The 110,784-nt window shown below is 66.3% G+C and carries 100 protein-coding genes, 2 tRNA genes and 1 pseudogene (1 of these 103 cut by a window edge); 25 read left to right on the top strand and 78 right to left on the bottom strand.

What is annotated here, in order from left to right; all coding sequences use genetic code 11:
• The 4 genes from E3T34_RS14580 to E3T34_RS14565 form a co-directional block, all read left to right on the top strand.
• Window positions 1-431 (top strand): GNAT family N-acetyltransferase (locus tag E3T34_RS14580; protein WP_206750601.1); only part of this gene is annotated, 431 nt, incomplete at its 5' end.
• Window positions 432-582: 151 nt separating this feature from the next.
• Window positions 583-1,299 (top strand): hypothetical protein, encoded by a 717-nt coding sequence (locus E3T34_RS14575; protein WP_134343395.1) that lies wholly within the window; start codon window positions 583-585, stop codon window positions 1,297-1,299.
• A 317-nt stretch (window positions 1,300-1,616) separates the two neighbouring features.
• Window positions 1,617-1,979 (top strand): GntR family transcriptional regulator, encoded by a 363-nt coding sequence (locus E3T34_RS14570; protein ID WP_134343394.1) that lies wholly within the window; start codon window positions 1,617-1,619, stop codon window positions 1,977-1,979.
• Between the two features lie 107 nt (window positions 1,980-2,086).
• Window positions 2,087-2,509, top strand: coding sequence for a YkvA family protein (locus E3T34_RS14565; RefSeq protein WP_134343393.1), 423 nt, complete (start codon window positions 2,087-2,089; stop codon window positions 2,507-2,509).
• Between the two features lie 129 nt (window positions 2,510-2,638).
• Here E3T34_RS14565 and E3T34_RS14560 read toward each other — a convergent pair whose 3' ends face one another.
• Window positions 2,639-3,295, bottom strand: a complete 657-nt coding sequence (locus E3T34_RS14560; RefSeq protein ID WP_134343392.1) for a CatA-like O-acetyltransferase — start codon at window positions 3,293-3,295, stop codon at window positions 2,639-2,641.
• Window positions 3,296-3,391: 96 nt separating this feature from the next.
• Between E3T34_RS14560 and E3T34_RS14555 the strand changes: the two genes are divergently transcribed.
• On the top strand, window positions 3,392-3,928 hold the full coding sequence (locus E3T34_RS14555; protein WP_134343391.1) for a GNAT family N-acetyltransferase: 537 nt from the start codon (window positions 3,392-3,394) through the stop codon (window positions 3,926-3,928).
• A gap of 34 nt (window positions 3,929-3,962) precedes the next feature.
• Here E3T34_RS14555 and E3T34_RS14550 read toward each other — a convergent pair whose 3' ends face one another.
• From E3T34_RS14550 to E3T34_RS14540, 3 genes are all read right to left on the bottom strand, one after another.
• Window positions 3,963-4,400 (bottom strand): ASCH domain-containing protein, encoded by a 438-nt coding sequence (locus tag E3T34_RS14550; protein ID WP_134343390.1) that lies wholly within the window; start codon window positions 4,398-4,400, stop codon window positions 3,963-3,965.
• A gap of 76 nt (window positions 4,401-4,476) precedes the next feature.
• Window positions 4,477-5,091: a recombinase family protein gene (locus E3T34_RS14545; protein ID WP_134343389.1), complete on the bottom strand. Its 615-nt coding sequence runs from the start codon at window positions 5,089-5,091 to the stop codon at window positions 4,477-4,479.
• A gap of 438 nt (window positions 5,092-5,529) precedes the next feature.
• Window positions 5,530-6,357: an SDR family oxidoreductase gene (locus tag E3T34_RS14540; protein WP_198412294.1), complete on the bottom strand. Its 828-nt coding sequence runs from the start codon at window positions 6,355-6,357 to the stop codon at window positions 5,530-5,532.
• A 421-nt stretch (window positions 6,358-6,778) separates the two neighbouring features.
• Here E3T34_RS14540 and E3T34_RS14535 point away from each other — a divergent pair, with 421 nt between their 5' ends.
• Window positions 6,779-7,900: an IS30 family transposase gene (locus E3T34_RS14535; RefSeq protein ID WP_304992554.1), complete on the top strand. Its 1,122-nt coding sequence runs from the start codon at window positions 6,779-6,781 to the stop codon at window positions 7,898-7,900.
• Between the two features lie 193 nt (window positions 7,901-8,093).
• Entirely contained in the window at window positions 8,094-8,603 is a 510-nt protein-coding gene (locus E3T34_RS14530; RefSeq protein WP_134343406.1) for an ASCH domain-containing protein, read from the top strand.
• Between the two features lie 241 nt (window positions 8,604-8,844).
• Here E3T34_RS14530 and E3T34_RS17005 read toward each other — a convergent pair whose 3' ends face one another.
• From E3T34_RS17005 to E3T34_RS14495, 5 genes are all read right to left on the bottom strand, one after another.
• Window positions 8,845-9,003 carry a carboxymuconolactone decarboxylase family protein gene (locus E3T34_RS17005; RefSeq protein ID WP_134343388.1) on the bottom strand — a complete coding sequence of 53 codons (159 nt, stop codon included), beginning with the start codon at window positions 9,001-9,003 and terminating at the stop codon, window positions 8,845-8,847.
• Window positions 9,004-9,110: 107 nt separating this feature from the next.
• A complete protein-coding gene (locus tag E3T34_RS14520; RefSeq protein WP_134343387.1) occupies window positions 9,111-10,013 on the bottom strand; it encodes an alpha/beta fold hydrolase in 903 nt (300 codons plus the stop codon).
• 620 nt (window positions 10,014-10,633) lie between these two features.
• Window positions 10,634-10,843 carry a DUF2945 domain-containing protein gene (locus tag E3T34_RS14515; protein WP_104099967.1) on the bottom strand — a complete coding sequence of 70 codons (210 nt, stop codon included), beginning with the start codon at window positions 10,841-10,843 and terminating at the stop codon, window positions 10,634-10,636.
• Window positions 10,844-10,929: 86 nt separating this feature from the next.
• The gene (locus E3T34_RS14510) at window positions 10,930-11,463 is read right to left on the bottom strand and encodes a DUF488 family protein (RefSeq protein ID WP_134343386.1); all 534 of its coding nucleotides are present in this window, start codon (window positions 11,461-11,463) and stop codon (window positions 10,930-10,932) included.
• A gap of 1,155 nt (window positions 11,464-12,618) precedes the next feature.
• Window positions 12,619-13,638, bottom strand: coding sequence for a type I glyceraldehyde-3-phosphate dehydrogenase (locus E3T34_RS14495; RefSeq protein WP_104099970.1), 1,020 nt, complete (start codon window positions 13,636-13,638; stop codon window positions 12,619-12,621).
• 368 nt (window positions 13,639-14,006) lie between these two features.
• On the opposite strand from E3T34_RS14495, the gene E3T34_RS14490 reads away from it, so the two are divergent.
• Window positions 14,007-15,206, top strand: coding sequence for an IS30 family transposase (locus E3T34_RS14490; protein WP_370247178.1), 1,200 nt, complete (start codon window positions 14,007-14,009; stop codon window positions 15,204-15,206).
• A gap of 179 nt (window positions 15,207-15,385) precedes the next feature.
• Window positions 15,386-17,164 carry a glycoside hydrolase family 15 protein gene (locus E3T34_RS14485; RefSeq protein WP_134343384.1) on the top strand — a complete coding sequence of 593 codons (1,779 nt, stop codon included), beginning with the start codon at window positions 15,386-15,388 and terminating at the stop codon, window positions 17,162-17,164.
• On the opposite strand, the gene E3T34_RS14480 is transcribed toward E3T34_RS14485, so the two are convergent.
• The gene (locus tag E3T34_RS14480; RefSeq protein WP_241977424.1) at window positions 17,151-18,194 is read right to left on the bottom strand and encodes an SMP-30/gluconolactonase/LRE family protein; all 1,044 of its coding nucleotides are present in this window, start codon (window positions 18,192-18,194) and stop codon (window positions 17,151-17,153) included. The genes E3T34_RS14485 and E3T34_RS14480 overlap by 14 nt on opposite strands.
• On the opposite strand from E3T34_RS14480, the gene E3T34_RS14475 reads away from it, so the two are divergent.
• The 3 genes and pseudogenes from E3T34_RS14475 to E3T34_RS14465 all read left to right on the top strand — a co-directional run.
• A complete protein-coding gene (locus E3T34_RS14475) occupies window positions 18,129-18,929 on the top strand; it encodes an SDR family NAD(P)-dependent oxidoreductase (RefSeq protein WP_104099972.1) in 801 nt (266 codons plus the stop codon). The two genes, E3T34_RS14480 and E3T34_RS14475, sit on opposite strands and share 66 nt — an antisense overlap.
• 25 nt (window positions 18,930-18,954) lie before the next feature.
• A complete protein-coding gene (locus tag E3T34_RS14470) occupies window positions 18,955-19,851 on the top strand; it encodes an SDR family oxidoreductase (RefSeq protein WP_104099973.1) in 897 nt (298 codons plus the stop codon).
• 365 nt (window positions 19,852-20,216) lie between these two features.
• A pseudogene (locus E3T34_RS14465) lies at window positions 20,217-20,462 on the top strand (integrase core domain-containing protein); the annotation flags it as partial.
• On the opposite strand, the gene E3T34_RS14460 reads toward E3T34_RS14465, so the two are convergent.
• The 4 genes from E3T34_RS14460 to E3T34_RS14445 all read right to left on the bottom strand — a co-directional run bounded on the left by E3T34_RS14460 (window position 20,386) and on the right by E3T34_RS14445 (window position 24,016).
• Window positions 20,386-20,928: a hypothetical protein gene (locus tag E3T34_RS14460; RefSeq protein ID WP_134343383.1), complete on the bottom strand. Its 543-nt coding sequence runs from the start codon at window positions 20,926-20,928 to the stop codon at window positions 20,386-20,388. The pseudogene E3T34_RS14465 and the gene E3T34_RS14460 overlap by 77 nt on opposite strands.
• A gap of 572 nt (window positions 20,929-21,500) precedes the next feature.
• Window positions 21,501-21,574 (bottom strand) — tRNA-Ile (locus E3T34_RS14455).
• 99 nt (window positions 21,575-21,673) lie between these two features.
• On the bottom strand, window positions 21,674-22,918 hold the full coding sequence (locus E3T34_RS14450; RefSeq protein ID WP_369827935.1) for a glycosyltransferase: 1,245 nt from the start codon (window positions 22,916-22,918) through the stop codon (window positions 21,674-21,676).
• A gap of 183 nt (window positions 22,919-23,101) precedes the next feature.
• Window positions 23,102-24,016 (bottom strand): DMT family transporter, encoded by a 915-nt coding sequence (locus E3T34_RS14445; RefSeq protein WP_104099975.1) that lies wholly within the window; start codon window positions 24,014-24,016, stop codon window positions 23,102-23,104.
• A gap of 41 nt (window positions 24,017-24,057) precedes the next feature.
• Here E3T34_RS14445 and def point away from each other — a divergent pair, with 41 nt between their 5' ends.
• Window positions 24,058-24,624 carry a peptide deformylase gene (gene def, locus E3T34_RS14440; RefSeq protein WP_104099976.1) on the top strand — a complete coding sequence of 189 codons (567 nt, stop codon included), beginning with the start codon at window positions 24,058-24,060 and terminating at the stop codon, window positions 24,622-24,624.
• Window positions 24,625-24,664: 40 nt separating this feature from the next.
• On the opposite strand, the gene E3T34_RS14435 is transcribed toward def, so the two are convergent.
• The 15 genes from E3T34_RS14435 to recO form a co-directional block, all read right to left on the bottom strand.
• A complete protein-coding gene (locus tag E3T34_RS14435; RefSeq protein WP_134343382.1) occupies window positions 24,665-25,543 on the bottom strand; it encodes a sensor histidine kinase in 879 nt (292 codons plus the stop codon).
• Between the two features lie 88 nt (window positions 25,544-25,631).
• A tRNA-Asn gene (locus tag E3T34_RS14430) sits at window positions 25,632-25,704 on the bottom strand.
• A 64-nt stretch (window positions 25,705-25,768) separates the two neighbouring features.
• Window positions 25,769-26,776, bottom strand: a complete 1,008-nt coding sequence (locus tag E3T34_RS14425) for a D-isomer specific 2-hydroxyacid dehydrogenase family protein (RefSeq protein WP_104099978.1) — start codon at window positions 26,774-26,776, stop codon at window positions 25,769-25,771.
• Window positions 26,760-27,680, bottom strand: a complete 921-nt coding sequence (locus tag E3T34_RS14420) for an ATP-binding cassette domain-containing protein (protein WP_134343381.1) — start codon at window positions 27,678-27,680, stop codon at window positions 26,760-26,762. The genes E3T34_RS14425 and E3T34_RS14420 overlap by 17 nt, the downstream gene beginning before the upstream one ends.
• Before the next feature lie 4 nt (window positions 27,681-27,684).
• Window positions 27,685-29,373: an ABC transporter ATP-binding protein gene (locus E3T34_RS14415; protein ID WP_104099980.1), complete on the bottom strand. Its 1,689-nt coding sequence runs from the start codon at window positions 29,371-29,373 to the stop codon at window positions 27,685-27,687.
• A complete protein-coding gene (locus E3T34_RS14410) occupies window positions 29,370-30,446 on the bottom strand; it encodes an ABC transporter permease (protein ID WP_134343380.1) in 1,077 nt (358 codons plus the stop codon). The genes E3T34_RS14415 and E3T34_RS14410 overlap by 4 nt, the downstream gene beginning before the upstream one ends.
• Window position 30,447: 1 nt before the next feature.
• Entirely contained in the window at window positions 30,448-31,536 is a 1,089-nt protein-coding gene (locus E3T34_RS14405; RefSeq protein WP_104099982.1) for an ABC transporter permease, read from the bottom strand.
• A 109-nt stretch (window positions 31,537-31,645) separates the two neighbouring features.
• Complete coding sequence (locus tag E3T34_RS14400) at window positions 31,646-33,283, bottom strand: ABC transporter substrate-binding protein (RefSeq protein WP_134343379.1); 1,638 nt, start codon at window positions 33,281-33,283, stop codon at window positions 31,646-31,648.
• 166 nt (window positions 33,284-33,449) lie between these two features.
• Window positions 33,450-35,312 (bottom strand): DNA primase, encoded by a 1,863-nt coding sequence (gene dnaG, locus E3T34_RS14395; protein WP_134343378.1) that lies wholly within the window; start codon window positions 35,310-35,312, stop codon window positions 33,450-33,452.
• Window positions 35,313-35,406: 94 nt separating this feature from the next.
• Window positions 35,407-36,657, bottom strand: a complete 1,251-nt coding sequence (locus tag E3T34_RS14390) for a deoxyguanosinetriphosphate triphosphohydrolase (protein WP_174721875.1) — start codon at window positions 36,655-36,657, stop codon at window positions 35,407-35,409.
• The gene (gene dusB / locus E3T34_RS14385) at window positions 36,650-37,822 is read right to left on the bottom strand and encodes a tRNA dihydrouridine synthase DusB (protein WP_134343377.1); all 1,173 of its coding nucleotides are present in this window, start codon (window positions 37,820-37,822) and stop codon (window positions 36,650-36,652) included. The genes E3T34_RS14390 and dusB overlap by 8 nt, the downstream gene beginning before the upstream one ends.
• Before the next feature lie 45 nt (window positions 37,823-37,867).
• Window positions 37,868-37,993 carry a hypothetical protein gene (locus E3T34_RS16780; RefSeq protein ID WP_255570943.1) on the bottom strand — a complete coding sequence of 42 codons (126 nt, stop codon included), beginning with the start codon at window positions 37,991-37,993 and terminating at the stop codon, window positions 37,868-37,870.
• Window positions 37,990-38,649 (bottom strand): DsbA family protein, encoded by a 660-nt coding sequence (locus E3T34_RS14380; RefSeq protein ID WP_134343376.1) that lies wholly within the window; start codon window positions 38,647-38,649, stop codon window positions 37,990-37,992. The genes E3T34_RS16780 and E3T34_RS14380 overlap by 4 nt, the downstream gene beginning before the upstream one ends.
• Before the next feature lie 40 nt (window positions 38,650-38,689).
• Entirely contained in the window at window positions 38,690-39,520 is an 831-nt protein-coding gene (locus tag E3T34_RS14375; protein WP_134343375.1) for an isoprenyl transferase, read from the bottom strand.
• Entirely contained in the window at window positions 39,517-40,239 is a 723-nt protein-coding gene (gene recO / locus E3T34_RS14370) for a DNA repair protein RecO (protein WP_104099989.1), read from the bottom strand. Before recO ends, E3T34_RS14375 begins: the two co-directional genes overlap by 4 nt.
• Window positions 40,240-40,317: 78 nt before the next feature.
• On the opposite strand from recO, the gene E3T34_RS14365 reads away from it, so the two are divergent.
• Window positions 40,318-41,016 carry a trimeric intracellular cation channel family protein gene (locus E3T34_RS14365; protein WP_233191248.1) on the top strand — a complete coding sequence of 233 codons (699 nt, stop codon included), beginning with the start codon at window positions 40,318-40,320 and terminating at the stop codon, window positions 41,014-41,016.
• Between the two features lie 110 nt (window positions 41,017-41,126).
• Window positions 41,127-41,867 carry a hypothetical protein gene (locus E3T34_RS14360; protein WP_174843143.1) on the top strand — a complete coding sequence of 247 codons (741 nt, stop codon included), beginning with the start codon at window positions 41,127-41,129 and terminating at the stop codon, window positions 41,865-41,867.
• 134 nt (window positions 41,868-42,001) lie between these two features.
• Here E3T34_RS14360 and leuA read toward each other — a convergent pair whose 3' ends face one another.
• From leuA to hrcA, 9 genes are all read right to left on the bottom strand, one after another.
• Window positions 42,002-43,774, bottom strand: coding sequence for a 2-isopropylmalate synthase (leuA, locus tag E3T34_RS14355; protein ID WP_134343374.1), 1,773 nt, complete (start codon window positions 43,772-43,774; stop codon window positions 42,002-42,004).
• A gap of 307 nt (window positions 43,775-44,081) precedes the next feature.
• The gene (gene era / locus E3T34_RS14350) at window positions 44,082-44,984 is read right to left on the bottom strand and encodes a GTPase Era (protein WP_104099992.1); all 903 of its coding nucleotides are present in this window, start codon (window positions 44,982-44,984) and stop codon (window positions 44,082-44,084) included.
• Window positions 44,977-46,293 (bottom strand): hemolysin family protein, encoded by a 1,317-nt coding sequence (locus E3T34_RS14345; protein WP_134343373.1) that lies wholly within the window; start codon window positions 46,291-46,293, stop codon window positions 44,977-44,979. The genes era and E3T34_RS14345 overlap by 8 nt, the downstream gene beginning before the upstream one ends.
• Window positions 46,290-46,757, bottom strand: a complete 468-nt coding sequence (ybeY, locus tag E3T34_RS14340) for an rRNA maturation RNase YbeY (protein ID WP_104099994.1) — start codon at window positions 46,755-46,757, stop codon at window positions 46,290-46,292. Before ybeY ends, E3T34_RS14345 begins: the two co-directional genes overlap by 4 nt.
• Entirely contained in the window at window positions 46,754-47,770 is a 1,017-nt protein-coding gene (locus tag E3T34_RS14335) for a PhoH family protein (protein ID WP_134343403.1), read from the bottom strand. The genes ybeY and E3T34_RS14335 overlap by 4 nt, the downstream gene beginning before the upstream one ends.
• A gap of 49 nt (window positions 47,771-47,819) precedes the next feature.
• Window positions 47,820-48,197 (bottom strand): HIT domain-containing protein, encoded by a 378-nt coding sequence (locus E3T34_RS14330; protein WP_104099995.1) that lies wholly within the window; start codon window positions 48,195-48,197, stop codon window positions 47,820-47,822.
• Between the two features lie 22 nt (window positions 48,198-48,219).
• Window positions 48,220-48,960, bottom strand: coding sequence for a 16S rRNA (uracil(1498)-N(3))-methyltransferase (locus E3T34_RS14325; RefSeq protein WP_134343372.1), 741 nt, complete (start codon window positions 48,958-48,960; stop codon window positions 48,220-48,222).
• Window positions 48,961-48,966: 6 nt separating this feature from the next.
• Window positions 48,967-50,085, bottom strand: a complete 1,119-nt coding sequence (gene dnaJ, locus E3T34_RS14320; protein ID WP_134343371.1) for a molecular chaperone DnaJ — start codon at window positions 50,083-50,085, stop codon at window positions 48,967-48,969.
• 66 nt (window positions 50,086-50,151) lie between these two features.
• Window positions 50,152-51,189, bottom strand: coding sequence for a heat-inducible transcriptional repressor HrcA (hrcA, locus tag E3T34_RS14315; RefSeq protein WP_104099998.1), 1,038 nt, complete (start codon window positions 51,187-51,189; stop codon window positions 50,152-50,154).
• Window positions 51,190-51,356: 167 nt separating this feature from the next.
• On the opposite strand from hrcA, the gene E3T34_RS14310 reads away from it, so the two are divergent.
• Window positions 51,357-51,803 (top strand): DUF4870 domain-containing protein, encoded by a 447-nt coding sequence (locus E3T34_RS14310; RefSeq protein WP_104169704.1) that lies wholly within the window; start codon window positions 51,357-51,359, stop codon window positions 51,801-51,803.
• Between the two features lie 36 nt (window positions 51,804-51,839).
• The gene (locus tag E3T34_RS14305; RefSeq protein ID WP_241977423.1) at window positions 51,840-52,217 is read left to right on the top strand and encodes a DUF4870 domain-containing protein; all 378 of its coding nucleotides are present in this window, start codon (window positions 51,840-51,842) and stop codon (window positions 52,215-52,217) included.
• 2 nt (window positions 52,218-52,219) lie between these two features.
• Here E3T34_RS14305 and hemW read toward each other — a convergent pair whose 3' ends face one another.
• The 3 genes from hemW to lepA are packed head-to-tail and all read right to left on the bottom strand — an operon-like array spanning window position 52,220 to window position 55,950.
• On the bottom strand, window positions 52,220-53,446 hold the full coding sequence (gene hemW / locus E3T34_RS14300) for a radical SAM family heme chaperone HemW (protein ID WP_134343370.1): 1,227 nt from the start codon (window positions 53,444-53,446) through the stop codon (window positions 52,220-52,222).
• A gap of 4 nt (window positions 53,447-53,450) precedes the next feature.
• Entirely contained in the window at window positions 53,451-54,098 is a 648-nt protein-coding gene (locus E3T34_RS14295; protein WP_104100000.1) for a DUF1990 family protein, read from the bottom strand.
• Window positions 54,099-54,102: 4 nt separating this feature from the next.
• Window positions 54,103-55,950, bottom strand: coding sequence for a translation elongation factor 4 (lepA, locus tag E3T34_RS14290; protein WP_104100001.1), 1,848 nt, complete (start codon window positions 55,948-55,950; stop codon window positions 54,103-54,105).
• A 423-nt stretch (window positions 55,951-56,373) separates the two neighbouring features.
• On the opposite strand from lepA, the gene E3T34_RS14285 reads away from it, so the two are divergent.
• Both E3T34_RS14285 and rpsT read left to right on the top strand, forming a co-directional pair.
• Window positions 56,374-57,120 (top strand): alpha/beta fold hydrolase, encoded by a 747-nt coding sequence (locus E3T34_RS14285; protein ID WP_134343369.1) that lies wholly within the window; start codon window positions 56,374-56,376, stop codon window positions 57,118-57,120.
• A 118-nt stretch (window positions 57,121-57,238) separates the two neighbouring features.
• Window positions 57,239-57,502, top strand: a complete 264-nt coding sequence (gene rpsT / locus E3T34_RS14280) for a 30S ribosomal protein S20 (protein ID WP_104100003.1) — start codon at window positions 57,239-57,241, stop codon at window positions 57,500-57,502.
• 356 nt (window positions 57,503-57,858) lie between these two features.
• Here rpsT and holA read toward each other — a convergent pair whose 3' ends face one another.
• From holA to E3T34_RS14250, 6 genes are all read right to left on the bottom strand, one after another.
• Window positions 57,859-58,902, bottom strand: a complete 1,044-nt coding sequence (holA, locus tag E3T34_RS14275; protein WP_233191251.1) for a DNA polymerase III subunit delta — start codon at window positions 58,900-58,902, stop codon at window positions 57,859-57,861.
• Between the two features lie 41 nt (window positions 58,903-58,943).
• Window positions 58,944-61,415 (bottom strand): ComEC/Rec2 family competence protein, encoded by a 2,472-nt coding sequence (locus E3T34_RS14270; protein ID WP_134343368.1) that lies wholly within the window; start codon window positions 61,413-61,415, stop codon window positions 58,944-58,946.
• Window positions 61,416-61,682: 267 nt separating this feature from the next.
• Window positions 61,683-62,402: a helix-hairpin-helix domain-containing protein gene (locus E3T34_RS14265; RefSeq protein WP_134343367.1), complete on the bottom strand. Its 720-nt coding sequence runs from the start codon at window positions 62,400-62,402 to the stop codon at window positions 61,683-61,685.
• Between the two features lie 100 nt (window positions 62,403-62,502).
• A complete protein-coding gene (gene leuS, locus E3T34_RS14260) occupies window positions 62,503-65,085 on the bottom strand; it encodes a leucine--tRNA ligase (RefSeq protein ID WP_134343366.1) in 2,583 nt (860 codons plus the stop codon).
• Window positions 65,086-65,163: 78 nt separating this feature from the next.
• The gene (locus tag E3T34_RS14255; RefSeq protein ID WP_134343365.1) at window positions 65,164-66,660 is read right to left on the bottom strand and encodes an anthranilate synthase component I family protein; all 1,497 of its coding nucleotides are present in this window, start codon (window positions 66,658-66,660) and stop codon (window positions 65,164-65,166) included.
• A gap of 285 nt (window positions 66,661-66,945) precedes the next feature.
• A complete protein-coding gene (locus E3T34_RS14250) occupies window positions 66,946-68,457 on the bottom strand; it encodes a M20/M25/M40 family metallo-hydrolase (protein WP_134343364.1) in 1,512 nt (503 codons plus the stop codon).
• A 136-nt stretch (window positions 68,458-68,593) separates the two neighbouring features.
• Between E3T34_RS14250 and E3T34_RS14245 the strand changes: the two genes are divergently transcribed.
• Window positions 68,594-69,250, top strand: coding sequence for a DedA family protein (locus E3T34_RS14245; RefSeq protein ID WP_104100010.1), 657 nt, complete (start codon window positions 68,594-68,596; stop codon window positions 69,248-69,250).
• A gap of 41 nt (window positions 69,251-69,291) precedes the next feature.
• Here E3T34_RS14245 and cydC read toward each other — a convergent pair whose 3' ends face one another.
• From cydC to E3T34_RS14225, 4 genes are read right to left on the bottom strand one after another with little or no spacing between them, the layout of a single operon-like run.
• On the bottom strand, window positions 69,292-71,037 hold the full coding sequence (gene cydC, locus E3T34_RS14240; protein ID WP_134343363.1) for a thiol reductant ABC exporter subunit CydC: 1,746 nt from the start codon (window positions 71,035-71,037) through the stop codon (window positions 69,292-69,294).
• Window positions 71,030-72,694, bottom strand: coding sequence for a thiol reductant ABC exporter subunit CydD (gene cydD, locus E3T34_RS14235; RefSeq protein ID WP_134343362.1), 1,665 nt, complete (start codon window positions 72,692-72,694; stop codon window positions 71,030-71,032). Before cydD ends, cydC begins: the two co-directional genes overlap by 8 nt.
• Window positions 72,695-72,699: 5 nt before the next feature.
• Window positions 72,700-73,716, bottom strand: a complete 1,017-nt coding sequence (gene cydB / locus E3T34_RS14230; RefSeq protein ID WP_134343361.1) for a cytochrome d ubiquinol oxidase subunit II — start codon at window positions 73,714-73,716, stop codon at window positions 72,700-72,702.
• Window positions 73,717-73,725: 9 nt separating this feature from the next.
• A complete protein-coding gene (locus E3T34_RS14225) occupies window positions 73,726-75,138 on the bottom strand; it encodes a cytochrome ubiquinol oxidase subunit I (protein ID WP_134343360.1) in 1,413 nt (470 codons plus the stop codon).
• Between the two features lie 97 nt (window positions 75,139-75,235).
• Between E3T34_RS14225 and E3T34_RS14220 the strand changes: the two genes are divergently transcribed.
• Window positions 75,236-75,622, top strand: coding sequence for a BlaI/MecI/CopY family transcriptional regulator (locus E3T34_RS14220; RefSeq protein ID WP_134343359.1), 387 nt, complete (start codon window positions 75,236-75,238; stop codon window positions 75,620-75,622).
• A gap of 61 nt (window positions 75,623-75,683) precedes the next feature.
• Window positions 75,684-76,622: a M56 family metallopeptidase gene (locus E3T34_RS14215; protein WP_134343358.1), complete on the top strand. Its 939-nt coding sequence runs from the start codon at window positions 75,684-75,686 to the stop codon at window positions 76,620-76,622.
• A 244-nt stretch (window positions 76,623-76,866) separates the two neighbouring features.
• On the opposite strand, the gene E3T34_RS14210 is transcribed toward E3T34_RS14215, so the two are convergent.
• The 5 genes from E3T34_RS14210 to E3T34_RS14190 all read right to left on the bottom strand — a co-directional run bounded on the left by E3T34_RS14210 (window position 76,867) and on the right by E3T34_RS14190 (window position 80,820).
• Complete coding sequence (locus E3T34_RS14210) at window positions 76,867-77,793, bottom strand: ABC transporter substrate-binding protein (RefSeq protein ID WP_134343357.1); 927 nt, start codon at window positions 77,791-77,793, stop codon at window positions 76,867-76,869.
• Window positions 77,793-78,533, bottom strand: coding sequence for an ABC transporter permease (locus tag E3T34_RS14205; protein WP_104100018.1), 741 nt, complete (start codon window positions 78,531-78,533; stop codon window positions 77,793-77,795). The genes E3T34_RS14210 and E3T34_RS14205 overlap by 1 nt, the downstream gene beginning before the upstream one ends.
• Complete coding sequence (locus E3T34_RS14200; protein WP_104100019.1) at window positions 78,530-79,216, bottom strand: ABC transporter permease; 687 nt, start codon at window positions 79,214-79,216, stop codon at window positions 78,530-78,532. The genes E3T34_RS14205 and E3T34_RS14200 overlap by 4 nt, the downstream gene beginning before the upstream one ends.
• Window positions 79,213-80,067, bottom strand: coding sequence for an ABC transporter ATP-binding protein (locus E3T34_RS14195; RefSeq protein WP_104100020.1), 855 nt, complete (start codon window positions 80,065-80,067; stop codon window positions 79,213-79,215). Before E3T34_RS14195 ends, E3T34_RS14200 begins: the two co-directional genes overlap by 4 nt.
• Before the next feature lie 99 nt (window positions 80,068-80,166).
• On the bottom strand, window positions 80,167-80,820 hold the full coding sequence (locus E3T34_RS14190; protein ID WP_104100021.1) for a TetR/AcrR family transcriptional regulator: 654 nt from the start codon (window positions 80,818-80,820) through the stop codon (window positions 80,167-80,169).
• Between the two features lie 204 nt (window positions 80,821-81,024).
• Between E3T34_RS14190 and E3T34_RS14185 the strand changes: the two genes are divergently transcribed.
• Window positions 81,025-82,053 carry an App1 family protein gene (locus E3T34_RS14185; RefSeq protein ID WP_233191253.1) on the top strand — a complete coding sequence of 343 codons (1,029 nt, stop codon included), beginning with the start codon at window positions 81,025-81,027 and terminating at the stop codon, window positions 82,051-82,053.
• Between the two features lie 42 nt (window positions 82,054-82,095).
• Here the strand turns inward: E3T34_RS14185 and E3T34_RS14180 are convergent, their stop codons facing one another.
• The 3 genes from E3T34_RS14180 to hisD are packed head-to-tail and all read right to left on the bottom strand — an operon-like array spanning window position 82,096 to window position 84,986.
• The gene (locus E3T34_RS14180; protein WP_134343356.1) at window positions 82,096-83,133 is read right to left on the bottom strand and encodes a quinone-dependent dihydroorotate dehydrogenase; all 1,038 of its coding nucleotides are present in this window, start codon (window positions 83,131-83,133) and stop codon (window positions 82,096-82,098) included.
• 8 nt (window positions 83,134-83,141) lie between these two features.
• Window positions 83,142-83,660 (bottom strand): transcriptional regulator NrdR, encoded by a 519-nt coding sequence (gene nrdR, locus E3T34_RS14175; protein WP_104100023.1) that lies wholly within the window; start codon window positions 83,658-83,660, stop codon window positions 83,142-83,144.
• A gap of 12 nt (window positions 83,661-83,672) precedes the next feature.
• Window positions 83,673-84,986: a histidinol dehydrogenase gene (gene hisD, locus E3T34_RS14170; RefSeq protein WP_134343355.1), complete on the bottom strand. Its 1,314-nt coding sequence runs from the start codon at window positions 84,984-84,986 to the stop codon at window positions 83,673-83,675.
• A 72-nt stretch (window positions 84,987-85,058) separates the two neighbouring features.
• On the opposite strand from hisD, the gene E3T34_RS14165 reads away from it, so the two are divergent.
• On the top strand, window positions 85,059-85,601 hold the full coding sequence (locus tag E3T34_RS14165) for a flavin reductase family protein (RefSeq protein WP_104100025.1): 543 nt from the start codon (window positions 85,059-85,061) through the stop codon (window positions 85,599-85,601).
• Here the strand turns inward: E3T34_RS14165 and E3T34_RS14160 are convergent.
• Window positions 85,598-86,380, bottom strand: coding sequence for a 1-acyl-sn-glycerol-3-phosphate acyltransferase (locus E3T34_RS14160; RefSeq protein ID WP_104100026.1), 783 nt, complete (start codon window positions 86,378-86,380; stop codon window positions 85,598-85,600). The genes E3T34_RS14165 and E3T34_RS14160 overlap by 4 nt on opposite strands.
• A gap of 308 nt (window positions 86,381-86,688) precedes the next feature.
• On the opposite strand from E3T34_RS14160, the gene E3T34_RS14155 reads away from it, so the two are divergent.
• Window positions 86,689-89,088, top strand: a complete 2,400-nt coding sequence (locus E3T34_RS14155) for an excinuclease ABC subunit UvrA (protein ID WP_134343354.1) — start codon at window positions 86,689-86,691, stop codon at window positions 89,086-89,088.
• 231 nt (window positions 89,089-89,319) lie between these two features.
• Here E3T34_RS14155 and dnaE read toward each other — a convergent pair whose 3' ends face one another.
• From dnaE to E3T34_RS14065, 18 genes are all read right to left on the bottom strand, one after another.
• The gene (gene dnaE, locus E3T34_RS14150) at window positions 89,320-92,787 is read right to left on the bottom strand and encodes a DNA polymerase III subunit alpha (RefSeq protein ID WP_134343401.1); all 3,468 of its coding nucleotides are present in this window, start codon (window positions 92,785-92,787) and stop codon (window positions 89,320-89,322) included.
• Between the two features lie 107 nt (window positions 92,788-92,894).
• Window positions 92,895-93,815 carry an RluA family pseudouridine synthase gene (locus tag E3T34_RS14145; protein ID WP_104099511.1) on the bottom strand — a complete coding sequence of 307 codons (921 nt, stop codon included), beginning with the start codon at window positions 93,813-93,815 and terminating at the stop codon, window positions 92,895-92,897.
• Window positions 93,816-93,823: 8 nt separating this feature from the next.
• Window positions 93,824-94,381 (bottom strand): signal peptidase II, encoded by a 558-nt coding sequence (gene lspA, locus E3T34_RS14140; protein ID WP_241977422.1) that lies wholly within the window; start codon window positions 94,379-94,381, stop codon window positions 93,824-93,826.
• Complete coding sequence (locus E3T34_RS14135) at window positions 94,371-94,973, bottom strand: DivIVA domain-containing protein (protein ID WP_104099513.1); 603 nt, start codon at window positions 94,971-94,973, stop codon at window positions 94,371-94,373. Before E3T34_RS14135 ends, lspA begins: the two co-directional genes overlap by 11 nt.
• 144 nt (window positions 94,974-95,117) lie before the next feature.
• Window positions 95,118-95,414 (bottom strand): YggT family protein, encoded by a 297-nt coding sequence (locus E3T34_RS14130; RefSeq protein WP_104099514.1) that lies wholly within the window; start codon window positions 95,412-95,414, stop codon window positions 95,118-95,120.
• An 8-nt stretch (window positions 95,415-95,422) separates the two neighbouring features.
• Window positions 95,423-95,989: a cell division protein SepF gene (locus tag E3T34_RS14125; protein WP_104099515.1), complete on the bottom strand. Its 567-nt coding sequence runs from the start codon at window positions 95,987-95,989 to the stop codon at window positions 95,423-95,425.
• A 35-nt stretch (window positions 95,990-96,024) separates the two neighbouring features.
• The gene (locus E3T34_RS14120; protein ID WP_134343353.1) at window positions 96,025-96,720 is read right to left on the bottom strand and encodes a YggS family pyridoxal phosphate-dependent enzyme; all 696 of its coding nucleotides are present in this window, start codon (window positions 96,718-96,720) and stop codon (window positions 96,025-96,027) included.
• A 34-nt stretch (window positions 96,721-96,754) separates the two neighbouring features.
• Complete coding sequence (ftsZ, locus tag E3T34_RS14115) at window positions 96,755-97,939, bottom strand: cell division protein FtsZ (RefSeq protein WP_104099517.1); 1,185 nt, start codon at window positions 97,937-97,939, stop codon at window positions 96,755-96,757.
• A gap of 141 nt (window positions 97,940-98,080) precedes the next feature.
• Complete coding sequence (locus tag E3T34_RS14110) at window positions 98,081-99,130, bottom strand: FtsQ-type POTRA domain-containing protein (RefSeq protein WP_134343352.1); 1,050 nt, start codon at window positions 99,128-99,130, stop codon at window positions 98,081-98,083.
• Between the two features lie 13 nt (window positions 99,131-99,143).
• Window positions 99,144-100,541, bottom strand: a complete 1,398-nt coding sequence (gene murC, locus E3T34_RS14105) for a UDP-N-acetylmuramate--L-alanine ligase (RefSeq protein WP_134343351.1) — start codon at window positions 100,539-100,541, stop codon at window positions 99,144-99,146.
• Between the two features lie 87 nt (window positions 100,542-100,628).
• A complete protein-coding gene (locus tag E3T34_RS14100; RefSeq protein ID WP_134343350.1) occupies window positions 100,629-101,699 on the bottom strand; it encodes a glycosyltransferase in 1,071 nt (356 codons plus the stop codon).
• Window positions 101,696-102,937 (bottom strand): putative lipid II flippase FtsW, encoded by a 1,242-nt coding sequence (ftsW, locus tag E3T34_RS14095; RefSeq protein ID WP_104099521.1) that lies wholly within the window; start codon window positions 102,935-102,937, stop codon window positions 101,696-101,698. The genes E3T34_RS14100 and ftsW overlap by 4 nt, the downstream gene beginning before the upstream one ends.
• Window positions 102,906-104,462: a UDP-N-acetylmuramoyl-L-alanine--D-glutamate ligase gene (gene murD, locus E3T34_RS14090; RefSeq protein ID WP_241977421.1), complete on the bottom strand. Its 1,557-nt coding sequence runs from the start codon at window positions 104,460-104,462 to the stop codon at window positions 102,906-102,908. Before murD ends, ftsW begins: the two co-directional genes overlap by 32 nt.
• Window positions 104,462-105,553, bottom strand: a complete 1,092-nt coding sequence (gene mraY, locus E3T34_RS14085) for a phospho-N-acetylmuramoyl-pentapeptide-transferase (RefSeq protein ID WP_134343348.1) — start codon at window positions 105,551-105,553, stop codon at window positions 104,462-104,464. Before mraY ends, murD begins: the two co-directional genes overlap by 1 nt.
• Window positions 105,550-106,962, bottom strand: a complete 1,413-nt coding sequence (gene murF, locus E3T34_RS14080; RefSeq protein WP_134343347.1) for a UDP-N-acetylmuramoyl-tripeptide--D-alanyl-D-alanine ligase — start codon at window positions 106,960-106,962, stop codon at window positions 105,550-105,552. The genes mraY and murF overlap by 4 nt, the downstream gene beginning before the upstream one ends.
• Complete coding sequence (locus tag E3T34_RS14075) at window positions 106,963-108,507, bottom strand: Mur ligase family protein (protein WP_134343346.1); 1,545 nt, start codon at window positions 108,505-108,507, stop codon at window positions 106,963-106,965.
• A 13-nt stretch (window positions 108,508-108,520) separates the two neighbouring features.
• Window positions 108,521-110,299, bottom strand: a complete 1,779-nt coding sequence (locus E3T34_RS14070; RefSeq protein ID WP_241972993.1) for a penicillin-binding protein 2 — start codon at window positions 110,297-110,299, stop codon at window positions 108,521-108,523.
• 107 nt (window positions 110,300-110,406) lie between these two features.
• Window positions 110,407-110,784, bottom strand: partial view of a hypothetical protein gene (locus tag E3T34_RS14065; RefSeq protein WP_134343345.1) — the 3' portion only. The gene runs 225 nt beyond the window's last position; the window shows 378 of its 603 coding nt (coding positions 226-603); its start codon lies beyond the right edge, outside the window; its stop codon occupies window positions 110,407-110,409.

Raw genomic sequence — 110,784 nt, 5'->3', positions numbered from 1 at the left:
ACTTGATCGGTCTTTCCAAGAATCACGCGGTGGCCGCCTTACATCGGTGCAACACGCCCATCAGGGCCGGGGGTTACACCACGCTATTGGACGCAACCCTCCACAGCAGATATGCCGCACAGACCGTGGGGCAGTCTGATGACGGTTCCCAATGGTGGCTGAACTGGATAGTCACCTACCGAGACACCGGTGAGCCGGTCGGTTTCGTGCAGGCAACCGTCGAGTGCGACGGTTCAACGCTCGTGTCTGAGATCGCCTGGGTCATTTCGCCGAGGCGCCAAGGCCAAGGCATAGCCTCCGAAGCTACCCAGATGATGATCGGATGGTTGCGAGCACACGAGGTTAACCGTTTCACCGCACATATCCATCCGGAGCACCAGGCCTCGATGGGCGTCGCTCGAAATCAAGCACTACGCCCGACCTCCACCTAGAAAGACGGCGAGAACGCTCCGGAGAGGGTTCGCCGATCGGACACGAATGGTCCCGCGCTTACTTGCACTGTTTCGATAGCACAATCTTGTACTACTTTTACAGCACAATGCTCGCGATGCTCGCGAGGGATTCGATCTTCTGGGGGCCTAGATGAACTTCCTCTTTCTCTTCGTGCACGCCGTTCAAGATCTACTACCTCTGGAAGTGGCCATCACCTTCGGCCTGGTCCTCTTCGCTCTGTCGTGGGTTCGACCCCGGCGCATGGTTTCACTCCCCCAGACCGGGCGGCGCACGGCCACTCTCACCTGGGCGGGAGTGGCGGGTTCCTTGCTCGTGGTTGTCGTCGCGACGGCAGTCAGCGCGATCGCCGTGTCAACGCCTGACGTATCCGGGTATGACGGTTGGTGGCGCAAGCCGGCTCCGCTATTCGCGGCGACACTCGTGGTGGCTGCGGCGGCCGTAGCGCTTCGACGGATGCCACTTCCCGCGCCGGGAGAGCGTTCAATTGTTCCCCGCCGCCCGTGGCATGCGTTTGCGTCTCGTACCTTGCTCTGGATCTCCGGAATCACCGCGACGTTGCTCGCACTGACGGCAGCGTGGCAGATTGCGATCGCCAGGACGGCGCCTGCAGACGGACCGTTTTTCGGGAACGTTCCCGACTACACCAACCTCCCGATCTACATGAGCTTCAACAGCGGCTATGGGTACCTGTCCGGAGCAGGATGGCCGAACCATCTCGCCACTCTCGTCGTGCTGGCACTGGCCTGCACCGTCTTTTTCGCCGTGCTGCACACGGACGCCAACCGGCCCGTGTTCGCCCGATCGACCGCCTCCAGCGTGCGCTCGGAACGAGAACTAACCGCTTGACTGTTCACGTTCATCCTGCTCGGTGGACTCATCACAACGCTCGGAGCCGTGTGGATGCACACCGGTTCCTCCGGGCAAGCTCTGGTCGGATTAGACGAGCAGTGGGTATCCGACAATGCGTCCTACCCGCGCATTCTCGTAGCCGGCGGCTACGACGCAATCGCCCGCCCTATGAACCTCCTGGGCTATGCACTCCAGGCCGGCGGAGTCGCGTTCCTCCTCCGACTTGCAGTCGACACCGCCCGAGCCGCACTCGCGACACGACGCTCACGCCTCGCAACACCGGAGCATGAAGTCTCGACCAACGGACCACGGCGATGACCGGGACCACGCCAAGCTCTGCGGATGAAATCGATGCGCTCTTCCGCGGAGCGATCCGCTCCGGACAACTCGGTGACGGCGAACGCCTGCCAACCGTCCGACAAACCGCTCGAGATTTCAGCGTCGCACAGGCCACAGCCGCAAAGGCCTACAAATCTTTGGAACGCGACGGACTCATCGTCACCCGCACCGCCGCCGGCTCCCGCGTGGCCCCTGGCGCATCCCGGGCGCCACAGGCGGTCATCGAGCACGCCCGCGCACTCGCGGAAGCAAGCGAAGGCGCACTCGTCACCCTCGAAGACACCATCGCAATCCTCCGCGCAGTCTGGCGAACAGAGGCGACGCACCCGCCCGCATGACGTTCCCGCGCAGGGCTCAGCAGTCGTCCCCACTGCGAGAATCAGAACATGACCTCAACCGCCGCTCGTGAAGCCATCGCGATCATTCATCTGCGCGGCGGCACCTCATGACCACCTGGTGGGAAGTCGCGCTCGGCGTGTTTGGCGGGTTGCTGGTGCTGTGGCTCGCCCTCGTTCTGGTCCTTTGGATCGAACAGCGCAGGCATGCCGGCGGTGCTTCGCTTTGTGACCTCCTTCGTCTCGCGCCCGACGTCGCACGGCTACTCAAACGCCTCACGGCCGATCCAACCCTGTCGATTGGCGTTCGAATCTGGCTTACCGTTCTCTTGGTCTACCTGCTGTCGCCGATAGACGTCATTCCGGATTTCGTCCCTGTTCTCGGCTACGCGGACGACGCCATCGTTGTCGCGATCGCACTTCGATTCGCGACTCGTCGGGCAGGCAGCGATGCGGTCCAACGGCACTGGCCAGGAACACCCGAAGGGCTAACGGCCGTTCTCCGTCTGGCCGGTTTGAAATCCTCCGCATAACGCGCGTATTCGCTCGTGGGTCCGCACCCGTCGGGCAAGCACCGGTGCACTCCCATGATCGGTACTACTCAACGGCTCCGGTGCGTCTGTCACGGAATCGATCCTCTGTGGGCAACCGCTGAGGGTTCGTTATTTGGAGAGCCACGACGGGTCGGAAAAGAGCGCTTGCAATTCTTGAACAAGGCGAGCCGTATGGAAACCGTCAGCCGCCGCATGGTGCACCTGAATGGCGACAGGCATCACGGTTCGCCCCCCAGTCTCCCGGTACCGACCCAGGGTGAATATAGGCAAGAGATGCTTCCAGCCGTCGCGTATCTGCAAACTGAACCCAGTGAATGACGTCCACGGGATGCTCGATATGTCAAACACATTTGCGGGCATATCCGGCTGCGGCTGAAACGACGTGGCATTACGGTATCTAGCCAAGACGTCGACCGCCTGCTGGTGGAAGGTCGAGAAGTCAGCGTGGAAGGGAGACCAGACGTTGGCAAACGTCTCTCGCTCGGGGTTGAAAACGGTGAACGCAGGGTGCACAACATCCCAGGTCGCCGGGACCTTCTCGCCAGTGAGGGTCATCCGAAACTCGACGTGACGATTCACTACTGAGGCAATGGCCCAGATCTGCGCGATATAACTTTTCCACGGAACGACGCGGAGCGCCGCCACCATCTCCGTGACGTCGAGTTCCACCGTGATGGCGTAAGTGCACTCGACGCGCGTGAGGTAGTGCTCGAAGTGCTCCCGCCGAGGCCACTTGTCCAGATCGATCGCGCGCGCTTCTGTCATGCCCACGAGCCTAAGGCTGGCCCCCCTCCCCATCGGTCAGCCCAGTGAACGTTCGACCTACGGGTAGGTCCTGAGCTGGAGTGGGAGGATCGAACGGTGCGACGTCTTTCCAGTCTCGAGGACCACTTCCGGATCACCGAGATCGAGCGAGCTGCTGGCGAAATGTTCCGCAACATCAACATGGCGATAATCGCCGATGATCAACCGATCAGCAGGCAGGATTTCCAGCACTTCGTCACGAACCATGGAGCGTTTGTATGGCTGGTCGACGATGTGATCGTCGCCTACGTGCTCCTCGAGCAGGTTGACGGAGCTGCCCATATTGAGCAGGTCACGGTCCACCCGGAGCACGCGCGTCAGGGCATCGGAGCGCAACTGATTGCCGTGGCTGACTCGTGGGCACGGGAACGCGAACTCCCCGCCGTGACGCTGACCACATTCCGAGACGTTCCGTGGAACGCGCCATACTACGAGCGCCTCGGCTTCCGTGCTTTCTTGCCACGTGAATGGGGCCCGGCGATGAGCGCTCGAATGAATTCAGAAGCTGCGCGAGGGCTCGAAGCCTGGCCGCGCGTGGCGCTGATCCGAACCGTGAGCAAACTCAGCGCACCAGAAGCCAACGTTCACGAGTAATCGCCCGCACGGCGTCGGGCTGCCGGTTTGAGGGCTATCGCTTTGCTTGGCCGAGCGCCTCAATCAATTGGAACCGCTCCAGCACGACGAGCGTGTCGTCATCGACTGTGAAGGTTGGGCTGTTGAGGAAGGCCCGCATCTCCGTGCTGTGCCAGAAGGCTTCGTGACCGCGACGCCAGGCTGCTATGGAGACGAATCCTTCGCCCTCGTCGTGCGCATGCTCGAGGCCGACGTCAGCGAGTCGGACAATCTCGACCCCAATTGTCTGAATGGTCGCCACGGCGAAATTGTGTGAATCAATGACCGTCTGCTTGTTCCCGATGACCGGCAACGGTTCGTCCTCTATCGAGTACTCCACGCGGGTCGAGCTTGTCGATGTCTTTGTGCCGGCCAGGATTGAGGCGACCAGCCGATCCCGAATCGGGCCTGGAAAACCGAACTCAGCAATCGGGAATTCTCCGTGGTTAGTCATGAGGTGATCCTAGGTGCCGAGACTCGCGACCCTGTGCCGTAGGGCGTTCCTTTCTGACACTCACCAGGTGGGGCCACTACTTCTTCGATAGGAGCTTCGCACCGTCCGACCGCAGCTCCCCCGCAGGTGAGACATGGCGGTACAAGGTCTGCCGGGTGATCCCGAGCTCCTTGCAGAGGTCGCCAACCTTCGTTTCCTTCTGACCCATCGCGGCCATGGCCAGGCGGACCTTGGCCGGCGTCATCTTGAACGGCCGCCCGCCCGTCCTCCCCCGTGCTCGAGCTGCGGCAAGCCCGGCGACAGTGCGCTCAGAGATGAGCGCCCGCTCGAACTCGGAGAGAGCAGCAAAGATTCCGAAGACGAGCTTCCCCGGTGCCGTCGTGGTGTCGATCGCTGCGCCCTCTCCGGTGAGCACCTTGAGGCCGATGCCACGGTCGGTGAGGTCATGCACCGTATTGACCAGATGCCGCAGGTCTCGACCGAGCCGGTCCAGCTTCCAAACCAGGAGCGTGTCACCATGACGCAGCGCCTTCAGGCAAGCCGCCAGGTGTGGCCGGTCGTCCTTCTTACCGGATGCCATGTCCTCGTAGAGATCCCCTGCAGCGACGCCGGCGGCCAGGAGTGCGTCTCGTTGTAGATCAGTGCTCTGCGAACCATCAGCTTTTGACACGCGCATGTATCCGACGTGCATACTCGACCCCTGTCATTTAAACGTCCGATTGCGCGACAGAGGCGGCTCACCCTCGAGGAAGACAGAAACTGTCACACAACCCGTCATCCAGCCTCCGTATCGCAAACAACGCAGAAATAGTCCAAAGTGACGGCTACAGGAGGGCCACCCATGTCACATTCCGAACCCGGTTTTGTGCGATCGCTTGATGACCCATTGAGCTGAGCTCGCAGACTCCACAGCGGCCCGAGTGTCTCGTATCCTGTGGGGTTTCGCGACGGTCATTCGGCCAGCGCGGCAGTTCGTCGCCGAGCCGATCCGGAATGGCGGGCGGCTCTTGCCACCGATGATGGGTCCTGGCGGTGGAGCAGTTGGAGGCTCGAACTAAATGTTGGTCCCACCGACGTTGTGAGCGCGATCGGGGGGAACAACACCTAGCCCTCGGTAGGGGCTGGTCTACTAGATGCTGCGGTGGTCGCGTACCGCAAGTTCAAGGGCCTCGAGGCCGGGCGCGAGGGCGGCATCCACCGCCATCGGATCGGTGATATTAAGTTGCTGCATCTCGCGACGACTCTCCGGTGCGGTGTTGATTTCATGTTCGCCAGCCTCGAGCGCAGCGATGAGGTCGGTGATGACGTCCTCGAGCGGTCGACGTCCCCACCCGAGCTCGGCACCGGCGGTCTGTGAGGTCATCATCGCCGTGTCGGTCGCGCCCGGATAGACGGTTGCCACATGCACACCCGTTCCGATCAACTCTCGGCGAAGCGACTCGCCAAACTGCGAAATACCCGATTTCGTTGCAGCATAGATCGAGTAGAACGGCATGCCGACGAGCGCAATCCCGCTTGAGATGTTCACAAGGATGCTGCCGCGTTCTTTCCCGCTGTGCCGAAGCGCGGGAAGCAGGGTCTTGGTCAACAGAATCGGAGCAGTGAGATTCAGATCGATCATCGAGTGGACATCCGCATCGCTTGTCAATTCGAGCCTGCCCGCGCGCACATTTCCGGCGTTATTGACGAGAAGATCAACGATGCTCCACGACGAGACCAAGTCTGCGATCCGCTCAACAGCGCCAGGCTGAGTTAAGTCTTCAACCAGGACCTCAGTGGTTCCGCCTTTGGCGGCCACGAGCCGCGCAGTTTCTGCGAGAGTGTCCAACTGCCGACCGACGAGCAGCAGATGACCCCCACGGCGACCAAATTCGAGGGCGAGTGCCCGACCAATGCCCTGCCCCGCGCCCGTGATGATTCCGTGCCTTTTGGTGAGGTCCAAATTACTGAGATCCATGGACTGGCTACTTTCCGTTGATTGTGACTGGCTGACGGCAGCGGGTATCTCCGACTACTCTCAGACGTACTTCCACCACAACCGGACACCACCGTCTTTTATTCACGATCCAGCGACCGCTTATCCCAATGTCACCGGGGCAACCTGCAGAGTCTCGTTGCTGATCTGACCGAGGCAACCGATAGACAGCCATTGCTCCGGCGGCCGCGTCTTTGGTTGGGGGTCTGACCAGTAATGGAACGGTACCGAGGCTACGTCCGCGATGCTCGGCCGCAGCCCCACCGTCTCATATCCCATGGGTGGCGAGTTCAGGTGGTGAGAGCAACACCCTGAGTTCTGTGGGGTGTTGTCGATGGCTCGACCGTGGTCGCCTTTGAGCGTCCGTTTGTCGTTTTGGGATGGGCTGGACGCGGGGCTATCGGTGGCCGTCGCGGCGCAGGCTGCTGGGGTGTCGCGACCGACTGGGTATCGTTGGTTAAGCCAGCATCAGAAGGTGCTGCCATCACCGGTTCAGGATTTCAGTGTTGCCCGTGCCGGACTCTTATCGTTGCGAGAGCGCGAAGAGATCGGATTCCAGCTCGCCCGCGGTCAAGGGGTGCGCCGCATCGCCGCGGCTCTGGGCCGGGCGCCATCAACGATCAGCCGGGAGGTGGCCAGAAACAAGGTCACTGGCCGCTACGTGCCGTCGCTCGCGCAGGAGCAAACCTGGGCGCGGGCTCGCCGGCCCAGAGCCCAGAAGCTGGACGGGTTAGCGTTACGGGAACAGGTCACCACGATGCTCACCGATCGGTTCAGCCCGGAACAAGTCGCGGGCCGACTGAAAGTCGAGCATCCGGAGAATCCGGAGATGCAGGTGTCACACGAGACGATCTACCAGGCCCTCTACGTGCAGGGCCGCGGATCGTTGCGCCTGGAAGTTGCCACCGCGTTGCGCTCAGGGCGCGTAACACGGCGGCCGCAGAGGCCGGAGGGTCCGCGGCCGCAGAGATTCCGGGAGATGGTGATGATCTCCGACCGCCCGCTGGAGATCGAGGACCGCGCCGTTCCTGGGCACTGGGAGGGCGACCTGATCATCGGCTCGACCTCGTCGAAGTCCGCGATCGGAACACTCGTCGAACGGACCACGGGATACGTGATGCTGCTGCATCTGCCCGGGGATCACACCGCTCGCACGGTGGCCGACGCGATGATCGTCGCGATGAACACTCTCCCGGAACAGCTGCGCCGTTCGACCACCTGGGATCAGGGAGCGGAGATGTCCCGACACCAGGAAATCACGATGGCGACCGGGATGCCGATCTATTTCTGCGATCCGCACTCGCCCTGGCAGCGTGGCAGCAACGAGAACACCAACGGGCTCCTGCGCGAGTACTTTCCGAAGGGTACCGACCTGTCCTTCCACGGGCCCGGGATACTGGAAAACGTTGCCGCGGAGCTCAACCGCCGGCCCCGCAAACGCCATGGCTACCGAACGCCCGCAGAAGTCCTCGCCACGCTAATCTCGAACCCAACAAATCAAACCGGTGTTGCAGACACCACTTGAATCCGCCGGTTTTGAGGCGCGTAGGTTACGAGAAACTTCGCATATAGACCGGGTCGCTATGAGGGAGGGCTCCGCGTCCAATTCTCAGAGTCCCGCAAGAGGAACCCGCTACAGGAGGCATCACCGAGGCATGACGAATCGCTATGCCGTGCCGTCCTCAGTGGTGGAATTATCATGTGGCAGGCTCTATGGAATGACTGCTCATGAAATTCCCGCCGCTTCGCCCGACACCGAGGCAGGCGCGGCGTTGTGGGCTGCCTACGCCGCAGCTCGTCCTGATGCCGTGCGAACCTGCCCCGAGTACACCGTGGAGCACTTCGGCGACTCGGCGCGCTTGGCCGACGAACTGCTGCGGGATGTTACTCACGGAGCTAAGCGGGCCACTGCGGAGCTCGCCGCCGCGTTCGCCGCAGACGGCGACAAATTGCCCAGAATCGGCTCGCACTGGATCGCTTGTGACAGCACGGGAGCCCCGCGCATTATCGTGCGCAGCACCGAATATCGCTTGGGCACGTTCAGCAGCGCCGACGAATCATTCGCATGGGATGAGGGCGAGGACGACCGCTCTCTGGCCAGCTGGCGGGGCCAGCACGCGAAACACTGGACTCGTACTTGCGCCGCGCGAGGCGCCGTCTGGAGCGAGGACGACGAGATCGTAATCGAGCGATTCCGCGTTGTGTGGCCGCTCGCCTTGGCCGACTGAAGTGTAAGACATGCCTTCACCTCAACGTGAGTGTGTCCCGCAAACGGTTCGCTCGGACGAGGTGGGAAGAACAACTAGGCGGCGAGGCGTCAGCTGACTCGCTCTCTGGTACGTCTGAAGATTCACAAACGCCAGTCCTTCGCCCAACAATAGAACGATCGTGACCCCTTCAGGCGGCTTGGACGACGCCGCGTTAGCCGGACGTCGCTCGAACCACAAGCTCGGCGCCTCCTCCCTGCCTCTAACACATCGAGGCGGCGCTGAGCGCCGCCCGGGCTTCGCACCCGTGCATGTCCAGGCAGTACGCGCATCCATCGATCTGCGACGCGTGAATTTTCACCAGCGCCGGCAGAGCTTCACCCAGGCTTCCCGCGTGGATGTATTTCTCTAGGGCGAACATCGGTTTCTAGGCCTCGGGATCGACATCACCGACGGAGAGTCGTTGCTCAAATGACATTGTCGTTACCTTTCTGTCAGTGTTCATGGTGCTTGTACGTAGAACGACCGCTATTGCGCATGTCGTCCAATGAAGTCATCGATCAGATGCGCCACGGTGTCCAGCTGCTCATCCAAGGCGAAGTGCCCGGTGTCAAGCAGGTGCAGCTCAGCAGCGGGAAGATCATCGAGGTATGCTCGTGCGCCTGCTTCAGAGAAGAACTGATCGTTGCGCCCCCAAGGCACAAGCATGGGGGGCTGATGTTCGCGCATCCACGCTTGCCACGCTGGATACAACACGACGTTGGACTGGTAGTCATAGAGCAGGTCGAGCATGATCTGGTCTCGCCCGGATTGATCGAGCCAGTGCTGATCCAAAGTCCATGAGTCAGGATCGACGAGCTCTGGGTGCGCGGTCCCTTCGAGATGCTGGGAGCGCGTCGCCGCAGCTGTTAGCGCTCCGCGGATAGCGGTCTCCACCCCCTCTTGATCTGCCCAGTACCGAACCACAGACTGCATATTCGGCCCCAGCCCCGCCTCGTAGGCGTTGCCATTTTGCGCGATGACCCCCTGTATCCAATCCGGATGTCGCGCCGCGATGCGATACCCGATAGGAGCGCCAAAGTCGAAAACGTACATGAAGAACGCGTCAATGTTAAGGGTCACCAGAAACGCTTCGACGACCTCGGCAATGTGATCAAAAGAGTAAACAAAGTCGCCGCCGCCGGTGCTCGAGGCAGGAGCGCTACTGTAACCAAACCCCGGATAATCCGGTGCGATGAGATGCACCCGGTCGCTGAGCCGATCCATCAGGCGCGCGTACTGGTGCGACGCAGCAGGGAACCCATGCAAAAGCACGAGCGTCGGCCCATCCGCCGGACCCGCTTCCCGATAGAAGATCTCCAACCCATCGACTGTGACAGTGCGATGCCGCACCCCCGTGAGCTGATCAGTTTCCGTGGTGAATTCGGCCATACTGTCCTCGTTTCGCCTGCTTGTAACTACAATTCAGACTTTCACCCGCGGTACTTCATGTCAACACGCCCACAAAGTGGTGCCATTTTCGCTCTCCCAGACGAGATAGAAGATGACCACGTTTACCCCCCAACTCACCTCTACCCGGACTGCGGCGTACACCGTAATCGACCTCAAAACTGACAGGCGAGCCACCGACCTGATTTAACAGTTCGGCTTCACCTCAGCGCCCATCGTCATCATCTGCGCCGTGTCCGGGTCAGGATTACTGACCCGACTGGATCGTCGAGCTAGCAGCAACAGTTCACTCGGACTGAGTCGGAGAACGCACCTATCTGACAAGGTCGTGGGGCTGGTCTCGACCTCTTGAGTGCGCACGGTCTTTAATATCTTTGACGTGAACGGTGACACCGAACTCGCGTATCGTCTGCCCATCGACCAAGCCGATCCACTACCACCGATGGCGTCCACTTTAACCCGTGTCTGCCCGTGCCAGGACGGCGGTGTCAGCCACCGTTCCCGCGAATGTCGCCATCTGATCCGTGGTCGTTTTCCAAGACTGCCGACAATCACAGAGGTGCTCACGCTCGCCGTTTGTCTGCATTGGTGGTCACGAATGGCTAGATTTTCGTCAGGGCCTCGCCCTTATGCATCGCCACGTGGTCGGTCGTGTCGCTCGTGATCTCGTACTGCGGATCATCGGGACTGCAGCGGTGAGTGTGCCCTTTGTATTCCACGTCTATCGTATGAATTTTCGCGATGGTGCCGTGCACATGGCCGGCCTCGGAGTTCCAGCGCACGTGATCGCCGACTGAGAATTTTTTTGTCATTGGTATGCCTTCCACTGCCATAATCTTGCTGGATCTTTCGAGCGTATTCGCTGCACCATCTTGCTTCGAATTGGCACCCTCGGGTTTCACCCTTCCGGTGGATACCAGAGGCGGTTACCATCGACTTTCGCGAAGCTGGTGAGGGTGTGGGGCTTGGTCGAGGTCAGGCTCATGATGTCGGCAACCTGCAGACCGCGAGCCAGCAACGCGTCTCCGATCAGTGATCGGTGACAACGCCAGGGCACGGCCTCGGCACACATGATCGCCACCGTCTGCTTCTTCGTCAGCGCCACCAACTCGTCAACGCCGGCAACGAACTCGGGCGTTTGCATGTAGTCGGCATAGTTGCGAAAGCTTCTGTTACGCCACGCTCCGTTGATAGATGCTTCTGCCGCCGGAGTATGCCGTAACCCGCCTAGCTCGGGAAGTCGCTGATAGTCAATACCTGCCTCCGGCATGCTTGTGTCGAGTTCGTGTTCCCCAAATTGTGGGTTGTGACGAGACCCGGGAACGGTGCGAACGTCGATGAGTCGTTCGACACCATTTGCTTTCAACATTCCAACGAACTCATCAACGGGATGAGTGGAATGCCCGATCGTGTACACACAGATTCCGGCCATGTTCCCATTGAACCGCACGTGCTGAAGCCCGCATCAGAAATGTCAGATTTATGCGCCCGACACTCGGCTCCGCGATAAAGGGCGCAGCCTCGTATGGTGGCATCGCTCTGTTGCCGTCCTGAAGCCATCGGTAACCTGATCAGTGACGAAGCTTCTTCGTTCCAGCCCGCCGGTTCACGCGGAAAAGGTGTTGTTCCCTTTGACGTTGTGAGCACGGTCGATGGGTGATTTGCCGCCGATGCCGGTATGCGGTCTGTGGTCTGTGGTCTGTGGTCTGTGGTCTGTGGTCTGTGGTCTGTGGTCTGTGGTCTGTGGTCTGTGGTCTGTGGTCTGTGGTCTGTGGTCTGTGGTCTGTGGTCTGTGGTCTGTGGTCTGTGGTGATTGTAGCTATGGATCCAGTCTTGGTAGGTGGGACAGATCGATGCCCGTAGTACTCGTTGAATCAGGGCTCCACGCTCGGCATACAGTGTTTGTTAGCGCTCACTGATGACGAGCTTGGTGAAGCGGCATAGGCGGCGCCCTCGCTGGCGATGCCGACCTTCCCCCGCCGTCGACCAACCGGTCCTCCACTCCGAACAGGTATGCATCGACCATGTTTTCGTGCACTTTTGTTGAGGGCAGCAGCGTGATGTTCACGCTGCTGCCCTGACCGATCAACCGCCGGATCGCCGGGATGCCCTCCGTGATCATCAGATTGGGCCGGTCGGCCGCGGCCCATAACCGCTGCGGTAAGTGCGCCCGTTCCCGCGGTGTTGTGGGCCAAGTCGGGTGCCACCTCCATCAGGTATCGTCACCAGCATCCGTGCCTTCATACACGCCTCGTAGCAGGTCCGCCGCCTGCCGCAGATCGATGAGGACCAAAAATCTTGTACACGAATTGGGGAGCCAAGGCCGTAGCATCCGCTGACGACTCGGTGTGAGCCCGAGCCAGTGCGTGACTACAGTCGGTTGAGCCGACGATCACCTTCTCGAAGATCGACGGGTTCGAGATGACCGTTCAATCCACCCTCACGCATCATCCGCTCGCACTTGCCGGAAATAAGCCAGCTTCATCGACTGTAGTCGAGCCAAATTACTCTGCCCTGAAGCCCCAATATCGCTGATCGGGCTACGTACCCTGTGGAAGGTGATATCGAAACCTCAGTGTATTTCTCGTCACGGAGAGGTTTCCCCGCTGGAAGGTAACCCGAGGGTGGCCCTAGCCTCGCGGATCATTTGGTGGGTGAAGCCCCACTCGTTGTCGTACCAGGCCATGATCTTAATCAGGGTGCCGTCCACCACCTGCGTCAGATCAAGGTTCACCACGGCGGCGCGTGAATCGCCGATGATGTCGGAGGAGACCATCGGGTCCGCCGAAACGCCGAGGATGCCTTGATACCGGGGCGTCTTCGCCTCCTCGATGAACACAGCGTTGACCTCCTCTACGCTGGTTGGGCGGGAAGTGACAATGACAATGTCGGCAATGGAACCAACCTCGATCGGGGCGCGGATCGCAACCCCGGCGAAGAGCCCGGTCAACTCCGGCAATGCCCGGATTGTCGCCTGTGCAGCACCGGTAGGAGCGGGCACCAAGTTCGCTCCACCCGCCCGCCCACGTCGGAAATTGTCACTCGGAGAGTCGACCAGGCGCTGGGTCGCGGTGTATGCATGAATTGTGGTCATGATCGCACGCTCCACCCCCAGACGCCTTGTCGCGATCTCGATGACCGGTGTGATGCAGTTCGTCGTGCAACTGGCGCAAGAGATGATCTGCGGATGCCCATCCGGCCGGTTCACCCCGTGCACAACCGTCGGGACGGATTCGGACTTCGTCGGGGCAGACAAGATGACGAACGACGCGCCCGCCTGAATATGCTTGGTCAGGTCCTCCGCCCGAGTGAAAGCACCAGTGCACTCCAGCACTAGATCGACTCCGAGCTCCCGCCACGGCAGCGCCGCTGGGTCCCGTTCGGCAAGAACAACCACCCGGTGGCCGTCGATGACAAGTGCATCAGCCTCCACAACAATCTGACGGTGGTACCGGCCGTAGACCGTGTCATACCGCAGCAGGTAGGCAAGATTCTCAATTGACGCCACATCGTTGACCGCAACAAGTTCCAGATTCTCTGAATCGAGCAGAATTTTTAATGCAGCCCGCCCGATTCGACCCAACCCATTGATCGCCACTTTCGGCATCTGAGATCCTCCTGATTTCCAATCATTTTCACGTCGCAGGTTTTGCACGAAAAAATAGATTCCTATTTCATGCTGCGCCTCCCCAACAGCTTTCGTCAACAAGCGAGAGCACATCACCGGGATCACTTGTCGGTGCAGGTACCCGAGTGTTTGATGGAATCACGTCAGTCTCGCGGCTGTATGTGCTCACTCTTGGTGGCGGCTACGTTGGCCCGTACACCGCACGGGGTTGCCAAAGCACCTGTTCTCGGCACCAACGACAATCACCCGGTTACATCCCCGTGAGTGGTGTGGTTTCCGGCTTCTAAGTGTTGCTACGTCAACGTAAAGAGCCACCGGGGAGTTCCAAGGGGTCGTAGCAACACCGTTTGAAGGAGGTGCTGTTAGTGGCGTCGAGGTTGGTCATGAAGGTCCGCGAGAACTTGTTCTGGGATCGGGTTCGGGAAGGCATGTCGGCATCGGCCGCGCGTGAATCTATAGGAATGGGTCGCAAACAGGGATATCGATGGATCAAAGCCGCTGGCGGACGGATACCCATTCCGACGGTTGCGTCTTCGGGACGTTTTCTAGGCCAAGAGGAACGTCTGCGCATCGCGGATCTGAGGTTGGGTGGTGCAGATGTCCGGGCAATCGCGCAGGATCTGGGTCGTGCCGCGTCGTCGATCAGTCGGGAGCTGCGCCGGAACGCACACTCGGCAACGCGCAGCTATCGGTCCTGTGCCGCACAGAAACGATGTGAGATCAGAGCGTGCCGGCCCAAACCCGGCAGGCTCGATGTCCGGCAGCTTGCCGCTGTCGTTGAGGAACGCTTGCGGAAGAGCTGGAGTCCGCAGCAGATCAGCGACGACCTCGCAGCCGCGTTCGCCGGCCAGGACGAACTGCAGGTATCCCACGAGACGATCTATCAAAGCCTCTACGTGCAAAACCGCGGTTACGTCGGAGTCCGCCCGCACCGGCACCTACGACGAGGGCGATCAGCTCGAAAATCGCGAGCCGCACATCTCATTACCCCCGGTCGAATTCGCGACAAGGCGCTGTTGAGTGAACGGCCCGCTGAGGCCAACGACCGAGTGATTCCCGGGCATTGGGAGGGCGATCTCATCGTTGGCTCGGCGTCAGGATCCGCGATCGCGACCCTCGTTGAACGCACGACCCGATTCGTCGTCTTGGTCCACCTGCCCAACGGCCATAGCGCCGCGGCGCTCCATGACGCGCTCATCGGCGCCCTCAACCTCATGCCCGTGATGCTGCGGCGGTCATTGACCTGCGATCAGGAAAGCGAACTGGCACGGCACGTTGAGATCACGAAAGGGACGGGCGTTCCCGTCTTCTTCTGCGATCCGCACTCGCCCTGGCAACGCGGCACGAACGAGAACACCAATGGCCTCCCGCGTCACTACTTCCCCAAAGGCACCGATTTGAACGCGCACAGCGCCCGACGACTCCTCGAAGTCGCCACCGAACTCAACGAACGGCCCCGCAAAACCCTCAACCGAAGCACCCCAGCCGACCTGCTCAGCAGGCTAACCTCGAAGAAAGAAATAACTCCCGTTGCTTCCACTCCTTGAAACCGCCCATGAGTTGCGACACAAATAGGTTTCGAGATACGAAAGCGCAACGGGGTGCTCGGATGCCTCGACCTGTTGGCTCGGCATAAAACGCCGCATGCTCAACGAGCACCGTCGGTGCATCGAGGCTAAGCTCGAGGCGGTTCAGTTCACGGATGTCGTCGACGAGTGGGAGGCGAATGAGCTCTCAACGCCGGGATGGCTATACGGACTTACGCTCGTACGCTGCGATCGGTGACGGACGCACGGTGGCGTTGGTCGCACTGGATGGCGGCATCGATTGGCTTCCCATATCGGCACTCAACTCTACCCCTGTGTTCGCGCGGCTGCTGGACGCACGAGAGGGCGGCAGCATTGAGCTCGCGCCCGCGGGGACCTACACCGTCACGCGCCGGTATGTCCCCGGAACCAATGTGCTGGAGACCACCTTCACAACGGATGCGGGTGTCGCCCGAGTCACGGATGCTCTCGTTAACGGATTCGCCGGCCGGCTTCCGTGGGTGGAGCTGGCGAGGCGTGTCGATGGCATCCGTGGTGCCGTGCGTTTCCGATGGCGCGTTACTCCCGGTACGTGCCTTTCGACTGCATCGCCATGGGTCGACACGACGATTCACGGAAAGGTCATCCGCGTTGGTAGCGTGACGATTGCGGTGCGCGGACTGGCGCATGGACCGCGCGGGGGTGGCAGCCGCGCACTGGCCGGAAGCTTTACGACGGCGGCGAAGTCCCGCCACCTCATCACGGTTGCGGGTACCGCGAACGAACCGGTTCATGTGCCGGTGCCCGAGTTGACTGACGAGAGTGTGAACCGCACGATCGCGAGCTGGCAATTGTGGTCGCGTGACTTCAACTACGACGGGCCATGGGCGGACGCTGTCCAGCGCAGTGCTCTGGCTCTCAAACTACTGATCTACAGCCCGACGGGAGCAATTGCGGCGGCGCCGACGACATCGCTTCCCGAGAACCTCCGTGGCGGCAAGAACTGGGACTACCGCTTCGCGTGGGTGCGGGATACGGCGTATACGGTGCGTTCTCTCGTTCGTTTCGGCCTTCGCGAGGAGACCCACGCGGCGGTCGCATGGCTGCTTCGCACGATCAGGGAGTGCGGCCCGGAGTTGCACATTCTTTACACACTGGACGGCGCTGTTCCCGGTGATGTTGTAACCCTTGACGTGCCGGGGTGGCGCGGAATTGGACCGGTCACCATTGGTAATCGCGCAGCCAACCAGCTGCAGCTCGGGGTATACGGTGACCTGTTCAATGTCATGCGTGTGTACGTCGAGGCCGGAAATGTGCTCGATGTGGATACGGGCTTACTGCTGGCTTCACTCGCCAACCACGTGGCGGACATCTGGCGACAGTCGGACTCCGGGATATGGGAACTCACCGAGCAGCGCCACTACACCTCGTCGAAGATGGGATGCTGGCAGGCCCTCACCGACGCGACGCGCCTCTGCGAGATGGGCCAGATCCCGGGAGACCCCACACACTGGCGATCCGAATCCGAACTCATCGCAGCGTGGGTACGCGAGAACTGCTGGTCCGAAGCGCGAAAGAGCTTCACGGCCTGGGCGGGCGGCGACGATCTGGACGCATCCGTACTCCTCCACGCGGCCAGCGGGTTCGACCGAAGTTCGCGGATGTCGTCGACGATAGACGCAATTCGTACGGAACTTGGCGATGGTCCACTCACGTATCGCTACACCGGGGCCGCCCACGAGGAGGGAGCATTTGTTGCCTGCTCGTTCTGGTTGGCATCCGCACTCGCATGCGTCGGTCGCAATGACGAGTCCGTCGTGCTCATGGACGAGCTCATTGATTTGGCGAACGATGTGGGTCTCTATTCGGAGATAATCGATCCGAGCGACAACGCCTTTCTAGGTAACCTGCCACAAGGGCTGAGTCACCTCGCACTCCTCAATGCCGCAATCACAATCGAGGAACTCACCCGCGACTGAAGAACGGAGTGGGTTGGCGTCCTTGAGTGTCCGTTTGAATCGCAAATACGCTACCGGACAGCGGATACGCCTCTAACTGTGCTTGCGTCAGGTTTTCGCGCGCGCTTGCAACATACAGCATGGAGAGGTCGGCGCCACCAAATGCAACAGAGGTGAGGTTCAGTGCCGGTATATCGATGGCGAAGACCTCAGCGCCATTCGAGTTGTAGTGCACGACCTTGCCGCCCCCGTACAGCGCGCCCCAGAAATTTCCGTCCGTATCGATCGTGAGGCCGTCGTGCGGTGCGCCGCGGGTGAACACATTCACATCCGTGATGTCGCCGTTCGCGCTGTACGCGCCCGTGTAGATCGTGCCGACACTCGTGTCTGTAAAGAAGATGCGACGACCGTCCAGGGACCATTCCAGCCCGTTCGCGACACCGATACCGCCCCGGAGCAGACGCACGTCCCCATCACCGGAAACCGAGTAGAACGCGCCGACCGGATCGTCATTGAAAAGGTTCATCGACCCAGTGATCCACCGGCCCGCTGGATCAACCTTTCCTTCATTGAGCCGGAGGCCAAGGCGACTGTGATGGATCTCTGCGACTGTTCGGATCAAGTGACCCGAGGAATCCGTCACGACGATTCGATCTTCGAGCGACACGATGAAACCCGGACGTCCTCCTATTTCTGCAACGGAAAATGAGGCCACAGGCGGGGGCAGCGCGATCGTGTCGTCAGCCGAGCCGTCCGCGGGCATGCACAGCGGACTTCGGTGGATGAGCCCCGCAGTGATGTCGCACCAGAGCATTGCGGGATGGTCCCCGCGAGCATCCCAGATGAGGCTTTCCCCCAGGATCGCGCCGGTGCTCCTGAATACCTCCGGGTCTCCAACGGCATTGCACACTTGAATACCACAACATTGTTGAGCGGCGATGTCAAGGAATAGAAAATTGTTGAGTGCGCGGCGTACGGTGAAATCATGGATCTTGGTATCAAGGGAAAAATAGCGCTCGTCTCCGGCGGCGACTCGGGGATCGGCTGGCACACCGCTCACCGACTACTTGCCGAAGGCGTCACGGTAGTCATCACCGATCAGTACCAGGACAAACTGGATGCGGCGGCCGAGCAGCTGAACGCGAAACCGAATCAGCTGTACGCATTCACTGCCGATATCACCAGTGTCGACTCGATCGCGTCCCTTCGAGACAGGGTGCTTGACGCGGTCGGCGACATCGATATCTTGGTGCAGTCAGCAGGTATTACCGGCGCCCAAGGCCTCTTCCATGAGCTGACGGACGAGGGCTGGATGGAAACGCTCCTCGTCGACCTGATGGGCCCGGTGCGGCTCGTCAGCGCCTTCCTGCCGTCACTTCGCAAGGGCGGCTGGGGCCGGCTCGTGTTTCTGGCGTCCGAGGACGGGGTGCAACCATACGACGACGAACTGCCGTACTGCTCGGCGAAAGCCGGCGTCCTCGCGCTTGCCAAAGGCTTGTCTCGCAGCTACGCCATGGAAGGGTTGCTGGTCAACTGTGTGTCACCGGCGTTCATCCATACCCCGATGACGGACGCGATGATGAAGAAGCGGGCACACAAGCTTGGCATTTCGATTCCGGATGCGATCACCACCTTCCTCGATGAAAAGCGCCCATCCATAGAGCTAAAGCGCCGCGGCACACCGGACGAAGTGGCCAGCGTGGTCGCGTTCCTTTGCTCAGATCTCGCTAGCTTCGTCAACGGAGCGAACTACCGCGTCGACTCCGGCTCTGTAGCCACGATCTAAAGCCCCGCCCCACGAAAGGAACATCATGGCGACCGACCAATACTCCCTCATGGATCCGCGCACACGTTACCCCTCCATTTCTCCACCCATCCAGCAACAGCCAGAGCCGGGCATCCAAGCGAACATGGACCCGGTGCCAGACCTCGGAGAGACAAGTTACCGCGGCTCTGGGCGGCTTACCGGACGCAAGGCGCTCATCACTGGTGGAGACTCCGGAATCGGCGGTGCAGTCGCCATCGCATTCGCCCGGGAGGGCGCCGATGTTGCAATCTCCTATCTGCCGGAAGAGGAAGAGGATGCTCGCCACATCGTCGGCCTGATCAAAGAGGCCGGCCGTACTGCTGTCGCATTCCCTGGTGACCTAAAAGACAAAAATTACTGCCGGGAACTGGTCGAAGCTGCCGTCACCGGGCTGGGCGGCCTGGACATCGTCGTGAGCAACGCCGGAAAACAGGTCTTCGTCGAAAAACTGGAAGACATCAGTGACGAGCAATTCGAGGACACCATGCGCACGAATGTGTTCGCGATGTTCTGGATCATCAAGGCAGCCGTACCGCATCTGAAGCCCGGCTCGACCATCATCGCCACGGCATCCTTGGAGGCCTACCACCAGCTACCGTTCCTTCTCGACTATGCGACCACGAAAGGCGCCATCAACAACTTTTCAAAGGCGCTCGCGCAGCAACTCGCGCCCCGCGGCATCCGCGTCAACGCAGTGGCTCCCGGCCCCACCTGGACGGCGTTACAAGTGACGCAGGGGTATCCGCCCGAGAAACTGCCCGAGTACGGCAAGGACAACCCACTCGGCCGCTCCGGACAACCAGCCGAACTCGCGCCCGCCTATGTATTCCTCGCCTCCGGAGAGTCCAGTTTCGTCATCGGAGAAACACTCAACGTCAACGGAGGAATGCCGACACCCTAGAAAGTATCGGGCGCAGCGGTTCAATCGGGGATAGATCAACTAATCGGCCGCGTATCTACGTCAGCTTCGGCTCTCGAAAACGGGACCCACGACTGATGGGCGTTCAGATCCTGCGAGGAACACCCTGCTATTAGAGGTCAGACGCGGGTCTTCCACAGATCCGATGTTCTGGCAACGGCAGCTTTTCAGTGAGGTTCGACTAGGACCGTTGCATAACGTTCCCCAGCATCCGACGGCGGTTTCAAATGGTGGAAGCAACAGGGATCTTCCCCATCAGCACCGCCATAAAAATCCGACAGCCCCAACCGTCGGCTCTGGCTGCTTGACCATCATCATGGACGCCGCATCATTTTCTACTGCCGGATACGTCGGCCGAGTTTCGGGCCCTGGTGACCAGTCTTGGCATGCGCTCCTCGATGGGTCGCACGGGCGTGTGCTGGGACAACAGCATGGCCAAGAGTTTTTTCTCGACGCTCAAGAACGAGCGCGTCTACCGCACCGCATACGCGACGAAATCACAAGCTCGAAGCTACGTTATCCGGTATATTGCATGCTTTTACAACAGCCGACTCCGGCACTCCGCGCTGGGATATCGCCGGCCTTATAACGTCCTCGATAAATCTGCTCACATTGGGCGAGCAGAAGAGCCGCTCGGTCAAGGTCGACTTCGCCCGCGACGCTCTCGAGGATCTGCACGGCCACGTCGAACGCCTCAGTTAGAATCTGCGCCCGGTGAGAGCCGTTCTCGACGTCACCCTTGTGCAGCGACAGCTCAGCGATGCCAAGGGCTGCCGCCGAGTCGTGAGCATCGAATCCACCGAGCGCGATGCGTACACGGAAGTCAACGGCTGTTCCCGCCCGCGCGACATCCACTCCGGGAAGGGGCGGCAGGATCACGCTACTCGCCGCGAGCTCGATAAGGCCCAGCGCGTCGGACACTGCACGCGCCCCGTCAGCTCCGATCTTGAGAGCTAACAGGATAGGCGAGATCCCGTCGATGTACGCGCGGACGGGCGAGCCGGAATCCCCCAGGTGCTCCGTGAGGCTCATGCGTCGTGCCGCGGAGACAGTGGCCACTCGGGAACGCTCAGCCGACGCCACGATAGGCGCAGGTCCTGGGGCGGCGTCGAAACAGCCATGTACTAAAGCTACCGTCCGCACCCCGAAGGCGAGGGCGTGGAGGGGTTGAGGCCGGGAGTAACCAGAACGTGCGCAGGTATCGGTAGTAGAACAACGCCCCTGCTGGGTGCCCGGCCGTGTTGAAGGAACCGACCTCCAGGCCGCTCTCCAGGCAACTGCGAGTCACTTACGGTGCCGACATCAGGGACCTGCGGTGGGCAGCAGTCGCCGGATAGCTCGCCCGTGAAGACTGCTGGACCATCTCCACCAACTTGATCAGCCTCCACTGGCCGATGACCCTGTGGTCAATCGGTATCACTGATCCATAGCTTCGTCGGCAGTCTTATTGGCCGACCCTAAGCCTCGGAGACACTGGACGTCCATTGCTTATCCAAAACGACGGGACGCGCAACCGAGTTTTGCGCGGAGCTCAAACCTAGACCGGAGTCTAGAGCGGAGGTGGGTGCAATCCGACTAGGCGAAAGACCCATTGTAATAAAAATAAATCTCGATCAGCGGTTATTTTAAAGTAGGGCGGCTGGGACTTGAACCCAGGACCGACGGATTATGAGTCCGCTGCTCTAACCAGCTGAGCTACCGCCCCAATCGACGCAACTGCTCTGACGAGTGTGCGACCGATTCTGTGGTGATCGGGTGGTTCACCGGGTTCAACGATACAGGCTCGAAAGGCGGGCTCGCCCGCCTACTCCGCGCCGCGGGCGGCCGCGTCGGAAGTGACCGCGTCGATAACCGGTTCCCCGCGATACAGGCACTCAAACGTGTTCAGGGTGCGGTTGATGTCGTGCACACCGATGAGCCGGAGGGAACTGTTTTTGAGCGCGTTCAGGTCGTCGGGTGCGGCCGTCAGAACTGTCGTGAGCTTGTCGGCGAGGTCCTGAGCGTTTCCGGGCTCGAACAGGTAGCCGTTCTGGCCATCGTGCACGAGGTGTGGGAGCGCCATGGCGTTGGCGGCCACGATCGGCAATCCAGACGCCATCGCCTCCATAGTCGCGATGCTCTGCAACTCCGCGATCGACGGCATCGCGAACACCGTCGAGCGGGTGTAGGCGGTCGCCAGTTCGGCATCCGTCACATAACCCGTGAACGTGACCCGACCACTGAGTCCGAGCGCCTGCGACAGATGTTCGAGGTTGCGCTTCTGGTCGCCGCCACCGACGATCTCCACCTTCACATTGAGGTCGGGCGAGAGCAGGACCACGGCCTGCAGCAGCACGTCGATCTGTTTCTCGCCGGTCACGCGGCCAACGAAAAGGATGCGGTTCTCGGTGCGTGGCGCGAAAGTCGGCGAGTAGTTGTGGGCGTCGATGCCGCATGAGATCGCCAGCACGCCCTCGAGGCCGGTGTAGCGCTCCAGGAACTGGGCGGCTCGCAGGGTCGGTGTGGTGACCGCTTCCGCCCGGCCGTAGGTACGCCTCGCAGCCCGCCAGGCGGCCTTGATGAGGCGATCGTGCAGGCCCTTTGGGACAAGGGTGAATTCCAGCATGTTCTCTGGCATGAAGTGGTTCGTGCCGATGATGCGGATGCCGCGCTTCGCTGCCTCGATCGTGACGGCACGACCCACGTTGATGTGGGACTGGAAATGGACGACATCCGGCTTGACCGTATCAAGGATTTTCCGGGTCTCTCGCGGAATGAACCACGGCAGGGCGTACCGCAGCCAATCGTGCGGGTACCAGCGCCAGCTCTGCAGACGGTGCACGACCATCGGCTGGCCTTCATGCACCTCGGTCCACGTGCCGAACTTGCGTGACGCGGCTGGAGCCATGATGTGCACTTCGTGCCCGCGGCCCACCATCCCGGCGGCAAGACGCTCGGCGAACCGGGCCGCGCCGTTCACGTCGGGGGCAAAGGTGTCCGCCGCGATCAGGATGCGGAGAGGCTTCTTCGCCGGCTCGCGGGGGCACGACTCGCTCGGCAAATCGGTCAAATCTGACAAAAGACAATGTCCCAACGTAAGTGAGCCGGAGTTCGTCATCCGGCGATAAATCATGTTTTCGACGGCGCGTACGCTGACGAAGTCTTCTAGAACCCTATTCTAATCCGGTGCTGCAACAGCCATACCGGGGGCGGCGCGCCCACGCGGACGCCCAACGGAGTGCTTGGAGCGCCGTCAGTCGTCGGCGAGAGGGTGATACCGGGCCAACAGGAAGACCCCGACGATGGCGACGACACCCGCGACGAGGAAGGCGACAGCCGCCCACGGCGGAGCCTGTTCGATCTCGCCCAGAACGACGATGCCGATGCCGACGGCGATCAGCGGATCGATCACGGTGAGTCCGGCGATGACCAGGTCCGGCGGGCCGGACGCGTAAGCGTTTTGCACGAAGTAGGCGCCGAGCACCGCCGCCAGCAAAAGCCCGATGACGCAGGTCAGGGTCAGCCACTCGAAGTTGCCGTTCTGGGTTCGGTTGATGACGACCTTGGCCAGCGTCGCGACGAACCCGTAGAGCACCCCGGCGCCGACAATGTAGAACATCGCCTTGAACTGGGTACGCAGCTTGAGGAACGCGACGCCGAAGAGGGACAACACGACGCCGAGCACGATCAGGATCGTGATCAGGTTGCCGTCGGTGACTGGTTTGTCCACGGCGGTGAACGCGGCCACTGTGACGAAAAGGGCCACGCCGCCGACGCACATCGCGATCGCGATCTTCGACGCGCGGTTGACGGGGACCCGGGTGATGCGGGAGTTCAGGATGGACGTGATCACGAGGGCGACGGCGCCGAGCGGTTGAACCATGATGATGGGGGCGAAGGCCAGACTGGAGAGCTGGAAAACGATCGCCAGCCCGAGCATTATCGTGCCGAAGACCCAGGAAGGCCGACCGAGCAGCAGCATCAACTGGCGCGGGTTGAGTCCCCCGGTGACCTCAGCCGTTTTGGCCTCGACCTTCGTGACGCCGCGATGCTGGAATTGAGCTCCCAGCGACAGGAATACGGCACCCACCAGGGCGAGTGGAATCCCTATTGCCTGACGTGGATTGATTGCGATTTCCGCAGCCAGGTCGGTCAGGTCGGGGTTCACTCAAACGAGCCTATCGAGAACCGGCCCGTTATCCTTGAAGAATGGCCGTTCGTTCGATAGCAATTTCAGGAGATCCCGTTCTCCACTTCCCCGCCCTTCCCGTCACTGATTTCGACGATGATCTGCATGAACTCGTGCGGGACATGTTCGAGACAATGGATGCCGCGCCCGGCGTCGGTCTGGCGGCGCCGCAGGTGGGAGTGCCGCTCCGGCTCTTCACCTACAACTACCTCGATGACGACGGCCACCTGTGGCGTGGCGCGGCCATCAACCCGGAACTGTGGATCACCCCGGTTCCCTCGGGCGAGGCCGACGAGAACGAGGACGTCGAGGGCTGCCTGTCTTATCCGGGCGAACGCTTCCCGCTGCTACGCTCCCCCTCCGCCAGCCTGCGCGCGGTGGACCTTGAGCAGAAGCCCTTCGAGATTCACGCCGAAGACTGGCTGGCCCGCATCTTCCAGCACGAGTACGACCACCTCGACGGCACCCTGTACGTGGATCGCCTCGAGCACTTCTACGCCAAGATCGCCTTCAAGGTGACCCGCAAGCGTGGCTGGGGCACGCCCGGGCTCAGCTGGATGCCCGGCGTCGACAACCTTGAAGATTGACCAGGTAGGCCCGGCCTGATCCGCTGGCCCGGCGAAAGAATCAGCCGCGGTCGAGGTCCACTCCGTGGATGCCGTTGTGGAAGCGCAATGACGGGAAGATGGCCGTGACCGTGAACCCGACGCCGGGCACGGTCCCGGCGTTGAAGATGCCACCGAACATCGCGGTGCGCTCGCGCATCTGGGTGATGCCTGCCCCGGCTACGTTCGCACTCAGCGCCTTGAGGTCGTCGTCGATCGTGTACTTCGTGCGCGCGGCGAAGTCGGCGGCGTCGGCACTGTCCCGGCGAGCCACCGCACGGATGCCGTCATCCGCGACCAGCAGCTGCAGCCCGTCCTGAGTCCACGAGATCGTGACCCGAGCCTCCGTGCCTCGTCCTCCATGAGTGAGGGTGTTGGCCAGCGCGCTCTGCAGGATACGGATGACGGCCAGTTCGGCGCCCGGCTTGAGCGGGAACCGCTCGCCTGACTCGGTGAAGACCACGGTGACGCCCGCGTCACGCATGACTCGGAACAGGTCCTTCGCCGACTGCAGGCCCGGCTGGGCGGCGGAGACAGATTCACCCTCGCGCACGATCGTCAGCACGCGGCGCATGTCGGCCAGCGCCACCCGGCCATCGTCGACCAATGCCGTCGCCACCCGCACGGCGCTGGACGGGTCGCTCTCGGCCGTGTAGCGGGCACCTTCGGCACGGGTGATCAGCCGCGCGACGGACAGCACGGCCACGTCCTGAAGATCCCGGATGATGCCGAGCCGGCCCTGTTGTTCGGCAAGAGACAGTTGCAGGTCAATGCGTAGCCGTTCGGCCGCCGTGCGGTCGAAGACCACGCGCCGGGCCCGGACAAGGGTGACCAGCCAGAGGGCGAGCAGCCCGACGACGAGCACGGCCAGAACGGTGCTCACGGTGAGCCAGGACTCCACGGATGCCGCCTTTTCTGCGACCGCGTCGCACGGAAGTGAACGGGATACAAAAAAGGCCACCAGGGGTGGAGCCCTTGGTGGCCTTTCGCTCCCCGACTTGGACTCGAACCAAGAACCTGCGCATTAACAGTGCGCTGCTCTGCCAATTGAGCTATCGAGGAATGTCGCTTGAACAGCTCTGTTACTTTATCAAAAGTTGGTGATCTGCCAAATCGGCGTCAACCGTCAGTAGCCGATTTGAGGGTCAACGACCCCGACGTACCGCCCATCCGCAAGGAAGGCACCCACATTCAGGCGAATCCGCTCGGCCAGGAGCGGGGCGGTCATCTCGGGCGTGTCGGCCGAATGCGGCGTGATCAAGCACCGCGCCTCGGCCCAGAGCGGATGCCCCTGCGGCAACGGCTCCGGATCCGTCACGTCGAGGGCCGCGCCGGCGATGGTTCCTGCGGCCAGCGCTGCCACCAGAGCGTCCGTGTCGACGAGCGGGCCGCGGGCGATGTTGACGAGCACGGTCTCGGGCCGCATCAGCTCGAGTTCGGCCCGGCCGATCAGGTGGCGGGTGCCGCCCGTGAGCGCAGCCGCCACGACGACGACGTCGCTGGTCTGGAGAACGCCGGAGAGGGCGTCCGTCACCACCGTCTGAGCCGCACCGGGCACCGGCTCGGTGCTGCGGCGCACCACTGTGACGTGGGTGCCGAACGGCGCGAGCAGGCGGATCAGCTCACGGGCGATCCCACCAGCGCCGATGATGGTCACGTTGAGGCCGTAGAGCGAGCGCCCCTCGGAGAGCGTGCTCCAGCCCTCGGCCCGAGCGCGCTTCGGCAGCACCCGCAACAGCGCCAGGGTGAGAGCCAGGGCGTGTTCGGCGACGGGCTGCGCGTACGCGCCCTTCGCGCTGGTCCAGAGAAGGTCCGGGCGGTCCAGGCCGGCAAGCACCCCACTGAAGGCGTCGACGCCCGCCCAGGGGAGCTGCACCCACCCGATGCCGGGATACGCGTGCAGGGTGGCGCGCAGCTCGTCGGCCCGGCCGTAGTCCAGCCAGATCAGTCCGCGGGTCTCGCCGGAGAGCTCCGTCACGGTTCCCCCGGCAGCCTCGACCGCCCGGGAGAAGGCCGGTTCCGGCCGCGGCAGGATGGTGATCGGACCGGGGGCCGGTCGTCGGTGCGCCGGAAGGGGCGTGACCTCGTCGGTGAGAACGGCCTGGTGTTGCACGGATTCAGTTTTCGATGACATGTTCGTCGGATTCACTCTCGTAATCGTAGTTGTCGTCGTCGTTCTCCTCGTCCGGCGCCTCCCCCATCAGAGCCGCAGCCAGGCCGGCGACATACGGATGCCACGGGTCGTCGAACACCTCGTCGATCGTGCCCAGCCCCACCAGCACGCCCTGGTGCAGCACGGCGATTCGGTCTGCGACCCGGCGAAGCACGCTGAGATCGGAACTGATCACCAGCGCCGAGAAGGCCCGCTCGCGCTGCAGCTCGCCGATCAGGTCGACCACGGCGTCCCGGACGGTGGCATCGACGCCGGCCGTCGGCTCGTCCGCGATCAGGACCGACGGCCCGAATACCAGCGCCCGAGCCAGCGCCACCCGCTGACGCTGACCATTGCTCAGCTCGTAGGGGAATTTGGTGAGCACCGACAACGGAAGCCGCACCGCGTCGACCATGGTCGCCACTTGCTCGTCGAGGATGTGCCGGTCGTAGCGCCGGTCTCGGTCGAGCACGGGCTCGGCCACGATCTCCGCCACCGTCAGAGTCGAGGGCAGCGTGTCGGCGGCATCCTGGGCGAGGTGCCCCACCCCGAAGGTGAGCCGGGCCAGCTTGCGCCGACGGATGCCGCGGAGCCGGTACCCGAGCACCGTCGCCTCTCCCCCGGTGATCTCTGGTCGAACGTCGCCGGTGCCTCCGCCGCCGTGGCTGAACGCGGCGCCCGACAGAACCCGGGCCAGCGTGCTCTTGCCCGAACCGCTCTGCCCGAGAAGTCCGAGCACCTCGCCGACCCCGACCTGCAGGGTAAGGCCACGCACGGCCGTGAATGCGCCGCTGGCACCGTGCGGCGGGTACTCGACCGTCAGGTCACTGGTGGAGATCGGACTTGTCGGACTTGTCGGACTTGTCGGTGCGGCGCCGCGGATCATGTGTCTATCCTGCCTCACGCAGTCGGCGCAGTCCCTCCCGGCGCAGGGCCTGCTCGGCCGGGTCCGGCACGGGCAGGGAGGCCAGGAGCCGCTGGGTGTAGGGATCCTTGGGTGCACCGAGAACCTCGGCGCTGGTGCCCTCCTCGACAAGTTTTCCTCGGTACAGCACCGCGATCCGGTCCGCGACGAGGTCGACGACAGCCAGGTCATGACTGATGAACAGCGCGGCAAAGCCGAACTCCCGCTGGAGTTCGGCGAACAGCTCCAGCACCCGCGCCTGCACGGAGACGTCGAGAGCGCTGGTGGGCTCGTCGGCGATCAGCAGTGGCGGCTCCAGGGCGAGCGCCCGCGCCAGGCTCGCGCGCTGGCGCTGGCCGCCGCTCAGCTCGTGCGGGTAACGGTCGCCGTAGGCACGCGGCAGCTGCACGGCCTCGAGGAGCTCGTTGACCCGCGGGCGAGCATGGGCGGCGTTCTTCGCCCGACCGTGCACCACCAGCGGTTCAGCGACGCAGTCGGCGATGGTCAGCAGCGGGTTGAAACTCGACGCCGGGTCTTGGAAGACGAACCCGATGTCGCTGCGGAACTTCCGGAACGCACGCTCCTTGAACCCGTTCATCTCGTGGCCCATCACGGTCAGAGAGCCACCGGTCACCCGGGTCAGGCCGGCGATGGCCCGCCCGATCGTGGTCTTGCCAGAACCGCTCTCCCCCACCAGACCGAGAACCTCACCGGGCCGGATCAGGAAGCTCACGCCGTCGACGGCGGTGAAACCGGACCGGCCGAGCCGGCCGGGGTATTCGATTCGGAGCTGGTCGGCGACGACGACCGGCGCCTGCTGCTCCCAGCCGGCCGCGCGGGCCGTGGCACGGGCGGCGGCGTGCACGACCCCCTGGCCCACGTGAGGCACGGCGGCGAGCAGCTTCTTCGTGTAGTCGTTCTGCGGCGAGCGGAAGAGGGTTTGAGCATCCGCCTCTTCGACGACCTTGCCCTGGTACATCACCGCAACCCGGTCGGCGAGGTCTGCGACCACGCCCATGTTGTGGGTGATGAGCACGATCGCCGTGCCGAATTCATCGCGGCAGCGGCGCAGTAAGTCCAGGATCTCGGCCTGCACGGTCACGTCGAGCGCCGTGGTCGGCTCGTCGGCGACGATCAGGCCGGGGTCGAGCACCAGGGCCATGGCGATCACGACGCGCTGCTTCTGGCCGCCGGAGAACTGGTGCGGGTAGTAGTCGACGCGGGTTTCCGCGTCGGGGATACCGACCCGCCCGAGGATCTCGATGGCCTTCTTGCGGGCTTCCTTGCGACTGAACTGGCCGTGCGCGCGGATGCCCTCCATGATTTGCCAACCCACCGTGAAGACGGGGTTCAGCGCGGTCGAGGGTTCTTGGAACACCATGGAGACGTCGGTGCCGCGAACCTGCCGCAGCTGGGCTGTGCTGAGCGCGATGACGTTGCTCTCGCTCGAGCCGTCCTTGCTGCTGAGGATGACGGCCCCGGAGGCGGTCGCCGTCTCCGGCAGCAGCCCGAGGATGGTCTTGGCGGTGACGGTCTTGCCGCTCCCGCTCTCGCCGACGATGGCCAGGACCTCGCCGGGAGCGACCCGCAGGGTGACGCCGTCAACGGCCCGAACGGCTCCGGCGTCGGTCGCGAACGAAATGCCCAGATCGGTGATGGTGAGCACGTCGGTCATGGTCGCTCCTCGAGTCCTTCGGTGTGATGGGTTGCGGTGCCTTCCAGTCCGCCGAGCCCGCCGGGGCCGGCGACGAGGGTGCCACCGGGAACGACCGAGGTCTGCGCGACGATCCCGGCCGGCTGGCCGACTGCGCGGCGTCCGCGCAGGCGGGGATCGGCCAGGTCGTTGAGGCTTTCGCCGACCAGCGTAATGCCGAGCACGACGAGCACGATGGCCAGGCCGGGGAACAGTGACGTCCACCAGATGCCGCTGGTGACGTCCGAGAGGGCCTTGTTGAGGTCGTAGCCCCACTCGGAGGCGGCCGTCGGTTCAATGCCGAACCCGAGGAAGCCGAGGCCCGCGAGGGTCAGGATGGCCTCCGACGAGTTCAGGGTGAAGATCAGCGGAAGGGTGCGAGTGGCATTGCGGAACACGTGCCGGAACATGATCCGGCCGCTGCCGGCACCCAGCACGCGTGCGGATTCCACGTAGGCCTCCGCCTTGATCCGCACCGTTTCGGCGCGGATCACTCGGAAGTACTGCGGGATGAAGACCACGGTGATCGAGATCGCCGCCGCCAGCACACCGCCGATCAGGTTGGACTTGCCCCCGGAGATGACGATCGACATCACGATGGCGAGAAGCAGCGATGGGAACGCGTAGACGGCGTCGGAGACGACCACCAGGATCCGGTCGAGCCAGCCGCCGAAATAGCCCGACACCAGTCCGAGGAACACCCCGGCGAAGATCGACAGCAGGACGGCCACAATGATCACGAACAGGGCGGTCTGGGCACCCCACAGCACCCGGGAGAGCACGTCGTAGCCGCTGACGGTGGTGCCCAGCGGATGCGCGCCCCCGGGCGGCTGCTGGGCTCCGAAGGCGCCGTCGGCGTCGCGCAGTTGGCTGAAGCCGTAGGGCGCGAGCACGGGGGCGAAAATGGCGGTCAGCACAAAGAGAGTGGTGATCACCAGGCCGGCGACCAGCATCCCGCGCTGGAGTCCGATGCTCTGCCTGAGCTGGTGCACGACGGGGAGGCGGGACCAGACGCTGCGCTTCTGCCGGGCGGAGATCACGGTGGCGTCACTCATCTCAGTACCTCACTCTCGGGTCGATCAGTGCGGCGATGATATCGACGACGAAGTTGGAGAGGGCGACGATCACGGCGAGCAGGGCGACGATCCCCTGCACGGCCACGAAGTCCCGGGCCTTGAGGAACTCGGAGAGCATGAAGCCCAGGCCCTTCCATTCGAAGGTGGTCTCGGTCAGCACGGCGCCGCCGAGCAGCAGGGCGATCTGGAGGCCGATCACGGTGATGATCGGGATCAGGGCCGGCCGGTAGGCGTGCTTCCGCACCAGGCGGAACTCGCTCACCCCACGCGAGCGAGCGGCGTCGACGTAATCGGTGCCGAGGGTTCCGATCACGTTGGTGCGCACGAGGCGGAGGAAGACCCCCGCAGTGAGCAGCCCGAGCGTCAGCGCGGGGAGCACGGCATGCTCGAGAACGTCCCCGAGCACGGTCGGGTCCCCGGTCAGGATGGCGTCGATCGTGTACAGGCCGGTCTGGTTCGGCAACAGCTGCATCTGCAGCTCGGAACCGGTCGAGGCCCGCCCGGAGACGGGAAGCACGTCGAGGTAGACGGCGAAGACGAGTTTGAACAACAGCCCGGAGAAGAACACCGGCGTGGCGTAGCAGAGGATCGCGAAAACCCGGAGGAAGGCGTCCGCGGATTTGTCCCGCCAATAGGCGGCGACCATGCCCAGGGGAATCCCGACGATGAACGCGACGACGAGGGCGTAGAACACGAGCTCGAACGTGGCCAGCCCATAGGTGACCAGGATTTCGGAGACGGGACGGTTGGTGCTGATGGTCGTGCCGAAGTTGCCGGTGAACACCTGGCCCAGGTACTCGATGTACTGCACGAAGATGGGCCGGTCGTAGCCGGCGGCCTGGATGCGCTCGGCCAGCTGTTCGGGCCCGAGACGCCCGCCGAGAGCGGCCGTGATCGGGTCACCGGTCGTGCGCATCAGCCAGAAGACCATGGACACGAGGATGAAGATGGTGGGAAAGATCAGCAGAAAACGGATCAGGATGTACCGGCCGATCCCGCCGTCAGTTGCGGGACGTTTCTTGCGTCCCGTCGCGCGGGGCGACGGGGGGCGCGTGGTCACAGTGGTCATTCCTGCCTAACGATAGGACTGTGCGATTAGAACGTGACGGGGGCACCCAGCGCGCAAGCGGCTGGATGCCCCCGGGTTTCAAATTAGAAAATGCTAACCGGTTGACGAACTAACCTTTGACCAGTGCCGCGTAACGGAACTTGAACGACGCGTCGAGCGTGTCGCTGGTTCCGGTCACATCGGGGCCGGTGACGGCAACCTGGGCGCCCTGGAGCAGCGGCACGGTCGACAGCTGCGCGGCGACCTTGTCCTGGATCTCCTCGATCAGCTTCGTGCGCTCGGCAGGATCGGCGGTGACGGCCTGCTTCAGGATCAGGGCGTCGACCACCGTGTCGCTGTAGTGGTTCTTGAGGAAGCCGCCTTCGAGGAAGAACGGGGTCAGGTAGTTGTCGGCGTCAGAGTAGTCCGGGAACCAACCGAGCTGGTAGATGGGGTAGACATCCGTCGTGCGGTCCTTCGAGTACTGAACCCACTCGGTGGTCTGCAGGTCGACGGTGAAGAGGCCCGAGGCTTCCAGCTGGTCCTTGACCAGGGCGTACTCGTCGCCGGACGACGGGCCGTAGTGGTCGTTACTGTACTGGAGGTTGAGCTTTACCGGACCGGTCACGCCGGCGGCCTTGAGGGTTGCCGCGGCCTTGTCGACGTCGGGGGCACCCTCACCGTCGCCGTAGAGGCCCTTGAGGGACTCGGTGGCACCAGTCAGTCCGGCGGGAACGTAGGAGTACACCGGGGTGTACGTGCCCTTGTAGACCTGCTCGGCGATTTCGTCGCGGTCGACCAGGTCGGCCACGGCCTGGCGCACGGCAAGGGCCTTGGCCGGGTCGGCCTCGGCGGTCTTGGCGCCGAACGGCTGGGTGTCGAAGTTGAAGACGATGTAGCGGAGTTCGCCGCCGGGTCCGTCGACGACCTTGACCTTGTCGTTGCCGCGCAGGTCCTCGATGTCGGTGGCCGACAGGCTACGGAACGCCACGTCGATATCACCCTGCTGCACTTCGAGCTTCAGATTGGAGGCGTCGGCGTAGTACTTCACGTTGACGACGTCGGTCTTGGCCGCGCCCAGGAGACCCTCGTAGTCCGGGTTGGCCTTGTAGCCGACCAGGTTGTTGAAGTCGTAGCTGGTGATGACGTACTGGCCGGCGAACGCGTTGGCGTCGACGATGTCCTGGTCCGGCGTGAGCTTCGTGGCCGAGAAGGTGTCCTCGTCGACGATGGGGCCAGCCGGGCTGGACAGGATCTGCGGGAAGATCTGGTCGTCCGCCTGCTTGAGGGTGAAGACAACCGTGGTGTCATCGGGGGCCGCGACGCTGTCCAGGTTGTAGAGCAGCGAGGAGGGGCCGTTGTCGTCCGCGATCGCCAGCTGGCGGTCGAAGGTGAACTTGACGTCGGAGGAGGTGAGTTCGTTGCCGTTGGCCCACTTCAGACCGGGCTTGAGGGTGACCGTGTACTCGTTGGGGCTGGTGAACGCGGCGGCCGTGGCGATGTCGGGCTCGACGTCCGGACTGCCGTAGGGCGTGTTCATCAAGAATGGGAAGACCTGGTTCTGCACCGCGAACGAGCCGTTGTCGTAGGAACCGGCCGGGTCGAGCGACGTGATCTTGTCGGTCGTGCCGATCGTGATGGCTTCGCCACCCGAGCTGGTCTCGTCGTCGGTTCCGCCGGCGGAGCAGCCCGCCAGGGTCAACGCGGCGACCGCGACAACCGCGGCGGCACTGAGCCCTCTCGCGCGTGAAGTGGATGAGAATGCCATAGCCGTGAGCCTCTTCCTCTAGAAAACCGATGCCGGGCGCAGGAATCGTGCACGGCCAGCATTGCTGTAGGAAAAGAAGTAGCACAGAATGCGCGGTGTCCCGGCGCAATACGATGCATCTTTATCGAGCTGCAACCAAGGAGGAGCCGGGCGAGACGAGCCCGGTCTAATCCTCCCGGAGGTTGCGGCGCTCGGCCTCGACTCGCACCAGCTCCCGCTGGAGTGCCACATAGACGTCGCGATTGGTCGCATCCGCGCGCTGGAGCCGACCGAGCAGTTCGGCCTTCTGGCGAAGCAGGTCCCGGTCGATCAGGGCCACGGTGATGTCGCGCACGTAGCGGCCGATTTCGCGTTCGGACCGTTCGGGCAGGGAAGCCATCGCCAACTCCTTGACCAGGTTTTCCAGCGTGGCCGGGACCTCGGCGACGATGCGGTCGAGCCAGTCGACGGCGTCGTGGTGGGGCGCGGTGGCCGCGATGGCGTCGCGCACCACCGCCAGGGAGGTGTTCACGAAGTTCGTGGCCGCGGCGCGCTGGATCAGATCCACCCCGACGACGGTAGGGCGCTGCAGCATGGCCATCAGGCCGTCGCGTTCCAGCCGGGTGACGGGGTCGGTCGCCAGGTCGATCATGGAGAACGGCTGCTCCCGGGGCACCGGCTCGTTCTCCCCCGGCCGAGCTCCCGGAGTGGCCGTACCGGTGCTCCGGGAGCGCGACAGGGCGGCGGAGACGGCCTTGCCGACCTCGCCGAGCTCCATGCCGAGCATGCGCGCCAGCTCGTGCGTGTAACCGGGTCGCAGGGTCGGGTCACGGATGTCGCCGACGATCGGCGCCGCGGCGCGAAGCGCGGCGACGCGACCCTCCACCGTGTCGAGGTTGTATTGGCCGAGCAACTGCCGGATCATGAATTCGAACATGGGCTTTTTCGAGTCGATCAGCCGGCGCACGGCGTCATCGCCGCGGTGCAGTCGCAGGTCGCAGGGGTCCAGTCCCTCGGGCGCGACGGCCACGTACGTCTGGGCGGAGAAACGCTGCTCCTCGCTGAATGCGCGCACGGCGGCCTTCTGGCCGGCGGCATCCGGATCGAACGTGAACACGACCTCGCCGACCCCGCTGTCGTCGCCGAGCACGCGACGCAGCACCTTGATGTGATCGACCCCGAAGGATGTGCCGCAGGTGGCGACCGCGGTCGTCACCCCGGCAAGGTGGCAGGCCATGACGTCGGTGTATCCCTCCACGACGACGACCTGGTGGCCTCGGGAAATGTCGCGTTTGGCGAGGTCAAGCCCGTAGAGCACCTGGGACTTGTGGTAGATCGGCGTTTCGGGGGTATTCAGATATTTGGGTCCCTTGTCGTCGTCGAGGAGCCGACGCGCCCCGAAGCCGATGGTCTGCCCGGTGATGTCCCGGATCGGCCAGACCAGGCGGCCGCGGAACCGGTCGTACACGCCGCGGTCGCCGCTGGAAACGAGACCGGACAGCGTGAGTTCCTCGGTGGAGAACCCCCTGGCGCGCAGGTGGTTGGTGAGCTCGTCCCAGCTTTTCGGGGCGAAGCCGACCCCGAACCGGGCGGCCGCGAGGGAGTCGAAGCCGCGTTCGCCGAGGAAGGTACGCCCGACCAGGGCGCCGGGGCTGCCGAGGCGTTCCACGAAGAAGTCGGCCGCGGCCTGGTTGGCGGCGTACAGGCGGGCCCGATTGGTGTGGTCGGGAGCCTCGCCGGCGCCGCCCTCGTAGTGCAACTCGATACCAACCCGGCCGGCGAGCCGTTCGACGGCCTCACTGAAACTGACGTGGTCCATTTTCTGCAGAAAGGAGTAGACGTCGCCGCTCTCGCCGCAACCGAAGCAGTGGTAGAAACCGACCTGTGGGCGCACGTGGAAGCTTGGGCTGCGCTCGTCGTGAAAGGGGCACAGCCCCTTCATCGATCCCACGCCGGCGGACTTGAGACTCACGTAGTCGCCGACGATGTCGGCGATGTTGGTGCGGGACTTGACCTCTTCGATGTCGTTTTGTCGAATCAGGCCTGCCATAGCTGAATGTTAGTCCTGCCCGTGTCGGTGTTCGGTGTAGTGTCGTCGTTCTGTGCGGTGCTGCCCGTGCTGTCCGTGCTGTTGTTCGCGCGGGTCAGTGCTTTACCAGGCGTTCGTACCAGGCCAGCGCGGACTGGTCGGTAAGGCTGGCGACCTGGTCGACGACGACGCGTTTGCGGGCTGCGGCGTCGGCGGCTGCGTGCCAGTCCTCCCGGTATCCCGCGTCGAGGTGTTCGTCCCCCGTCGCGTGCAGCGTGCGCGCCAACAGGGTGAGCACCTGCCTCTGCTCCACATAGATGGGCTTGCGGGTCTGTCGCGTCATCACGAAGGTCGCCACGATGCCCTTGAGCACGGCGATCTCCGCCTCGACCTCCCGCGGCACGACCACGTGGGCGCCGAACCGAATCAGGTCGCCCCCCGGGTTGGCGTCGCGGGTGGCGCGCACGGCGGCACCGCTGAAGCGGCCGATCAGCTGGCTGGTCAAGTTCTTCAGCAGGCCTTGGTCGCGGCGGCTGCCCGACCAGGTCTCAAGCCAGGCGTTGAGCGAGTCCAGCCGGTCGAAGGCGTCGGCCAGGTCCTCCTCGGAGAGACCATCGCCGGTCCACTCGGTCATCGTGGCCAGAAGCGACTCGTGGTTGGTCCGGCTGCCGAGCTGGCCGACGTCGATGTAGCCGTTGACGACGGCGTCCTCGAAGTCGTGCACGGAATACGCGATGTCGTCGGAGAGGTCCATCACCTGCGCCTCGATGCAGCGCCGGCGCTCCGCGGCGCCGGAGCGCATCCACTCGAAGGCCTCCCTGTCGTCCGGGTAGAAGCCGTACTTGGCGCGGCCGCTCGGATCGGCGACCGACGAGTCGGCCGGCCAAGGGTATTTGCAGCTCGCGTCGAGGCTCGCCCGGGTGAGATTGAGCCCATAGCTGCGGCCGTGACGGCCGAAGACCTTGGGTTCGAGTCGGGTGAGCAGGCGGAGCGTCTGCGCGTTACCCTCGAAGCCGCCGATGTCTGCGGACCAGGTGTTGAGGGCCTTCTCGCCGTTGTGGCCGAAGGGCGGATGGCCGATGTCGTGCGCCAGGCAGGCGGTGTCGACGATGTCCGGGTCGAGGCCCAGCCGCAGAGCGAGTTCGCGCCCGACCTGGGCGACCTCGAGAGAATGGGTGAGTCGGTTGCGCGCGAAATCGAGACCGGCGGCCGGGCTCAGCACCTGGGTCTTCGCGGCCAACCGGCGCAGAGCGCTCGAGTGCAAAAGCCGGGCCCGGTCGCGAGCGAAATCGCTGCGCCTGGAGCCGTGCTCCTCAGGCAGCCAGCGTTCCTCGTCGTGCCTGCTGTATCCGGTCTCATTAGCCACCGCTTGTGTCCCCTTCACCTTCGGTCAGATTGGCGCGTTCCGCCGACACCAGCTCCCGGGAGTCGAGCCAGTGTTCAGGAAGTGAGGTTTTCTTCGGGCTGCCGGCCCGACCCCGGGGCCCCTCGGCGCCCTCGCCGGGGTAGTCCTGATCGCCGTCGAGGGTGCCCAGCAGATCGTCGAGCTGCGCGAGCGAGACGACCGAGGCCAGGCTCGCCCGCAGGTCGCCGCCGACCGGGTAGCCCTTGAAATACCAGGCCACATGCTTGCGGATGTCCCGGCAGGCTCGCTCCTCGCTCTCGAAGAATTCGGTCAAGAGCACCGCGTGGCGGCGGAAGGCGTCGGCGACCTGGCCCAGGTTGGGCTGGATCCTGGCAGCCGCCGCGCCGAACTCGCCGCCGCGGAAAGCCGCGGCGAGGTCACCAAACAGCCAGGGGCGGCCCAGGCAGCCGCGCCCGACGACGACGCCGTCACAGCCGGTCTCCGCGACCATGCGCAGGGCGTCCTCGGCGGACCAGATGTCACCGTTGCCGAGCACGGGCACGCTGGTGACGGTTTTCTTGAGGGTCGCGATGGCGGACCAGTCGGCCTGGCCGGAGTAGTACTCGGCGGCCGTGCGGGCATGCAGGGCGATGGCCGCGACACCGGCGCCCTCGGCCGCCTTGCCAGCCTCCAGATAGGTCAGATGATCGGAGTCGATGCCCTTGCGCATCTTGACGGTAACCGGCACGTCACCGGCCGCGGTGACGGCACCCTCGACGATCTGACGGAAGAGCCCGAGCTTCCAGGGCAGGGCGGCGCCGCCGCCCTTGCGGGTGACCTTGGGAACCGGGCAGCCGAAGTTGAGGTCGATGTGGTCGGCCCGGTCCTCGGCCACAAGCAGGGTGACCGCCTCGGCGACGGTCTTCGGGTCCACGCCGTACAGCTGGATTGAGCGGGTCTTTTCGCTCTCGTGATGGTTGATCAGTCGCATCGACTCCGGCGTGCGTTCGACCAGCGCACGGGAGGTTATCATCTCGCTGACATAGAGGCCTGCGCCGTATTCACGGCACAGACGACGAAACGCCGTGTTGGTAATCCCTGCCATGGGCGCGAGAACGACGGGCACGTCGAGCGTGAGCGGGCCGATCGTGAGGTTCGCCGGGCTGGTCTGGGTTACGGAAGTCATCCGTTCAATTCTCCCCCACGCCGGGACGCCTACCTGACGACCCGGCTAGACGCCGCAGGAGCCGCCGCCGCAGCATCCGCCGGCCGTGGCTTGGCCGAGAAGTTCGATCGTGGGAACGGACGCGGCCTCGGCGGGGGCGACCGGGGCGGTGGTATCTGGTGCGTCGCTCATTTGTTCTTCTCCTCGGATTTTTCGGTGTGCGCCTGGCGGAGGGCCTGGGCGAAGGTGTCGGGGTCCTGGGCGCCGGAGATCCCGTATTTGCCGTCGATGACGAAGAAGGGCACCCCCTGGATGCCGTAGGCGTTGGCCTGAGCGACGTCGGCCTTGACATCCGCGAGGAAGTCGTGGGCGGTCAGGGCGCGGATGACGTCGTCACGGTCCAGGCCGATTTCGGCGGCGAGGTCTGCGAGGTCGGCGATCCGGCCGACGTGGCGGCCGTCGACGAAGTAGGCCTTAAGCAGTCGTTCTTTCATGTCGAGCTGGCGGCCGTGCGCCTTCGCGTAGTGCAGCAGCTCGTGCGAGATGACAGTGTTGGTCTGATGCACGGAGTCGTAGTCGTAGTGCAGCCCGACGCTCTCGGCAATGCCGGTGACGCGCTCGAGCATCTGCTCGACCTCGGCGACCGGCAGGCCCTTCCGCTGACTGAGGTAGTCGACGGGGCTGCCATCGAAGTCGACCGGGGTATCCGGGGCGAGTTCAAAGCTGTGATACTCAACCTCGACGTTCCCGTCGAACAGGGCCGCCCCGGCCTCGAACTTGCGCTTTCCGATGTAGCACCAGGGGCACTGAACGTCGGACCAGATGTCTACTTTAATGGCTTCACTCACTGTGAGGTCAACCGATGGAGCCCCACGTTGTATTCCCGGCCTAGACGGTCGGCGCGTCCACGGCGCCGCCGTAGCGGCGGTTACGGGCCGCGTAGAGCTCGATCGCCCGCCACAGGTCCCCACGGCCGAAGTCCGGCCAGAGGGTGTCCAAAAACACCATCTCCGCGTAGGCGCTCTGCCAGAGCAGAAAGTTGCTGGTGCGCTGCTCCCCCGAACTGCGCAGGAACAGGTCCACGTCGGGGAGGTCCGCGGTGTACAGGTACCGCTGGATCGACTTCTCGGTGATCCCGGTGGGCTTCAACCTGCCTGCGGCCACGTCCTCAGCCAAGGCGCGCACGGCATCCGCGATCTCGGTGCGCCCGCCGTAGTTCACGCACATGGTGAGGGTGAGCACGTCGTTCCCGGTGGTCAGCCGTTCGGCGAACTGCAGTTCCTTGATGACGGATGCCCACAGCCGGGGCTTGCGTCCGGCCCACCGCACGCGCACCCCCCATTCGTTGAGCTGATCGCGCCGGCGGTGCAGGACGTCCCGGTTGAATCCCATCAGGAAGCGAACCTCGTCGGGTGACCGCTTCCAGTTCTCGGTGGAGAACGCGTAGACGCTCAGGTGTTTGACGCCGATCTGGATGGCCCCGGCGACGACGTCGAGAAGCGCAGCCTCCCCCGCCTTGTGGCCTTCCACCCGAGGCAGCCCGCGCGCGTTCGCCCACCGGCCGTTGCCGTCCATCACGACCGCCACGTGCTCGGGAACGGCCTGCTTCGGCAGGGCGGGCGGGTACAGGCCCGTCCAGTCCAAGGGTTTGAACGGCACCGCATCCTTGTGGGTCAGGGGCTTCTGGCCGAAGGGATTGAGGAAGAGCGCAGGTGTCATCGACTCACGTGTTCCAACGATCGAAGGCCGCGCCCGAGGTGCCACTGCGTGTAGGCGGCGACAACCCCGGTGGCCTGGGCTCTGGTCTGGGGAGGGGTGGATTTGGTGTGCTCCCAGTCGCCGGTCAGGAGGGAGCCGAGCAGGGTGATGGTGGCCGGATCGAGCCTCGGCGAACCAGGGGCTGCGCAATCGTCGCAGACGATCCCGCCAGCCTGCACAACCATCGCTGAGTGAGCTCCCCGGGCTCCGCACCGTGCGCAGTCCTGGAAACTGGGTGCCCAGCCGGCCATCGACAGTGCTCGGAGCAGATAGGAGTCGAGGGTGAGGCCGGCGCCGTGCTCACGGCGGGAGAGCGACCGGAGGGCACCCACGAGCAGCAGGTACTGCTGCAGCGAACCCTCCGCCTCGGTGAGTTTGTCGGCGGTTTCGACCATGGCGCTGGCCGCCGTGTAGCTCGGGTAGTCGGCCGTGATCAGGGCTCCGTAAGAAGCGATGGACTCCGCCTGCGTGATGACGTCGAGGCTCCGCCCCTCCCAAAGCTGCACGTCGGCGACCATGAACGGTTCGAGCCGGGCCCCGAATTTCGACGCGGTGCGGCGCACACCCTTGGCCACCGCGCGCACCTTCCCGTGCTGGCGCGTGAGCATGGTGACGATGCGGTCGGCTTCGCCCAGTTTCTGGGTGCGCAGCACGACGACATCATCACGGTAGACAGGCACCCCTGAATTCTCCCACCTGGCGGGAGCGCGGGGTCGTCAAGCGCGCCGATACCCACCGTTTCAGTGGTTTCATTAGGGGTGCCCTCCACCTCATTCTTCATCCCGCTCTGGCTCGACCTCACGGCCGTGGCCATCGGAGCCGTGCAGGGCGCCATGTTCGCCGGCCGCTTCACCGACCGCCGCTTCGACCTGCTCGGCATCGCGCTGATCGGCGTCACCGTGGGGCTCGGCGGCGGTTTGCTCCGCGATATCCTGCTGGGCGGCGTGCCGGCCGCGCTGCAGAGTAACTGGTACCTGCCGGTGTGCGCGGGGGCGGCTCTGCTCGGCATGCTGCTGCAGAGCCTGTTCAACCGGCTCGGCCCGTTCATCATCGCCCTCGACGCCGTGACCATCGGGCTGTTCGGCGCCCTCGGCACGAGCAAGGCACTCGCCGTCGGCCTGCCGGAGATCCCCGCCCTGTTCGTCGGGGTCGTCACGGCGGTGGGTGGGTCGGCCCTGCGGGACATGATGCTGAACGTGCCGATCGCCGTGATGCACGTCGGCTCGTTCTACGCCGTCGCGGCCGGGGTCGGCAGCGGCCTGCTCGTGGTGCTCTTCATGCTGCAGGTGCCCATCACCATCGCCGGGATCGCCTGCGTCGTGGTGACGACGGTCATCCGGATCCTCGCTGCGCGGTACGGCTGGAGCCTGCCGCAGCAGCGCGCGATCGGCAGTTGGCCCCGGTGGCGGCGCGACAATATCGTCGCCTTCCGGCGGCGCAGGAACCGCGGGGCCTGAGGCCCCGAACGGGCCCGAAACTGGTCCACAAACGACGGATTCCGCTCTCGCCTTTCATTGCGTCCCGGGTCAGACTGGTAAGAAGATCTCACGTCGTTTGGAGGAACCTCATGAACATGATGAAGGGCAACGTGCCCGATTCGATGCCGGATTTGATGCCGGTCCTGTCCCGAGGCAAGCACAGAAACCCACGTTCCGGCGCCTGTTTCATGGAGTTCGCCTCCTATCTCGCCGGAGTGGCCTGGAGTGACCACCCTGCCTGCACTCATCCGTTACTCGCCTCCGTCGCTCGGATGGTGAACGACTGCACGTCGGACACCGCCCGGGCCCGGCTGGCCCCGCTGATCCCGTCGGTGATCGGTCTGCGCGGGGACAACGCACGGGTGCGCCTGCTGATCGCTCTGCGGGCGGCCACATCCGCGCTCCCGGTCACGAGTGCAGACCACCAACGGGCCCTTGCCGTGGGGATCCTCAACTGCGAACGGTACCTGACCGAGGCCAACGGCACCATTCCCGACGACGTCGCCCTGCGCATCCGCAATTCGTTTGACGCGGCACCGGCGACCGAACGGTGGGCGCGAGACTTCATCGCCTCGATGGGATCCTGGTCTCGGAGCAAGTTCACGGACCGCACGGCGGAGACCATCATCCGGGTGTCCGTGCAGGGCATCGCGGAAGCGTGCGTTCCCGACCCGGACGGCCAGCTCTACGACCTGCTCGCCGGCGCGATCGACGACTGCACGATGGTGCTGACCCCTGCGCCCAAGGCACGACCGGCCAGGGCGACTGCCGACCCGACTCACGTCGCTCCGACGCACCGGGCGAAGACGAAGGACACGGCGCGGGTCTAGAGCCGGACTGACAGCACGCAGCCGAGAACCATCGCTCCGGCCGAGCGCCTCCCCCGGGGAAGGCACTCGGCCGGGCTGACGATTTTCTGCTCACGCGCCGGCTGAGTTCACGTGCCGGCTGAGGCTACCCGGGGTCAGGCGGTCGCGTCCGCCAGAGACCGCTTGCCGGCCTCGGCGCGGATGCCGCGGTTGACCGCCGACACCACCGACTTGAGCGAGGCGGTCGAGATGTCCGCGTCGATGCCGACGCCCCAGAACCGCGTGCCGTTGACGTCGAGTTCGACGTAGGCCGCGGCGAGGGCGTCGCCGCCTGCCGACATGGCGTGCTCGACGAAGTCGTAGAGGGTGATGGCGATGCCGCGTTCGGCCATCACGCCGAGGAACGCCGCGATCGGGCCGTTGCCCGCGCCGACCGCGCTGGACACGGTCGTGTCGTCGCGCAGGTCAACGGACAGTTCGACCGAACCGGAGAGGTCGCTCGAGGTGCGCGTGGCGTGCAGCTCGAACCGACCCCACTTGGCGTCGGGCGTGGTGTGGCTGGCCGGCAGGTACTCGTCGTTGAAGATCTCCCAGATCTGCTCACTGGTGACCTCGCCGCCCTCCTGGTCGGTCTTGGACTGCACGACGCCGGAGAATTCGATCTGCAGCTTGCGCGGCAGGTCCAGGGCGTGGTCGGTCTTGAGCAGGTAGGCCACGCCGCCCTTGCCGGACTGGGAGTTGACCCGGATCACGGCTTCGTAGCTGCGTCCGAGGTCCTTCGGGTCGATCGGCAGGTATGGGACCGCCCAGAGCAGGTCGTCGACGCCGCAGTCCTGCGTGGCGGCATCCACTGCCATGGCCTCGAAGCCCTTCTTGATGGCGTCCTGGTGCGAGCCGCTGAACGCGGTGAAGACCAGGTCGCCGGCCCAGGGGCTGCGCTCGGGCACAGGCAGCTGGTTGCAGTACTCCGCGGTGCGCTTGACCTCGTCGATGTTGCTGAAGTCGATCTGCGGGTCGATACCCTGGGTGAACAGGTTGACGCCCAACGCCACCAGGTCGACGTTGCCCGTGCGCTCCCCGTTGCCGAACAGGCAGCCTTCGATGCGGTCGGCCCCGGCCAGGTAGCCCAATTCCGCGGCCGCGATGGCTGTGCCGCGGTCGTTGTGCGGGTGCAGGGAGATGAGCACGTTCTCGCGGTGGGCGAGGTGGCGGGACATCCACTCGATGGAGTCGGCGTAGACGTTGGGTGTGGCCATCTCGACGGTCGCGGGCAGGTTGATGATGACCTTGCGCTCCGGCGTGGGCTCGAGGACCTCCAGCACCTGGTTGCAGACGTCGACGGCGAATCCCAGCTCGGTACCGGTGTAGCTCTCCGGGGAGTACTCGTAGTAGACCGTGGTGCCGGGGACGGATGCCTCGGCGGCGCGGCAGAGACGCGCGCCGGCCAACGCGATGTCGATGATGCCCTGCTTGTCTTCGCGGAACACGACCTTGCGCTGCAGCACGCTGGTGGAGTTGTAGAGGTGGACGATGGCCTGCCTGGCGCCCGCGATCGACTCGTAGGTGCGCCGGATCAGGTGCTCGCGCGCCTGGGTGAGCACCTGGATGGTCACGTCGTCTGGAATGGCATTTCCGTCGATCAGGCTGCGCACGAAGTCGAAGTCGGTCTGGCTGGCCGACGGGAAGCCGACCTCGATCTCCTTGTAGCCCATCCGCACGAGCATGTCGAACATGATGCGCTTGCGCTCGGGGCTCATCGGATCGATCAGCGCCTGGTTGCCATCCCGCAGGTCGACGGCGCACCAGCGCGGGGCCGCGGTGATGTGCTTGTCCGGCCAGGTGCGGTCGGGCAGCTCGATCGTGAACTGCTCCTGATACGGGCGATACTTGTGAATCGGCATCCGGGATGCGGTCTGATTGTTTTTCATGATCTGGGATCTCCTCGCGAATGGTGGGTAGCCAACGACGAACTCCGCGACGAGGGAGGCCTCAGATTAGGACTCGTCGCGGCAGCGAAGAAGCAGCTCACCGAAAAACATAAGAGCAGGCTACCACCCTCGGCAGCACCCTCGGCAGCGGATCGGGTCACGCCACCCGATCGCATCCGGCGTTGAACGAATTCGACGGATAATTTCGGGAAATGGCCGGTTTCCGGCTGTCCGAGGCCGATACAGGCAAAAACTCCGTCGAATTCGTTCGGGGTGCTGGCGGTTCGGGGTGCAGGCGGAGTGCCGGCTAGAAACCGAGGCGGCCCAGCTGCTTCGGGTCGCGCTGCCACTCCTTGGCGACCTTGACCCGGAGCGAGAGGAAGACCCGCTTTCCCACCAGCGGTTCGATCTGTTTGCGGGCGCGCACACCAACATCCTTCAACCGGCTGCCGGATTTGCCGATGATGATGCCCTTCTGGCTGTCGCGCTCGACGAACAGGTTCGCGTAGATCTCGACCAGTTCCTGGTCGTCGCGTTCGATGATGTCGTCAATGGTCACGGCGATCGAGTGCGGCAGCTCGTCGGTGACGCCCTCGAGCGCCGCCTCCCGGATGTACTCCGAGATGCGCGACTCGAGGCTCTCGTCGGTGACCGCGTCGGCCGGGTAGAGCGGGGCATCCGACAAGGGCAGCAGGCGCAGCAGCTCTGCGCTGAGGATATCGAGCTGGATGCGGCTGGTCGCCGAGATCGGCACGATCGCCTCCCAGTCACGCAGCTGTGACACGGCGAGGAGCTGGTTGGCGACACTGGTTTTGGAGGACATGTCGATCTTGGTCACGATGGCCACCTTGCGGGCCCGCGGAAAGTTGTCCAGCTGCTCGTTGATGAACCGGTCGCCCGGGCCGATCGGCTCGTTGGCCGGAATGCAGAGGCCCACCACGTCCACGCCGGACAGCGTCGACTGCACGAGGCTGTTCAGTCGTTCGCCCAGCAGGGTGCGCGGCTTGTGGATACCCGGGGTGTCGACCAGAATCAGCTGACCGTTCTTCTGGTGCACGATGCCGCGGATGGCGCGCCGGGTGGTCTGCGGCTTCGACGACGTGATCGCGACCTTCTCCCCGACCAGCGCGTTCGTCAGCGTGGATTTGCCCACGTTGGGGCGTCCCACGAACGACACGAACCCCGCTCGGAATCCTTCTACTTCAGTCATGACCATTCACTCTCTCATCGTCCGACACTCCGAGGAATGCGTTCTGCGCGTCTATCAGCGCTTGGTCTCGTTCAACCAGCACGGTGCTGATCCGTTTGCGGCGGCCTTCGGTGCGTTCGGCGGTGAGCACCAACCCGCTCGCCCTGGCGACCGAGCCCGCCACCGGCAAGCGCCCGAGGGCCTTGGCCAGCAGGCCACCCACCGAATCCACCTCGTCGTCGTCCAGTTCCAGGTCGAACAGTTCACCGAGCTCGTCGACCGGAAGCCGCGCGCTCACCCGGAAGCGACCGTCGCCGAGTACCTCGACCTCCACAACGTCGCGGTCGTACTCGTCGGAGATGTCTCCCACGAGTTCCTCGATCAGGTCTTCAAGGGTAACCAGTCCGGCGATGCCACCATACTCGTCGACAACCATCGCGAGGTGGTTTGACTCGAGCTGCATCTGGCGGAGCAGCGCGTCGGCTTTCTTCGACTCGGGCACGAAGACGGCCGGTCGCTCGAGCTCCCGCACCGTGAGGCTCTCCGCGTTCGGCGGCCGCTCGTAGACGAGCCGGGCCACATCGCGCAGGTACAGGATGCCCGTGACGTCATCCACTTCGCCGTCGATGACCGGCACCCGGGAGAAGCCCTTACTCAGGAACAGGCCCATCGCCGCGCCGATCGATGAGTCCGCTTCGATGGTGACCATGTCGGTGCGCGGAATCATCACCTCGCGCACGACGGTCTCGTTGAACTCGAAGATCGAGTGGATCAGTTCCCGGTCGTCCTCCTCGAGGACGTCGAGCTCGGTGGCCTCGTCGACCATGCTGAGCAGCTGGACCTCCGACGTGAACGTGGCCAGCCGGGTGCGCCCGGGGGTGACCCGGTTGCCGAGGGCGACAAGCGCGTTGGCGATGGGGCCGAGGAGCACCCGGAGGAAGTGCACCAGCGGGGCGGTCGCGGAGAGCAACTCCACGGGGTGGGCCCGGCCCACGCTGCGCGGGCTGGCGCCGACGAGCACGAAGGAGACCGCGGTCATCAGCAGGGAGGACAGTAGCAGTGCCAGCCACAGCTCCTCGATCGTGGTCGCGAAGACGAGGGTCACCAGCACGGCCGCCGTGGTCTCGGCGATGATCCGTACAAAACTGATCGTGTTCAGGTGCGCCCCGGTGTCGGCGGCGATCGCCGTCAGGGAGCGCTTGGCACGGGACTTCTCGGCCAGGTCAAGAATGTCGGCCCGGGATTGGCTCGTGACGGCGGAGTCCACCGCGGCCATCAGGCCGCCGAAGGCGACCAACAGGATGGCCGCCGTGAGAAACCACCCGATCATCGGTCGCGGAGGCGTTCCTGCAGGGCGAAGCCGATCAGGATGTCTCGCTGGATGCCGAACATTTCCTTCTCCTCGGCGGGTTCCACATGGTCGAATCCGAGCAGGTGCAGCACGCCGTGCGTGGTGAGCAGCAGGAGTTCCTCGAGGGCGCTGTGCCCGGCTGTCTCGGCCTGGCCCTGGGCCACCTGCGGGCAGAGCACGATATCGCCGAGCAGCCCCGGCGGGGTCTCGGCGTCTTCGGTGCCCGGGCGCAATTCGTCCATCGGGAAGCTGAGCACGTCGGTGGGGCCCGGCTCATCCATCCATTGCACGTGCAGCTGCTCCATCGCACCCTCGTCGACGAGGACGATCGCCAGTTCGGCGTCAGAGTGCACGTGCATGGAGTCCAGAGCGTAGGCGGCCAGACGCAGGATGGCGGCCTCATCGACCGGGATAGTCGATTCGTTGTTGATTTCGATGCTCAAGAGGATCTCCGTTTCGGAAGGCGGTCGCGGGGAGAGTTGGGGCGGCCGGGTCCGCGACCTGCGAATTCCCGCGCCTGATCGCTTTCGTAGCGCTCGGCCTGCTTCTGCGCGTCGTATGCGGTCCAGGCGTCGACGATCCGGCCGACCAGGGAGTGCCGCACGACGTCGGCACTGCTCAGACGCACGAAACGGATGTCGTCGACCCCGTCGAGCACCCGGCTCACCAAGCGCAGCCCGCTCGAGCCCGCCGGAAGGTCAATCTGAGTGATGTCCCCGGTCACGACCATTTTCGAGCCGAACCCCAACCGGGTGAGGAACATCTTCATCTGTTCGGCAGTGGTGTTCTGCGCCTCATCGAGCACGACAAAGGAGGAGTTGAGCGTGCGGCCGCGCATATAGGCGAGCGGGGCCACCTCGATGGTTCCGGCTGCGAGCAGTTTGGGCACGAGTTCCGGGTCCATCATCTCGTTCAGGGCGTCGTACAGGGGGCGCAGGTACGGGTCGATCTTCTCGGTGAGGCTGCCCGGCAGGAAGCCGAGTCGTTCCCCGGCCTCGACGGCCGGGCGGGTGAGGATGATCCGTTCGACCTCCTTGCGCTGCAGCGCCTGCACGGCCTTGGCCATTGCCAGGTAGGTCTTGCCGGTTCCGGCCGGCCCGATCCCGAACACGATGGTGTCGGTGTCGATGGCGTCCACGTATTCCTTCTGCCCGATGGTCTTGGGGCGGATGCTCTTGCCGCGGGAGCTGAGGATAGCCGGGCCCAGACGTTCGGAAGGGCTCGTGGAACTGTCCGTGTCGAGCATCCGTGAGGAGGTGCTCACCTCGGACTCGGCGAGGTCACGCCCGCCGCGCACCATGAGCAGGAGCTCCTCGATCAGGCGACGCGCCGCCTCGACGTGCTCGGTCTCACCGATCAGGGTGACCTCGTTGCCGCGCACGTGCACGCTGACGCCGGGGTGTTCCTTCTCGACGGCGGCGAGCAGACGGTCGTCGGCGCCGAGCAGGCGCACCATGGCAATGCCGTCGACCGTGATGTGCACCTCGGCCTGGCCCGGCCCGGGCTCACCGGAAACCAAGCGTTCCCTCCCCGAGGGTTCCGCCGGCGGCCTGCGGGGCGAGCAGGTGAGCGTGGACGTGGAAAACGGTCTGCCCGACGCTGGCGCCGGTATTGAACACGAGCCGGAACTGGCCGTTGGACAGCCGGGCCGCCACAGCATCCGCCACCTCGATGAGTTCGGTCAGCAGCCCGGGGTCTCCGGCCGCGAGCTCGACCACGTTGCTGTACTCGGATGTTTTCGGCGTGATGACGACATGCACGGGCGCCTGCGGGGCGATGTCGGTGAAGGCGATGATCCGTTCGGTTTCGGCGACGATGGTCGCCGGGACCTCGCGCGCGGCGATGCGAGTGAAGATGGACGGTTCTTGGCCGGTGGAAGACATATCTCTATCTTAAGCTCACGCGCTACCAGCGGCCGAGCGTCACGTTCAGGATGGAGAGGGCGGCCGGGCCGGCGGTGGAGGTGCGCAGCACATTGTCGCCCAGGCGCACCCGGGTGGCGCCTGCCTGCTCGAGCAGGGTCAGCTCGGCCGGGGAGATGCCGCCCTCGGGTCCGACGACGAGCAGGATATCCCGGTCGTCGGTCGGCGCCGCCTGCGAGGTCAGCCGTTCGCTCGCGGTGGGCTCCAGCAGTAGCATCCGGGTGGTGCCGGCCAGCTCGGCGAGCATTTTGGTGCTCGCCAGTGCCCCGACCGTGGGCAGCCACGCGCGAATCGACTGTTTCGAGGCCTCGCGCACGATGCTGGACCAGCGATCCCGGCCCTTCTTGATTTTGGCTCCCTCCCAGCGCGTCACGGAGCGGGATGCGGCCCACGGGATCACCCCGTCGATGCCGAGCTCCGTGGCCGCCTGCACAGCCAATTCGTCCCGGTCTCCCTTGGCGAGAGCCTGGACCAGACGGATGCGCGGCGTCAGCAGCGCGGTCACGGTCACCGTCTCGACGCGCAGGGTCAGCAGCCTCGCATCTGCGTTAACGACGGTGGCGGCGAGCATGAGCCCGGCCCCGTTCCCGATCTGCAGGCGCTCGCCCGGGCGCACCCGGCTGACGGTGACCGCGTGCCGGGCCTCGGCGCCGCCGATGCCGACGACCGCCCCCGGCACGCAATCGGCGGCGTGGAGCGCCTCATCGATGAAGAAGTGTGCCATCGACGCCTAGCCGCGAAACCGATCGCGCAGCTTGGCGAAAAGTCCCTGCTGAAAGGCGCTGAGGGCAGGAACCGGCGCCTTGTGGCGGGCCGCAAAGGCCTCGATCAGCTCCCGCTCCTTGTGGTCGAGACGGGTCGGCGTGACCACGTGCACGCCGACCTTCAGGTCGCCGCGTCCGTTCCCGCGCAGACGGGTTACGCCGCGGTCCTTGACCGTGATGATCTCGGCGCTCTGCGTGCCCGGCCTGAGCTCGACCTCGATGTCGCCGTCGAGCGCCTTGACGGTCGCGGATCTGCCGAGAATGGCATCCGTCATCGGCACCTCGAGGGTGCAGAGCAGGTCGTCGCCGTCACGGCTGAACACGTCGTGGTGGCGCACCTTCATCTCAAGGTAGAGGTCGCCGTTGGGACCGCCGGCCGGACCAGCCTCGCCGCTGCCGGGCATCTGCAGGCGCAGGCCCGTGTCGACCCCCGCCGGGATGTCGACGGGGACCGTGCGACGCGCTCGCACGCGGCCCTGGCCCTGGCAGGTGACGCAGGGAGTGGCGATGATCGTACCGTAGCCGCGGCAGGAACCGCAGGGGCTGCTCGTCATGACATTGCCGAGCAGCGACCGCACGGCGCGCTGGATGGTGCCGGTGCCGTGGCAGATGTCGCAGGTGACGGGCGCGGTGCCCGGCTGGCAGCACGTGCCGCTGCAGGTCGCGCACATGATGGCCGTGTCGACCTCGAGCTCCCGGTGCGTGCCGAAGATGATCTCATCGAGGTCGAGGTCGACCCGAATCAGGGCATCCTGGCCGCGCTCTCGGCGCGACCGAGGCCCGCGGCTGGGTCCCCCGCCGCCGAAGAAGGTCTCGAAAATGTCGCCGAAGTTGCCGAAGTTGCCGTCGAAACCGGCGCCTCCGCCGCCGCCCGAGCGGCCGTTGCCGCCACGGTCGTAGTTGTCGCGTTGCTTGACGTCGCTGAGCACGTCGTAGGCGTGCGTGACGGATTTGAAGCGCTCGGATGCATCCGCGCCCGGGTTCACGTCGGGGTGCAGCTGCCGGGCCAGCCTGCGGTAGGCCTTCTTGATCTCGTCGGTCGAGGCGTCGCGGGCAACGCCGAGTACTTCGTAATGGTCAGCCAAAGCTGGCTCTCCTAGGTCTGTTCTGAAATGTGGTGTTCCGCCGGCTTCTGGGCCGAGGGGAACTGGTCAATTCTCGCCGAGAAGGCGTGAAAGGTAGCGGGCGACCGCACGGACAGCCGCCATGTTGTTCGAGTAGTCCATCCGAGTGGGGCCGAGTACGCCGAGGCGCGCCAGGTTGCCGCCCTGCGAGGAGTAGCCGCTGGTGAGCACGGATGTCTCGGCCAGACCGAACGGGGCATTCTCCCGGCCGATACTGACGGACACGCCGTGCTGGTCAGAGGCCATCTCGCCGAACAGCCGCAGAAGCACGACCTGTTCCTCGATGGCCTCGAGCACCGGGAAAATGCTGCCGGTGAAGTCTTCCTCAGTGCGCACGAGGTTGGCGGCGCCGGCCATCACGAGCCGGTCCTGCCTGTTCGCGCCGACCTGGTCCCGCAGGGTGCCGGTGATCAGATCCACCGCCTCCTGCTGCTCGATCGGGCCGAGGCCGGAGCCGGCGGTGAGAGAGCTGCCGGTTAGGGTGCTGGCGGCCTCGCTCATGCCGAGCCCGACCAGGGCAGAATTCAACCGGGTGCGCAGTTCGATCAGAACGGGTTCAGCCAGAGGCCGGGGCAGGTCGACGACGCGTTGCTCGACCCGTCCGGCATCCGTGATCAGAACCGACAGGAGGCGAGTCTCGGACAGGGGCACCAGTTCGATGTGGCGCACCTTCGCGCGGGACAGCGACGGATACTGCACCAGGGCGACCTGATGGGTGAGCTGCGAGAGCAGCCGCACGCTGCGGGCCAGCACCTCGTCAAGGTCGGCCGACTGACCGAGGAACGTCTCGATGGCTTGGCGCTGCGCCGCCGAGAGCGGGCGCAGATCGGCGAGATGGTCGACGAACAGGCGGTAACCCTTATCGGTGGGGATGCGGCCCGACGAGGTGTGCGGAGCCGCGATCAACTCTTCCTCTTCGAGCAGGGCCATGTCGTTGCGGATCGTGGCCGCCGAGACCCCGAAGGAATGCCGGTCGACGATAGATTTGGAACCGACGGGTTCGCGGGAGGCTACATAGTCCTGAACGATCACACGCAGGACTTCGAGACTGCGATCGGACACCATGGCGCTCGCCTCCTCCCAGCGTCGCGAGTGCAGCATCGATTGGCACTCGCGGTATGTGACTGCCAATCATACCGCGACCGGCTGGGCTTACCCATTGCTCCCCAATGTTGGGGCGCAGTAACTTAGGCATGTAGCACCTCTTCCCCGGTGCACTGAAAGGCATGATCATGAGTAATTTCACTGGTCCCGGACCCGATGATCCGTACCAGGGCCAACGGCCGCCGCAACCGCCCTACCAGCCTGCCGCCCCGGGACCGTCGGCACCCCTGACGGAGGCGGATGACCGCCAATGGGCGTCCCTCGCACATCTGGGCGGGATCCTCATGTTCGTGCCGTCCCTGGTGCTGTGGCTGCTCTTCAAAGACCGCGGACCTCTGACCAGCGTCGAGGCGAAGGAAGCGCTCAACTTTCAGATCACGCTTCTGATCGGCTACTTCGCGATCAACTTTTTTGCGACGGTTATCGGCTTCCTCACATTCGGCATCGGCGGCGTCATCGGCGGTCTCGCCTGGGTGCTGTACATCCTCGGTGTTGTCTTCTCGGTGCTCGGCTACCTCCAGGCGAAGGACGGCAACCACTACCGGTACCCGTTCGCCCTGCGCCTGATCAAGTAGCCCGGCGCACTCGGTTTTTCTTCAGAAGGAGCACCAATGACCAATTCCACCCCACCGCCGCCCCCCAACCCGAACCAGGCTCCCACCCCGATGAACCCGGCCGACGAAAAACTGTGGGCCACCCTCGTGCACGTCGGCGGCATTCTGTTCTATTTCGTGCCGGCCCTGATCGGCTACATCGTGCTCAAGGACCGCGGCCCGTTCATCCGGGCACACACCGCGACCGCACTGAACTTCCAGCTCACGCTCCTGATCGCCTACGCGGTCGGCGGCGTCCTGACGATCATCCTCGTCGGCTACCTCGTTCTCCTGGCTGCCTCCGTTCTGATGGTCGTGTTCGGCATCATGGCCGCCTTGGCCGCAAACCGGGGCGAGTACTACACGTATCCGCTGTCGATCAAGTTCGTGAACTGAGTTCAGTCGGCAAGCAGGCGGCGCACGACGGCATCCGCCAGGAGGCGTCCTCTGAGGGTCAGTTCGATCGAACCGAAGAGGGCTGCTTTCGCGTCGATGAGTTCGTCGGCGATGAGTCCCGCCACCTCGTGGCGCCTGAGCGGGCTGAGCGAGTCGATGGGGATACCCTCGCGGATTCGGGTGAGCAAGAGCACCCGCTCCACCTCCTGAGTGGCCGCATCGAGGGTCTCCCGCCCGGCAGCCGGTGAGTCGCCGGCGCGAATCCGATCGCCGTAGGCCGACGGATGCTTGACGTTCCACCAGCGCACCCCACCGATGTGGCTGTGGGCTCCGGGCCCCACACCCCACCAGTCCTGGCTGCGCCAGTAGGCGAGGTTGTGGCGCGAGCGGTGCGCGTCATCCGTCGCCCAGTTGCTGACCTCATACCAGCCGTAGCCTGCCGAGGACAGTAGGTCGTCGGCCAGCTCATAGAACTCGGCCTGAACGTCGTCATCGACAGGGGCCAGTTCGCCGCGCTTGATCTGGTGGGCCAGCTTGGTGCCCTCCTCGACGATAAGCGAGTAGGCGCTGACGTGGGTGGGAGCCTGCCGGATGGCGTGCTCGAGGCTGGTGCGCCAATCGACGAGGGTCTCCCCCGGTGTGCCGTAGATCAGGTCGAGGGACACGTCGAGGCCGGCCTCGCGCGCCCACTGGACCACAAGCGGCACGCGCTCGGGGTCGTGGGTGCGCTCGAGGGTGGCCAGCACGCTCGGTACCGCGGACTGCATGCCGAAGGACACCCGGGTGAAGCCGGAGTCGGCGAGGCGGCCGAGGTAAGCGGCGTCGACGGAGTCGGGGTTCGCCTCGGTGGTCACCTCGGCGCCGGGTGCGATCCCCCAGGTGGAGCGCACGGCCTCCAGCATCCGCACCAGGTCGTCGGCCGGGAGCAGGGTGGGGGTGCCGCCGCCGAAGAAGACGGTCGCCGCCTGGCGGGCCGGCACGCCCGACTGAGTCAGGATCCGGCCGGCCGACTGGACCTCGGTGATCGCCTGGCCGGCGTAGTCATGCTGGCTAGCGCCCCGCAACTCGGTGGCGGTATAGGTGTTGAAGTCGCAGTAGCCGCAGCGGACCCGGCAGAACGGCACGTGCAGGTAGACGCCGAAATCGCGCTGGGCTGCTCCCACGGCGGCCGAGGCCGGCAGCAGTCCGTCGCTGGGTGCGGGGTCGCCGAGGGGAAGGGCACTGCCCATGCGGTTAGACCGCGCCGATCGGATGCAGCGCGCGTAGGTACCGAGCGGTGATTTTGGCCTGTTGCCGCCGCACGAACGGCCAGCCCAGCCGGTAGAACCAGTTGCCGGGGCGGGAGAAGGCGCGGATGGTCAGCCAGACCGAGTCGTCCTCGCGTCTGTCGACGATGAACGATTCCTCGCCGCTGGCCGGGTGCCCGGCCATGGTGCCGTACGCGAAGCCGAGGCGGTCGGGTTCATCGATCACGTAGACCACGCGCACGGGGGCATCGATGGTGAAGGGGCCTAACTTGCTCGTGAGGTGCGCGGACATGCCGTTGACGATGTAGGGCGTGCCGTCCTCGGCGAAGACGGCCTCGTCCGGCTCGGGCTTCTGGTCGCGGGCGGCCTGGCCGTCGGCGTCGAAGACGAGTCCCGTGTACTGCTGGCCGGTGCCGTCCAGCAGGTCGGTGACGGTCATTCCGCTCCCCCGCTGCACGCCCCAGGTCATCAGCGACTTCGAGGCCAGCTGGAAGCGCTCCTCACCGCTGCCAAGGCGCACGGTGCGCTCGAGGGGCCGGTAGCCCTTGGGTGGGAACCGGAGCAGGTCCGGGGCGAGGGTGCCGCCGATGGACGCGTAGGTGACGGCGGTATCGGTGAAGGTGGCGCGGCGCATCCGTCTACTTCTTCTTCGGGGGCTCGTCACCGGACAGGGCGGCGATGAACGCCTCCTGGGGAACCTCGACCCGGCCGACCATCTTCATGCGCTTCTTGCCCTCCTTCTGCTTCTCCAGCAGCTTGCGCTTGCGGGAGATGTCGCCGCCGTAGCACTTGGCGAGAACATCCTTGCGGATGGCACTGATGGACTCGCGGGCGATGATGCGGGCGCCGATCGCGGCCTGGATGGGCACGTCGAACTGCTGGCGCGGGATGAGCTTGCGCAGCCTTCCCGTCATCAGCACGCCGTAGTCGTAGGCCTTGTCGCGGTGCACAATCGCGCTGAACGCGTCGACCTGTTCGCCCTGCAGCAGGATGTCGACCTTGACCAGGTCGGCCTCCTGAGAGCCGATGGGTTCGTAGTCGAGCGAGCCGTAGCCGGCGGTGCGGCTCTTGAGATTGTCGAAGAAGTCGAACACGATCTCACCGAGCGGCATCGTGTAGCGGATCTCGACCCGGTCCTCGCCGAGGTAGTCCATGCCGAGCAGGGTGCCGCGGCGGCTCTGGCAGAGTTCCATGATCACGCCGACGTAGTCCTTGGGTGCGAGGATGGCCGCCTTCACGATCGGCTCCTCGACCTTGGCGATCTTCCCGTTCGGGAACTCGCTCGGATTGGTGACCGTGACAGACTTCTTGTCGTCGGTGGTGACCTCGTAGATCACACTGGGCGCCGTGGTGATCAGGTCGAGGCCGAACTCCCGGTCGAGCCGCTCGGTGATGATTTCCAGGTGCAGCAGCCCGAGGAAACCACAGCGGAAACCGAAACCGAGGGCGACGGATGTCTCGGGCTCGTACACGAGGGACGCGTCGGAGAGTTTGAGCTTGTCGAGGGCCTCCCGGAGGGCCGGGTAGTCGCTGCCGTCGATCGGGTAGAGGCCCGAGAAGACCATGGGCTTCGGCTCGGTGTAGCCCGGAAGGGCGACGGTGGCGGGGCGGAGCGCGGTGGTCACCGTGTCGCCGACCTTCGACTGGCGCACATCCTTCACGCCCGTGATCAGGTAGCCGACCTCGCCGACGCCGAGGCCCTTGCTGGTGGTGGGCTCGGGCGAGGTGACGCCGATCTCGAGGATCTCGTGCGTGGCACGGGTCGACATCATCTGGATCTTCTCGCGCGGGCCCAGCTTGCCGTCGATCATGCGCACATAGGTGACGACGCCACGGTAGCTGTCGTAGACCGAGTCGAAGATCATCGCGCGGGCCGGGGCGGCCGGGTCGCCGACCGGGGCCGGGATGAGGCGGGTGGCGCGGTCGAGGAGTTCGGCGACACCGACACCGGTCTTGCCGGAAACCCGGAGCACGTCGTCGGGACTGCCACCGATCAGGCTGGCGAGCTCCTTCGCGTACTTGTCGGGGTCGGCAGCCGGCAGGTCGATCTTGTTCAGCACCGGGATGATGGTGAGGTCGTTCTCCAGCGCCAGGTAGAGGTTGGCGAGGGTCTGCGCCTCGATCCCCTGGGCGGCGTCGACGAGGAGGATTGCTCCCTCGCACGCGGCCAGGCTGCGAGACACCTCGTAGGTGAAGTCCACGTGGCCGGGGGTGTCGATCATGTTCAGGGCGTAGGTCTGCCCGTCGAGTTCCCACGGCATACGAACGGCCTGGCTTTTGATGGTGATGCCGCGCTCGCGCTCGATGTCCATCCGGTCAAGGTATTGGGCGCGCATCGAACGGTCATCGACGACGCCGGTGATCTGCAGCATCCGGTCGGCCAACGTGGACTTGCCGTGGTCGATGTGGGCGATGATGCAGAAATTGCGGATGAACTCGGGCGGGGTGGCGGCCGGTTCAAGCGCCGTGAGGGGTCTCGGTGACATGGTCTGACAATTCTCCCATAGGTGGCTGGGTCCCGGTTTCGCCGTTGCCGCGCATCGTTCCAGGCTTGCGCGCGGGAATGGCCGCGCCCGGCGGCTCGCAGCGAACCACTGCCGTGAACCACTGCCGTGAACCACTGCCGTGGCTCTTCGGCGGGTAGTGTGGCCAATTCAGGAGATCCGACCGGGCGAGGCCGGACATCCGCACCGGTTCCGCACTGGTCCGCGGTGGCCCGGCCACCCGTGCGACGGATGTCCTGAGTTGGCCACAGACGCAGCGCCCGGCCGAGCACTCACCCACGGAAGAGCCAGAAGTGATTGCCGCGAACCGGGTGCTGTCACTGCTGATCTGATGCGGCTACTCCCTGGTGTCTATCATCGGTATCGCCGTCACCCTCTCGTGCGGCTGCTCACCAGGAGGAATGAATGACACCCGCCGTCCCGGTTCTTTTCGTGCACGGGATCCGCACGTCGGGCACCATGTGGCGACGACAGCTGTCCATGCTGGGCGAGGCCGGGCATCCGGCACTCGCGATCGATCTGCCGGGGCACGGCGCCCGCATGGACGAAACGTTCACCGTGGCGGGCGCCCTGGCCGCCATCGACGAGGGCGTCGCTGCTCTGGGCGGCCGGGTGCTGCTGGTCGGCCTCTCCCTCGGCGGCTACTACGCCATCGAGTACGCCGCGCGCCACCCGCAGAAGGTGGCCGGGCTGGTCGCCGCGGGAAGCTGCGCGCTCCCGGCCGGCTGGCTGCTGGACGCCTACCGGGGCCTGGCCCGGCTGATCCGCCGACTGCCCGACCAGGGACTGTGGCTCCACACCACACTCGTGCGGGTGCTCCTCCCATCGGCAGGGGCCGCCGACACGCTCGCCGGCGGTGTGCCGCTGACGGTGATGGATGCCGGGCTCGGCGCCACCGGCAGCCTCCGCCCGCTGGACAGCCTGGCTCGCTATCCCGGCCCGGTGTGGCTGGTCAACGGTTCTCTGGATCAGTTCCGGCTGCATGAGCGCCGCTTCCTCGCCGCCTGCCGGGACGGGCGCCTCGTGATCGTCCCCCGGGCGTCGCACCTCGTCAGCCTGGCCCAACCGGAACGCTTCGCCGCGGTACTGAGCGGCATCCTCACGGAGATTGCGATCGACTGGCCCGGGCCGATTGTCGACCTGAACGAATAGCTGGTATCGTTGCCTGTTGGCTTGCGTGTTGGGTCCCACCCCACACGATTATTGACGTACGGCGCCCTCTACCGCCAAGCGGCCCATCCGAAAAAGAATCTAACGAAAGCGTATAAACGTGGCAAACATCAAGTCGCAGATCAAGCGTATCGGCACCAACAAAAAGGCCCAGGAGCGCAACAAGTCGGTCAAGAGCGAGTTCAAGCGCGCTGTCCGCGCGACGCGCCTGGCGATCGCCTCGGGCGACAAGGACAAGGCTGTTGCCAGCCTCGCCGTTGCTTCGAAAAAGCTCGACAAGGCCGTCAGCAAGGGCGTCATCCACCAGAACCAGGCCGCGAACAAGAAGTCCGCGATCGCCAAGTCGGTCAACGCCCTCGTCTAGTCTGCGCCTGACCGGGATCAGGATCGTTCACCGGCCCTGACCGGCGTACACAACAGCCCCTGCCATCTCGGTGGGGGCTTTCGTGTGTCCGGGCAGAGGCTCGAACCGTCGGGGACCGGTCACCTGAAATTCATCACGGCCAGGCCCGGTCAGGCGCAGCAGCATCGCCCTGACGGCGGTCCTGGCAGCCGTCGCCTCTCTGCCGCTCGCCGCGCTGATCGTGTCGTGCGCGCCGAGTCCGCCCAGGCCCACACCTCTCAGTTCGGACATCAGTCGGCGCGGACCACGGTGAGCGACCCCTCCCTGGCGCGGAGCTCACCGTCGAGGGTAAGGAGGCGCGCGAAAGCCGGGTCTGGTCAGCTCTCACCGCGGCGGGCGATCACACCGATGAGCCGCTCGAGAGCGAAGACGGGGTCGCGCTCGGCACCCTTCACCGCGGCATCCGTTTCGGCCAGCGCCACGACGCAGCGGGCGAGACCCTCGTCGGACCAGCTGCGCAGGTCACGTTGGGCCCGCTCGACCTGCCAGGGGGCGAGGCCGAACTGGGAGGCAAGCTGGGCCGAGCCGCCGCGCACCCCGCAGAGCTTCGCCATGGTGCGGATCTTCATGGCGAACGCGGCCACCACCGGGACCGGGTCGGCGCCGGAGGACAGGGCGTGGCGCAGGATGACGAGCGCCTCCCCCTGATGCCCGGCGATGGCGGCATCGGCTACCTTGAACGCGTTGGCCTCGACCCTACCGCCGTAGTAGCGGTCCACGGTCGTCTCGGTCACTTCGGTGCCGACATCGGCGATGAGCTGCTGGCAGGCCGCGGAGAGTTCGGCCAGATCGCCGGAGAACGCGGCGACCAGGGACCGCAGCGCGCTGGGAGTGACCCGCTTGCCGGCCGTCTTGAATTCCGCGGAGGCGAAGTCGTGCCGGTCGGAGTCTTTCTTCAGCTCGGTGCAGACGACCTCGATGGCGCCGCCGACGCCCGAACGGATGGTGTCGAGCAGCTTCTTGCCGCGCACGCCGCCGCCGTGCCGGAGCACGACGTAGGTGTCCTCGGCCGGGTTCTGCAGGTAGTCCAGGGCCTCCGCGAGGAACGTGTCGCTGCACTTCTCGACGGAGCTGACGCGGATCAGCCGCGGTTCGCCGAAGAGGGACGGGCTGGCCATGGTGAGCAGTTCGCCGGGCGCATAGCTGTCGGCCTGCACGTCGCTGATCTCCAGGCTGGGATCTTCGAGTTTGAGGAAGTCCCGCAGCTGGCGGATCGCGCGTTCGGCCAGGAACACTTCGGTTCCGGAGACCAGGATGATCGGCGCCGGCCGCACCTGGTGCCAGGCCAGCTGCGGGATGGCGGCCGACTTCGGCACAGCGCGGGGCGCGGTCCGGCCGGATGAAGCTGTGCGTGCGGCCACTCGGGGTTCCTTCGATTGAGGCTGTGCGGAATCCATTAAGACTATCCGGGGTCGGTGTCCGGCACGGTCTCGCTCCGCACGGTCTCGCTCCAGACGGTCAGCGCACCACCACCTGGCCCCGGAGCGATCACCAGCAGTCCCTGCTGGTCGGTGCGGAGGGGCAGTGTGCCCGCGGCCGCAAGAATGTCCAGAACCGTGTCGGTGGGATGGCCGTAGCCGTTCTCCCTGCCTACCGAAATCAGCCCCACCGTTGCCCGAAGATCGGCATAGAGCTCCGGGCTTTGGTCTGCCGACCCGTGGTGGGCGACCTTGACGACATCCACCTCGCCCGAGCTGGAGCTGCGCCTGAGCGCGTCCTGGGATTCCTCGCCGAGATCCCCGAGGAACAGGGAACGGATGCCGCGACCGTCGAATCCGATCGTCACGCTCCCCTCGTTTCCGGTCTGCATCACCGCTGAGCCCCGCACCGGCCAGAGGATCTCCCAGCGCAGCTCCCCGAGGGTGCCCGTGTCGCCGCGGGCAGCGCCCCGCAGTTCGGCACCGCCCGCGGCAAGGGCATCGTGCAGTCGCTCATCGTCGGCGTTCTCCGGGATGCCGACCAGCGCCGTGTCGACGCGGCCGATCACGGCGGCGACCCCGCCGATGTGGTCCAGGTCGTAGTGGGTCAGCACGAGGATGTCGATTCGGTCGATCCCCAGCGTGTCGAGGCAGTCGGCGAGCAGGGCCGGGTCGGGCCCCACGTCGACGAGCGCGTACCGGTCGCGGTCGCGCACGACGACCGCATCACCCTGCCCGATGTCGCAGGCCGCGATCTGCCAGTCCGCGGGGAAGGCCACGGCCCGGCCGACGCCTGCCCCGATCAGGCTGCCCGCGTAGCTTCCGGCGGCGAGAACCAGCACCGCGATCGCCGCGATCGGCCAGCGCGCCCGAACCTGCCCCCGGCCCCGCATCACCAGCGCCACCGCGGCCACCGTCAGTAGAACGGTCACGAGAACACCGAGCGGGCCGCCCAGCCAGGGTAGGCGGCTGCCGGGCAGCTCTGCGGATGTTCGGGCGATCGCCGCGATCCAGGCGGCCGGCAGCCAGGCCAGGTAGAGCACTCCCCCGGCGACACCGGGCAGCCAGGGCAAGAGCATGCACGCGATCAGACCGATGACGGTGGCGGCCGGGGCTGCCGGACCGGCCAGCAGATTCGCGGGCACCCCGTAGAGCGGGAGGGTGGGAGTGAGCAGAACGAGCACCGGCTGACAGGCCAGCTGCGCGGCCAGCGGGATGGCGATCACGGCGGCGAGCCAGGTGGGCAGCCACCGATGCAGCATTCGGGTCAGCGGCCCGGCCAGCACGAGTAGGCCGGCCGTGGCCAGAACCGACAAAGCGAACCCGTAACTGCGGGCCAGCCATGGGTCGGCCGCCAGCAGTAGGATCACGACGAGTGCGAGCAACGGCACACCTCGGCCCGGCCGACCGGAGGCAATCCCGAGCAGCAGGATCGTCGCCATCAGAGCGGCACGCAGCACACTGGGTTCGGGCGTCACGAGCACCACGAACCCGAGCAGGGTGAGGAGCGAGATCGCGATCCGGATGCCGCGGCGCAGTCCCAGAAACCCGGTCAGCAGCATGACGCCCGCGATCACCACGGCGCAGTTCGCTCCAGACACTGCCGTGAGGTGGCTGAGCGAACTCGTCTTCATGGCCGCGTCGAGGTCTGACTCGACCGAGCTCGTGTCACCAATGGCCAAGCCGGGCAGCAGGTCACCGCCGTCACCGGGCAGATCGCCCGCGGCGGTCGTGAACAGGGTGCGCAGTTCCCCGGCCCAGCCGAGCCACCAGGGTGGTGTCACGAGGAGCTCGGGCGGACCACGCCCAAACACCAGGGCGGATGCCGCATCCCCGGCCGCCGTGAGCCGAAGGGTGGCGTCCAGCCGCACGACACTGCCGATCTGAAGCGCGGTCGCCTGTCCGCTCGCAGTCTCCGCGAACACGACCACCGGAACCGACAGACCCCGCCCAGCACCCTTCCGGGCGACCTCGCCCTGCTCGATCCCGGTCAGGGTGCCGCGGAAGCGCACCCGGGCGGACGCTCCGGAGTCAGAGCCAGCCGGGCCGAAGAGTGCGGGAGCACCGAACGACTGGGTCTGCACCGGGATTGACGCCACCGTGAGGAGCACGGTCACTGACTCCTGCCGGGCGGCGCTCTCCCGCACGGTTTCCGGCAGCCGCCCGGGCGCAGCGACCGTGACCGCGGATGCCATCAGCGCGGCCGCAGCGCAACAGACCAGGCCGACACCCCAGGCCGACACCCCCCGGGCGCGGACCAGTCGACGCGCCACAACCAGACCCACGCCCAGTGCGGCGGCCCATAACGCGGCCTGAGCGCCGGGTGCCCACCCGGGGAAGGCGATGAGCAACCAGGCCGCCAGCCAGGCGGTCGCCGCGGGGAAAACCAGGCGCAGGTCGAGCCCGGTCATGCCGTGATCCGGGCGGCGAGCTACGATGTCGCGCGTAAAATCCATACCGGGAGGCTAGGTGCGCCCGCGGCTCCCCCCGGTGGCCACCGGAATCTGTGCCCGGTTGACGCGGGACCGGGGGTGTGGAGGCGTGCCCGGTGACCTCGCCACCGGTCCGCGGCGACGGAGCGGCTCGTCAAAAACGACACGCTTCAGCCCGCGAGCAGGCCGCCGACAGCGCCCATTGCCGCCAGTCGGTCAGTTTTCAAGCACCGGATACGCTCGCCGCACCGATGCGTCAGGACTTCAGGCACCCTCCGTTCACGGCCACTCTCACACGGTGATCAGGGCTTTGAGCCCCTCGAACGTCTTCTCACCGATACCGGTGACATTGCGCAGGTCCTCGACGGCCGCGAACGGCCCGTTGGCGTCGCGGAAGTCCAGAATGCGCTGGGCCATGGCCGGGCCGATGCGCGGCAGAGTGTCGAGGTCGGCCAGGCTGGCCGTGTTGAGGTTGACCAGGACCGCCGGGCCGCCGCCTCCTGGGTCGGATGCGCCGCCGAGGGATGCACCGCTGCCCGGCGGCGGTCCCGCGGGGACTTCGCCGAGCTGAGGCAGGTAGAGCTGCTCGCCGTCGCTGACCTTGCGAGCGAGATTGGTGCCGGCCGGATCGGCGGTCTCGGTCAGCCCGCCGGCGGCGGCCACGGCATCCATCACCCGGGCGCCGGTGGAGAGTTCGAAGAGACCGGGACGCCGCACGGCGCCGAGCACATGAACGAAGATGAGGGCACCGGATGCCGAGGCTACCCCCGAGGAACTCGGGTCCGGGCCGCTGTCGGCTCCACCGGAACCCGAACCCGCGGTCGGGTGCGCCGGGGACACCACCTGGTGCCCGGCCTGCTGACCGAGCGCGGACACGATTACCGCGGTGGCCAACGCCAATATCAACAGCAGGACGGCTGCGCCCACCCCGATGCGCACGCGCGCAGGGGCGCGCCCCTGCGCGCTCGGGGCCAGGCGGTCGAGTGCCGCGATTACCGGGTCAGGCTCCATCCCCGCAGGCTAAGCCGACGGGTGCCGGTCCCCCAGCGGACGGCCGTACACTGTGGTCGGCGCCGCGAGATGCCGCCTTGGGGAGGCGAGGCAGGCGGTGCTACTGGCCGCGGGTGACGATGCTGACGAGTTTCGGCGCGCGCACGATCACGTTCATGATCTCGCGGTCACCGATCCGGCGGATGACCTCGGCCGAGGTACGTGCGAGGCGTTCCAGCTCGTCACCGGAGATCTTCGGGGACACCTCGATGCGGTCGCGCACCTTGCCGTCGACCTGCACGACGGCCGTGACCGACTCCTCCACGAGCAGGGTTCGGTCGGCCTTGCGCCACTGCACGAGAGCGACACACGGCTCATGGCCGAGGAGCTGCCACATATCCTCGGCCGCGTACGGAGCAAACAGGTTGAGCACCATGGCGGTGACCTCCGCGGCCTCGCGCACCGCGGCATCCGCGGGGCCGACGCCGGTGTCGATCACCTTGCGGGTGGCGTTGACGAGTTCCATCAGTCGGGCGACGACCACGTTGAACTTGAACGATTCGACCAGGCCGGGCGCATCGGCTAGGAAGCGGTGGGTGACCCGGCGGAGACCGGCGTCGCCGGACCTCCAATCGATGTCGGCCGTACTCGTGACGTCGCGGGCGACGCGCCAGGCGCGGGCCAGAAACTTGGCGGAGCCGACCGGCGAGACATCCGCCCAGTCGATATCGTCTTCCGGCGGTCCGGCGAAAGCCATGGTGAGCCGTACCGCGTCGACGCCGAACTGGTCGACCTCCTCGGTGAAGTAGACCAGGTTGCCCTTGCTCTTGGACATCTTGGCCCCGTCAAGAATGACCATGCCCTGGTTCAGCAGAGCCGTGAACGGCTCGGTGAAGCTGACATAGCCGAGGTCGAAAAGCACCTTGGTCATGAAGCGCGCGTAGAGCAGGTGCAGGATGGCGTGCTCGACGCCACCGACATACTGGTCGACGGGCGCCCACTTCTCGGCTTCCTTCGGGTCGAACGCCTTCGTGTCGTCGGTGGGGTTCAGGAAGCGCAGGAAATACCAGGAGCTGTCGACGAAGGTGTCCATGGTGTCCGCGTCGCGGCGTGCGGGGGTGCCGTCGATCGGGTTGGGCACGTTGACCCAGTCGGCCGCGCCGCCCAGCGGCGACGTGCCCTTGGGCTTGAGGTCGAGGCCGTCGGTGGGCGGTAGCAACACGGGAAGCTGGTCTTCCGGCACGGGGATCTCGGCGCCATCCTGGCCGTGGATGATCGGAATCGGCGTGCCCCAGTAGCGCTGACGGGAGATGAGCCAGTCACGCAGACGGTAGTTCTTGGCGGCGCGGCCGGTACCGTCGGCGGCCAACTGCTCGATCATGCGCTTGATCGCGGTGTTCTTGCTAAGGCCGTTGAGCGCGCCCGAGTTTATCAGGCGGCCTTCCCCGGTCAGTGCGATGCCAGTGCGAGCCGGGTCGAGGGAGGTGAGCTCCTCGGTGCCGTCGATCATGTCCTGCGTGATCACGGGGATCATGCCGGTGACCGCGGCGGTCGTGTCGACGACCACGACCACGGGCAGGTCGAAACGGCGGGCGAAGTCGAGGTCGCGCTGGTCGTGGGCCGGCACCGCCATCACGGCACCGTGGCCGTAGTCGGCGAGCACGTAGTCCGCGGCCCAGATCGGCAGGCGTTCGCCGTTGGCCGGGTTGACCGCGTAGCGCTCGAGAAACACGCCGGTCTTCTCCCGGTCGGTTGCCTGACGCTCGATCTCGGTGCTGTTCTGAACCTGTACCAGGTATTCCTGGAACCGTTCCTTGACGGTGGGCGAGGCATCCGCGACCAGCTCGACGGCGAGGTCCGCGTCGGGGGCGACGACCATGAAGGTCGCGCCGTAGAGGGTGTCGGGGCGGGTCGTGAAGACGCTGATGCGCTCCTCGCGGCCTTCGATCACGAAGTCCACGTCGGCGCCGATGGAGCGGCCGATCCAGTTGCGCTGCATGTTGAGCACCTTCGCCGGCCAGGTGCCCTCGAGCTGGTTCAGGTCGTCAAGCAGGCGGTCCGCATAGTCGGTGATCTTGAAGTACCACTGGGTGAGCTTCTTCTTGACCACCACGGCGCCGCTGCGCTCCGAGGTGCCGTCGGCGAGCACCTGCTCGTTGGCGAGGACGGTCTGGTCTACCGGGTCCCAGTTCACCCAGCTGTCCTTGCGGTAGGCGAGGCCCTTCTTGTACAGCTGCAAGAACAGCCACTGGTTCCACTTGTAGTATTCGGGGTCGCTGGTGTGCAGCTCGCGGGACCAGTCGAAGGATGCCGCGTAGAGCTTCATGCTCTTCTTCTGCTGCGCAATGTTGTCGTAGGTCCAGCCGCGCGGGTCGATGCCGCGCTTGATCGCGGCGTTCTCCGCGGGCAGCCCGAAGGAGTCCCAGCCGATGGGGTGTAGCACGTTGAAGCCCTGCTGACGCCAGTACCGGGCGACGATGTCGCCGAGCGCGTAGACCTCGGCGTGGCCCATGTGCAGGTCGCCGGAGGGATACGGGAACATGTCGAGCACGTACTTGCGCGGACGAACGTCGTCGGGATCGTTCGTGCGGAAGGGGTCGAGCTCTTCCCAGATCGGCTGCCACTTCGCCTGGATGGCGGCGAAATCGTAAACTTTTTCTTCGCTGTCCTGGCCGGTGCGGGTGTGGTCGTACTCGTGTGCCACGTGACTCTCTTCGTTGCAGTGGGGATTGCGCCAGCAGGCACAGGGCCGCGCGGAGGCGGCGTCCAAGCTCTTAGGTTACTAAACCTGGCCCTGGCCCGTGGCGGCTCCGGATCGAGGAACGCCGAGGACGGCCAGGAGCGCCGCCGCTTTCAGCCGGGTTTCCTCGATCTCCTCCAGCGGATCGGACAGCGCCGTGATGCCGCCGCCCGTGCCGATGGAGGCCCCGTCCGGACTGAGCACGATGCTGCGGATGACCATGGCCAGGTCGACCGCGCCGTTTCGCCCCAGATAGCCGAAGGCCCCGGCGTAGAGCCCGCGCGGTCCGCACTCGAGGGCGTCGAGGATGGTCATCGCACTGATCTTGGGTGCCCCGGTCATGGACCCGGCGGGGAAGCAGGACGCAACGGCATCCACCCCGGTCAGCCCCGCGGCCAGGCGCGCCTCGACCGTGCTGACCAGCTGGTGCACGTGCGCGTAACTCTCCACGGCGAGCAGGTTCGTGACCTGCACGCTGCCGAGCTCGGCGATCCGGCCGAGGTCGTTGCGCATCAGGTCGACGATCATCAGGTTCTCGGCGCGCTCTTTGTCGCTGCCCTCGAGCTCGTCGCGGAGCTCGCGGTCCCGGTCGGCCATCCGGGAGCGCGCCCGAGTGCCCTTGATCGGCTTCGTGGTGATCAGGCCGCCCGGGGTCACGGTCAGGAACTGTTCCGGGGAGGCGCTGAGCAGGGCGGTGTCCCCGAAACGCAGCAGCCCGCCGTGGTGGCTGGGGCTGCCGGCGCGCAACGCCAGGTAGGCGTCGACCGGATGCGGCCGCACGTCGACCAGGATCTCGTTGGTGAGGCAGAGCTGGTAGGCGTCACCGGCCCGGATGAACGCCTGGCATTCCTCGATCAGCTCGGCGTAGTGGTGCACGTCGTGCCGCCACCGGGCTGCGCCGGCAGCGGCAACGGGGCCGGCAGCGGGGCCGACAGGCCACGTGACCGGCCGGGTCGCGGATGCTGCGGGCGGCGGCTCCGACGTGGCGAGAGCCTTGAGCACGGCATCGGCCCACACCTGCGGGGCATCCATCGCGTCGCCGGAAGCGCGGCGAGCGAGCGCCCTGACCGTGCGTGCCGCGTGATCGAACACCAGCACTTGGTGCACCTCGAGCAGGGCGGCATCCGGGTAGTGGGAGTCGTGCACGGGCGTGCCGAGGGTCTGGGCGCCGAGTTCGTAACCGAGCCAGCCCACCCAGCCCAGCCGAAAGCCGCCGGTATCGTCGGTGCCGGTATCCTCGGTGGAATCGTCGGGGAAGCCGGCCGGCTCCGCTCGCAGGAACTCGAAGATCGTCCCGGGTGAGAGGTGGCCCGGCACGGACGGATCGCCGGCGACCGAGACCGTCACGGTCCCCTCCGGCACCGAGGCGGTGACGAACCGGGACTCGGGCGACGCAGACCCAAGATAGCTGAGGCCGGTTTCGGCGCCGTTGCCGGCATCCAACCAGAACGCGTACGGGCTGTTGCGGTAGAGGGTGTCGAAGACGCGGGCCGGATCCCACCACTCGGGCAGGAGGATGCTCTGAGTCGGCCCGGTCACACTCCCAGCCTAGGTGCCCAGATTCTCCCCGGAGTGCAGCGATCTGCCGCCCCGGCCGCACGCTTGCCGAACTCGGTGCCGTGTCTCGAACGAATTCGACGGAGATTCTCCGGAAAACGGCTTTTCCCGTGTGTCTGCGCCCGATCCGGGCAAAATCTCCGTCGAATTCGTTCGGACCCACTCATCTGGGTGCCGGGACCGCACCCACGACCCCACCGGGGACGCAGTGGGGACGCCGCCCGCGGGCGGCGTCCCCACCTTTCTCCGTCAGGTGCTGCAGCGTGGCTACTTCACAGCGAGGCTGCCCTTGAACTGGAGCCCCGTCGAGCCGGAGCCGCCGCCCCTGGTCGTGCCGTTGACCGCGGAGGTGGTCTCGCCGAACGTCATCGTCGTGTGGGCGATGGCATCGGCCATCTGCTCCAGCACCTCCGCATTGATGTTCGTGATGTCGTCGCATGCGGCGTGGTAGCAGGCATCGTACGGTGCGCCGGCGACGCCACCGTAGGTGACCGCCTCAGCCTCCGTCATCAGGTCTTCCGCACCGGTGAAGAGCCCGCCGGCGGGAATGCCGTTCTCGATGAACCCGAAGTAGTCGGACCGACCGTCGAACTCGGTGGGTTCTACGGCCAGCCCCTGCGAGGCGAAGTAGTCCAGGAAGACCTTCTCGACCAGCGCCGACCCGTTCGGGCCGGTGGTGCCGAAGGACGAGCCGTCACCGTCGTAGACGAAGCGCACAAAGTTCGGCGACGCGACCATGTCGAAGTTCAGGTTGACGGCATGCGCCTTGATCTGGCGTTTCGTCAGCTGTGACACGTAGTACTCGGAGCCGACCAGTCCATCCTCCTCACTGCCCCAAAACGCGAACCGCACCCGGTTGGTGGGTGCGTTGCCGGAGGCGGCGAGCTGGATGGCGGTTTCCAGGATGGCGGCGCTGCCGCTGCCGTTGTCGTTGATTCCCGCGCCCTCGGCGACGGAGTCGAGGTGCGCTCCGGCCACGACCGTACGGTCCGCGCGACCGGCCGAATCGGCCAGGATGTTGAAGGATTCAGTGACGGTGACCTCAGCATCCACGGCCAGCCGCACGGTCGGGGCAGGCTGCCCGGCCAGAGCCGCGCCGAGCGCGAAGGTCGTTCCGATGACCGGAACGGCGGTCTGCGGGGCGTCCAGAGTGCCGTTGACGATACCGAGGCGGTCGTCGGCGTTGCCTTGGTTGAAGATGATCACGCCGGCGGCGCCGGCCGCGATCGCATTGTCGGCCTTGACCCGGAAGGTGCAGGTGCCGCGTTGGATCAGGGCGACGTTCCCGGCCGTGAAGCCCGCGAAGTCCGCGGCTTCACAGCCGCTGGTCGAGGCCCGGTCGCCGACCAGGTTGATGTCGACCGCCTGTACCGCCGCCGAGACCGTGCCGGAGCCGGAGTAGCTCATCGTGGCAAAGTCGGTGCCGGCAGCGTAGGTGGTGGGGGTGGGCGTGAACTGCGCGAACGACTCCGCGTTCAGCACGAACTGCTCATAGGAGTAGGCCTGACGGATCGGCGTGTAGCCCGCGGCCTTGAGCCGCTCTTCGACGTAGACGGCGGATGCCTCGTACCCCGGCGTGCCGGACGCACGCGTGCCGCCGTTGGCGTCCGCGATCTCCTGGAACTTCTCCAGGTGGTCGATGATTCCGGCTGCCGTAACGGCTTCGCGCAGCGCGCCGGTGTCCGTTCCGTTATCGGCGTAGGCGGGCAGCCCGACGCTGACCGACAGGGCCACGGCCGTGCCGATGGCGGCGAGACGTATATTCCGATTCTGTTTCATGAGGGTCCCTCAGACTGGATCGAACGTGGGCCGGTCGTCCTTGAGCGGCCCTGCAGTGACGCTAGCGTATCCCCCAGTCGCGGGGCAAGGGCAGGTCCCCAGCCCCGCTGCGGGTGCACGGCTTAGGCTGTGGGTCGTGAACGATATCCTCAGCTGGATCCTGGATACGGTTTCCAGCGTGGATCCGGTGCTGCGCACCCTCCTGGCCGGACTCGGCATGCTGCTGGAGACATCCGTTCTCGTCGGCCTGGTCGTGCCGGGCGATTCCATCGTGATCGTGGCGAGCACCGCGGTGAGCAACACGGCCGAGTTCCTGGGGCTCGTCGCCGCGGTGATCGTCGGAGCCCTGATCGGCGAGAGCATCGGCTTCGCGCTCGGCCGCCACTTCGGGCCGTGGATCCGGATGAGCCGCCTCGGGCGCCGGCTCGGGGAACGCAACTGGGCCCGGGCCGAGATCTACCTGGCACGGCGCGGCGGCATCGCCGTGTTCCTGTCGCGGTTCCTGCCCGTGCTGCACTCGCTGATCCCGCTGACCGTGGGGATGAGCCCGATGCCCTACCGCACCTTCATGAAGTGGACCGTGCCGGCCTGCGTGATCTGGGCGGTGGCCTACGTGTCGATCGGTTCGGCCGCCGCCGAAGGCTACCGCGAGCTCTCCGACCGGCTCCACTTCGCCGGATACCTCTTCGTCGGCGCGATCGCGCTCTTCGTGCTGCTCGTGTTCCTGGTCAAACGCTGGCTGCACCGCCGCGAGGAGCGACACATGGAACAGCCGGAGCCTCCGGTCGTCTGACCGCATGCTCGGTCGGGCGACCCCTCGTTCGGCTGTCAAGTTCAGCGGGCAGGTCCGGGCACGACGACCCTCGCGGTGATCAGGTCGTCCGGCACCGGCGTGTGTGAGATGAGCAGCACCGCACGGCCGTCCTCCGCCGCCGTGACCAGGATGTCCCGCACGAGCACGTCGCCCTGCGCCTCGTCGACGTTGGCGGTGGGTTCGTCGACGATGAGCACCGCGAAATCCGCCAGCAACGCCCGCGCCAGCGCGATGCGCTGGGCCTGACCGCCGGAGACCAGGGCACCCCGCTCGCCGACCCGGGCGTCGAGGCCCCCACGCTTGGCGGCCCACTCCCCCAGTCCGACCCGGGCGAGCACGGCCTCGAGGTCGTCGTCGGTGGCCGTCGTGCGGGCGAAGAGCAGGTTCTGACGGATGCTGTCGTCGAAGAGCCAGGGACGCTGTTCGCACAGTCCCACCCGGCGACGCACCTCGGCCGGGGCCAGCGTGCGCGCCTCGACGCCGTCGAGCCGGTACGAGCCCGTGTAGTCGAGGAAGCGCACCAGGGTCTGGGCCAGGGTGGTCTTGCCGGCGCCGCTCGGCCCTGCCAGGTGCACGCGGTCCCCCGGCGCCAGGCGCAGGGTGATGCCCATGACCGCCGGGGTAACGGAACCGGGCCAGCGGGCACCCACGTCGGTGAGTTCGAGCACCGGGTGGGCGCTGACGCTCGTGGTGGACATCGCATCCGCCGGCGCATCCGTCGGCTCGGTTACCGACTCCGCCGGGATCTCCGTGGGGACGCTGGTCGGCACCGCCGTCGCCACCCGCGCGGCGCTGGAGCGCACCTGGCGCCAGACGCCGAGCGCGAGCGGGATCATTCCGAACACCTCGAACACCGCCATGGGCACGAGCACGACCACGACGAAGCCCGGTCCGCTGAGGCCAGCCGGCCCGGAGAGGGCCGGAATGCCGACCTGGAGCGCGGCGACCGTCGCCAGACCCGCGAACAGTGACAGCACGGCTCCCTGCACGCCCACGCCCAGCGACCGGCGCAGGGAGGCCCGGCGCAGCCGGTCGTCGGCCGCCGCAAGGGTGGCCAGGCGGGCATCGAGGGCCCCGAAGGCGCTCAGCACGTCGAGGTTCTCCACCACCTCGAGCACCTCGCCGGCGAGGGCTCCGCGGAGGGGTGCAAGCTGGCGCTCCGACCGGGCGGACAGCGCGCTGGAGGTGACGGTGGCGAGCAGACCGGCAACGAGGAGCGCCAGCGCCAGCGTGACACCGGCGGCGGGGAGAACCAGCCAGACCCCGACCACGCTCACGCTCAAGAGGATCCCCGCCGTGGCCAGAGGCTGCACCACCCGCAGCGGGAAGTCCTGCAGGTCGTCGACGTCGCGCACGAGGCGACTGAGCAGGTCGCCGCGGCTCGTGCCTCCGAGGCCGGCCGGGGAGAGCGGCAGGATCCGGGAGAAGATGCCCACGCGCAGGTCAGCCAGCTGGCGGAATGCGGCGTCGTGGCTGGCCAGACGCTCGAGGTAGCGGAACGCAGACCGGCCGAGGGCGAACGCACGCACCCCGACGACCGCCATCGAGAGGAACATGACCGGCGGTTGCTCGGCGGCTCGGGTGATCAGCCACGCCGACGACGCCAGGAGGGCCACCGCGAAGACCGCGCTCAGCACGCCCGCGGCCAGGCCGGGGGCGAACCGGCGGGCAGGAGGCTGGGCCAGGCGCAGGACAGCGCGCACCTCGGCCCGGCCGGCCGGCCGGGGGCCGGCGATCCCACTCGGGCTGGGTCCGGAATCAGACATGGGCCACCTCGTGCAGGGCAACGATCTGGTCGGCGGCGTCCCGCAGGGCAGGCCGGTGGCTGACCACGATCACGATCCGCCCCTCGGTCGTGAGCCGGCGAAGGCCGGCGACGAGAGAGGCCTCCGCCGCCTCGTCCAGCGCCGAACTGGGCTCGTCGAGAACGACCACGGCGCAGTCGTGGCTCTCAGCGCGGTAGATGGCGCGGGCCGCTGCGACCCGCTGGGCCTGTCCGCCGGAGAGTCCCTCGCCGGCGATGCCGAGCATGGTGGCCGGCTCCAGATCGCCCGCTCCGGCGCACTCCAGCGACCGGGCCACGGTGTCCCGATCGACGGACGCGTCACCGAGCGCGAGATTGTCGGCGATCGTTCCCTGGAACAGTCCCGGCCGTTGCCCGGCCCACGCCAGCCACGGGCGCGGTGTGCCCAGGGTCTGCTCCGCACCGTTCAGCAGGATCCGCCCGTCGAAGGGGACGAATCCCTGCAGGGCGGCCACCAGCGTGGATTTTCCGGTGCCGCTCGGGCCCACGACCACGGCGAGTTCGCCGGGGCGGAAGACGGCGCTGAAGTCGTGCACGGGGGCATCCGTGCCCCGCTGGATCGTGACCTGCTCGAACCGGAGCACGCCGGTATCCGCGGGGCCTGCTCCGGTGCGCGCGCCAGACGGGGCAGTCGAGGCAGCCGGGGTCGCCACGGCCCGGGGCCCGGCACCGTCGTCGAGAATGGCGAAGACCTCCTCGGCCGCCGCCAGACCGTCGGCCGCGGCGTGGAACTGGGCGCCGACCTGCCGCACGGGGAGAAAAGCCTCCGGGGCCAGCAGCAGCACGAACAGGCCGACGCCGAGTGCGAGGCTTCCGTCAACCAGGCGCAGCCCGATGGAGACGGCAACAAGGGCCACCGACAGGCTGGCCGCCAGTTCGAGCACGAACCCGCTGAGGAAGGAGACCCGCAGCACCTTCATAGTGCGGCCGCGGTAGTCCTCGGTGATGGAGCGCACCCGGGCGAACTGGCGTCGCTCCCGACCGTAGATTTTGAGCGTGCCGAGCCCACCGACGAGGTCGAGGAACCCCGTCGACAGCCGCTGCAGGGACTCCCACTGCTGCCGCTGCACGGACTGGGTGGCCTGGCCGATCAGCACCATGAAGACGGGGATGAATGGCAGCACTACGATGACTGTGATGCCGCTGGGCAGGTCCTGCCAGAGCATCACCAAGATCAGCAGGGGCGTGCTGATCGCCGCCAGCAAAAGCTGGGGCAGGTAGCGGGCGAAATAGTTGTCCAGCGCGTCCAGCCCCTGGGTGGCCAGGGTGGAGACGCCCACACTGGCCCGGCCGCTGAGCCAATCCGGGCCGCGCTCGGCGACGCGGTCGAGAACCTGGCGGCGCAGCTGGCTCTTGACTTGGGCTGCTCCGCGGGTGGCGGCCACCTCGAGGAGCCACACCAGCGCGGCCCGCACCACGATCACGCCCGCAAGGGCGGCCGTGGTGAAGGCCAGCGAATCCTGAGAGGCCCCAGTCAACGCGAGGGTGATGCTCTGGCTCAGCAGCCAGGAGAACGCGATGACCGTGACAGTCTGCGCCAGTCCGAGCAGGGCACCCACCGACAGGAACCACCGGGCGGCGGACGCGTAGCGGAGGAGCCGAGGATCGAAGGGGCGCATTCCGTTTAGTGTCCGGCGGACTCTACGTGGGCCGAGACGGTCGTGCGGCTGACCCGCTTGCGCAGAACCCAGTAGGTCCAGCCCTGGTACAAGAAGATGACGGGCATGGCGAACAGGGCGGTCCAGCTCATCACCTGCAGTGTGTACGGCGTCGAGGAGGCGTTCTCGATGGTCAGGCTGTTGGCTGCATCGTTGCTCGCCGGCATCACGTCGGGGAACAGGGACGCGAAGAGCGTCAGCACCGCGAGGGCGATCGTCGCGGCCATCAGCGTGAAGGCCCAGCCTTCGGCGCCCCGCAGGTTCGCCAGGAACGCCCCGATCAGGGCAACCGCGGCGAGGGCGGCGAAGGCACCGGTGGCCAGGCTGCCGAAGGCAAGGGTGGTCCAGACCAGGAACGAGGCGGCCACCACGATGGTGGCCAACCCGGCCTTGACGGCTAGCCTCTGAGCGCGCTGACGGATGTCCCCCTCGGTCTTCAGGGAGATGAAGACCACGCCGTGGGTGAAGAACAGGAGCAGCGTGGTGAGCCCGCCCAGGAGGGCGTATGGGTTGAGCAGGTCGAAGAAGGAGCCGATGTAGTTGAAGTCCGCGTCCAACTGCACGCCCCGCACGATGTTGGAGAAGGCGACACCCCAGAGCAGAGCGGGAACGGCAGACCCGATCACGATCATGAGGTCGAAGCGTTTCTTCCAGGTTGCTTCCGGGCGTTGGTGCCGGTACTCGAATGACACCCCGCGCAGGATGAGGGCGAGAAGGATCACCAGCAGGGCCAGGTAGAACCCGCTGAACAGGGTGGCGTACCACTCCGGGAAGGCGGCGAAGAGTGCTGCGCCGGCCACGATCAGCCAGGTTTCGTTGAGGTCCCAGACCGGCCCGATGGTGTTGATGATGACCCGGCGGTCGAGGTCGTCCTTGCCCAGGAAGGGCAGCGACATGCCGACGCCGAAGTCGAAGCCGTCGAGAACGAAGTAGCCGATGAAGAGTGCACCGATGATCCAGAACCAGAGAATGTTGAGATCCATCATGCGCTCCTAGTAGACCGTGACCTGTGGCTTGACCTTGCCGGAAACCGGGTCGGGTTCCGCCAGCGGGGCAGGTCCCTTCCGCACGGCCTGCAGGATCAACTTGAATTCGACGACAGCGAGGGCGCCGTAGATCAGCGTGAACGCGATCAGCGAGATCAGGATCTCGACGCCGCTGACGTTGGGTGATACGCCGTCCTCGGTGCGCAGGAGCCCGAACACGAGCCAGGGCTGCCGCCCCATCTCGGTGAAGATCCAGCCGACGCTCATGGCGAGAAGCGAGAACGGGAAGCTCCAGATGGCGATCTTCCAGACCCAGGTGGCCTGGGGGCTGCGCCCGCCGCGGGTCAGCCAGAGGCCGACGACGGCAACCAGGATATGGGCGATGCCAAGACCGATCATCCAGCGGAAGGCCCAGTAGGTGATCCAGATGGTCGGGGTGTAGTCGCCGGGGCCGTACAGGCTCACATACTGCGCCTGCAGGTTGTCGATGCCTTCGACCGTGCCGTTGAGGGTGTGGGTCGACAGGAACGACAAAAGGTATGGGATACGAATCGAGAATAATTCGCTGACGCCGTCGGGGGTGCCGAGGGTGAAGATCGAGAAGGATGCCTCGGCGCCCGTCGCTGTCTTGTACATCGCCTCGGCCGCCGCCATCTTCATGGGCTGGGCCGCGGTCATGGCCAGGCTCAGCGAGTCGCCGAAGAAGGTGGTGAGCGCACCGGAGACAACCATCATCCACATGCCCAACTTGAGTGCGGGACGCATGGATTCCTCGTGCTGCTTGCGCAGCAGGTGCCAGGCGGCCACCGAGATGACGAGGCCTGACGACACCATGAAGCAGGCGAAGATCGTGTGCGGGAAGGAGGCCAGGGCGATCGGGTTGGTCAAAAGCTCGCCAATACTGGTGAGCTCGGCCCGGCCGCGCTCCTCGTTGATGCGGAACGCGATCGGGTTCTGCATGAACGCGTTCGCCGCGAGGATGAAGTAGGCCGAGGCGATCGAACCGGCCGTCGTCAGCCAGATGGTGGCGAGGTGCAGGCCGCGGGGCAGCTTGTCCCAGCCGAAGATCCACAGTCCGATGAACGTGGCCTCCAGGAAGAAGGCGATGATGCCCTCGAAGGCGAGCGGGGCGCCGAAGACGTCACCGACGAAGCGGGAGTAGTCCGACCAGTTCATTCCGAACTGGAACTCCTGCACGATTCCGGTAACGACGCCCATGGCGAAGTTGATCAGGAAGATCTTGCCGAAGAAGTGGGTCAGCTCCAGGTACTTGGCCTTGTCGGTGCGCACCCAGGCGGTCTGGAAGAGCGCAACCGTGAACGCCAGCCCGATCGTGAGCGGTACGAAGAGAAAGTGATAGACGGTAGTCAGACCGAATTGCCATCTCGACAGCAGTAACGGATCCAGCCACTCGTTCATGCGCCCTCCAGCGTCATCGGGTATTTCTACACTGTGTAGAACATCTCTATTCTACGAGACGTAGAAGAGTTGATTGCCGCCCGCTAGACTCCCCAATATGGGGAGTTTGGGAGAGCTGGAACGACTGCTGATGGATGTTTTGTGGGAAGCCAAGGAGTCTCTGCCTGCCAACGATCTCCGGGATCGGCTACTCACCCCGACGACCGCCACCGCTAGGCGCAAACCACTCGCCACCACGACCGTGCTCACGGTGCTCTCCCGCCTCGAGACCAAGGGCTTCGTCACCCGCGACCGAGACACCCGACCGCACCGCTACCGGGCCGTGTCGACCCGGGCGGAACATACCGCGGAGCTGATGCACAAGGTGCTCGGCTCTGCTCCTGACCGGCAGGCGGCCCTCGCCCGGTTCATCGGGGACGTCACCCCGCAGGAGGCCGACGTTTTGCGCCTGCTCCTCGGCACCGTAACTCTCGGTCGCGAGTGACCGGCATCCAGTCCCCGCTCCAGTCCCTGCTCCAGTCAGCACGCGTCAGAGCGGCCAAATCGTGTTCGTCACGGCCGTAGCGCTCATGATCGTGGCCGTGCTGCTCGCCGGTCCGGTCCCGATCTGGCTTGCCACCGCCGACTGGCCGGCCCGCTCCCCCGCGGTCGCCCTGGTGTTGTGGCAGGCCATCGCCCTGGCCGGCGGGCTCTCGATGATCGGCTCGCTGCTCAGCTTCGGGTTGATCCCGTTCGGCGAGAACCTGTTCGAGGGCATCCGCTCGCTGGCGGGCCATCTCGTCACCGGCACATTGCCGGCCGGCACGTCGTTCGGCTCGGTGCTCCTGCTGTGCGCGGCGCTGATCCTCGGCAGCCATCTGCTGCTCAACCTCGCCGCGACCTTTTCCCGCGCGGGGCGCCAGCACCGCAGGCACCGGCACCTGATCGGACTGCTCAGCGACCCTCTGCCGAGCCATTCCGGCACCCGTGTGATCGAACACGACGCCCCGGTCGCGTACTGCCTGCCTGGCGCGACCCGGTCGGCGACCGTGCTTTCCCGCGGCCTTCTGCAATTGCTGAATGCCGACCAATTGCGCGCAGTGATCGCACACGAGCGCGCCCACCTGTTGCAGCGGCACCACCTCGTGCTGCTCGCCTTCAAGTCCTGGCACAGCGCACTGCCGTGGTTCCCGATCGCGAACCGCGCCGAGAACGCGGTCGCCCTGCTGGTCGAGATGCTCGCCGACGACCAGGCCCGGCGGGTCGTCGACGACCGCACGCTGGCCACCGCGATCGCACTGGTCGGGTCGGCACACCAGGTGGACCCGCTGGGAACGGATGTCGAACTCGCCGACGGCCCGGACCATCCGTTCGACCTGGTGACACCCCGCGTTCGCCGCCTGATCACCCCGCCGGCGCCGCTGACGCCCTCCGCCGTGCTTTTCGTTGCAGCCGGCGCCGCCGCACTCCTGCTGCTGCCGACGCTGCTCCTGTCCCTCGCCTGATCCCGGGCCTACCCGAGCACGCGCCTACCTGAGCACGCGCCAGCCCCAGCCCCAGCCCCAGCCCAAGCCCAAGCCCCAGCCCCAGCCCAAGCCCAAGCCCCAGCCCGGGCCTACCTCTGCCCCTGCCCCAGCCCCTAACGAATTCGACGGAGATTCTCGGCCCCAGAGCCTGTTTTGCTCCAAAACCGGCCCGTAGGCGCAGAATCTCCGTCGAATTGGTCAGGCAGCGCCTGTCAGCTGGTGCCTAGAAGAGGTTCGCCTGTTCGAGCCAAGCGGCCGCGATCTTCTCGGCCGAGAGCTGGTCGTTCACGCTCTCGGAGTTGAGGCCCACCAGGTCCTCGGCGGTCAGAGCGGCACTGACGGCGTTGAGCACGTCGGCGGCCTTCCCTCCGACCTTGTCGGACACGACGGGCACGACGTTGTCCGCGAAGAACAGGCCGTCCGGGTCATCGAGGGCGACGAGGCTGTCCGACTTGATGTTCGGGCTCGCCGTGTAGACGTTCGTGATCTGGATGTCGTTGTCGACGAGAGCCTTGATCGTGAGCGGGCCGCCACCATCTTCAATGGGCGTGAAGCCGGCGATGGGGATGCCGTACTTCTCCGTTAGGGTCGTCGGTCCGTAGGGGCGGGTCTGAAGTTCGGACGGTCCACCGACGGTGATCGGCTCGGTGACATCGGCGAGCGACGCGATGTCGGTCAGGCTGTACTTGTCGGCGAAGGCCTGCGTGACGGTCCAGGAGTTCTGGTCCGTGGCCGAGGACATGTCGAGCACGCTCAGCCCCTCGGGCAGCTCGTCCTGCAGCTGCGCGTAGGTCTCGTCGGCGGTGCCGCCGGCGGCATCTGCATTCAGGGCCTGCAGCAGGCTGCCGCTGTACTCGGGGAAGACGTCGATGGCACCGGATTCGATCTCGGGCAGGTAGACCTCGCGCTGGCCGATCTTGAACTGGCGGTCGACCGTGAAGCCGTTCCCCTCCAACGCCAGAGCGTAGATTTCGGCGATGATCTCGTTCGAGTAGTAGTCCTGCGAACCGACGACCAGGGTAGCGGACCCCTCGTCGGCGTTACTTCCGCTGTCCAGCGGGTCACCGGACGCACACCCTGCAAGGGCTACGACGGCCCCAACCGCGACCGCGGCGACCGCCGCGAGCCGGCCTCTGTGAGCTGTGAACATTAGTGGGTTCCTTTCGTGATGGCGGGATCAATCCCCGGGACAGGTCGGGCTGACCTGGCACGGTCGACTGGGGGACGTTGGGACGCGACGCCTCTGGGAACAACAAGTCGCTGAACAACAGTGAATATTCCCTCGAGGACGAGGGCGAGCAGGATCACGAGCAGTGACCCGCCCAGCATCTCCGCGTAGTCGCGGGTTTTCAACCCGGCGAACAGGAACCGGCCGAGGCCGACATCTGCCACGTAGGCAGCCAGGGTCGCCGTGGCGACGACCTGCAGGGTGGCCGAACGGATGCCCGCGATCAGCAGCGGCAACCCCAACGGGATCTCGACCGTGCCCACGATCTGGCTCTCCGACATCCCGACCGACCGGGCGGAGTCGATGACGGACCGGTCAATGGCCTCGAACCCGGCGTAGGCGCCCGCGAGGATCGGCGGGATCGCCAGGACCGTGAGCGCGACGTACGGCGCACCGAGCCCAATCCCGACCCACAGCGCGACCAGTGTCAACAGGCCGAGGGTCGGAATGGCCCGCAGCCCGCCGGAGGTGGCTACAGCGAGGCTGCGTCCCCGACCCGTATGCCCGATCAGGAAACCGACCGGAATCGCGATCACGGAGGCCATCAGGACCGCCACGAGGGTGAACACCAAGTGTTCGATCGTCCGCGCCGGAATGCCGCCCGGCCCGGCGAAATTGGCCGGGTCGAGGATCCAGTTCACCGCGTCAACGAACAGGTTCATGCGGATGCCTCTGCGATCCGGGCGACCCGGACGGCCCTCCGGTCGGTCGCCGCCAGGCGGGTCCAGGGCAGCAGAACCCGCCCGAGCAGCACGAGGGCGCCGTCCAGCAGCAGCGCCAGCGCCACGGTCAGCACGATCCCGGCGATGATTTCGGCCTGGATACCGCGCTGGAAGCCATCCGTGAACAGGCTGCCGAGGCTCTGCGCGCCGATCACGGCCCCCACCGTGGCGAGGCTGACCGTGCTGACGGCCACGACCCGCAGGCCGGCCAGGAGCACCGGCCCGGCCAGCGGCAGCTCAACCTGCCAGAAGATGCTCCAGCCGGAATACCCCACGGCGACAGCGGACTGGCGTACATCCTTGTCCACGGATGCCAGCCCGTCGGCCACCACGCGTACCATCAGCGCGACGCCGTAGATCGTCAGGGCGATGACCAGGTTGAGCGGCGAGCGAAGGCTGGTGCCGACAATGGCCGGGATCACGAAGAACAGCGGCAGGGACGGGATGGCGTAGAGCAGCCCACTGGCCGTCAGGATCACGCCGCGGCCGGCACGGTACCGGTTCGCGAGCCAGCCCAGCGGCACGGCGATCAGGAAGCTGAGAAGGATCGGCGGCACGCTGAGGATCAGGTGGTCCAGGGTGCGATCCCAGAGCAGGTCGAGATTCGACCAGAACCAGGTCACCGCGGAGCCTGGGGATCCGGGGAGTGCGCGGTCTGCCGCGGCTCCACGAGCACACCGGCCAGGCGGCCCTCACTGTCGAGCAGCAGGTCGGAGTCGCCGCGGCGTTCCAGATGCAGGGCACGCTTGCCGCGATCCGCTCCGACGAAGCTGGCCACGAAGTCGTCGGCCGGGTTCGCCAGGATCTCGGCTGGCGCCCCCACCTGGGCGATCCGTCCGCCGTCACGCAGGATGACGACCTGGTCACCGAGGAGGAACGCCTCCTCGATATCGTGGGTGACGAACACGACCGTTTTGCCGAGCTCGCTCTGCAGCCGGATCAGTTCTTGCTGGAGCTCGGCCCTCACGATCGGGTCGACGGCGCCGAACGGCTCGTCCATCAGCAGAATGTTTGGGTTGACCGCGAGCCCGCGCGCCACCCCGACCCGCTGCTGCTGCCCGCCGGAGAGCTGGCTGGGGTACCGGTCCGCCAGGGTCTGGTCCAGGCCCACCGTGTCGAGCAGGGTGAGGGCCTCGGCGCGGGCCTTCTTTCTCGGCACCCCGCGCAGCAGCGGAACAGTCGCGACGTTGTCGATCACCGTGCGGTGCGGGAGCAGGCCGGAGTCCTGCATCACATAGCCGATGCCGCGCCGCAGCGGCACCGGCTCGAGCTGGGCGATGTCGGCCCCGTCGATCTCGATCGTGCCGCTGCTCGGGTCGACCATCCGGTTGATCATGCGCAGCAGGGTGGTTTTGCCCGAGCCGGAGGAGCCGACGAGCACCGTCGTCTGGCGCGACGGGAGGGTCAGGCTGAAATCGTCGACGGCGAGTGTGCCGTCCGGGAACTGCTTGCTCACCGAGCGGAACTCGATCATGGAAATGGCTCATTTCTCGACCGAAGTCGACACAACACGGGAAGCACGTATACCACCCAACCATCACACGGCGCCGCGAGCCACCGGATCGCGGAATTCCTAGCGAACGCTCGGCCCGTAGTATCCGGCGAGGTAGTCATGCGTGACCACTCGGCACTCTTCGATGAACCGCTCATCGCCCTGCGGGTCGGAGCGGAACGCCCGCGACAGAATCGAGTCGCCCATCTCAACGGCGACCTCAAGCCGGAAGATCAGTTCGTCGCCGCCCTCGAGGCCGAACTCCTCGACCAGCATGCCGGCCACCCGGCGGGCGAAGTAACCCGTGTCGGGGTCTACGACGACAGGCACACCCTGCCGGTCGTCGAAATGCATGATGCGAAACCCCGGCTCAGAGCGGTACAGGTCGACGAAGGCCGTGATGGCCACGTCGACGGCCTCCCACCAGCCCTGGGGAGCGTTCGTCTTCAGCTGCTCCGCAACCCGGCTCCGGAATCGCAGCACCGCGCGCTCGCGCAGAGCCTGCAGCACCGCGACGCGATCGGGGTAGTACCGGTACACGGTCCCGATCGACGCGCCCGCGCGCTCGGCCACCATCGCGGTCGTGATGCGGTCGAAGCCGACCTCGTCCACGACGACGGCGGCGGCGTCGAGCAGACCGGACAGTCGTGCCGTGCTGCGCTGTTGGATCGGCTCGGTGCGGGCCTGCTGGGCCGGCACAAAAGGATCCCCACCAAAAAGGTCACTGAGTGACACTTGTCCTCCTTGAGACTAAGTCACTAATACTAGGCGGCAATGTCCCCCTCGTTGTGACGTGACAGCGTGTCTCGCCCGATTGGGCAGGAATAACCTTCGGCTCTCCGGGCGACCCGACTTCGATGCCGGGTAGCGTCATGCGCGTGCCAGACTAGGGACGTGCCGACATATCCTCGAATCCCGCCCACGGGCACGCCAGCGAAGATGATGCATCGCGCAGCCCGCATCGAGGACTGGCTGCACTTCAAGCGCGAACGCCACGCCCGCAAACGCGGCTACCTGCCCACGGTCATCCCCTATGCCGGCTACGGCACGACCGAGTGGGTGCGCATTCTGTGCCGGGTGCTTCTGGCCAAACCGGCCAAGCCCGGCTCCAAGCTGGCACGGCGCCACTGGCACGCCGACCGCCGCGAGGCCGGAATTCGCGGCTGGCACAGCTTCACGAGCGTTCCGGTCAACGATGTGACGGTAACCATCGAGATCAACGGTTTCTCCCACCGGGTGCAGGCCGACCGCGGGGGCGTGGTCGACACCGTCATTCCGGTCACGCTCACCCCGGGCTGGCAGATGGCCCGGCTGCACACCGACGACACGGCCGCGCCGGTCGAGGCCCCGCTCTTCATCGTGGCCCCGACGGTACGCCGCGGGATCCTGTCCGACGTCGATGACACGGTCATGGTGACCACCCTTCCCCGCCCGCTGCTCGCCGCCTGGAACACCTTCGTGCTCGACGAGCACGCCCGAGTTCCCACGCCGGGCATGGCGGTCCTCCTCGACCGCCTCGCCGCGGTCAACGAGGGTGCCCCGATGATCTACCTGTCGACCGGGGCCTGGAACGTCGCCCCGACCCTGACCCGGTTCCTGAACCGCAACCTGTACCCGTCGGGGGCTCTCCTGCTCACCGACTGGGGTCCGACCCACGACCGCTGGTTCCGGAGCGGCCAGGACCACAAGAGGGCCAACCTGCGCCGTCTGGCCCAGGAATTCCCGGAGATCCGCTGGATCCTGTTCGGCGACGACGGCCAGCACGATGAGGCCATCTACAGCGAGTTCCAGCGAGACTTCCCCGACAATGTCGAGGCCGTCGCGATCCGCCAGCTCTCCCCCAGCCAGGCCGTTCTGGCCGGTCGCCGGGCGAAGGATGCCGCGCCCGCGCCCCGCGATCCCCGCTGGGTGTACGGGCCGGACGGCTCGGCCCTGGCCCGGCAGCTCGCGGACCGCGGTCTGATCTAGGCGCGACGGCGTGTTGCGGGCTCGACGGCCTGTCTCAGTTCTCTACAGTTCTGCGGCGAGGATGCGGTCGAGGCCACGGTTGATCTGGCGAGCCCAGAGCGGCCCTCGATAGAGGAACCCGGTGTAGCCCTGAACGAGCGTCGCGCCCGCGGCGAGGCGCTCGGCCACGTGTTCCGCGGTCTCCACGCCGCCGACCGAGATCACGCACAGCTCGCGGGGCACAGCGGCCCGGATCACGCGCAGCACGGCCAGGGACCGCGCCTGGAGCGGGGCACCGGAGAGACCGCCGGCGCCGGCAGCCTCGACGGTTGCGGCATCCGTTTTCAGTCCGGCGCGGGAAATCGTGGTGTTCGTGGCGATGATGCCGTCGAGACCCAGCTCCACCACGAGTTCGGAGATTCGGGTCACTTCAGCATCGGCGAGGTCGGGGGCGATTTTTACCAGCAGGGGCGTGGCGCCGGCCTCGGTCTTGACCGCCCGAAGCAGCGGGGCGAGCCGGTCGAGTTCCTGCAGTCCGCGTAGCCCGGGCGTGTTGGGCGAGCTGACGTTCACGACGAGGTAGTCGGCCAGGGGCGCGAGCAGCGCGGCGCTGACCAGGTAGTCGGCGGTGGCGTCCTCGACCGCGGTGACGCGGCTCTTGCCGATGTTGATGCCGAGGACCGGGCGACCGGCAGCGGTGCGAACGTGCGCGAGGCGCACCCGGGCGGCGCGGGCACCGGCGTTGTTGAAGCCCATCCGGTTGACGACCGCGCGGTCGGGGATCAGGCGGAACAGGCGCGGTTTCGGGTTTCCGGGCTGAGGAACGGCGGTGATGGTGCCGACCTCCACGTGCCCGAACCCGAGCTGGCCGAGCCCGAGCACGGCTTCACCGTCTTTGTCGAAGCCGGCGGCCACGCCGAACGGCGACTGGAATCGCAGACCCAGGGTTTGGACACCGAGGTCGGTGCGCGGGCGCGTGAAGCGGTGCACGACCCGGCCGACACCGAACGCGGGCAGCGCCCGGATCACGGTGAAGGCGAGGTGGTGGGCTCGTTCGGGGTCGTGGCGGGTCAGGAACAGCGAGAAGATCAGCGGGTACACGGCGCCGCCTACGACTCGGACGGGTGTGCGGCGCCCGCGCCGCTGCCCTGCTCGGGGCGGGAGCCGTGTTCGGTGCGGGATCCGTGTTCGGTGCGCAGCCGGGCGATCGCGGTCTCGAAATCCTCGAGCGAATCGAATGCCTGGTAGACACTCGCGAAGCGGAGATAGGCCACCTCATCAAGTTCGCGCAGCGGCGGCAAGATCGCGAGGCCGACCTCGTTCGCCTTCACCTGCGACGCGCCGGTCTGCCGGATGGTCTCCTCCACCCGCTGGGCAAGCATGGCCAGGTCGGAATCCGTTACCGGACGACCTTGACAGGCCTTGCGCACGCCGGCCACGATCTTGTCGCGACTGAACGGCTCGACGACCCCGCTGCGCTTGACGATGTTCAGGCTGGCGGTCTCGGTGGTGCTGAACCTCCGGCCGCATTCAGGGCACTGTCGACGCCGGCGAATGGAAAGTCCGTCGTCGCTCGTGCGTGAGTCGATGACTCGGGAGTCCGGGTGGCGGCAGAACGGGCAGAACATCGTGTGACCAGCTTACAGCGCCGTCGTGAAACGGGCCGTGACGGCGTCGCCGTGCGCGGGCAGCGCCTCCGCCGTGGACAGGGCCGCGATGTGGTCCGCGACCTCGCGCAGTGCCTCCCGGCTGTACGTGACGACCTGCTGGGGCCTCAGGAAGGTGTAGGCGCCGAGTCCGGAGGAGAACCGGGCCTGCCCTCCCGTCGGCAGCACGTGGTTCGAGCCGGCCACGTAGTCGCCGAGGCTCACGGGCGAATGAGGGCCGAGGAAGATGGCGCCGGCGTTCTCGATCAGCGCGAGCACGGCATCAGGGTCGCTCGTCTGGATCTCGAGGTGCTCGGGACCGAACGCGTTGCTGAACGCGGCCGCGGCGTCGAGGTCGTCCACGAGCACGATCCCCGACTGGCGCCCGTTCAGGGACGCGGTGACACGGATGCTGTGGGTCGTGCTCTGCATCAGGTCGACCAGGTGCAGATTGACGGCGTCGGCGAGCTCGGCCGAATCGGTGACCAGCATGGCGGCGGCCAGCTCGTCGTGCTCGGCCTGGCTGACCAGGTCGGCCGCGACGATGCGGGGGTCGGCGGTCTCATCCGCGATGACCAGAATGTCGGTAGGGCCGGCCTCGGAGTCGATGCCGGTCACCCCGCGCACGAGCCGCTTGGCGGCGGCCACATAGACGTTGCCGGGGCCGGTGACGAGCTGCACCGGGTCCAGGCCGAGCCCCGGAACGCCGTAGGCGAAGGCGCCGACCGCGCCGGCCCCGCCCATGGCGTAGATTTCGTCGATGCCGAGCAGGCTCGCCACGGCGAGGATGGTGGGGTGCACGCGTCCGTCGAAGTCGCTCTGCGGCGGCGACGCCAGCGCGATCGAGGATACGCCGGCGATCTGAGCCGGAACCACGTTCATCACGACGCTCGACGGGTAGACGGCCTTGCCGCCGGGAACGTACAGGCCGACCCGGTTGATCGGCCGCCAGCGCTGCGTGATGGTGGCGCCGTCTGCGATCGTGGTGGTCACCTGCGGCGGCACTTGGGCCGCGCTGGCGATGCGCACGCGACGGATGGTCTCCTCGATGGCCGTGCGCACCGTCGGGTCGAGCCCGGCCAGTGCCTCGGTGACGTGGGACGCAGGAACCCGCACATGGGACGGACGGACCCGGTCGAGGCGTTCCGCCTGGTCGCGGAGGGCATCCTCGCCTCTGGCCCGCACATCGTTGATTAATTCGGCTGCGACGTCGCTGGCCGCGGTCACGTCGGTGAGCGCACGCGGGACGGCTGCAAGCAATTCCGCCGGAGTGGGCCGGGTCCCTCGGAGGTCAATAGTCTGGATCATCGCGTTCCAGCCTAGCCATCAACTCCCGTGCACCGGGAATAGGCTCAATGGCGAGGAGATTGATTCAGTCACATGAGCGACACCGAAGTACCCCAGCCCGCCACCGTACCGCTGGCCGAAGATCCCAATGCACCGTTGGACCTGGCCGCCTTCAAACATTCCTTCCGGCGTCACGCCGCCGGTGTCGCGGTGATCACCGCGCTGCGCCCGGACGGCGCCCCGGTGGGATTCACCGCCACCTCGCTGGCGTCGCTGTCGTCCGTTCCGCCGCTGGCCACCTTCAACATGGCCCGGTCAGCCAGCACCTGGCCGGCGATCGCCGAGAGCGACCGGGTCGTCATCCACATCCTCGGGGCGCACAATCGTGCCGTCGCCGAGGTGATGTCGGGTCCCGCGAACCAGCGCTTCATCGGCGACCACTGGCAGCCCGGACCCCACGGCCTGCCTGTGCTGAAGGGCGTCACCTCGTGGATGGTCGGGCGAATCATCGAACGCACACTGGTGCACAACAGCGCCGTCGTGGTCGTGAAGATCGAGGAAGGCGGCATGGGCGAGAACGACGAGGCCCTGCTGTACTACGAGCGCACCTACCGCGTGCCCGGCGCCCCGGCCTAGCCCCTGGACGGGGCTGCGCCGGCCTCGTCGCGACGCCGGCGCCGCTCGGCCTCGGCAACGGCGGCCTCCTCCGGTGTGGGCGCGGTGCCGCCCAGGTGCCGCGGCTGCCACCACTGGCCGGCGCCGTCCACCGGATAGGCTTTCTGCAGTTTGTCGACGAGACCCTGCAGTGTGTCGTGGAGTGCCAGCGTCATCGGCTGCGTGCCCTCCCCCGCCGCGACCGTGAACGGCTCGCCGACGGCGAAGCGGATGGGCACGTCGAACAGCTCGCGCAGGGCCGGCTTGTGGTTCTTCGTGAGCACGCGGTGCCCGCCCCAGACCGCGATCGGGATCACGGGGGCCCCGGCCTCGGCGGCCATCCGGATGGCACCCGACTTCAACTCGCGTACGGTGAAGGAGGCGTTCACGCCGCCTTCCGGAAACACGCCGAGCAGTTCGCCCGCCCGCAGCGCGGTCACGGCTTGGCCGTAAGCCTCCGCCCCTGCCTTCATGTCGACCGAGATATGACGCATGCCGCGCAGCAGCACGCCCACGAGCTTCTGGTCGAACGCGCCCTTCTTGGCCATGAAACGGATGTGACGTCGGTTCTTTTGCCACAGCATCCACTCGACCAGGGCGAAGTCCATGTAGCCGAAGTGGGTGATCGCCAGCACCGCCCCCCCGGTGTCCGGAAGATTCTTCAGACCGGTCACGGATGGCTTCAGCCGCAGCAGGCCGAACACGGCCCGCCCGGCCAGAATCGCCGTGGTGTACAGAGGTTCCCGAGTGCCTGTGCTCATACCTCAAGGCTACGACCTGCGTGCGGGTTTCCGCGTCCGTCCCACGAGCCTTTCGGGACCCGGCTCGCACTCGCGGCGCACCCGTAAACGTGGGCGCACGTTCTAACGCTCGCCCGCTCCAGAACCTGCGCCGCGAACTTCCACCCCCGTCTGTGTCGTCGGTTATTGAGCTTGCACACAGCCTCGACCGCACTGACACTGGAATCATCCACGGCGGAACCGCAGCAACCGGCCTTGAAGCTGGTTGACTCGACCAGGCGACGACCACCGAGACCACGTGGGCAACCCGGCCACCAGAGGGAGACACGATGAGCACTGACCTGAGCAGCGCCGCGAGCACGAGGATGCCCGCGCCGCACGTGGCCGACAGCCACGACCGGATCCGGGTGCGGGGCGCGCGCGTGAACAACCTCAGCGATGTCAGCCTCGACATCCCGAAGCGGCGGCTGACGGTGTTCACCGGTGTTTCCGGCTCGGGCAAGAGCTCACTGGTGTTCGGCACGATCGCCGCCGAGTCGCAGCGGCTGATCAACGAGACCTACAGTGCGTTCGTGCAGGGATTCATGCCGGACCTGGCGCGCCCCGAGGTGGACGTGTTGGATGGTCTGACCACGGCCATCATCGTCGACCAGGAGCGAATGGGGGCCAACTCCCGTTCCACGGTCGGGACCGCCACCGACGCCAACGCGCTACTGCGCATCCTTTTCAGCCGGCTCGGTCAGCCCCACATCGGATCTCCCCAGGCGTTCTCGTTCAACGTCGCCTCGATCAGTGGGGCCGGGGCGGTGACGCTCGAGCGCGGCGGGAAGACCGTGAAGGAGCGGCGCAGCTTCAGCATTACCGGCGGCATGTGCCCGCGCTGCGAGGGCATGGGCACCGTCAACGACATCGATCGTTCCGCGCTATATGTCGATTCCAAGTCGCTCAACGAGGGCGCGCTCACGATCCCGGGCTACACGATGGACGGCTGGTACGGCCGCATCTTCCGCGGCTGCGGCTGGTTCGACCCGGACAAGCCAATTCATCGGTACAGCACGAAGGAACTGGACGACCTGCTCTACAAGGAGCCGACCAAGATCAAGGTCGACGGGATCAACCTGACGTATCAGGGCCTCATCCCGCAGATTCAGAAGTCGTTCCTGTCCAAGGATGTCGCCGCTTTGCAGCCGCATATCCGCGCGTTCGTGGAGCGCGCGGTCACGTTCGCCACCTGCCCCGAGTGCGGCGGCACCCGCCTCAGCGAGGCGGCTCGCTCGTCGAAGATCTCCGGAGTGAGCGTCGCCGACGCCTGTTCCTGGCAGATCAGCGACCTGGCCGGGTGGGTTCGCGGCCAGAGTGAGCCGTCGGTGGCCCCGCTCACGCAGGCGTTGCGCCAGATCCTCGACTCGTTCGTGGAGATCGGGTTGGGTTACCTTTCGCTCGACCGGCCGGCCGGTACTTTGTCGGGCGGGGAGGCCCAGCGCACCAAGATGATCCGGCACCTGGGCTCCTCACTCACCGACGTCACCTACGTCTTCGACGAGCCCACCATCGGGCTGCATCCCCATGACATCGAGCGCATGAACACACTGCTGCTGCAGCTGCGGGACAAGGGCAACACGGTGCTCGTCGTGGAGCATAAGCCGGAGGCGATCGTGATCGCCGACCACGTCGTCGATCTCGGACCCGGCGCCGGCGCGGCGGGCGGCACCGTCTGCTTCGAGGGCACCGTGGAGGGTCTCCGCACCAGCGGCACCCTCACCGGCCGCCACTTCGACTATCGCGCGGCACTCAAGCCCGCGGTGCGCGCCCCCACGGGCACGCTGGAGATTCGCGGCGCGACGGAGAACAACCTGAAGGAAGTGGACGTGGATATCCCGCTCGGCGTGCTCGTCGTGCTGACGGGGGTCGCGGGCTCCGGAAAAAGCTCGCTCGTGCATGGGTCGATCCCCGCTGGCGCGGGCGTGGTGTCCATCGATCAGGGCGGCATCCGCGGTTCCCGCAGAAGCAATCCGGCGACGTACACGGGAATGCTCGACCCGATCCGAAAGGCCTTCGCGAAGGCCAACGGCGTGAAGCCCGCGCTGTTCAGCTCCAACTCCGAGGGTGCCTGCCCCAACTGCAACGGTGCCGGCGTCGTCTACACCGACCTGGCCATGATGGCGGGCGTCGCCACCACCTGCGAGGTCTGCGCGGGGAAGCGGTTCGAGGCATCCGTGCTGGAGTACCGCCTCGGCGGCCGCGATATCAGTGAGGTGCTCGCGATGTCGGTGACCGCGGCCCGGGAGTTCTTCGGCGCCGGTGCGGCGCGCACGCCGGCCGCCCACGCCATCCTGGGCGGGCTTGCCGACGTTGGGCTCGGCTATCTCAGCCTCGGCCAGCCGCTCACGACGCTCTCGGGGGGCGAGCGCCAGCGGCTCAAGCTGGCCACCCACCTGGCTGCGCAGGGCGGCGTCTACGTGCTCGACGAGCCGACCACCGGACTCCACCTCGCCGACGTCGAGCAGCTGCTCGGCCTGCTTGACCGAATCGTGGACTCCGGCAAGTCGGTCATCGTCGTCGAGCATCACCAGGCCGTGATGGCTCATGCCGACTGGATCATCGACCTCGGACCCGGCGCCGGTCACGACGGCGGCCGGATCGTCTTCGAGGGCTCACCGGCCGACCTGGTCGCCACCCGCTCCACCCTCACCGGCCAGCACCTCGCGGCCTACGTCGGTAGAGCCTGACGGCAGCGCGCCTCACGGTGCTGCCAGTCAGGTCTGTCCCGAACGAATTCGACGGAGATTGTGGCCGAATCGGCCCCATTCCACCCCGAGAAAGCGGTTCCACACGAGAATCTCCGTCGAATTGGTTCGACACCGGGCACTTCGCGTCACGGGTGAGGAACAGCGTCCACGGCGTGCCGTCAGCTCTGACTTGCCGAGGGCGACACCAGCGGTCGGCCAGGACTCGCTCCTTTAGGTCAGGCAGTTCGGCCCGAGCAGGCTCTTGAGCTCCCCGAACAGGTCGGCGCTGATCTTCACATGATGGGGCAGCTCGAACACTCGCGCCGTATGGCCCTTCACCAGCTTGATCCGCACCTCGGAGCTGCCGATGTGGCGGGTGATGACTTCGCCCAGCGCCGTCACAGTGTCGGTCGTGGCCCGGGATTCCGCCAGCGTGACGGTCAGCGTGCCGGTGTCCGAGGCCAAGCCGAGTTCGGGCGCGAAAATGCTGTACGCGTGCAGGTTCATGCCATCGTCGCGCAGGCTCACCCGGCCCCGCACGACCACGACCGAGTCGCTGACCAGGTCGGACGAGAACTCCTGATAGGCCTTGCCCATGAACATCACGGCGATCTCCCCACCGAAATCCTCGACCTGGATGATGCCGTATTGGTTGCCGGACTTCTTCGCGATCCGGTGCTGCACGCTGGTGATCAGCCCGGCGATGGTGACGGTGTCGGCATCCTGCGTCTGCTCCGATCCCACCAGGTCCACGATGGTCGTGCTGGCGTGCTTGGCCAGCGGGAGCTCTAGCCCGGCCAGCGGATGGTCGGAGACGTAGAGCCCGAGCATGTCGCGTTCGAGCGCGAGCTTCTCCTTCTTGCTCCATTCGGGACGGTCGGGAACCTGCTCGCTCTCTTGCGGGTCGTCGAAGAGGCTGTCGAAGTCGAAGCCGACCATGCCGTGCTGCTCGTCGCGCTTGATCTTGACGGCGGATTCGACCGCGGCTTCGTGGATCTCGAACATGGCCCGGCGGGTCGCGCCGAGCGAGTCGAATGCGCCGGCCTTGATCAAGGACTCGACCGTGCGCTTGTTCGCCACCGGGATCGGCACCTTGCGCAGGAAGTCGTGGAACGACTCGAACGCGCTCTTCTCGGTGCGGGCGGCGCGGATCGCGTCGACCACGTTGAATCCCACGTTGCGCACTGCGCCGAGCCCGAAACGGATGTCCGTGCCCACGGCCGCGAAGTACCCGATCGATTCATTCACGTCGGGCGGCAGAACCTGGATGCCCATCCGGCGGCACTCGTTCAGGTACAGCGCGAGCTTGTCGCGGGAGTCGCCGACGCTGGTCAGCAGCGCGGCCATGTACTCGGCCGGGTACTTCGCCTTGAGGTACGCGGTCCAGTACGAGAGCACCCCGTAGGCGGCCGAGTGCGCCTTGTTGAAGGCGTAATCGGAGAACGGCAGCAAAATGTCCCAGACGGTTTTCACCGCCTCCATGGAGTAGCCGTTGGCGACCATGCCGCCGGAGAAGCCCTCGAACTGCTTGTCCAGCTCCGACTTCTTCTTCTTGCCCATCGCGCGGCGCAGCAGATCGGCCTGGCCGAGAGAGAACCCGGCCAGCTTCTGCGCGATCGACATGACCTGCTCCTGGTACACGATCAGGCCGTAGGTGGTGCCGATGACGTCGGCCAGCGCCTCCTCGAGCTCCGGGTGGATCGGGATGATCTCCTGCTGGCCGGTCTTCCGCAGCGCGTAGTTGGTGTGTGAGTTGGCACCCATGGGGCCGGGCCGGTACAGCGCGATGACGGCCGAGATGTCTTCGAAATTGTCGGGTTTCATCAGGCGAAGCAGCGACCGCATGGGCCCGCCGTCGAGTTGGAACACCCCGAGGGTATCGCCACGGGCGAGCAGTTCGTAGGCGGCCGGGTCTTCGAGCCCCAACTCTTCGAGTACGGGCCGGTGCCCGCGGTTCACGGCGATGTTGTCGAGGGTGTCGTCGATGATGGTGAGGTTGCGCAATCCCAGGAAGTCCATCTTGATCAGGCCGAGGGCCTCAGAGGCCGGGTAGTCGAATTGGGTGACGACCTGGCCATCCGCTTCACGCTTCATGATCGGGATGATGTCGATCAGCGGGTCGGAGCTCATGATCACCCCGGCGGCGTGCACACCCCACTGACGCTTGAGGTTCTCGAGGCCGAGGGCGGTGTCGAAGACGGTGCGGGCCTCGGGGTCGGACTCGATCACGGCGCGGAAATCGGCGGCCTCGCGGTAGCGCGCGTGGTCCTTGTCGAACATGCCGGTCAGGGGCACGTCCTTGCCCATGATCGCCGGCGGCATGGCCTTGGTGAGCTTGTCCCCCATACCGAAGGGGAAGCCGAGCACCCGGGACGCATCCTTGAGGGCCTGCTTGGCCTTGATCGTGCCGTAGGTGACGATCTGGGCGACGCGCTCCTCGCCGTACTTCTCGGTCACGTAGTGGATGACCTCGCCGCGGCGACGCTCGTCGAAGTCCACGTCGAAGTCGGGCATGGAGACGCGGTCAGGGTTCAGGAACCGCTCGAAGATCAGCCCGTGCACGAGCGGGTCCAGGTCGGTGATGCCCATGGCGTAGGCGACCATCGAACCGGCGCCCGACCCACGGCCGGGACCTACCCGGATGCCCTGCTGTCTGGCCCACATAATGAAGTCGGCCACGACGAGGAAGTAGCCGGGGAAGCCCATCTGGATGATGATGCCGATCTCATAGTCGGCTCGTTTGCGCACATCGTCCGGGATGCCGTTCGGGTAGCGCTTGGCCAGCCCGATCTCGTTCTCCTTGACGAACCAGCTCTCCTCGTTCTCCCCCTCCGGGCAGGGGAACCGGGGCATGTAGTTGGCCTTGGTGTTGAACTCCACCTGGCAGCGTTCGGCGATCAGCAGCGTGTTGTCGCAGGATTCCGGGTGCTCGCGGAAGAGATGCCGCATCTGCGCTGCGGTCTTCAGGTAGAACTCGTTCGAGTCGAACTTGAAGCGGTTCGGGTCGTCGAGGGTCGAGGCCGACTGCACGCAGAGCAGGGCCGCATGGGCGGTCGCGTCGTGGGCGTGGGTGTAGTGCAGGTCGTTGCTGGCCACGAGCGGCAGTTTGAGTTCGCCGGCGAGTTTGAGCAGGTCGGTCATGGTGCGGCGCTCGATGTCGATGCCGTGGTCCATGATCTCGCAGAAGAAGTTCTCCTTGCCGAAGATGTCCTGGAATTCCCCGGCCGCCTTCTTCGCCTCGTCGTACTGGCCGAGGCGCAGGCGGGTCTGCACTTCGCCGCCCACGCACCCGGTCGTGCCGATCAACCCGCCCGAGAACTCGGCGAGCAGTTCCCGGTCCATCCGGGGCTTGAAGTAGTACCCCTCCAGGCTGGCCTTGGACGACAGCCGGAACAGGTTGTGCATACCGGCCGTAGTCTCCGAGAGCAGCGTCATGTGCGTGTACGAACCGGCGCCACCGACGTCGTCACGGTTCTGACCGCTGGTTCCCCAGCGCACCCGGGTCTTGTCTCGCCGGTTGGTTCCGGGGGTGATGTACGCCTCGGTGCCGATGATCGGCTTGATGCCGGCCTCCGTCGCGGTTCGCCAGAAATCGAACGCACCGAACACGTTGCCGTGGTCGGTGATGGCGACCGCCGGCATCCCCTGCTCGATGGCCGCGTTGATCAGCGGTTTGACCCGCGCCGCGCCGTCGAGCATCGAGTACTCGCTATGCACGTGCAGGTGCACGAAGGAATCTGTCGATCCACCCGACTTATTCTGAGAGGACAAAACGGCTCCGAGGTGTTGTAATTGGGCGCTACGCGTCAGGCGTCGCGCAGCACGTCGAGGGCGTGCGCGAGGTCGGCCGGGTAGTCGGTGGTGAAGGTGACCCACTCCCGAGTGTCCGGGTGGTGGAACGCCAGCTGCTTGGCGTGCAGCCACTGGCGGGTCAGGCCGAGGCGCGCCGTGATCGAGGGATCCGCGCCGTACATGGCGTCACCCACGCACGGATGTCGCTGGGCGGCCATGTGCACCCGGATCTGATGTGTGCGCCCCGTCTCCAGGTGCACCTCCACCAGTGACGCCGAGGGGAAGGCCTCGAGCGTCTCGTAGTGCGTGACGGAATCCTTGCCGCCGGCGATGACCGCGAACTTCCAGTCCGACCGCGGGTGGCGCCCGATCGGCGCGTCGATCGTGCCCGTGCTCGGATCGGGGTGACCCTGAACGACGGAGTGGTAGATCTTCTCGACCTCGCGGTCGTGGAAGGCGCGCTTGAGCGCCGTGTACGCGGTCTCCGACTTGGCGACGACCATCAGACCGCTGGTACCCACGTCGAGGCGGTGCACGATCCCGGCCCGCTCGCTGGCCCCGGAGGTGGCGATGCGGTAGCCGGCCGCGGAGAGCGCGCCGACCACGGTGGGACCGGTCCAGCCCACACTCGGATGCGCGGCCACCCCGGACGGCTTGTTGATGACCACGATGCTCTCGTCGTCGTGCACGATCGTGAGATCCGGCACTGGGATGGGCACGATCGCCAGGGCCTCCTTGGGCTGCCAGGACACCTCCAGCCACGCACCGCCGTGCAACCGGTCGGATTTACCGGCCACGACCCCGTCCAACGTGACTCCGCCGGCCTCGCAGACTTCGGCCGCGAAGCTGCGCGAGAAGCCGAAAAGCTTGGCGATGCCGGCGTCGACGCGGACTCCGGCGAGTCCGTCCGGAAGAGGAAGGGAGCGTGTTTCCATGGCGAGAATCAGGATGCTATCTGGGTGGGGGTGGATTCGGACGGGTCCGAGGCGTCGGTGCGGCGACCGTCAAGGCCGATTCCGCGAATGGTCAGATACATGAAGATGATCATGCTCGACACGATCGCCATGTCCGCCACGTTGTAGATGGCGGGGATCAGCCAGGGCGTGGAAATGAAGTCGATCACGTGACCGAGGCCGAAGGACGGCTCCCTCAGCAGCCGGTCGGTCAGGTTGCCGAGCACGCCGCCGAGCAGGAGCCCGAAGACGACAGACCAGGTCAAAGAGCGGATGCGCCCGGCGAACCAGACGATGAGCACCACCACGGCCACGGCGATGATCGAGAAGATCCACGTCATGCCGGCTGCCAGGGAAAAGGCAGCGCCCGGGTTCCGGACGAAGTGCATTTGCAGCACGTCTCCCAGAACCCGGACGATGTCACCCTCGGTCAGTCTGCTGACGATGAGGTACTTACTGATTTGATCCAGAGCGTAAATCCCCAGGGCCACGACGGCCAGGAGGATCAACGCACCGGGGCGCTTCTTCGTTCGAACCTTAGGCGCCAAAGCTCTGGAAGCTCGACTTCGAAGCGTTGCTCGACTCGACCGGCGACGTGGCGTCGAGGTCGCGCAGCTGGGTCTCGATGTAGCTCTTCAGCTTCTGGCGGTACTCGCGCTCGAAGGTGCGCAGATCGTCGATCTTGGTCTCGAGGACGGAGCGCTCCTGGTCGAGAATGCTGAGTTGCGCGCGCTGCTTGGCTTCGGCCTCGGCGACGAGACGGGCTGCGGTGGCGTGGCCTTCGGCGATAAGTGCATCGCGCTTCTCGGCACCCTCCTTGACATGCTCCTCGTGCAGGCGACGAGCCAGCTGGAGAAGGTTGGTCGTGCCGGCGGTCTCGTCGATGGGCCCGGCGACAACCGGTGCGGCCACGACGGCGGGAGCCACGACGGGCTCCGCGACGGCCTCGGGCGCCGGTGCGACCTCCGCTGCGCCGCCAGAGCTGACGCGAGCCTTGAGCTCCTCGTTTTCCGCAGTCAGTCGGCGAAGTTCAACGACGACCTCGTCGAGGAAGTCATCGACCTCGTCCTGATCGTATCCTTCGCGGAACTTAGTCGACTGGAACCGCTTGTTGACTACATCTTCCGGAGTTAGCGCCATGGCTTTCCACCCTTAAAACTCGAGTTGCGAACATTGTGTTTGCGTTCAACCAACGCTATCAAGGTCCGACGCGTAGTCGGACCGCGTCAGCCCGGCACGCCGTCGGACAAGAATACATGCCCAGTCCGGGGCGCGAGGTATCGGTCAGCGCATGAGCCCGGTGATCGACATGCCGACGATGACGCAGAGCATGGTGATGCTCCAGCCGAAGTCGAAGGCGATCGGGCCGACCCGAAGCGGCGGCAGGAGCCGGCGGAAGAACTTGATCGGCGGGTCGGTCAGGGAATAGGCCAACTCGATCACGACGAGCAGGGGGCCCTGCGGCCGCCAAGACCGGTTGACACTGCGTACGAGGTCGATGATGAACCGACCCCACATCACGAAGAAGTAGAGCAGGAGGGCGTAGTAGGCGATCGCACCGATCAGGCTGACGGCAAACACGGCGGTAACTACGACTGCGCGAAGAAGGACGCCTCGGCATCGGAGTCCTCCGCGGCATTGTCGCCGGACACGACAACGTGGGACGGGGAAAGCAGGAAGACCTTCGCCGTGACGCGCTCGATCTTCCCGTACAGACCCTGGGACAGTCCGCTGGCGAAGTCGATCAGGCGGCGCGCATCGGCGTCGCTCATCTGAGACAGGTTGATGATGACCGGGATTCCATCGCGGAAGGACTCCGCGATCACCTGAGCGTCCTTATACTGACGCGGGTGGACGGTGAGGATTTCATTCATGTCTGAGGCAGCCACATTCTTCGGAGCGGAGGTCTTGCGCAGCGGTGTCACCGATGCGCGACCGGCCGAGGCGGGTGCGCCGGCGGTGTGTGACGACGACGCGGACGACGCGGCGTGCGAGGAATTCGGGGCGGAGTGGGGAGCAGCGGACTTCGATGCCGCAGCGCCGGTCGCCGTCGAGTGAGTGGCCGTCGATGCGGGCGCAGCAGTGGGCGCCTCGTACTCGAGTTCCTCGTCTGCCAGACCCAGGTAAACCATGGTTTTCTTGAGCGGGTTGGACATCTCGACCTCCGTGTTGGTGATTCCTCTTGTCCAGATTAACCGGATACCGGGCGATTCCCGGTGATTGCTGTGCCAATTCGAAGGTGTGTCGCCCCTTCGATGATCGCCTCCGCGTAGTCCTGGGACATGCCCATGGACAAGGATTTCGCGTTCGGCGCGAACTGCTGAATCTGCTCGCCCAGTTCGCGAACCCGGGCGAAGGATGGGCGCGGTTCGGCACCGAGCGGGGCCACCGCCATCAGCCCGATCAGCCGCAGTCCGGCCGTGGAGAGCACGTGCTCGACGAGCTTGGGCAGCTCCCCCGGAGCGACTCCGCCGCGAGACGGGTCATCCGTGAGGTTCACCTGCACGAAGCAGTCGACGACCGAATCCTCCGACGCCAATGCATCGACCAATGATGCTCGATCCACGGAGTGGATGACGTCGGCGTAGGCCCGCACCTGCCGGGCCTTCTTCCCCTGCACCTGGCCCACGAAATGCCAGGTGAGGTCGAGCTGCAGGAGCTCGGCGGCCTTGGCCTGGGCTTCCTGGTGGCGGCTTTCCCCGAAGTTGCGCACGCCGAGGGCGGTAAGTTCCTGGAGGAGCGAGACTGGCTGGAACTTGGTCACGACGATCGTGGTGAGCTCCGCCGGGTCGCGCCCGGCGGCGGCAGCCGCGGCGACGATCCCACCCTGAACGGCGGTCAACCGTTCCGCGAGGCCACCGGCCCCGGGCCTGACCGACTCACTCATCTGGTTGCCATTGGCATTCTCGCTGCCTGCGGCACTACTTGAGGAAGTCCGGGATGTCCAGGTCGTCCGGGTCTTCCTCGAAGGCCGGGTCGGCCACTGCCGCACCGGGCTCGACGCCGGACCAGACCGACGAGGCCGCGGCATCCGTGTAGGGAGCCGAGTCGGTCGCGCCGACCGCCGCAGCACCCGCCGTGCCCACGCCCGCGCCGACCGCGACACCGGCGGCGACCAGGTCTGCGCGGCGCACCTCGACCGCCTTGGCACCGGGCTCACCGCCGTCGAATCCGGCAGCGATGACGGTAACCCGCACCTCGTCACCCAGGGTGTCGTCGATGACGGCACCGAAGATGATGTTGGCTTCCGGGTGCACGGCTTCCTGCACGAGGCGAGCGGCGTCGTTGATCTCGAAAATTCCGAGGTTGGAGCCACCCTGGATCGAGAGCAGCACGCCATGGGCGCCGTCGATCGAGGCCTCGAGCAGCGGGGACGCAACGGCGAGTTCGGCCGCCTTGATGGCTCGGTCCGCGCCGCGGGACGAGCCGATACCCATCAGCGCGGAGCCGGCACCCTGCATGACCGACTTGACGTCGGCGAAGTCGAGGTTGATCAGACCGGGGGTGGTGATCAGGTCGGTGATGCCCTGCACGCCGGCCAGGAGCACCTGGTCAGCCGTGGCGAAGGCCTCGAGCATGCTGATTCCGCGGTCGCTGATCTCCAGCAGGCGGTCGTTCGGCACGACGATGAGGGTGTCGACCTCGTTCTTGAGGGAGGCGACGCCGGCCTCGGCCTGAGCCTGGCGGCGCTTGCCCTCGAAGCCGAAGGGTTTGGTGACGACACCGATGGTGAGCGCGCCGATGGACTTGGCGATGCGGGCGACGACCGGCGCACCGCCGGTGCCCGTTCCACCACCCTCGCCGGCCGTGACGAAGACCATGTCCGCGCCGGCCAGAGCCTCTTCGATTTCTTCGGCGTGATCCTCGGCGGCGCGGCGGCCGACCTCAGGGTCGGCGCCGGCGCCCAGGCCGCGGGTGAGATCGCGGCCCACGTCGAGTTTGACGTCGGCGTCGCTCATCAACAGCGCCTGGGCATCCGTGTTGATGGCGATGAACTCGACTCCGCGGAGGCCGAGCTCGATCATGCGGTTGACGGCGTTGACACCGCCGCCACCGATTCCAACAACCTTGATGACTGCGAGGTAGTTCTGATTTGTTGTTGACACGTCCGGCCTCCGGTGGAACCCTAAACCTCTTGTCGAAGTTTAAAGTTATGCTGAGTATGCAATTCCTGCTTAGAAAGTTATGCGCCAGCCGAACAGGCTCGGGGAGGCGCGCCCGCGTGTCGCGAAGATCCAACCAAGATCTCAGCGGAGAACGGCGCTATCCGGGGAAGACACGTCGTACTCGCCGACGCTGCCGACCGGGTGGCTCACGATCAGGGCCGCGAGCACGACCGCCTTGAAGTCCGACTTCTCCGCACTCCCCCACACAACGCGCGCGCCGCCCACGAGCGTGAGGGTGACGTCGTCCGTGGTGGCGGCGGTGACGGTGTCGAGGGTGGAACGGATGTCTGCCGGCAGGGCCGCGATCACGGCAGCCGCCGCCCGGAAGCCGGCACTGCCGACCCCGGCCCGCGCATCGATCGTGGCGTACCCGGCGGGGCGCTCCGCGCTGCTCTGGATCACTACCCCGGCCGCGTCGACCAGGTCGAACCCGGACTCGGTCACGAGGGCGCCGACGGGCTCCCTCTCGACGACGCGCACGACGAGGGTGTTCGGCGGACGGCTCTCGGTGACGTAGCTCTGGATCAGGGTGAAGGCGGACAGCTCCTTTTGCACCGCGTCGAAGTCCACGAGCGGCAACGGCGTGCCCAGCTGGTCGTCGAGGGCCGATCGGATCTTCTCGGAGGGTACCCGGTTCGCCCCGACGACCTCAATGGTGCGAAGCGCCATCAGGGGCGAGAAGGTGCCGACGAGCACGAAGGCGACGAGCGCGGCCAGGGTGCCGAGCGCCGCCAGCCAGACGTTGCGCCGCCGACGGGAGCGCCAGGTGAAGCGGCGCACCTCCTCCCGTTCATAGAGTTTGCGGGCACGACGGGCGGCCCGGAGCTTGCGTCTGGCCCCGGCCGGAGTCAGCGCAGAGTCGCGGGGCTCCGTGGGTGCGGGCGCGGACGAAGGGGAAGAGTCCGGCGCCCGCAGCCGGGACACGGGTGCGATCGTGTCGGCGGCGGGAAGCGTGATCGGCTCGGTGTTCGTGTGGTCGCTGTGACCGCTCGACTGGCGTCCTCCCGGCTTGGGACGGGCTGTCTTCGCTGCGGCAGGCTTCGCCCCGGCACTCTTCGCGGCGGTCGTCTTCGGCCCGCCGGTCCGCTCAGCGCCTGCCGGCGGGCGGTCGTAGCCCTCGGGCCGCTTCATGATCGTCGGCGGGTCATCCGCGCGCCTGCGTGAGCGAGGCGAGCAGCTGGGGAACGATCCGGTAGACGTCGCCGCAGCCGAGGGTGACGACGAAGTCGCCGTCCCGGGCGATCGAGGCGACGTAGTCGGCGGCCTCCTGCCAGTCGGGCACGTAGACGACCTTGCCGGCATCCGTGAACCGTTCGGAAACGAGGGCGCCGGTCACGCCGGGCTCCGGGTCTTCTCGGGCGCCGTACACGCCGAGGACGACGGTCTGGTCCGCCTTCTCCTCAAGCGTCTGGGCGAATTCCTGGGCGAACAGCCGAGTGCGGCTGTAGAGGTGCGGCTGATGCACGGCGATGATCCGGCCGCGGCCGACCACCGTGCGGGCGGCGGACAACGCCGCGGCCACCTCGGTGGGGTGGTGGGCGTAGTCGTCGTAGACGCTGACCCCACCCACGGTGCCGTGCAATTCGAAGCGGCGCTCGGTGCCGCCAAAACCCGAGATGGCGGCCAGGGACGCCTCCGGGGCGAAACCGAGGCCCACGAGCACCGCGAAGGCGCCGGCGGCGTTGATGGCGTTGTGCCGACCTGGGATTCGGAGGGTGGCGAAGTAATCGCTTCCGGCCCAGGCCACGCCGAAACGTACCGTTCCGTCGGTGACGACCGAGTGCACGCGCACGTCGGCCGCGGCGTCCTCGCCGAAGGTGATGACCCGTTTGCCGGCGAGCTTGCCCGTCACGCTGACAGCGCCGGCGTCGTCGGAGGAGATGACCACGAACTCGGTCGAGTTCTGTGCGAATTCGACGAACGCGGCCTCGAAGGCCTCGAGCGAACCGTAGTGGTCGAGGTGGTCAGGGTCGACGTTGGTGACCAGGGCGACGGCCGTGTTGTAGAGCAGGAACGAGCCGTCCGACTCGTCGGCTTCGACCACGAAGAGGTCGTCGGTGCCCGCGCCGGCCGACACGCCGAGCGATTCGATCACACCGCCATTGACGAAGCTGGGATGCGTTCCCAGGCCGAGCAGGCCGGTCACGATCATGCCGGTCGAGGTGGTCTTGCCGTGGGCGCCCGCGACGGCGACGAGGCGGTGCTTCTCGATCAGCCAGGCAAGCGCCTGGGAGCGGTGCAGCACGGGGAGGCCGCGTTCGTTCGCCAGCACGTATTCCGGGTTGTCCTGCCAGAGTGCCCCCGTGACGACGAGGCTGTCGGCTTCGCCGACATTCTCAGCGGCGTGGCCGATCGCGATGTGGGCTCCCAGCTCGCGCAGGGCGAGCACGTTGTCGGACTCGCGCACATCCGAGCCGGTCACGGTATGCCCGGCGGCGAGGAACAGCCGTGCGATCCCACTCATCCCGGAGCCGCCGATGCCCACGAAATGCACCGTGCCGAGGTCACGGGGAATGGTGAGGTTCAGGTCGGGCTTGATCACGGTTGCTGGCTCTTCTCAGTCGGAGACGAATGCTGGTGTGCGTTCGGTGCTGGTGTTCTGGTGCTGGAACAACGTTAGCCGCTGTGATCAGGCGAGGGCGGCGTGGATGAAGTCGGTCATTCGCACCGAGCCGTCGAGTCCCCCGACGGATGCCGCCGCGACGCCCATCCGGCGCACGCGCTCCCGGTCGGTGAGCACGGGAACGAGCTCGTGCTGCACCCAGTTCGGCACGAAGTCCGCATCGTCGACGAGGATCCCGCCGCCGGCGCGCACGACGTCCGCCGCGTTGAAGCGCTGCTCGCCGTTGCCGACGGGGTACGGCACGTAGACGGCCGGGATGCCGAGGGCGCTGAGTTCGCACACGGTTCCGGCGCCGGCCCGGGACACCGCGAAGTCCGCCGCGGACAGCGCCAGGTCCATCCGGTCGCAGTAGGAGATCAGGCGGTGGTGGTGCAGACCTGGGTCTGTCACCTCCGACTTCTCACCGGTGATGTGCAGCACCTGCCAGCCGGCCCTGATCAGACCGGGAGCCGAGGAAGCGATGGTGTTGTTCAGGCGCCGAGCGCCCAGGGATCCGCCGGTGACCAGCAGGGTGGGGCGGTCGGCGTCGAGGCCGAAGAACGCCAAGGCCTCCGGGCGCGCCTGAGCCCGGTCAAGCTCGGCGATCTCGGGTCGCAGCGGCATCCCGACGACGGTCGGGTGGCGGATCCGGGTGCCGGGAAAGGCCACCGCGACATGGCGGGTGAACCAGGCGCCGAGCCGGTTGGCCAGCCCGGCCCGGAAATTGGCCTCGTGGATGACGATCGGCACCCCCGCCCGGCGTGCCGCGAAGTAGGCCGGGGTCGAGACGTAGCCGCCGAACCCGACGACGACGTCGACCGTGCGGAACCGGATCAGATCGGCCACGTCGCCAATGGCACGGTTCAGCCGTGGCAAAAAGGAGAGGGCCTGTCGGTTCGGCCGGCGTGGGAAAGGCAGTCGGGGAACGAAGACGAGCTCGTAGCCGCGGGCCGGCACCAGGCGGGCCTCGAGGCCCTCCCTGGTGCCGAGAACGATGACTGTCGCATCCGGTTCCCGGCTCATGATGGTGTCGGCGACGGCCAGCAACGGGTTCACGTGGCCGGCGGTTCCGCCCCCGGCCAGCAGATAGGTGGTCACTCTCGGGCTCCTGACGTGTCGGTCGACATGGCGGTGCGTCGTGGCGGCTCCGCGTGGTCGCCCCGGGTGAATGAGAGCACGATGCCGATCGCACCGAGGGTCGTGAGCAGGGCGGTGCCGCCGGCGGACACCAACGGGAGCGGAACACCCAGCACCGGGAACACGCCCAGGACCACGCCGATGTTGACGAAGGCCTGGCCGATCAGCCAGACGAGCACGGCGGCCGTCGACACGCGGGCCTGCAGGCTCGTGCTGGTGCGCATGATGCGCAGGAACGCGAAGGCCAGCAGGATGAACATGAATAGGACGACGATGGCCCCGATCAGTCCGAGTTCTTCGCCGACGATGGCGAAGATGTAGTCGTTGTCGGCCGCGGGCAGCCAGGACCACTTCGCTTTGGAGTTGCCGAGCCCGACGCCGAAGATCCCGCCGTTAGCGAGTGCCCAGGTGCCGTGCAGCGGCTGCCAGCAGGGTGCCGAGATGGGGCCGTCGAGCTCTTCGCAGCCGGCTCCCATGAAGCTCAGGATGCGCGTCATCCGGTTCGTGCTCGTCAATGCCATCAGAACCGCGAGCACGACCCCGGCGCCGAGAGGCACTGCCAGGAGGCGCAGTCGAACGCCGGCGAAGAACAGGGCTCCGAAGAGGATACCGGCCATGATCAGGACGGTTCCGAGGTCACCGCCGATGAGCACGAGCAGCACGGCGCCGCCGCCCACGCCGAAAACCGGAATGTACACGTGGCGCCAGTCGTCGAGCCGTTTCTCCTTCTGCGACAGGATCATGCCCAGCCAGACGACGAGGGCGAGTTTGATCGCCTCGGAGGGCTGGAACTGGACTCCGCCGACCGACAGCCAGTTGGTGTTGCCGGCCACCTCGACGCCCAGCGGCGTGAACACGACCAGGCATTGCAGGAGACAGGCGACGATGAGCAACGGCCACGCCACACGCCGCCAGAACTTCAGCGGCAGATGGCTGATCATCAGCATCACCGGAACGCCGATCAGCGCAAATCCCCCCTGGCGCAGGACGGTGCCGAAGAAGCCGGTGTTCTCCAGGTAGGAGTCGACCGAGGAAGACGACAGCACCATGACCAGGCCGAACACGACGAGGAACAGGGTCGTGCCGAGCAGCAGGAAATAGCTCGCGGACTCGGCCTTGAACACCCGGCCGAAATGAATTCGGGTGGAGGCGACGGGCGCGGCCTGCCTAGGCGCCGGGGTTCGAGGCGGAGTCTTCATCCGCCTCACCTCCCAGGTGCTCCCGCACGGCTTCTGCGAACAACCGGCCCCGCTGGGCGTAGTCGGTGAACTGGTCCATAGACGCCGCGGCCGGGGCCAGCAGCACGACGTCACCGGTTTCTGCGAGACCGGCCGCGAGGCGGACCGCCCCGGGCATCACCTGACCAGTGTCGTCGGCGTCGATCTCGAACACCGGCAGCTCCGGCGCGTGTCGCGCGAATGCGTCCCGTAACACGGAGCGGTCGGCTCCGATGATCACGGCCCCGCGCAGGTGGCCGACGTGCCGGGCTACCAGGTCATCGACATCGACGTCCTTGAGCAGGCCGCCGACCAGCCAGACGACGGTCTCGAAAGCGGTGAGCGAAGCATCCGCCGCATGCGGGTTGGTGGCCTTCGAGTCGTCGATCCAGCGGATGCCGGCAAACTCGGCAACGATCTCGATCCGGTGCGCGTCGAGGCGGAAACCCTCCAGGGCGTCGTGGATGACGCCGGGCGCGACGCCGAAGGACCGGGCCAGAGCGCTGGCAGCGAGGATGTCAGCGAGCAGGTGCGGCGCGCTGAGCCCGTGGGCCCGGAGTTCCGGCGCGGTGGTGATCTCGATGGCGGTCTCGAACCGGTCCTCGTGGAACGCGCGGTCGCAGAGGATGCCCTCGACGATGCCGAAGTCGCTGGGCCCGGGGGCGCCGAGGCCGAAGCCGATGGCCCGGGCACCCTCCTGCACGTCGGCGTCCTCGACCATACGGATGGTCGCGGCATCCGCCTTGTTGTAGACGCAGGCCACCTGGGTATTGGCGTAGACGGTGGCTTTCGCATCGCGGTACGCCTCGGCCGAACCGTGCCAGTCGAGGTGGTCGTCGGCGATGTTGAGGCAGACGCTGGAGAACGGCACGAGGGCGCCGGGACCGGTGCGGGGCAGGTGGTGAAGCTGGTAGCTGGAGAGTTCGACCACGAGCACGTCCCAGCCCTGCGGGTCGCGCACGGCGTCGAGGACGGGCACACCGATGTTGCCGCAGGGTGCGACGCGCAGGCCGGCGGCGGCGAGCATGGTGGCCGTCAGCTGCACGGTGGTGGTCTTGCCGTTGGTGCCGGTGACGAGGATCCACTCGGCCGCGGGCCCGACCTTGTCCCGCAGGCGCCAGGCCAGCTCGATGTCTCCCCAGACCGGTACCCCGGCCCGAGCGGCCCAGAGCAGCAGAGCGTGGTCGGGGTGGTAGCCGGGCGAGGCGATCAGAACCTCCGGCCGGTGCCGGGTCAGTTCATGCGGAACGACGCCCGGCGCGGCCTGCACCAGTCCCGCCCCGATCACGTCGAGCAGGCGGATGGTGTCGGCAGGAGCGTCCCCCGCCACGACGAGCACATCCGCGCCCAGTTCGACGAGGGTGTCGGCGGCTGCGAAGCCGGTGACGCCCAGACCGAGCACGGCGACACGGAGGCCGGACCAGTCGGAGTGCCAGCTGGTCAACCCGTCGAGGCGCGCGGCGTCAGCCCCAGCGGCCCCGGCCTCATCGGCGTGGCGACCAGCCACTAGCTGGCCAGCCATTCGAGGTAGAAGGTGCCGACGCCGGCGGCCACGAACAGCCCGCCGATGATCCAGAAACGCACCACCACGGTGACCTCGGCCCAGCCCTTGAGCTCGAAGTGGTGATGGATGGGGCTCATCAGGAAGATGCGCTGGCCGCGGGTCACCTTGAAGTAGGCGCGCTGCACGATCACCGATCCGGCCTCGATCACGAACAGGCCGCCGATCAGCACGAGCAGCAGTTCGGTGCGGCTCAGGATGGCCAGGGCGGCGAGGGCGCCGCCGATGCCGAGCGAACCGGTGTCGCCCAGGAAGATCTTGGCCGGCGAGGTGTTCCACCAGAGGAAGCCGATCAGGCCGCCGACGATGGCCGCGGAGACGATGGCCAGGTCGAGCGGGTCCCGAACGTCGTAGGCGCGGTAGAGGTCGGCGATGTCCGCTCCCCCGAAGCGGGCCTGGTTGGACTGCCAGAAGCCGATCACGATGAACGCGCCGATCGACAGGATCGACGACCCGGTGGCGAGCCCGTCGAGGCCGTCGGTGACGTTGACGCCGTTGGACGTGGCCGTCACGATCAGACAGATCCACAGCACGAACAGGGAGATGCCGATGATGCTGCCCAATTGCATGAAGTCCAGCGGCAGATCTCGCAGGAACGAGATTTTAGTCGACGCCGGCGTGACGCCGTTGGCGTTCGGAAACTGGATGGCCAGGATGGCGAACGTGCCGGCCACGAGAACCTGACCGGTGATCTTGGCCCAGCCGCCGAGCCCGAGGCTGCGCTGGTTCCGCGTTTTCAGGAAGTCGTCGACGAAGCCGACCATGCCGAGGCCCACCATCATGAACAGCACCAGCAGCGGCGACGCCGTGACCGGGGACCCGGTCAACCACATCGCCGAGAAATAGCTGACCAGGGCGCCGAGGATGATGATGATGCCCCCCATGGTGGCCGTGCCGCGCTTGGCGTGGTGGCTCTGCGGGCCGTCGTCGCGGATGAACTGTCCCCAGCCCAGCTTCTTGAACAGCCGGATGAACAGCGGCGTCAGCGACAGGGTGAAGACGAGGGAGAAGGCTCCGGCCATCAAAAGTGCTCTCACGAGAACCACTCTCCCAGACGGTCGCCCAAAAATCTCAGGCCGGCGGAATTGGAGGATTTCACCAGCACGGTGTCCCCCGGTTGCACTGTGGCGCAGAGCAGGTCGAAGGCCTCGTCGGCATTCTCGACGAAGGCCGACTCCCCGTCCCAGGATCCCTCGTTGATGGTGCTGATGTGCATGCGCCGCGCGCCGCGCCCGACCACGATGAGCTGGGAGATGTTGAGGCGCACGGCGAGCAGCCCGACGCGGTCGTGCTCCTCACCAGCCAGTTCGCCCAGCTCGCTCATCTCGCCGAGAACCGCGATGGTGCGCCGGCCGGGAACTCCGATCTGAGCGAGGGTCTTGAGCGCCGCCGTCATGGAGTCCGGGCTGGCGTTGTAGGCGTCGTTGATGACGGTCACCCCGTCCCGGCCGCCCATGACCTGCATGCGCCAACGTTCGGCGGTCTGCACGGATTCGAGGGCGGAGACGATGTCGTCGATCGCGACCCCCAGGATCTCGGCGGCGGCGGCGGCGGCCAGAGCGTTCATGACATGGTGTTCGCCGAGCACCTGAAACGCCACCGGGCGGGACTGGCCCGAGGCCAGGTGCAGCGTGAACGTCGTTCCGGACGCGGAGGCGTGCACCGCGGTCGCGCGCACTCCCTCCTCGCTGTACTGGCCGAACCAGACGATCCGGGCCCGGGTGGAGGCGGCCATACCGGCGACGCGCGGGTCGTCGGTATTCAGCACGGCGACATCCGTCGCCAGCAGCTCGGTGACCATTTCGGTCTTCGCGCGGACCGTGGCTTCGATGCCTCCGAATTCGCCGGCATGGGCGAGGCCGACCTTGAGCACGATCCCGATGTCGGGACGGGCCATCCGGATGAGCCGGGCGATCTCTCCGACGCCGCTCGCACCCATCTCCGCCACCAGGAAACGGGTGTCGCGGGTCAGTTCGAGCATGGTCAGCGGCGCGCCGACCTCGTTGTTGAAAGATGCGCGGGCCGCGACGGTCGGGCCGACGCGCTCGAGCACGGCGCGGAGCAGGTTCTTCGTCGTGGTCTTGCCGTTGGATCCGGTGACGGCGACGATCTTGAGGTTGCCGGCTTCCCGCACGCGGGCCACGACGTCGGTGGCGAGGGCGCCGAGGGCGAGCACGGCGTCCGGCACGACGATCTGCGCCACGGGGAGATCAAGGTGTCGTTCGACGATCAGCAGGGTGGCGCCGCGTTCGACGGCGGCTGGGGCGAAGAGGTGGCCGTCAGTCACCGCACCGGGCTTGGCCACGAAGATGGAGCCGGGAACGGTGTCGCGCGAGTCGGTGTGCACCATTCCGTCGGTCACGGAGTCGATGCTCCGAGAGGTTCCGTCCAGGTGGAGCGTGCCGTCGACGGCCAAGGCGATCTGGCCCAGGGTCAGGGCGATCATCTACAGCCACCCCGCATCGCGCAGCGCCTGGCGGGAATCGTCCCGGGCGGAGTACGGAATCTTCACGCCGGCAACCTCGTGGTAATTTTCATGGCCGGGTCCCGCATACAAGATCGCGTCGCCTTCTTTCGCTAGGGACAGCGCCGTCCGGAACGCCGTCCGGGGGTCGGGCACCTCATGGAACTCTCCGCCGGGCACGGCCTCCCGTGCGGCAGCGAGCAGAGTGGCACGAATGGCCGCGGGGTCCTCGAACCGAGGGTGGAAGTCGGTGATCACGACGACATCCGCCCCGCGGGCAGCGATCGCCCCCATGTCCGCCCGTTTCGTGGTGTCGCGGTCGCCGTCGGCGCCGAAGACCATGATCAGTCGGCCGGGAGTGAACTTACGGATGGCGGCGAGGGTGTTCAGGAACGCGTCCGGGCTGTGCCCGTAGTCGATGTAGACGAGCGGTCCCGTGTCCCCGGAGATGCGCTCAGCGCGCCCGGGGATGTAGACGTCGATTCCGCCGTCACGATCGAGGGAATGGGCGATCGCCTCGAGGTCGTAGCCGGATTCGACCAGCATCAGGATGGCCAGGGCGGCGTTGGCGGCCATGAACCAGCCGACCAGGGGAACCCGGGTCTGCAGGCGGCGCCCTTCGGGGCCCTCGAGCAGGAACTCGGTGTACAGCGCGCTCTCGGAGACGATGGACATGTGCCAGTCGGCGGCGACGTCCGGGTTGCTGCTCAGGGTGGTGACGGGGATGCGGCACTCGTCGACGATCCGGCGGCCCCAGTCGGAGTCGACCGTGATGACGCCCCGCCGGGAGCGGTCGGGCTGGAACAGCTCGAGTTTGGCCTGGAAGTACTCGTCGAGGCCCGCGTAGTCGTCGAGGTGGTCGTGACTCAGATTCGTGAACCCGGCGACGTCGAAGACGAGCCCGTCCACGCGGTGGCGGGTCAGCGCCTGGGCGGACACCTCGATCGCAACGGCGCGCACCTCGGCCTCTCGCATGCGGGAGAGGAGGGCGTGCAGCTCGGTTGCCTCCGGGGTCGTCAGCGAGCTCACCACGGCGAGGTCGCCGATGCGGCGCTCGGCCGTCGAAGTGAGGCCGGCCACGACGCCCAGATGGTTGAGCAGGGCGAAGAGGAGATAGACCACGCTGGTCTTGCCGTTGGTGCCGGTGACGGAGAAGAGCGTGGCCGGATTGGCGTCGGTGCGGTAGATCCAGGCGGCGACGGCACCGAGCGCGGCGCGCGCGTCCGGGGTCACCAGGATCGGCAGGCCGCTGTCGGCGGCCAGCACCGCCCCGGCCTCATCGGTCAAAATCGCGACCGCACCGGACTCGCGGGCGCCGGCGGCGTAGGACGCGCCATGACTCGCGCGCCCGGGAACGCCGACATAGAGGTCTCCAGGCTGAACGGTTCGGGAGCTCAGGCTCACGCCGGTGACCTCGAGGCCATCGACATCGCCGTGCACATACAGTTCGAATTCATCGACCAGTCCCGACAACGATCTGGGGACCGGATGCTGAGGACGGAGAGCCGAGGGTGCCAATTCGGTCACGGGGCTCGCTTTCTTACCAGGTACCGGGAAGGGCAGGCGCGGTGGCGCCCGAGGGGACTGCCCGGTACTTCTTCAGCACCTGACTCATGACCTCTTGAAAGATCGGAGCAGATGCCGCGGAAGAGTTCAGTTTAACAGGGTCGGCGAGGCTGACCGAAACGACATACTGCGGATCGTCGCCCGGAGCGAAGCCGGAGACCGACACCAGGTACCCCTTGGTGTACCCACCCCGACCATCGGGCATCTGCGCCGTCCCGGTCTTCGCGCCCACCCGGTAGCCCGGAATCTCCCACGTCCTGGCCAGCCAGGCCTTCTGGTAGACCATCTCGAGGATGTCTGCGGTCTCCCGGGCGGCGGCGGCCGACACGACCGGAGTACCGACCGCTTCGGGCACGTCGGTCATGCTGCCGTCAGCGTGGCGGCAGCCTGCGACCAGTTGCACGGGCATCCGCACGCCGTTGTTGGCCAGGGTCTGGTAGATACTGGAGACCTGGATGGCCGTGGTGGTGAGCCCCTGACCGAACATGGTCGCGTACTTGGTCTGGTTGTCCCAATCTTCGAAGGGGCGCAGGGTGCCGGATTCCTCGGCGAGGAAACCGGACTCCGAGGCCGAGCCCACACCGAACTTACTCATATAGTCGTAGCGCTGCTGGTCACTGATCAACTCGCCGAACTTCGACATGCCCGTGTTCGAAGACTCGATCATCACGCCCGTGAGGGTGAGGTTCAGGTCGGCGTGGTTTGAGCTATCGTTCACGTTGGCACCGTTGGGCGGCAGGTACCGGTAGGGCGCGACGACCCGGCTCAGCGGGGTGGCGGCCCCCGCGTCGAGAACGGATGCCGTGGTCAGCGCCTTGTACGTAGAACCGGGCTCGAAGGGGGCGGTGAAGGCCCGGGAGCCGCGGTCCTCAGCGTCGGGGGTGCCGTTGACGTTGTTGGGGTCGACCGACGGGTAGTCGGCGACCGCGACGAGCTTCCCGGTCTTCACCTCCTGCACCACCACGTTGCCCCAGGCCGCGCCTGTGGCGACGGCCTGTTCGGCCAGCACCTGCTGCACGAACCATTGCAGGTCGGAGTCGATGGTCGTGACGACGTCGCCGCCGTCCTTGGCCCGGACCGTGGTGACGGTGCTCTGGGGCAGGCGCACGCCATCCGCTCCCTTCTCATAGGTCTCCGTGCCGTTGGTGCTCGCGAGGCAGGCGTCCTGCCCGAGCTCGATGCCGGCCTGAGCCTCTCCCCCGGAGGAGACGAATCCGACCAGGTTGCCGGCCACGGCGCCATCCGGGTAGACCCGGCCCGGGTTCTTCTCGGCGTACATCCACGGGATGTCGAGCTTGTCGATGGCCCGGAACACCGAGACGTCCACGGCCCGCACGACGACGGCGTAGTCGGAGTCCTTGTCGGCGGCCAGGGAGCCGGAGATGATCTGGAGGATCTCGTCGCCGGTCTGCCCGGTGAGGGCGCCCACCTCCGCGGCCGCCTGCGCGACCGTCACGGTCACGTCCCCATCGTCGGTGGTGCGGTCGAATTCCGCGGCGTTCCGCGGAGACAGGGTGATGTCGTACCGCATGACCGTGCCGGCCAGGACAACCCCGTTCGTGTCGACGATGTCTCCGCGGGCTCCGTAGACGGGCTGCTCGACCGACCGGTTGCCCAGCGAGTCGGCGCTGAGCGTCTCGGCGCGCACGACCTGGATGTCGACGAGCCTGACCACGAATACGGCCACGAACACGAGCAGGATCAGGATCGTCGCGGCACTGCGCCGCCTGCTGGACCGGGAGCTGCTCGCCACCTGCGATTCCTTACTGCGGCCGGGGCCGCGGGTTGGGCGCGTTCTGGGAACGAAACTAACGGGAGGCGGGCGGGACGTCCCTCGCGAGACGGGCGAACCGGGGCGGGCTAGCGGGTCGTGGGCGTCGGCAGAGCGTTGGGTTCGGCTGCCGGGGCAACCGGGGCGACCGCCGCGGGGCCCTCGGCCGGTGAACCGCCGAGGCTGGCTCCCTGACCGGTGGTCTGCGGCAGTTCCGTGACCAAAGGTACGCCGACGAGGAGCGAGTTGGGCACCAGGCTCGCCGTACCGGCCGAGCTTCCGCTGGCGGAGGCGGGCGCTCCGAGAACGGCGGCGTCGGACAGGCGGAGGTACACCGGGTTGGAGTTGCTGACCATGCCGAGTGCTTCCGCGTTCGCGGCCAGGCTCTGCGGGGACGAGACCCGCACGAGGTCCTCGGTGACGCTCTCCGCCGTGCGCCCGAGTTCGACCTGGCTGGCCTGCAGCCG

Source organism: Cryobacterium sp. TMT1-62 (genome assembly GCF_004403145.1).
Lineage (GTDB): Bacteria > Actinomycetota > Actinomycetes > Actinomycetales > Microbacteriaceae > Cryobacterium > Cryobacterium sandaracinum.
This window is presented reverse-complemented; position numbering and strand designations above follow the sequence as displayed.

Bases quoted from the DNA above. Each gene is read 5' to 3' on its own strand.
- E3T34_RS14335 (WP_134343403.1), bottom strand. From the start codon at position 47,770: ATGGTGCGCCTGCTCGGCGCCGACGACCGTCTGCTCGCCGCCGTCGAG.
- E3T34_RS14400 (WP_134343379.1), bottom strand. From the start codon at position 33,283: ATGGCATTCTCATCCACTTCACGCGCGAGAGGGCTCAGTGCCGCCGCG.
- E3T34_RS14345 (WP_134343373.1), bottom strand. From the start codon at position 46,293: ATGATCGGGTGGTTTCTCACGGCGGCCATCCTGTTGGTCGCCTTCGGC.
- E3T34_RS14415 (WP_104099980.1), bottom strand. From the start codon at position 29,373: ATGACCGACGTGCTCACCATCACCGATCTGGGCATTTCGTTCGCGACC.
- E3T34_RS14545 (WP_134343389.1), bottom strand. From the start codon at position 5,091: ATGCACGTCGGATACATGCGCGTGTCAAAAGCTGATGGTTCGCAGAGC.
- ftsW (WP_104099521.1), bottom strand. From the start codon at position 102,937: ATGAAGACTCCGCCTCGAACCCCGGCGCCTAGGCAGGCCGCGCCCGTC.
- leuA (WP_134343374.1), bottom strand. From the start codon at position 43,774: ATGAAAAACAATCAGACCGCATCCCGGATGCCGATTCACAAGTATCGC.
- E3T34_RS14125 (WP_104099515.1), bottom strand. From the start codon at position 95,989: ATGTCCAACCCGCTCAAGAAAACCATGGTTTACCTGGGTCTGGCAGAC.
- hisD (WP_134343355.1), bottom strand. From the start codon at position 84,986: ATGATCCAGACTATTGACCTCCGAGGGACCCGGCCCACTCCGGCGGAA.
- nrdR (WP_104100023.1), bottom strand. From the start codon at position 83,660: ATGTTCTGCCCGTTCTGCCGCCACCCGGACTCCCGAGTCATCGACTCA.
- E3T34_RS14470 (WP_104099973.1), top strand. From the start codon at position 18,955: ATGGCGACCGACCAATACTCCCTCATGGATCCGCGCACACGTTACCCC.
- E3T34_RS14265 (WP_134343367.1), bottom strand. From the start codon at position 62,402: ATGGAGCCTGACCCGGTAATCGCGGCACTCGACCGCCTGGCCCCGAGC.
- E3T34_RS14305 (WP_241977423.1), top strand. From the start codon at position 51,840: ATGACCAATTCCACCCCACCGCCGCCCCCCAACCCGAACCAGGCTCCC.
- cydC (WP_134343363.1), bottom strand. From the start codon at position 71,037: ATGTCTGATTCCGGACCCAGCCCGAGTGGGATCGCCGGCCCCCGGCCG.
- cydD (WP_134343362.1), bottom strand. From the start codon at position 72,694: ATGCGCCCCTTCGATCCTCGGCTCCTCCGCTACGCGTCCGCCGCCCGG.
- E3T34_RS14220 (WP_134343359.1), top strand. From the start codon at position 75,236: ATGGGGAGTTTGGGAGAGCTGGAACGACTGCTGATGGATGTTTTGTGG.
- E3T34_RS14250 (WP_134343364.1), bottom strand. From the start codon at position 68,457: ATGAAACAGAATCGGAATATACGTCTCGCCGCCATCGGCACGGCCGTG.
- E3T34_RS14110 (WP_134343352.1), bottom strand. From the start codon at position 99,130: ATGAAGCGGCCCGAGGGCTACGACCGCCCGCCGGCAGGCGCTGAGCGG.
- dnaE (WP_134343401.1), bottom strand. From the start codon at position 92,787: ATGCTCGACGGCGCGGCGCGGGTCAAACCGCTGATCAACGCGGCCATC.
- E3T34_RS17005 (WP_134343388.1), bottom strand. From the start codon at position 9,003: ATGTTCGCCCTAGAGAAATACATCCACGCGGGAAGCCTGGGTGAAGCT.
- E3T34_RS14520 (WP_134343387.1), bottom strand. From the start codon at position 10,013: ATGGCCGAATTCACCACGGAAACTGATCAGCTCACGGGGGTGCGGCAT.
- hemW (WP_134343370.1), bottom strand. From the start codon at position 53,446: ATGGGCAGTGCCCTTCCCCTCGGCGACCCCGCACCCAGCGACGGACTG.
- E3T34_RS14575 (WP_134343395.1), top strand. From the start codon at position 583: ATGAACTTCCTCTTTCTCTTCGTGCACGCCGTTCAAGATCTACTACCT.
- E3T34_RS14565 (WP_134343393.1), top strand. From the start codon at position 2,087: ATGACCACCTGGTGGGAAGTCGCGCTCGGCGTGTTTGGCGGGTTGCTG.
- E3T34_RS14475 (WP_104099972.1), top strand. From the start codon at position 18,129: ATGGATCTTGGTATCAAGGGAAAAATAGCGCTCGTCTCCGGCGGCGAC.
- E3T34_RS14185 (WP_233191253.1), top strand. From the start codon at position 81,025: ATGATGCATCGCGCAGCCCGCATCGAGGACTGGCTGCACTTCAAGCGC.
- E3T34_RS16780 (WP_255570943.1), bottom strand. From the start codon at position 37,993: ATGAGCGACGCACCAGATACCACCGCCCCGGTCGCCCCCGCCGAGGCC.
- lepA (WP_104100001.1), bottom strand. From the start codon at position 55,950: ATGTCACCGAGACCCCTCACGGCGCTTGAACCGGCCGCCACCCCGCCC.
- E3T34_RS14145 (WP_104099511.1), bottom strand. From the start codon at position 93,815: ATGGAAACACGCTCCCTTCCTCTTCCGGACGGACTCGCCGGAGTCCGC.
- E3T34_RS14330 (WP_104099995.1), bottom strand. From the start codon at position 48,197: ATGTCTTCCACCGGCCAAGAACCGTCCATCTTCACTCGCATCGCCGCG.
- dnaG (WP_134343378.1), bottom strand. From the start codon at position 35,312: ATGGCAGGCCTGATTCGACAAAACGACATCGAAGAGGTCAAGTCCCGC.
- E3T34_RS14270 (WP_134343368.1), bottom strand. From the start codon at position 61,415: ATGGATTTTACGCGCGACATCGTAGCTCGCCGCCCGGATCACGGCATG.
- hrcA (WP_104099998.1), bottom strand. From the start codon at position 51,189: ATGGTGTCCGATCGCAGTCTCGAAGTCCTGCGTGTGATCGTTCAGGAC.
- def (WP_104099976.1), top strand. From the start codon at position 24,058: ATGGCCGTTCGTTCGATAGCAATTTCAGGAGATCCCGTTCTCCACTTC.
- E3T34_RS14570 (WP_134343394.1), top strand. From the start codon at position 1,617: ATGACCGGGACCACGCCAAGCTCTGCGGATGAAATCGATGCGCTCTTC.
- murF (WP_134343347.1), bottom strand. From the start codon at position 106,962: ATGATCGCCCTGACCCTGGGCCAGATCGCCTTGGCCGTCGACGGCACG.
- E3T34_RS14210 (WP_134343357.1), bottom strand. From the start codon at position 77,793: ATGTTCACAGCTCACAGAGGCCGGCTCGCGGCGGTCGCCGCGGTCGCG.
- E3T34_RS14120 (WP_134343353.1), bottom strand. From the start codon at position 96,720: ATGAGTGAGTCGGTCAGGCCCGGGGCCGGTGGCCTCGCGGAACGGTTG.
- E3T34_RS14205 (WP_104100018.1), bottom strand. From the start codon at position 78,533: ATGAACCTGTTCGTTGACGCGGTGAACTGGATCCTCGACCCGGCCAAT.
- E3T34_RS14160 (WP_104100026.1), bottom strand. From the start codon at position 86,380: ATGAGCACAGGCACTCGGGAACCTCTGTACACCACGGCGATTCTGGCC.
- E3T34_RS14485 (WP_134343384.1), top strand. From the start codon at position 15,386: ATGAGCTCTCAACGCCGGGATGGCTATACGGACTTACGCTCGTACGCT.
- E3T34_RS14495 (WP_104099970.1), bottom strand. From the start codon at position 13,638: ATGCCGAAAGTGGCGATCAATGGGTTGGGTCGAATCGGGCGGGCTGCA.
- E3T34_RS14155 (WP_134343354.1), top strand. From the start codon at position 86,689: ATGAGCACTGACCTGAGCAGCGCCGCGAGCACGAGGATGCCCGCGCCG.
- E3T34_RS14515 (WP_104099967.1), bottom strand. From the start codon at position 10,843: ATGACAAAAAAATTCTCAGTCGGCGATCACGTGCGCTGGAACTCCGAG.
- E3T34_RS14550 (WP_134343390.1), bottom strand. From the start codon at position 4,400: ATGACTAACCACGGAGAATTCCCGATTGCTGAGTTCGGTTTTCCAGGC.
- E3T34_RS14425 (WP_104099978.1), bottom strand. From the start codon at position 26,776: ATGTCATCGAAAACTGAATCCGTGCAACACCAGGCCGTTCTCACCGAC.
- E3T34_RS14165 (WP_104100025.1), top strand. From the start codon at position 85,059: ATGAGCGACACCGAAGTACCCCAGCCCGCCACCGTACCGCTGGCCGAA.
- E3T34_RS14405 (WP_104099982.1), bottom strand. From the start codon at position 31,536: ATGACCACTGTGACCACGCGCCCCCCGTCGCCCCGCGCGACGGGACGC.
- E3T34_RS14560 (WP_134343392.1), bottom strand. From the start codon at position 3,295: ATGACAGAAGCGCGCGCGATCGATCTGGACAAGTGGCCTCGGCGGGAG.
- E3T34_RS14360 (WP_174843143.1), top strand. From the start codon at position 41,127: ATGAACATGATGAAGGGCAACGTGCCCGATTCGATGCCGGATTTGATG.
- E3T34_RS14295 (WP_104100000.1), bottom strand. From the start codon at position 54,098: ATGCGCCGCGCCACCTTCACCGATACCGCCGTCACCTACGCGTCCATC.
- E3T34_RS14410 (WP_134343380.1), bottom strand. From the start codon at position 30,446: ATGAGTGACGCCACCGTGATCTCCGCCCGGCAGAAGCGCAGCGTCTGG.
- E3T34_RS14530 (WP_134343406.1), top strand. From the start codon at position 8,094: ATGACTGCTCATGAAATTCCCGCCGCTTCGCCCGACACCGAGGCAGGC.
- E3T34_RS14225 (WP_134343360.1), bottom strand. From the start codon at position 75,138: ATGAACGAGTGGCTGGATCCGTTACTGCTGTCGAGATGGCAATTCGGT.
- era (WP_104099992.1), bottom strand. From the start codon at position 44,984: ATGACTGAAGTAGAAGGATTCCGAGCGGGGTTCGTGTCGTTCGTGGGA.
- E3T34_RS14195 (WP_104100020.1), bottom strand. From the start codon at position 80,067: ATGATCGAGTTCCGCTCGGTGAGCAAGCAGTTCCCGGACGGCACACTC.
- E3T34_RS14420 (WP_134343381.1), bottom strand. From the start codon at position 27,680: ATGATCCGCGGCGCCGCACCGACAAGTCCGACAAGTCCGACAAGTCCG.
- E3T34_RS14310 (WP_104169704.1), top strand. From the start codon at position 51,357: ATGAGTAATTTCACTGGTCCCGGACCCGATGATCCGTACCAGGGCCAA.
- E3T34_RS14285 (WP_134343369.1), top strand. From the start codon at position 56,374: ATGACACCCGCCGTCCCGGTTCTTTTCGTGCACGGGATCCGCACGTCG.
- E3T34_RS14375 (WP_134343375.1), bottom strand. From the start codon at position 39,520: ATGACACCTGCGCTCTTCCTCAATCCCTTCGGCCAGAAGCCCCTGACC.
- E3T34_RS14540 (WP_198412294.1), bottom strand. From the start codon at position 6,357: ATGGATCTCAGTAATTTGGACCTCACCAAAAGGCACGGAATCATCACG.
- E3T34_RS14510 (WP_134343386.1), bottom strand. From the start codon at position 11,463: ATGGCCGGAATCTGTGTGTACACGATCGGGCATTCCACTCATCCCGTT.
- dusB (WP_134343377.1), bottom strand. From the start codon at position 37,822: ATGACTTCCGTAACCCAGACCAGCCCGGCGAACCTCACGATCGGCCCG.
- cydB (WP_134343361.1), bottom strand. From the start codon at position 73,716: ATGGATCTCAACATTCTCTGGTTCTGGATCATCGGTGCACTCTTCATC.
- E3T34_RS14325 (WP_134343372.1), bottom strand. From the start codon at position 48,960: ATGGCACACTTCTTCATCGATGAGGCGCTCCACGCCGCCGATTGCGTG.
- E3T34_RS14135 (WP_104099513.1), bottom strand. From the start codon at position 94,973: ATGGCGCTAACTCCGGAAGATGTAGTCAACAAGCGGTTCCAGTCGACT.